Annotated in this window: 104 protein-coding genes and 1 riboswitch (1 of these 105 running past the window's edge); of the genes, 44 read left to right on the top strand and 60 right to left on the bottom strand. The window is 69.7% G+C overall.

Annotated elements, in window-relative coordinates; translation table 11 throughout:
• The 10 genes from lipA to IE302_RS32690 all read right to left on the bottom strand — a co-directional run.
• Nucleotides 1-149, bottom strand: partial view of a lipoyl synthase gene (gene lipA / locus IE302_RS32735; protein WP_191258319.1) — the start only. The gene continues 853 nt to the left of window position 1, outside the view; only the first 149 of its 1,002 coding nucleotides appear in the window; it begins with the start codon at nt 147-149; its stop codon lies beyond the left edge, outside the window.
• Nucleotides 146-1,414, bottom strand: a complete 1,269-nt coding sequence (gene glyA / locus IE302_RS32730) for a serine hydroxymethyltransferase (protein ID WP_191258318.1) — start codon at nt 1,412-1,414, stop codon at nt 146-148. Before glyA ends, lipA begins: the two co-directional genes overlap by 4 nt.
• A 3-nt stretch (nt 1,415-1,417) precedes the next feature.
• Nucleotides 1,418-1,795, bottom strand: a complete 378-nt coding sequence (gene gcvH, locus IE302_RS32725) for a glycine cleavage system protein GcvH (RefSeq protein ID WP_016336369.1) — start codon at nt 1,793-1,795, stop codon at nt 1,418-1,420.
• Nucleotides 1,796-1,812: 17 nt separating this feature from the next.
• A complete protein-coding gene (gene gcvT / locus IE302_RS32720) occupies nt 1,813-2,904 on the bottom strand; it encodes a glycine cleavage system aminomethyltransferase GcvT (protein ID WP_191258317.1) in 1,092 nt (363 codons plus the stop codon).
• An 8-nt stretch (nt 2,905-2,912) separates the two neighbouring features.
• Nucleotides 2,913-5,744, bottom strand: a complete 2,832-nt coding sequence (gene gcvP / locus IE302_RS32715) for an aminomethyl-transferring glycine dehydrogenase (protein WP_191258316.1) — start codon at nt 5,742-5,744, stop codon at nt 2,913-2,915.
• 144 nt (nt 5,745-5,888) lie between these two features.
• Nucleotides 5,889-5,982, bottom strand: a riboswitch (glycine riboswitch).
• 207 nt (nt 5,983-6,189) lie between these two features.
• Nucleotides 6,190-6,564, bottom strand: coding sequence for a four-helix bundle copper-binding protein (locus IE302_RS32710; RefSeq protein WP_191258315.1), 375 nt, complete (start codon nt 6,562-6,564; stop codon nt 6,190-6,192).
• A 209-nt stretch (nt 6,565-6,773) separates the two neighbouring features.
• Nucleotides 6,774-7,541, bottom strand: a complete 768-nt coding sequence (locus tag IE302_RS32705) for a 3-oxoacyl-ACP reductase (RefSeq protein ID WP_191258314.1) — start codon at nt 7,539-7,541, stop codon at nt 6,774-6,776.
• A gap of 2 nt (nt 7,542-7,543) precedes the next feature.
• Nucleotides 7,544-8,908 (bottom strand): aldehyde dehydrogenase family protein, encoded by a 1,365-nt coding sequence (locus IE302_RS32700; RefSeq protein WP_191258313.1) that lies wholly within the window; start codon nt 8,906-8,908, stop codon nt 7,544-7,546.
• Nucleotides 8,905-9,633 (bottom strand): gamma-glutamyl-gamma-aminobutyrate hydrolase family protein, encoded by a 729-nt coding sequence (locus IE302_RS32695; protein WP_191258312.1) that lies wholly within the window; start codon nt 9,631-9,633, stop codon nt 8,905-8,907. Before IE302_RS32695 ends, IE302_RS32700 begins: the two co-directional genes overlap by 4 nt.
• Entirely contained in the window at nt 9,614-10,978 is a 1,365-nt protein-coding gene (locus tag IE302_RS32690; RefSeq protein WP_191258311.1) for a glutamine synthetase family protein, read from the bottom strand. Before IE302_RS32690 ends, IE302_RS32695 begins: the two co-directional genes overlap by 20 nt.
• 228 nt (nt 10,979-11,206) lie before the next feature.
• Between IE302_RS32690 and IE302_RS32685 the strand changes: the two genes are divergently transcribed.
• The gene (locus IE302_RS32685; RefSeq protein WP_191258310.1) at nt 11,207-11,731 is read left to right on the top strand and encodes a YflT domain-containing protein; all 525 of its coding nucleotides are present in this window, start codon (nt 11,207-11,209) and stop codon (nt 11,729-11,731) included.
• 81 nt (nt 11,732-11,812) lie between these two features.
• On the opposite strand, the gene IE302_RS32680 is transcribed toward IE302_RS32685, so the two are convergent.
• From IE302_RS32680 to IE302_RS32670, 3 genes are all read right to left on the bottom strand, one after another.
• On the bottom strand, nt 11,813-14,650 hold the full coding sequence (locus IE302_RS32680; RefSeq protein WP_191258309.1) for a helix-turn-helix transcriptional regulator: 2,838 nt from the start codon (nt 14,648-14,650) through the stop codon (nt 11,813-11,815).
• Between the two features lie 177 nt (nt 14,651-14,827).
• Nucleotides 14,828-16,078 carry a DUF1700 domain-containing protein gene (locus IE302_RS32675; RefSeq protein ID WP_191258308.1) on the bottom strand — a complete coding sequence of 417 codons (1,251 nt, stop codon included), beginning with the start codon at nt 16,076-16,078 and terminating at the stop codon, nt 14,828-14,830.
• Complete coding sequence (locus IE302_RS32670; protein ID WP_005160429.1) at nt 16,075-16,398, bottom strand: PadR family transcriptional regulator; 324 nt, start codon at nt 16,396-16,398, stop codon at nt 16,075-16,077. The genes IE302_RS32675 and IE302_RS32670 overlap by 4 nt, the downstream gene beginning before the upstream one ends.
• Nucleotides 16,399-16,560: 162 nt before the next feature.
• Between IE302_RS32670 and IE302_RS32665 the strand changes: the two genes are divergently transcribed.
• From IE302_RS32665 to IE302_RS32650, 4 genes are read left to right on the top strand one after another with little or no spacing between them, the layout of a single operon-like run.
• Nucleotides 16,561-16,938, top strand: a complete 378-nt coding sequence (locus tag IE302_RS32665; protein ID WP_005160428.1) for a GntR family transcriptional regulator — start codon at nt 16,561-16,563, stop codon at nt 16,936-16,938.
• Nucleotides 16,935-17,828 (top strand): ABC transporter ATP-binding protein, encoded by an 894-nt coding sequence (locus IE302_RS32660; protein WP_191258307.1) that lies wholly within the window; start codon nt 16,935-16,937, stop codon nt 17,826-17,828. Before IE302_RS32665 ends, IE302_RS32660 begins: the two co-directional genes overlap by 4 nt.
• Complete coding sequence (locus tag IE302_RS32655; RefSeq protein WP_191258306.1) at nt 17,825-18,514, top strand: ABC transporter permease; 690 nt, start codon at nt 17,825-17,827, stop codon at nt 18,512-18,514. Before IE302_RS32660 ends, IE302_RS32655 begins: the two co-directional genes overlap by 4 nt.
• Before the next feature lie 27 nt (nt 18,515-18,541).
• Nucleotides 18,542-18,889, top strand: coding sequence for a DoxX family protein (locus IE302_RS32650; protein WP_191258305.1), 348 nt, complete (start codon nt 18,542-18,544; stop codon nt 18,887-18,889).
• Nucleotides 18,890-18,985: 96 nt separating this feature from the next.
• On the opposite strand, the gene IE302_RS32645 is transcribed toward IE302_RS32650, so the two are convergent.
• From IE302_RS32645 to rsmD, 14 genes are all read right to left on the bottom strand, one after another.
• Nucleotides 18,986-20,170, bottom strand: a complete 1,185-nt coding sequence (locus IE302_RS32645) for an MAB_1171c family putative transporter (protein ID WP_191258304.1) — start codon at nt 20,168-20,170, stop codon at nt 18,986-18,988.
• The gene (locus tag IE302_RS32640) at nt 20,167-20,730 is read right to left on the bottom strand and encodes a hypothetical protein (protein ID WP_191258303.1); all 564 of its coding nucleotides are present in this window, start codon (nt 20,728-20,730) and stop codon (nt 20,167-20,169) included. Before IE302_RS32640 ends, IE302_RS32645 begins: the two co-directional genes overlap by 4 nt.
• The gene (locus tag IE302_RS32635) at nt 20,731-21,171 is read right to left on the bottom strand and encodes a helix-turn-helix domain-containing protein (RefSeq protein WP_191258302.1); all 441 of its coding nucleotides are present in this window, start codon (nt 21,169-21,171) and stop codon (nt 20,731-20,733) included.
• Nucleotides 21,172-21,239: 68 nt separating this feature from the next.
• Nucleotides 21,240-22,100: a bifunctional DNA-formamidopyrimidine glycosylase/DNA-(apurinic or apyrimidinic site) lyase gene (gene mutM, locus IE302_RS32630; protein WP_191258301.1), complete on the bottom strand. Its 861-nt coding sequence runs from the start codon at nt 22,098-22,100 to the stop codon at nt 21,240-21,242.
• Between the two features lie 121 nt (nt 22,101-22,221).
• The gene (locus IE302_RS32625; protein ID WP_191258300.1) at nt 22,222-23,538 is read right to left on the bottom strand and encodes a polysaccharide lyase 6 family protein; all 1,317 of its coding nucleotides are present in this window, start codon (nt 23,536-23,538) and stop codon (nt 22,222-22,224) included.
• A gap of 111 nt (nt 23,539-23,649) precedes the next feature.
• A complete protein-coding gene (rnc, locus tag IE302_RS32620) occupies nt 23,650-24,396 on the bottom strand; it encodes a ribonuclease III (protein ID WP_191258299.1) in 747 nt (248 codons plus the stop codon).
• Between the two features lie 15 nt (nt 24,397-24,411).
• On the bottom strand, nt 24,412-24,594 hold the full coding sequence (rpmF, locus tag IE302_RS32615) for a 50S ribosomal protein L32 (RefSeq protein ID WP_005160412.1): 183 nt from the start codon (nt 24,592-24,594) through the stop codon (nt 24,412-24,414).
• 72 nt (nt 24,595-24,666) lie between these two features.
• Nucleotides 24,667-25,284, bottom strand: coding sequence for a YceD family protein (locus IE302_RS32610; RefSeq protein ID WP_191258298.1), 618 nt, complete (start codon nt 25,282-25,284; stop codon nt 24,667-24,669).
• Between the two features lie 114 nt (nt 25,285-25,398).
• Nucleotides 25,399-26,124 carry a DivIVA domain-containing protein gene (locus IE302_RS32605; protein ID WP_191258297.1) on the bottom strand — a complete coding sequence of 242 codons (726 nt, stop codon included), beginning with the start codon at nt 26,122-26,124 and terminating at the stop codon, nt 25,399-25,401.
• Nucleotides 26,125-26,243: 119 nt separating this feature from the next.
• Nucleotides 26,244-27,020 (bottom strand): hypothetical protein, encoded by a 777-nt coding sequence (locus IE302_RS32600; RefSeq protein ID WP_191258296.1) that lies wholly within the window; start codon nt 27,018-27,020, stop codon nt 26,244-26,246.
• Nucleotides 27,020-27,535, bottom strand: a complete 516-nt coding sequence (locus IE302_RS32595; RefSeq protein ID WP_191258295.1) for a SigE family RNA polymerase sigma factor — start codon at nt 27,533-27,535, stop codon at nt 27,020-27,022. The genes IE302_RS32600 and IE302_RS32595 overlap by 1 nt, the downstream gene beginning before the upstream one ends.
• A gap of 66 nt (nt 27,536-27,601) precedes the next feature.
• On the bottom strand, nt 27,602-28,291 hold the full coding sequence (locus IE302_RS32590; RefSeq protein WP_191258294.1) for a ribonuclease domain-containing protein: 690 nt from the start codon (nt 28,289-28,291) through the stop codon (nt 27,602-27,604).
• Between the two features lie 99 nt (nt 28,292-28,390).
• On the bottom strand, nt 28,391-28,873 hold the full coding sequence (gene coaD, locus IE302_RS32585; RefSeq protein WP_191258293.1) for a pantetheine-phosphate adenylyltransferase: 483 nt from the start codon (nt 28,871-28,873) through the stop codon (nt 28,391-28,393).
• 52 nt (nt 28,874-28,925) lie between these two features.
• A complete protein-coding gene (rsmD, locus tag IE302_RS32580) occupies nt 28,926-29,498 on the bottom strand; it encodes a 16S rRNA (guanine(966)-N(2))-methyltransferase RsmD (protein ID WP_268246786.1) in 573 nt (190 codons plus the stop codon).
• Nucleotides 29,499-29,602: 104 nt separating this feature from the next.
• Between rsmD and IE302_RS32575 the strand changes: the two genes are divergently transcribed.
• A complete protein-coding gene (locus IE302_RS32575; protein WP_191258291.1) occupies nt 29,603-31,717 on the top strand; it encodes a HelD family protein in 2,115 nt (704 codons plus the stop codon).
• A 281-nt stretch (nt 31,718-31,998) separates the two neighbouring features.
• On the opposite strand, the gene IE302_RS32570 is transcribed toward IE302_RS32575, so the two are convergent.
• Entirely contained in the window at nt 31,999-35,814 is a 3,816-nt protein-coding gene (locus tag IE302_RS32570) for an nSTAND1 domain-containing NTPase (protein ID WP_444541948.1), read from the bottom strand.
• Nucleotides 35,815-35,988: 174 nt separating this feature from the next.
• On the opposite strand from IE302_RS32570, the gene IE302_RS32565 reads away from it, so the two are divergent.
• The 12 genes from IE302_RS32565 to IE302_RS32510 all read left to right on the top strand — a co-directional run bounded on the left by IE302_RS32565 (nt 35,989) and on the right by IE302_RS32510 (nt 47,671).
• Nucleotides 35,989-36,984 carry an LLM class flavin-dependent oxidoreductase gene (locus IE302_RS32565; protein WP_191258290.1) on the top strand — a complete coding sequence of 332 codons (996 nt, stop codon included), beginning with the start codon at nt 35,989-35,991 and terminating at the stop codon, nt 36,982-36,984.
• A 722-nt stretch (nt 36,985-37,706) separates the two neighbouring features.
• Nucleotides 37,707-38,501: an MlaE family ABC transporter permease gene (locus IE302_RS32560; RefSeq protein ID WP_016336400.1), complete on the top strand. Its 795-nt coding sequence runs from the start codon at nt 37,707-37,709 to the stop codon at nt 38,499-38,501.
• Complete coding sequence (locus IE302_RS32555) at nt 38,501-39,364, top strand: MlaE family ABC transporter permease (RefSeq protein ID WP_191258289.1); 864 nt, start codon at nt 38,501-38,503, stop codon at nt 39,362-39,364. The genes IE302_RS32560 and IE302_RS32555 overlap by 1 nt, the downstream gene beginning before the upstream one ends.
• Nucleotides 39,361-40,626: an MCE family protein gene (locus IE302_RS32550; protein ID WP_191258288.1), complete on the top strand. Its 1,266-nt coding sequence runs from the start codon at nt 39,361-39,363 to the stop codon at nt 40,624-40,626. The genes IE302_RS32555 and IE302_RS32550 overlap by 4 nt, the downstream gene beginning before the upstream one ends.
• Nucleotides 40,623-41,630: an MCE family protein gene (locus tag IE302_RS32545; RefSeq protein WP_191258287.1), complete on the top strand. Its 1,008-nt coding sequence runs from the start codon at nt 40,623-40,625 to the stop codon at nt 41,628-41,630. Before IE302_RS32550 ends, IE302_RS32545 begins: the two co-directional genes overlap by 4 nt.
• On the top strand, nt 41,627-42,619 hold the full coding sequence (locus IE302_RS32540) for an MCE family protein (protein ID WP_191258286.1): 993 nt from the start codon (nt 41,627-41,629) through the stop codon (nt 42,617-42,619). Before IE302_RS32545 ends, IE302_RS32540 begins: the two co-directional genes overlap by 4 nt.
• Nucleotides 42,616-43,608: an MCE family protein gene (locus tag IE302_RS32535; protein WP_191258285.1), complete on the top strand. Its 993-nt coding sequence runs from the start codon at nt 42,616-42,618 to the stop codon at nt 43,606-43,608. Before IE302_RS32540 ends, IE302_RS32535 begins: the two co-directional genes overlap by 4 nt.
• Nucleotides 43,608-44,663 carry an MCE family protein gene (locus IE302_RS32530; protein ID WP_191258284.1) on the top strand — a complete coding sequence of 352 codons (1,056 nt, stop codon included), beginning with the start codon at nt 43,608-43,610 and terminating at the stop codon, nt 44,661-44,663. The genes IE302_RS32535 and IE302_RS32530 overlap by 1 nt, the downstream gene beginning before the upstream one ends.
• Nucleotides 44,663-45,856, top strand: a complete 1,194-nt coding sequence (locus tag IE302_RS32525) for an MCE family protein (RefSeq protein WP_191258283.1) — start codon at nt 44,663-44,665, stop codon at nt 45,854-45,856. The genes IE302_RS32530 and IE302_RS32525 overlap by 1 nt, the downstream gene beginning before the upstream one ends.
• Nucleotides 45,841-46,344, top strand: coding sequence for an Rv1363c family protein (locus IE302_RS32520; protein ID WP_191258282.1), 504 nt, complete (start codon nt 45,841-45,843; stop codon nt 46,342-46,344). The genes IE302_RS32525 and IE302_RS32520 overlap by 16 nt, the downstream gene beginning before the upstream one ends.
• Nucleotides 46,341-46,949 carry a hypothetical protein gene (locus IE302_RS32515; protein ID WP_191258281.1) on the top strand — a complete coding sequence of 203 codons (609 nt, stop codon included), beginning with the start codon at nt 46,341-46,343 and terminating at the stop codon, nt 46,947-46,949. Before IE302_RS32520 ends, IE302_RS32515 begins: the two co-directional genes overlap by 4 nt.
• A gap of 62 nt (nt 46,950-47,011) precedes the next feature.
• On the top strand, nt 47,012-47,671 hold the full coding sequence (locus IE302_RS32510; RefSeq protein WP_191258280.1) for a hypothetical protein: 660 nt from the start codon (nt 47,012-47,014) through the stop codon (nt 47,669-47,671).
• Between the two features lie 129 nt (nt 47,672-47,800).
• Here IE302_RS32510 and IE302_RS32505 read toward each other — a convergent pair whose 3' ends face one another.
• A complete protein-coding gene (locus tag IE302_RS32505; RefSeq protein WP_191258279.1) occupies nt 47,801-48,721 on the bottom strand; it encodes an RCC1 domain-containing protein in 921 nt (306 codons plus the stop codon).
• A gap of 345 nt (nt 48,722-49,066) precedes the next feature.
• On the opposite strand from IE302_RS32505, the gene IE302_RS32500 reads away from it, so the two are divergent.
• Complete coding sequence (locus IE302_RS32500) at nt 49,067-49,693, top strand: DUF6801 domain-containing protein (RefSeq protein ID WP_191258278.1); 627 nt, start codon at nt 49,067-49,069, stop codon at nt 49,691-49,693.
• A gap of 69 nt (nt 49,694-49,762) precedes the next feature.
• Nucleotides 49,763-51,142, top strand: a complete 1,380-nt coding sequence (locus IE302_RS32495; RefSeq protein WP_191258277.1) for a DUF6801 domain-containing protein — start codon at nt 49,763-49,765, stop codon at nt 51,140-51,142.
• A 67-nt stretch (nt 51,143-51,209) separates the two neighbouring features.
• On the opposite strand, the gene IE302_RS32490 is transcribed toward IE302_RS32495, so the two are convergent.
• From IE302_RS32490 to IE302_RS32470, 5 genes are all read right to left on the bottom strand, one after another.
• Nucleotides 51,210-52,493: a PucR family transcriptional regulator gene (locus tag IE302_RS32490; protein ID WP_191258276.1), complete on the bottom strand. Its 1,284-nt coding sequence runs from the start codon at nt 52,491-52,493 to the stop codon at nt 51,210-51,212.
• Nucleotides 52,494-52,724: 231 nt separating this feature from the next.
• On the bottom strand, nt 52,725-53,519 hold the full coding sequence (locus IE302_RS32485) for an arginase family protein (RefSeq protein WP_191258275.1): 795 nt from the start codon (nt 53,517-53,519) through the stop codon (nt 52,725-52,727).
• A gap of 128 nt (nt 53,520-53,647) precedes the next feature.
• Nucleotides 53,648-57,025, bottom strand: a complete 3,378-nt coding sequence (locus IE302_RS32480) for a pyruvate carboxylase (RefSeq protein WP_191258274.1) — start codon at nt 57,023-57,025, stop codon at nt 53,648-53,650.
• 88 nt (nt 57,026-57,113) lie between these two features.
• Complete coding sequence (locus IE302_RS32475) at nt 57,114-58,037, bottom strand: S8 family peptidase (RefSeq protein ID WP_373308050.1); 924 nt, start codon at nt 58,035-58,037, stop codon at nt 57,114-57,116.
• Between the two features lie 18 nt (nt 58,038-58,055).
• Nucleotides 58,056-59,240, bottom strand: a complete 1,185-nt coding sequence (locus tag IE302_RS32470; protein WP_191258273.1) for an erythromycin esterase family protein — start codon at nt 59,238-59,240, stop codon at nt 58,056-58,058.
• Nucleotides 59,241-59,271: 31 nt separating this feature from the next.
• Here IE302_RS32470 and IE302_RS32465 point away from each other — a divergent pair, with 31 nt between their 5' ends.
• Complete coding sequence (locus IE302_RS32465; RefSeq protein WP_191258272.1) at nt 59,272-59,886, top strand: TetR/AcrR family transcriptional regulator; 615 nt, start codon at nt 59,272-59,274, stop codon at nt 59,884-59,886.
• A 118-nt stretch (nt 59,887-60,004) separates the two neighbouring features.
• On the top strand, nt 60,005-60,160 hold the full coding sequence (locus tag IE302_RS32460; RefSeq protein ID WP_191258590.1) for a hypothetical protein: 156 nt from the start codon (nt 60,005-60,007) through the stop codon (nt 60,158-60,160).
• On the opposite strand, the gene IE302_RS32455 is transcribed toward IE302_RS32460, so the two are convergent.
• From IE302_RS32455 to fakA, 5 genes are all read right to left on the bottom strand, one after another.
• Nucleotides 60,150-60,653 (bottom strand): GNAT family N-acetyltransferase, encoded by a 504-nt coding sequence (locus IE302_RS32455; protein ID WP_191258271.1) that lies wholly within the window; start codon nt 60,651-60,653, stop codon nt 60,150-60,152. The two genes, IE302_RS32460 and IE302_RS32455, sit on opposite strands and share 11 nt — an antisense overlap.
• A 2-nt stretch (nt 60,654-60,655) precedes the next feature.
• On the bottom strand, nt 60,656-62,767 hold the full coding sequence (locus tag IE302_RS32450) for a caspase family protein (protein WP_191258270.1): 2,112 nt from the start codon (nt 62,765-62,767) through the stop codon (nt 60,656-60,658).
• A complete protein-coding gene (locus tag IE302_RS32445) occupies nt 62,764-63,144 on the bottom strand; it encodes a hypothetical protein (protein WP_229908072.1) in 381 nt (126 codons plus the stop codon). The genes IE302_RS32450 and IE302_RS32445 overlap by 4 nt, the downstream gene beginning before the upstream one ends.
• 83 nt (nt 63,145-63,227) lie before the next feature.
• Nucleotides 63,228-65,381, bottom strand: coding sequence for an ATP-dependent DNA helicase RecG (recG, locus tag IE302_RS32440; RefSeq protein ID WP_191258269.1), 2,154 nt, complete (start codon nt 65,379-65,381; stop codon nt 63,228-63,230).
• Nucleotides 65,382-65,385: 4 nt separating this feature from the next.
• A complete protein-coding gene (gene fakA / locus IE302_RS32435) occupies nt 65,386-66,969 on the bottom strand; it encodes a DAK2 domain-containing protein (protein WP_191258268.1) in 1,584 nt (527 codons plus the stop codon).
• A 131-nt stretch (nt 66,970-67,100) separates the two neighbouring features.
• Between fakA and rpmB the strand changes: the two genes are divergently transcribed.
• The gene (rpmB, locus tag IE302_RS32430) at nt 67,101-67,292 is read left to right on the top strand and encodes a 50S ribosomal protein L28 (protein ID WP_007031450.1); all 192 of its coding nucleotides are present in this window, start codon (nt 67,101-67,103) and stop codon (nt 67,290-67,292) included.
• Nucleotides 67,293-67,486: 194 nt separating this feature from the next.
• Here the strand turns inward: rpmB and IE302_RS32425 are convergent, their stop codons facing one another.
• The gene (locus tag IE302_RS32425; RefSeq protein WP_191258267.1) at nt 67,487-68,164 is read right to left on the bottom strand and encodes a uracil-DNA glycosylase; all 678 of its coding nucleotides are present in this window, start codon (nt 68,162-68,164) and stop codon (nt 67,487-67,489) included.
• A 324-nt stretch (nt 68,165-68,488) separates the two neighbouring features.
• On the opposite strand from IE302_RS32425, the gene IE302_RS32420 reads away from it, so the two are divergent.
• Nucleotides 68,489-68,713: a hypothetical protein gene (locus tag IE302_RS32420; protein ID WP_191258266.1), complete on the top strand. Its 225-nt coding sequence runs from the start codon at nt 68,489-68,491 to the stop codon at nt 68,711-68,713.
• On the opposite strand, the gene IE302_RS32415 is transcribed toward IE302_RS32420, so the two are convergent.
• On the bottom strand, nt 68,710-69,231 hold the full coding sequence (locus tag IE302_RS32415; RefSeq protein WP_191258265.1) for a gamma carbonic anhydrase family protein: 522 nt from the start codon (nt 69,229-69,231) through the stop codon (nt 68,710-68,712). The genes IE302_RS32420 and IE302_RS32415 overlap by 4 nt on opposite strands.
• Nucleotides 69,232-69,239: 8 nt before the next feature.
• Nucleotides 69,240-69,710, bottom strand: a complete 471-nt coding sequence (locus IE302_RS32410) for a GNAT family N-acetyltransferase (protein WP_191258264.1) — start codon at nt 69,708-69,710, stop codon at nt 69,240-69,242.
• A gap of 111 nt (nt 69,711-69,821) precedes the next feature.
• On the opposite strand from IE302_RS32410, the gene IE302_RS32405 reads away from it, so the two are divergent.
• Nucleotides 69,822-70,556: a GNAT family N-acetyltransferase gene (locus tag IE302_RS32405; protein ID WP_191258263.1), complete on the top strand. Its 735-nt coding sequence runs from the start codon at nt 69,822-69,824 to the stop codon at nt 70,554-70,556.
• Here IE302_RS32405 and IE302_RS32400 read toward each other — a convergent pair.
• Nucleotides 70,553-71,509 (bottom strand): thiamine-phosphate kinase, encoded by a 957-nt coding sequence (locus IE302_RS32400; protein WP_005160302.1) that lies wholly within the window; start codon nt 71,507-71,509, stop codon nt 70,553-70,555. The genes IE302_RS32405 and IE302_RS32400 overlap by 4 nt on opposite strands.
• A 133-nt stretch (nt 71,510-71,642) precedes the next feature.
• Here IE302_RS32400 and IE302_RS32395 point away from each other — a divergent pair, with 133 nt between their 5' ends.
• Together IE302_RS32395 and IE302_RS32390 are read left to right on the top strand one after the other, a co-directional pair.
• Entirely contained in the window at nt 71,643-71,876 is a 234-nt protein-coding gene (locus tag IE302_RS32395) for an Lrp/AsnC ligand binding domain-containing protein (protein ID WP_005160289.1), read from the top strand.
• A 19-nt stretch (nt 71,877-71,895) separates the two neighbouring features.
• The gene (locus tag IE302_RS32390) at nt 71,896-72,438 is read left to right on the top strand and encodes a DUF3515 domain-containing protein (protein ID WP_191258262.1); all 543 of its coding nucleotides are present in this window, start codon (nt 71,896-71,898) and stop codon (nt 72,436-72,438) included.
• Nucleotide 72,439: 1 nt separating this feature from the next.
• On the opposite strand, the gene IE302_RS32385 is transcribed toward IE302_RS32390, so the two are convergent.
• Nucleotides 72,440-73,411 (bottom strand): zinc-binding dehydrogenase, encoded by a 972-nt coding sequence (locus IE302_RS32385; protein ID WP_191258261.1) that lies wholly within the window; start codon nt 73,409-73,411, stop codon nt 72,440-72,442.
• A 33-nt stretch (nt 73,412-73,444) separates the two neighbouring features.
• Nucleotides 73,445-74,803 carry a MocR-like pyridoxine biosynthesis transcription factor PdxR gene (pdxR, locus tag IE302_RS32380; protein WP_191258260.1) on the bottom strand — a complete coding sequence of 453 codons (1,359 nt, stop codon included), beginning with the start codon at nt 74,801-74,803 and terminating at the stop codon, nt 73,445-73,447.
• An 88-nt stretch (nt 74,804-74,891) separates the two neighbouring features.
• On the opposite strand from pdxR, the gene IE302_RS32375 reads away from it, so the two are divergent.
• Nucleotides 74,892-75,545: a pyridoxamine 5'-phosphate oxidase family protein gene (locus IE302_RS32375; RefSeq protein ID WP_191258259.1), complete on the top strand. Its 654-nt coding sequence runs from the start codon at nt 74,892-74,894 to the stop codon at nt 75,543-75,545.
• Nucleotides 75,546-75,627: 82 nt separating this feature from the next.
• Here IE302_RS32375 and IE302_RS32370 read toward each other — a convergent pair whose 3' ends face one another.
• Together IE302_RS32370 and IE302_RS32365 are read right to left on the bottom strand one after the other, a co-directional pair.
• Entirely contained in the window at nt 75,628-77,064 is a 1,437-nt protein-coding gene (locus tag IE302_RS32370; protein ID WP_191258258.1) for a sensor histidine kinase, read from the bottom strand.
• Nucleotides 77,061-77,762: a response regulator transcription factor gene (locus IE302_RS32365; RefSeq protein WP_308436926.1), complete on the bottom strand. Its 702-nt coding sequence runs from the start codon at nt 77,760-77,762 to the stop codon at nt 77,061-77,063. Before IE302_RS32365 ends, IE302_RS32370 begins: the two co-directional genes overlap by 4 nt.
• 137 nt (nt 77,763-77,899) lie before the next feature.
• Here IE302_RS32365 and IE302_RS32360 point away from each other — a divergent pair, with 137 nt between their 5' ends.
• From IE302_RS32360 to IE302_RS32335, 6 genes are all read left to right on the top strand, one after another.
• On the top strand, nt 77,900-79,255 hold the full coding sequence (locus IE302_RS32360; RefSeq protein WP_191258256.1) for a ferredoxin reductase family protein: 1,356 nt from the start codon (nt 77,900-77,902) through the stop codon (nt 79,253-79,255).
• A 17-nt stretch (nt 79,256-79,272) separates the two neighbouring features.
• Complete coding sequence (locus IE302_RS32355) at nt 79,273-79,692, top strand: FMN-binding protein (protein ID WP_191258255.1); 420 nt, start codon at nt 79,273-79,275, stop codon at nt 79,690-79,692.
• Nucleotides 79,689-80,426, top strand: a complete 738-nt coding sequence (locus IE302_RS32350) for an FAD:protein FMN transferase (protein ID WP_191258254.1) — start codon at nt 79,689-79,691, stop codon at nt 80,424-80,426. The genes IE302_RS32355 and IE302_RS32350 overlap by 4 nt, the downstream gene beginning before the upstream one ends.
• Nucleotides 80,427-80,468: 42 nt before the next feature.
• Nucleotides 80,469-80,849: a VOC family protein gene (locus IE302_RS32345; protein WP_191258253.1), complete on the top strand. Its 381-nt coding sequence runs from the start codon at nt 80,469-80,471 to the stop codon at nt 80,847-80,849.
• Nucleotides 80,846-81,670: a class I SAM-dependent methyltransferase gene (locus IE302_RS32340; RefSeq protein ID WP_191258252.1), complete on the top strand. Its 825-nt coding sequence runs from the start codon at nt 80,846-80,848 to the stop codon at nt 81,668-81,670. Before IE302_RS32345 ends, IE302_RS32340 begins: the two co-directional genes overlap by 4 nt.
• 67 nt (nt 81,671-81,737) lie before the next feature.
• Entirely contained in the window at nt 81,738-82,748 is a 1,011-nt protein-coding gene (locus IE302_RS32335; protein ID WP_191258251.1) for an asparaginase, read from the top strand.
• A 72-nt stretch (nt 82,749-82,820) separates the two neighbouring features.
• On the opposite strand, the gene IE302_RS32330 is transcribed toward IE302_RS32335, so the two are convergent.
• From IE302_RS32330 to IE302_RS32320, 3 genes are all read right to left on the bottom strand, one after another.
• Nucleotides 82,821-83,300, bottom strand: coding sequence for a cysteine dioxygenase (locus tag IE302_RS32330; protein WP_191258250.1), 480 nt, complete (start codon nt 83,298-83,300; stop codon nt 82,821-82,823).
• Between the two features lie 268 nt (nt 83,301-83,568).
• Nucleotides 83,569-84,594, bottom strand: a complete 1,026-nt coding sequence (locus IE302_RS32325; protein ID WP_191258249.1) for an NAD(P)H-dependent glycerol-3-phosphate dehydrogenase — start codon at nt 84,592-84,594, stop codon at nt 83,569-83,571.
• Entirely contained in the window at nt 84,594-85,337 is a 744-nt protein-coding gene (locus IE302_RS32320) for a lysophospholipid acyltransferase family protein (RefSeq protein WP_191258248.1), read from the bottom strand. Before IE302_RS32320 ends, IE302_RS32325 begins: the two co-directional genes overlap by 1 nt.
• A 57-nt stretch (nt 85,338-85,394) precedes the next feature.
• Here IE302_RS32320 and cofC point away from each other — a divergent pair, with 57 nt between their 5' ends.
• Genes cofC through IE302_RS32305 form a run of 3 tightly spaced genes read left to right on the top strand, consistent with a single transcriptional unit; the run spans nt 85,395 to nt 89,330 of the window.
• Nucleotides 85,395-86,021, top strand: coding sequence for a 2-phospho-L-lactate guanylyltransferase (gene cofC / locus IE302_RS32315; protein WP_191258247.1), 627 nt, complete (start codon nt 85,395-85,397; stop codon nt 86,019-86,021).
• 58 nt (nt 86,022-86,079) lie between these two features.
• Nucleotides 86,080-88,398, top strand: a complete 2,319-nt coding sequence (locus IE302_RS32310; protein ID WP_191258246.1) for an RNA degradosome polyphosphate kinase — start codon at nt 86,080-86,082, stop codon at nt 88,396-88,398.
• Nucleotides 88,395-89,330 (top strand): NUDIX hydrolase, encoded by a 936-nt coding sequence (locus IE302_RS32305; RefSeq protein ID WP_191258245.1) that lies wholly within the window; start codon nt 88,395-88,397, stop codon nt 89,328-89,330. Before IE302_RS32310 ends, IE302_RS32305 begins: the two co-directional genes overlap by 4 nt.
• Nucleotides 89,331-89,983: 653 nt before the next feature.
• On the opposite strand, the gene IE302_RS32300 is transcribed toward IE302_RS32305, so the two are convergent.
• The 3 genes from IE302_RS32300 to leuC form a co-directional block, all read right to left on the bottom strand.
• Nucleotides 89,984-90,649, bottom strand: coding sequence for an HU family DNA-binding protein (locus tag IE302_RS32300; protein ID WP_191258244.1), 666 nt, complete (start codon nt 90,647-90,649; stop codon nt 89,984-89,986).
• 253 nt (nt 90,650-90,902) lie between these two features.
• Nucleotides 90,903-91,505 carry a 3-isopropylmalate dehydratase small subunit gene (gene leuD, locus IE302_RS32295; protein WP_191258243.1) on the bottom strand — a complete coding sequence of 201 codons (603 nt, stop codon included), beginning with the start codon at nt 91,503-91,505 and terminating at the stop codon, nt 90,903-90,905.
• A gap of 32 nt (nt 91,506-91,537) precedes the next feature.
• A complete protein-coding gene (gene leuC, locus IE302_RS32290; protein WP_191258242.1) occupies nt 91,538-92,956 on the bottom strand; it encodes a 3-isopropylmalate dehydratase large subunit in 1,419 nt (472 codons plus the stop codon).
• A gap of 79 nt (nt 92,957-93,035) precedes the next feature.
• On the opposite strand from leuC, the gene IE302_RS32285 reads away from it, so the two are divergent.
• Entirely contained in the window at nt 93,036-93,737 is a 702-nt protein-coding gene (locus IE302_RS32285; RefSeq protein WP_005158149.1) for an IclR family transcriptional regulator, read from the top strand.
• 93 nt (nt 93,738-93,830) lie between these two features.
• On the opposite strand, the gene IE302_RS32280 is transcribed toward IE302_RS32285, so the two are convergent.
• The 6 genes from IE302_RS32280 to eccCa form a co-directional block, all read right to left on the bottom strand.
• Nucleotides 93,831-94,223: a hypothetical protein gene (locus tag IE302_RS32280; protein ID WP_005158152.1), complete on the bottom strand. Its 393-nt coding sequence runs from the start codon at nt 94,221-94,223 to the stop codon at nt 93,831-93,833.
• Nucleotides 94,224-94,381: 158 nt separating this feature from the next.
• On the bottom strand, nt 94,382-95,596 hold the full coding sequence (locus IE302_RS32275) for a hypothetical protein (protein WP_191258241.1): 1,215 nt from the start codon (nt 95,594-95,596) through the stop codon (nt 94,382-94,384).
• A gap of 10 nt (nt 95,597-95,606) precedes the next feature.
• Nucleotides 95,607-96,023 (bottom strand): hypothetical protein, encoded by a 417-nt coding sequence (locus tag IE302_RS32270; protein ID WP_191258240.1) that lies wholly within the window; start codon nt 96,021-96,023, stop codon nt 95,607-95,609.
• A gap of 11 nt (nt 96,024-96,034) precedes the next feature.
• A complete protein-coding gene (locus tag IE302_RS32265) occupies nt 96,035-97,504 on the bottom strand; it encodes a hypothetical protein (protein WP_191258239.1) in 1,470 nt (489 codons plus the stop codon).
• 34 nt (nt 97,505-97,538) lie between these two features.
• The gene (locus IE302_RS32260) at nt 97,539-97,910 is read right to left on the bottom strand and encodes a hypothetical protein (protein ID WP_191258238.1); all 372 of its coding nucleotides are present in this window, start codon (nt 97,908-97,910) and stop codon (nt 97,539-97,541) included.
• A gap of 90 nt (nt 97,911-98,000) precedes the next feature.
• On the bottom strand, nt 98,001-101,972 hold the full coding sequence (eccCa, locus tag IE302_RS32255; protein WP_191258237.1) for a type VII secretion protein EccCa: 3,972 nt from the start codon (nt 101,970-101,972) through the stop codon (nt 98,001-98,003).
• A 142-nt stretch (nt 101,973-102,114) separates the two neighbouring features.
• Here eccCa and IE302_RS32250 point away from each other — a divergent pair, with 142 nt between their 5' ends.
• On the top strand, nt 102,115-102,420 hold the full coding sequence (locus tag IE302_RS32250) for a hypothetical protein (protein ID WP_191258236.1): 306 nt from the start codon (nt 102,115-102,117) through the stop codon (nt 102,418-102,420).
• A 4-nt stretch (nt 102,421-102,424) separates the two neighbouring features.
• Nucleotides 102,425-102,730: a hypothetical protein gene (locus IE302_RS32245; RefSeq protein WP_191258235.1), complete on the top strand. Its 306-nt coding sequence runs from the start codon at nt 102,425-102,427 to the stop codon at nt 102,728-102,730.
• A gap of 140 nt (nt 102,731-102,870) precedes the next feature.
• On the opposite strand, the gene mycP is transcribed toward IE302_RS32245, so the two are convergent.
• Nucleotides 102,871-104,151, bottom strand: coding sequence for a type VII secretion-associated serine protease mycosin (gene mycP, locus IE302_RS32240; protein ID WP_191258234.1), 1,281 nt, complete (start codon nt 104,149-104,151; stop codon nt 102,871-102,873).
• A gap of 119 nt (nt 104,152-104,270) precedes the next feature.
• Here mycP and IE302_RS32235 point away from each other — a divergent pair, with 119 nt between their 5' ends.
• From IE302_RS32235 to IE302_RS32220, 4 genes are read left to right on the top strand one after another with little or no spacing between them, the layout of a single operon-like run.
• Nucleotides 104,271-104,642 (top strand): YbaB/EbfC family nucleoid-associated protein, encoded by a 372-nt coding sequence (locus IE302_RS32235; protein WP_191258233.1) that lies wholly within the window; start codon nt 104,271-104,273, stop codon nt 104,640-104,642.
• Nucleotides 104,639-104,983 (top strand): hypothetical protein, encoded by a 345-nt coding sequence (locus IE302_RS32230; RefSeq protein ID WP_191258232.1) that lies wholly within the window; start codon nt 104,639-104,641, stop codon nt 104,981-104,983. The genes IE302_RS32235 and IE302_RS32230 overlap by 4 nt, the downstream gene beginning before the upstream one ends.
• A gap of 16 nt (nt 104,984-104,999) precedes the next feature.
• Nucleotides 105,000-113,132 carry a toxin glutamine deamidase domain-containing protein gene (locus tag IE302_RS32225; protein ID WP_191258231.1) on the top strand — a complete coding sequence of 2,711 codons (8,133 nt, stop codon included), beginning with the start codon at nt 105,000-105,002 and terminating at the stop codon, nt 113,130-113,132.
• Complete coding sequence (locus IE302_RS32220; RefSeq protein WP_191258230.1) at nt 113,132-115,207, top strand: YrhB domain-containing protein; 2,076 nt, start codon at nt 113,132-113,134, stop codon at nt 115,205-115,207. The genes IE302_RS32225 and IE302_RS32220 overlap by 1 nt, the downstream gene beginning before the upstream one ends.
• Nucleotides 115,208-115,343 lie beyond the last annotated feature (136 nt).

Raw genomic sequence — 115,343 nt, 5'->3', positions numbered from 1 at the left:
CCTTCCCGCTTGACCAGGCCCTTGAGCTCGGTGAACTCCGGCCCCATCCGCGCGCGGGTCTTGATCCACGGCGGCTTCTTCTCGATCGGGGTCTGCGCGTTGCGGACCTCCAGCCGGAGAAGTTTGCGCCCCTCGGGGAGCGCGCTCATCGGTTAAGGTCCGCGTACAGCGGGTGCTTCTTGGCCAGCAGTTCGACCCGGGCGGACAGCGACTGGCGCAGGGCCTCGTCGAAGTCCGGGCGCAGCGCCTCGGCGATGATGTCGGCGACCTCGGCGAAATCCTCGGCGCCGAAGCCGCGGGTCGCCAGCGCCGGGGTGCCGATCCGCAGGCCGGAGGTGACCATCGGCGGCCGCGGGTCGAACGGGACGGCGTTGCGGTTGACGGTGATGCCGACCGAGTGCAGCCGGTCCTCGGCCTGCTGACCGTCCAAAGTGGAGTTGACCAGGTCGACGAGCACCAGGTGCACGTCGGTGCCGCCGGTCAGCACGCGGACGCCCGCCTCGGCGCAGTCCGTGCGCGAAAGGCGGTCGGCCAGGATCTTCGCGCCTTCGAGCACACGCTGCTGACGCTCGCGGAACTCCTCGCTCGCGGCGATCTTGAGCGCGACGGCCTTGGCGGCGATGACGTGCTCCAGCGGTCCGCCCTGCTGGCCGGGGAACACCGCCGAGTTGATCTTCTTGGCGAGTTCCTGGCGGGACAGGATGATGCCGCCGCGCGGGCCGCCGAGGGTCTTGTGCGTGGTCGTGGTGACGATGTCCGCGTACGGCACCGGGCTCGGGTGGAGCCCGGCGGCGACGAGACCGGCGAAGTGCGCCATGTCGACCATGACCTTCGCGCCGACCTCGTCGGCGATGCGGCGGAACTCGGCGAAGTCGAGCTGACGCGGGTACGCCGACCAGCCGGCGATGATCAGCTTCGGCTTGTGCTCCTTGGCGAGGCGCTCGATCTCCTCGACGTCGACGATCCCGGTCTCTTTGTCGACGTGGTAGGCGACGACGTTGTAGAGCTTGCCGGAGAAGTTGATCTTCATCCCGTGGGTCAGGTGACCGCCGTGGGCGAGGTCGAGACCGAGGATGGTGTCGCCGGGGTTGAGCACCGCGACCATGGCGGCGGCGTTGGCCTGCGCGCCCGAATGCGGCTGGACGTTGGCGTGCTCGGCGCCGAACAGGGCCTTCGCGCGGTCGATCGCCAGCTGCTCGATGACGTCGACGTGCTCGCAACCGCCGTAGTAGCGGCGGCCGGGGTAGCCCTCGGCGTACTTGTTGGTCAGCACCGAACCCTGCGCCTCGAGCACGCCCACCGGGGCGAAGTTCTCCGAGGCGATCATCTCCAGGGTCGACTGCTGCCGGTCGAGTTCGGCCGCGACGGCGGTGGCGACCTCGGGGTCCACGTCGGACAGGGCGGCGTTGAACATAGGTCAGTTCTCCTGGGTCAGAACGGCGTACGCCTGGGCGTCGAGCAGGGCGGGCACGTCGCCGGACAGACGCACCTTCAGGAGCCATCCTTCGGCGTACGGGTCCGAGTTGATGAGCTCGGGGGTGTCCGTTGTGGCCTCGTTCACCTCGACGACCTCACCGTCCACGGGTGCGTACAGCTCGCTGACCGACTTGGTCGACTCGACCTCGCCGAACACCTCGCCCGCGGTGACGGTGTCGCCGACCGAGGGGAGCTGGACGAACACGATGTCACCGAGCGACTCGGCGGCGAAGGCGGTGATGCCCACGGTGGCGACGCCGTCGGCGACGTTCAGCCACTCGTGTTCCTTCGTGTACTTCAGGTCTTGGGGGATGCTCATGGTCGTTCAAGGGCCTTTCAGGCGCGGGAGTAGAAGGGCAGGGCGACGACCTCGACGGGCTCGATACGGCCCCGGATGTCGACGGAAAGCTGGGTGCCGGGCTCGGAGTGCTCCCGGTCCACGTAGGCCATGGCGATCGGGTAGCCCAGGGTCGGCGAGAGGGCACCGCTGGTGACCTCGCCGATCTCGGTCTCGCCGGACAGGACGGTGTAGCCGTGGCGCGGGGCGCGGCGGCCGGAGCCCTTGAGCCCGACGCGGACCCGGGGAACATCCTTCTTGGACAGCTCCTCCAGCGCGGCCTTGCCGACGAAGTCGTTCGGTTTCTCGAACTTGACCACGCGGCCGAGACCGGCTTCGAACGGGCTCAGCTGGAGGCTGAGTTCGTTGCCGTACAACGGCATCCCGGCTTCGAGACGCAGCGTGTCGCGGCAGGCGAGACCGGCCGGGAGCAGGCCGTGCGGCTCGCCGGCCTCGGTGAGGATGCGCCAGACGGCGGGAGCCTCACCGGCCGGGACGTACAGCTCGAAACCGTCCTCGCCGGTGTAGCCGGTGCGGGCGAGCAGGACGTCGTGACCCTTCACGACGGCCGGGACGCTCGCGTAGTACTTGAGCGCGCCCAGGTCGGCGTCGGTGACGGCGCCGAGGATCTCGACGGCCTTCGGGCCCTGGACGGCGATCAGCGCGACGTCCTCGGACTTGTTGTCGACGACCGCGTCGAAGCCCGAGACCCGCTCGGCCAGCGCCTCCGCGACCACGGCGGCGTTACCAGCGTTGGCCACGACCAGGAACTTCTCGTCGGCGAGGCGGTAGACGACCAGGTCGTCCAGCACACCGCCGTTCTCGTCGCAGATCATCGTGTAGCGCGCCCGGCCCGGTTTGACCCCGGACAGGTTGCCGACCAGCGCGAAGTCGAGGGTGTCGGCGGCCTGCGGGCCGGTCACCTCGATCTCGGCCATGTGGGACAGGTCGAACAGGCCCGCGGTCTCGCGGACCGCCTTGTGCTCCGCCAGCTCGCTGCTGTAGCGGATCGGCATCGACCAGCCCGCGAAGTCGGTGAACAGCGCACCCAGTCCTTTGTGGACTCCGTGCAGGGACGTCTCTTTCGACATCAAGTGCCTCAGTTCTCGTAGGCGTTGAGCGGCGGGCAGGAGCAGACGAGGTTACGGTCCCCGCGGGCGCCGTCGATGCGACGCACCGGAGGCCAGTACTTGGCCTTGCGGTTCACCCCGGCGGGGTACACCGCCAGTTCGCGGTCGTAGGGCAGGTCCCAGTCGCCGACCAGGGTCTCCGCGGTGTGCGGGGCGTTGCGCAGCGGGCTGTTGTCCGCGGCCCAGCGGCCCTGCGCGACGGCGTCGATCTCGGCGCGGATGGCGATCATCGCCTCGATGAAGCGGTCGATCTCGCCGAGGTCCTCGGATTCGGTCGGCTCGACCATCAGCGTGCCCGCGACCGGGAACGACATGGTCGGGGCGTGGAAACCGTAGTCGATCAGGCGCTTCGCGACGTCGTCGACGCTGACGCCGGTCTCCTTGGTGAGCCCGCGCAGGTCGAGGATGCACTCGTGCGCGACCAGGCCGTCCCGGCCGGTGTAGAGCACCGGGTAGTGCTGGTTGAGGCGCTTGGCGACGTAGTTCGCGGCGAGCACCGCGACCTGCGTCGCGGCGGTGAGCCCGCCGGCGCCCATCATGCGGACGTAGGCCCAGGAGATCGGCAGGATCGACGCCGAGCCGTACGGGGCGGCGCTGATCGGGCCGACACCGGTTTCGGGGCCTGCCTTCTCCAGGAGCGGGTGGTTCGGCAGGTACGGCGCGAGGTGCGCGCGGACCGCGACCGGGCCGACGCCGGGGCCGCCGCCACCGTGCGGGATGCAGAAGGTCTTGTGCAGGTTCAGGTGCGAGACGTCGCCCCCGAACTCACCCGGCTTGGCGAGCCCCAGCAGCGCGTTGAGGTTCGCGCCGTCGACGTAGACCTGGCCGCCCGCGTCGTGGACGATCTTGGCCAGCTCGTCGATGCCGTTCTCGTACACACCGTGCGTGGACGGGTAGGTCACCATGATCGCGGACAGCGTGTCGCGGTTGGCGTCGACCTTGGCGCGCAGGTCTTCGAGGTCGACGTTGCCCTCGGCGGTGCACTTGACCACGACGACGCGCATCCCGGCCATCACCGCGGAGGCGGCGTTCGTGCCGTGCGCGGACGACGGGATCAGGCAGACCTCACGCTCGGCCTGGCCGTTGGCGTGGTGGTACGCGCGGATCGCGAGCAGACCGGCGAGCTCGCCCTGGCTGCCCGCGTTCGGCTGCAGCGACACCTTGTCGTAGCCGGTGACCTCGGCCAGCCAGCCGGACAGCTGCTCGACCAGGGTGTGGTAGCCCTCGGCCTGCTCGGCGGGGGCGAACGGGTGGATACCCGCGAACTCGCGCCAGCTGATCGGCTCCATCTCGGTGGTGGCGTTGAGCTTCATCGTGCAGGAGCCGAGCGGGATCATGCCGCGGTCGAGCGCGTAGTCCAGGTCGGAGAGGCTGCGCAGGTAGCGCAGCATCGCGGTCTCGGAGCGGTGCGAGTGGAAGACCTCGTGGGTGAGGTAGTCGCTCTCGCGGCCGAGGCCGGTGGGCAGCGCCGGGGCGCCTTCGGCCTGGTTTTCGACGCCGAAAGCGTTGAGGACCTTGGCGATGATCGCGGGCGTGGTGACCTCGTCGACGGCGATGCGGACGTGGTCGGCGTCGACGGGGCCGAGGTTGATCCCGTTCTCGCGCGCGACCGCGACGACCGCTTCGGCCTGGCCGGGCATCCGGGCGAGGACGGTGTCGAAGAAGCCCTCGTGCACGACCTCGACGCCGCCCGCGCGCAGCGCCCCGGCCAGCCCGGTGGCGAGCTCGTGGACGCGGGTCGCGATCCGCTTGAGGCCGTCCGGACCGTGGTAGACCGCGTACATCGCGGCGAGCACGGCGGGCAGGACCTGCGCGGTGCAGATGTTGGAGGTCGCCTTCTCGCGGCGGATGTGCTGCTCGCGGGTCTGCAGGGCGAGGCGGTACGCGGGGTTGCCGTCGGCATCGACCGAGACGCCGACCAAGCGGCCCGGCAGCGAGCGCTCGAGCCCGGCGCGGACGGCCATGTACCCGGCGTGCGGGCCGCCGTAGCCGAGCGGGACGCCGAAGCGCTGGGTCGACCCGGCGGCGATGTCGGCGCCGAACTCACCCGGCGCGGTGATCAGCGTGAGGGCGAGCAGGTCGGCGGCGACGGTGTACAGCGCGCCGGCGGCCTTCGCGGTCTCGGAGATGGCGGAGTAGAAGCCCGCGCCGCGCAGCACGCCGGAAGCGCCCGGGTACTGGACGACGACGCCGAAGAACTCCTCCGGGAGCCCCGTGAGCAGGTCACGGACCTCGACCTCGACGCCCATGGCCTCGGCGCGGGTGCGCACGACGGCGATGGTCTGCGGCAGGCACTCGGCGTCGAGGACGACCTTGTTCGACTTCGCCTTCGACGCGCGGCGCATCAGCATGACGGCCTCGGCGACGGCGGTGGACTCGTCGAGCAGGGAGGCGTTCGCGGTGGCGAGACCGGCCAGCTCGGAGACCATGGTCTGGAAGTTGAGGAGGGCTTCGAGACGGCCCTGCGAGATCTCCGGCTGGTACGGCGTGTACGCCGTGTACCAGGCCGGGTTCTCCAGCACGTTGCGGCGGATGACCGCCGGGGTGACCGTGTCGTGGAAGCCGAGGCCGATCATCTGCGTCATCGGCTTGTTGAGCGCGGCGAGCGCGCGGAGCTCGGCGATGGCGTCCTCTTCGGACGCGGCGGGCGGGAGTTCGAGGTCACGCGTCACACGGATCGCGGACGGCACCGCGGCCTGCACCAGGGCATCGAGACTGCCGTAGCCGACCTCGGCGAGCATCTTGGCCTGCTCGGACTCCGAGGGGCCGATGTGCCGGTCGTCGAAGGACGTACTGGTCAAGGGAGCTCCTTGGGTCAGGCGCCGGATAGACCGGTGCGCCGGGAACTCCCCCTCTGTCATGGCACCTGAGAGTTTCACCGCCCGTGGACAGGACGGCTTTCACCTTGGGTGAGGCGCACTTGCGCGCCTGCTTTCCAGAGTGGCCTCGCGGAAGCGGTAGTGGGTACCTGAGAGATTCCGGGGAGTTTGCTCCTTCGGTGCCCCACCACGTTCATGGGGGCTCTCCCGCTCCAGCTCGACGGCCCGATCTGCAGTTGTGCGCACACCGTACCTGGCGTGTTCAGCGCCCGTCTACTTCTGGCCGGGCACGTCACTTGTCCCGTTCGCCCGGACACGCGTGGTCGCCGCCGTGACTCGCGTGATCAGGGGCGGAACTCGCGTGACGGGAGCCGTAGCTCGTGAGTTACGCCTCCAAGCACGCGAGTCACGGGCCTGATCACGCGAGTTACGCGTTCTCCATCATCATCTCGGCGGTGATGGTGCCGCAGAGTTCGGCACAGCGCGTCATCATCTCGGCGGCTTCGGCGAGTTCGGGGTCTCCGGTCTTGGCGCACTCCTGGGCGCACATGCGCATCATCTGGGAGGCCAGGCCGCACATCTTCGCGCACATGCGCATCATTTCGAGGTCGGCGATCATGGCCGAACAGCGCATCATCATGTCGGCGCACATGCGGGACATGTCCGCGCAGGTCACCATCATCATCCCGAGCTTGGCGCCGCCGACCTCCATGCAGCGCGTCATCATCTCCTCGCACCTGACGTGACACTCGTTGCACAGGTCGACGCAGTCGCGCATGGCGGTGCTCATCTGCCGGGTCATTCTCGGGCCTCCCGCGCTTCTCGGATCGCGGAACCGTCCGGCTCCGCGTCTCAGACCTACAGCGCAGGTCAGCGGCCCGCCATCCCGGCCACCGGGACGAGTGACGCCCCACCCGGGCCGCCCCCGCCGCATTCAGAGGACTAAATGCGGAGGGGGTGCGACCCAGGAGCTCCGCATTCAGAGGACTAAATGCGGAGAGGGCGGCGAGGTCAGAGCGGGGTGACGTAGGCGCCCGAGATGCCGCCGTCCACCAGGAACTGCGAAGCGGTGATGAACGAGGCGTCGTCGCTCGCCAGGAAGGCGACCGCGCCCGCGATCTCCTCCGGCTCCGCGAACCGCCCGACCGGCACGTGCACCAGCCGCCGCGCGGCCCGCTCGGGGTCCTTCGCGAACAGCTCCTTCAGCAGCGGCGTGTTCACCGGACCCGGGCACAGCGCGTTGACCCGGATGTTCTCCCGCGCGAACTGCACGCCCAGCTCCCGGCTCATCGCCAGCACCCCGCCCTTGGACGCGGTGTAGGAGATCTGCGACGTCGCCGCGCCCATCACCGCGACGAACGACGCCGTGTTGATGATCGAGCCCTTGCCTTGCCGTTGCATATGCGGCAGCACCGCCTTGCAGCACAGGTACACCGACGTCAGGTTGACCTTCTGCACCTTCTCCCACGCGTCGATGCCGGTGGTGAGGATCGAGTCGTCCTCGGGCGGGGAGATACCGGCGTTGTTGAACGCGACGTCGACCGAGCCGAAGGTGTCCACAGTGGTCTGGAACAGGGCCTCGACCTGGTCGGCGTCGGTGACGTCGGCCTGGACGAACAGGCCGCCGACCTCGTCGGCCGCGGCTTTGCCCGCTTCGGCGGAGATGTCGCCGATGACGACCTTCGCGCCTTCGCTCGCCAGCCGCCGCGCGGTGGCGAGACCGATGCCGCTGCTCCCGCCGGTGATGACCGCGACGCGGCCCTCGAAACGCTGAACCATTCCTATTCCTCCGTGCTGATAAAGACGTTTTTGGTCTCGGTGAAGGCGTCGACGGCGTCCGGGCCGAGCTCCCGGCCCAGTCCCGACTGCTTGAACCCGCCGAACGGTGTCCAGTACCGGACGGACGAGTGCGAGTTGACCGAGAGGTTCCCGGCTTCGACGCCACGTGCGACGCGGAAGGCGCGGCCGACGTCGCGGGTCCAGATCGAGCCGGACAGGCCGTACTCGGTCTGGTTGGCCATGGTGATCGCGTCCGCCTCGCCGTCGAACGGCACCACCGCGACGACCGGGCCGAAGATCTCGTCCGAGGCCAGCGGATGCCGCAGGTCCGGCGGGGTGACGACGGTCGGCGCGAACCAGTAGCCGGGGCCGGTGGGCGCGCTGCCCCGGAAGGCGACCGGCGCGGAATCGTCCACATAGGACGATACCTTCGCGTGGTGACCGGCCGAGATCAGCGGCCCCATCTCGGTGACCTCCAGCCGCGGATCCCCGACGACGACGCCGTTCACCGCGGGTTCCAGCAGCTCCATGAACTTCTCGTGGACGCTCGACTGGACCAGGATCAGCGACCGGGCGCAGCAGTCCTGCCCGGCGTTGTCGAACACGCCGTAGGGCGCGGTGGCCGCAGCCTTCTCCAGGTCGGCGTCGGCGAAGACGATGTTCGCGTTCTTGCCGCCGAGTTCCAGGGTCACCCGCTTCACCTGCGCGGCGCAGCCCGCCATGATCCGCTTGCCGACCTCGGTGGAGCCGGTGAAGACCACCTTCCGCACCGCCGGGTGGTCCACGAACCGCTGGCCCACCACGGAACCCTTGCCGGGAAGCACCTGGAAGACGTCTTCGGGGATCCCGGCCTCGCGGGCGAGCTCGCCGAGGCGGATCGCGGTGAGCGGGGTGAGTTCGGCGGGTTTGAGCACGACGGTGTTCCCGGCGGCGAGCGCGGGCGCGAACCCCCAGCCCGCGATGGGCATCGGGAAGTTCCACGGCACGATCACCCCGACCACGCCGAGCGGCTCGTGGAACGTCATGTTCACGCCGCCGGGCACCGGGATCTGCTTGCCGGCCAGCCGTTCGGGTGACGCCGAGTAGTACGTCAGCACGTCGCGGACGTTGCCCGCCTCCCAGCGCGCGTTGCCGATCGTGTGGCCGGCGTTGACGACCTCCAGCTGGGCGAGGTTCTCGATGTCGGCGTCGACGGCGTCGGCGAACCGGCGCAGCAGCCGCGCCCGGTCGCCGGGGGCCACCGCGCGCCAGGCGGGGAACGCCGCGTGCGCGCGGGCGATCGCCGCGTCGGTCTCCTCGGCCGAGGTCAGTTCGACCGACCTCACCACCTCCTCGGTGGCGGGGTTGATCACCTCGAACGTGGTCATTCTCGCTCCTTCGCAGCTGCTACCAGCGCTTCGAAAAGCCTGATGTCGTCGGGATTCTGTTCGGGATGCCATTGGACGCCGAGCACGAAGCCGTCGCCGGGCAGTTCGGCCGCCTCGATGGTCCCGTCGGCGGCCCAGCCTGTCGCGACCAGTCCGTCGCCGAGCCTGTCGATCGCCTGGTGGTGGTAACACGGCACCTTGGTCTCGGTGCCGAGGATCGAGGCGACCCGGCTGCCCTCGGCGAGGGTCACCGTAGTGGCGCCGAAGGTCGCGGGCGCGGGCTGGTGATCCGTGGTGTCCAGGGTCTCCGGCAGGTGCTGGGCGAGCGTCCCGCCCAGCGCGACGCTGAGCACCTGCAGCCCGCGGCACACGCCGAGCACCGGTTTGCCACCGTCCAAAGCGGACCGCAGCAGCCCGAACTCGAACTCGTCCCGATTCGGCCTCGTGTACGTCGTCGCGTGCTGCTCCTGGCCGTAGCGCGCCGGGTCGATATCGGCGCCGCCGACCAGTACGAGACCGTCCACGGCGGACACCAGCCGATCGTGCGCGCCGCTCACCGGCGGCAACAGGACCGGCACACCGCCCGCCGCGACGACCCCGTCGACGTACACACGGTGGAGCAGTGCCGCTTCGGTCTCCCACACCAGGAACTTCGCGGGCTCCAGGTAGGACGTCAGCCCGATGAGGGGCGCGCTTTCCAGGGACTCAGAGCCGTTCGAAGCCACGGATCCTCTCCCAGTCGGTGACGGCGGCGTCGTACGCGGTGAGTTCGACCTTGGCCGCGTTCAGGTAGTGGTCGACGACCTCGTCCCCGAACGCGGTCCTGGCGAGTTCGCTCCGGTCCAGCAGCGCCGCGGACTCCCGCAGGGTCGTCGGCACGGTCGGCTTGTCGGATCCGTAGGCGTTGCCGTGGAACTCCGGCTCCGGCTTCAGTTCGTTCTCGATGCCGTGCAACCCGGCCGCGATCAGCGCGGACACCGCGAGATACGGGTTCACGTCGCCGCCGGGAACCCGGTTCTCCGTGCGGAGCGAGTCCCCGTGGCCGACGACGCGCAACGCGCACGTGCGGTTGTCGGTGCCCCAGGCGACGGCCGTCGGCGCGAAGCTGCCCGGGACGAAACGCTTGTAGGAGTTGATGTTCGGCGCGAAGAAGTAGGTCAGCTCGCGCAGTCCGGCTAGCTGACCGGCGAGGAAGTGTTCCATCAGCGGAGAGAACCCGCCGGGACCGTCACCGGCAAGAACGGGTTCGCCCGCCGCCGAGCGCAGGCTGATGTGGATGTGGCAGGAGTTGCCCTCGCGTTCGTTGTACTTCGCCATGAACGTGAGGCTCTTGCCCTCCTGCGCGGCGATCTCCTTGGACCCGGTCTTGTAGACGCTGTGGTTGTCGCAGGTGGTCAGCGCGTCGGCGTAGCGGAACGCGATCTCGTGCTGACCGGGGTTGCACTCGCCTTTGGCCGACTCGACGTACAGCCCCGCGCCACCCATGTCGTTGCGGATCCGGCGCAGCAGTGGCTCGATCCGCGAGGTACCGAGCATCGAGTAGTCGACGTTGTACTGGTTGGCCGGGCGCAGGTCCTGGTACCGCTTGTCCCAGGCCGACTCGAAGGTGTCGTCGAAGACGATGAACTCCAGCTCGGTGCCGACGTAGGCGGCGAGACCGTGCGCGGCCAGCCTGTCGAGCTGTCCGCGCAGGATCTGGCGGGGCGACGGGGCGACCGGGCCGCCCTGCACCCGTTCGAGGTCGGCGAGGACGAGCGCGGTGCCCTCCTGCCACGGGAGCAGGCGCAGTGTGCCGAAGTCCGGGCGCATGACGAAGTCGCCGTAGCCGGTCTCCCAGGACGACATCGCGTAGCCGTCCACGGTGTTCATGTCGACGTCGACGGCGAGCAGGTAGTTGCACGCTTCAGTGGCGTGCTCGACGACCTCGTTGAGGAAGTATTCGGCGGCGCAGCGTTTGCCCTGCAGCCTGCCCTGCATGTCGGTGATCGCCACCAGCACCGTGTCGACGGTGCCGTCCTCGACCAGTTCCCGGAGCCGATCCAGCGTGAGCATCCCGCGCCTGTTCGCCATCAGCCTCACCTAAAGGTTCGAAGCGGTACCTTTGCGGGTTCTTCCTACCGGGTCGACCCGACCCGGTCAACTCGGCCAATGGTCTGATTCGTTACCCATTTTGCACCGTAGCCGGTCCCTGGGCGGATTGTCTGTGATGCCCGGCTGAGAAGATGCTGTGAATCCCGCCGCACCGGGAGGAGATCCGCGCATCCGGGACGTTGTACGGATCAAGAGAGGTGAGAAGGAATGACACAGGCATTCACGCAGCAGACCACGTTTTCCGAGCCCCAGGGGCGGGCTCAGCTCCCGACGCTGCCCAGCGGGTGGCCGATCGGCTCCTACGAGTCGTACTCCGAAGCGCAGCGTGCCGTCGACCACCTCGCGGGAACGGACTTCCCGATCACCGACGTCACCATCGTCGGTGTCGAACCGATCCTCGTCGAGCGGATCGCCGGGCGCATGGGCTGGAGCAAGGTGCTCACCAGCTCGGCGCTGTCGGGCGCGATGTTCGGTGTGTTCCTCGGCCTCGTGCTGAGCCTGCTGAACCCGGGCGCCGGACTGGTGCCGATCATCGTCGGCCTCGTCGGCGGTATCGGGTTCAACCTGCTGTTCGGCGCGCTGGGATACGCGTCGTCGAAGAACAAGCGAGGGTTCATCTCGCAGAGCCAGCTGGTCGCCCGGCGCTACGACGTCCTGGCCCAGCCGCGCAACGCCGAGAAGGGCCGCGCCCTGCTGGCCGACCTGGCCGCCAGGAGCGCGTTCACCCACTGACGCGGTCCCGCTGAGACCGATGTGTCATGAAAGGGGCGTTCAGGACGTTTTCCGTCCTGAACGCCCCTTTCATGACATCCGCTACGTCCTCCGCCGCCGTTCCCGCATCCGGAATTCGGCCCGCGCCAGCCCGCGCCGTCCCGCGATGCCGAGTTTCGTGTAGATCCGCCGCAGGTGGTTCTCGACCGCCTTCGGGGTGACGAACAGTTCCCGGGCGATCTCGCGGTTCGCGCGGCCGGACGCCGCCAGGTCCGCGACCCGCCGTTCGCTCGCGGTCAGCGAGGACGGATCGGCGAGGACCGTGCGCCGCGGCCGGTCCCCCAAGGCTTCGAGTGCTTTGACCGCGCGGGTGCGCAGCACGGCCGAGCCGCATTCGGCGGCCAGTTCGATCCCGCGGTTGAGCAGGGCCCGCGCGTCGGTGCCCCGCCGGGCCGCCCGCAGCGCCTCGCCGAGGTCGATCAGCGAACGGGCGAGATGCAGCCGGGCCGGGGAGCGTTCCAGTATCCCGACCGACTCGGCCAGCAGATTCAGCCGCCGGTCGCCGTCGGCGTGCGCGAGCAGCCGCAGCGCGGCGCCGATCTCCGTCGTGGTCCCCCATTTCCGCGCGATGATCACCTGCTCCTCGGCCAGTTCCAGGGCGTGGTCGGACTCGCCGAGCAGCAGCGCGGCGCGCACGGCAGGCACCCGCCATGGGATCGTCGGCGGGTCGACGCCCACCGCGCGCATCTCGTCGCGCTGCAGGAACGCCTGCGTCCTGGCGAGCACGGGATTCCCGACGGCGAGCGCGATCAGCGCGCGGGGTTCGTGCAGCCACATCGTCGGCATCATCCGCGGCCCGTCGGCGTGGTCGCCGTCGAACCGCGCCAGCACCTCGGCGGCGGCTTCGAGGTCGCCCCGTTCCATCGCGGCGTAGGCGAGGAAATGCGTCGCCGTCGCCCGCAGCGCGATCACCTGAGGCGACGGCTCCTCGGCGCCGATGGCGGCGAGCGCGCCCTCGGCTTCGGCCTCCATGAGGGTCAGGTTGCCGAGCCGCCAGTCGAGGAACAGCGCCGCGTTGGCGACCATCGCGAACTCGACCGGCGAACCGTGCTCCCGCACCCGCTGCCGCGCGCGTTCGATCTCCCATCCTGCCTCGTCGATCCCGTCGGCGGAGATCAGCGCGAGCATCGCGACCACCCAGCCGACCATGGTGTCGATGCTCCCGGTGGCGTCCTCGAAGTAGGCGCCGTTGGCCAGCGCGCGGCAGGCGGTCTCGGCGACCTCGTCCGCGGGCCGGACCTCGTAACGCCCCATCTGCGCGAGCAGGCCCAGCAGGGTCCGCTCGTCGGGGGTGCCGCCGCTCAAGCTCGCGTACGCGCTCAGGTGATCCGACGCCGTCCGCCGATGGTGCGGCAGGAACGAGCGGATCACCGCGAGCCGTGCTTCCAGATGCATCCGGCCGGGATCGCGCGGGCCGCCGGGCCGGGCGGCGATCGCCTCGCGGAGTTCGGCGACGGCGGCTTCGGGTCCGTCGACGACGGTCGTGGCCGACGCGGCGGCCGCGACGAGTTCGGCGTCGGGAACACCGTCCGCCGCCACCAGGAGATGCCGCCGCGCTTCCGCGGCCTCGCCCGTGCGGAGCAGCGCGTTGCCGAGCTCGGCTCGCAGCGCGGCGTCGTCCGGGCTCTCGTCGACGGCCCGGCGCAGATGCGCGGCGGCCGTCCCCGCGTCACCCGCCGAAAGCAGCGTCGCCGCGGCCTCGCGCAGGATCCCGGCCGAATCCGGCAGCGTGCCTCGCGGTGCCCGCACGAGGTGGACGGCGACCCGGTCGGCCGGGGCCCTCGCCGCGCACAACGCTTTCGCGGCGTCGGCGTGGAGTGCCGCACGGGCGATCGGGCCCAGCTCGGCGAGGACCGCTTCCCGGACGACGGGATGGACGAAGACGAGATGGTCGCCGCCGGCGGTGAACACAGTCGCCGAGATCAGTGCCTCGACAGCGGCCGAAAGCCCGGCGGCGTCCAGCTTCGCCAGCGCGCCTGCCTGCCACGGATCACCGCCGGGGCCGAGGATCGCGACCGCGCCGGCGAGCGCGACGGCATCGTCGGGCAGTCTGCCCAGCATCGTCCGGAAAACGGTGCTGGGGCCCAGTTTCCCGACCTCGCCCGCGGTCGCGACGGCGCCGAGAGGAAGCCCGAGCGCGTCGAGTTCGTCGACGAGAACCCTGACCAGAAAAGGATTTCCGCCGCTGGCCGCGTGCAGCGAGGTGACCACCGCCCAGTCCGGGACCACCCCGCGGGCGGCCACGAGTTCGGCGAGCGCTTCGGGCGAGAGAGCCTTGGGCAGCACGCGTTCCACCTGCCGGGAGAAGCTCGAAAGGACCAGCGGTCCGGCGTTCTCCGCGGGCGGCCGGGTCGCCACGACGAGCGCGATCGGCAGATCGGCGATCCGGCGCGAGAGATAGACGAGGAACCGCAGCGACGACGGGTCCGCCCAGTGCGCGTCGTCGACCGCGATCAGCAACGGCCGGACCGACGAGAGATCGACCGCGACCCACCACAACGCGTGCAGCGTCCTCGCCAGTTCGGCTTCGCTCGGATCGGCGGCCGCGGCGTCGAGCGCCCGGAGCGCGGCGCCGGACGGTCCCGCGAGGATCTTCCCGCGGTTTTCCCCGCTGTGGCGGGAAATCGAATGCTCGACAAGCTGGCGGACCACACCCCAGGCCATCGCCCCTTCGAGCGTGTCGCCGCACGCCCGCAACCTGTCGAAACCACGGCCTTTCGCCAGCGCGTGGGTTTCCTGGAGCAGCCGGGTCTTGCCGATCCCCGCCCGGCCTTCGATGACCACCACCCGGCCCTCGCCCGCCGTGGCGGAGTCGAGTGCCGCTTCGATTCTCCCGAGTTCGCGCTCGCGCTCGAGAGTCGGCTCGTCGCGGTGACGCATCCGGAAAGGATAGCGGCCGCGACGCGACCCGAACGTGCTCCACCAGGTCACATTCCGGTGTGACAAGGGGAAATGCCGCGAAAGCCACTCTCTCGATCCCCGATGTCTTCGAAAGTGACTTTCGCGGCTCCCCGAATCGGGTGAGGCGGCCCCCGACGTCCGCCCCACCCGGGCCACCTAGCGCGTCGGCTGGGTGGAGTTCGACGGCGGCGCCTGGGGCGTCGCGGAGGGCGGCACCGGGGCGGACGAGGAAGGCGGCACCGGGGCGCCCTTCGGGATCGCCGCGCTGAACGGGACCTCGGCCTTTTCCTCGCAGTAACCGCGAGAACCGTTGTAGCCGTTGCGGCTCCCCTGGCCGTCCTCCACGCCCCGATCGAGACGCGGGCGCGGGTAGCGGTTGTCGTCGCCGACCTTCCGCTTCTCACCCGTGCTCTTCTCGCAGGCGTAGCGGGTCGTGCTGAGCGGACGGCCGTTCTCGTCGTAGAGATAGATCTCCGTCAGCGGCTTGCCCTCGGCGTCGAACGCGTAGACGTTCTCCACGTCCTGGTTGCCGTACATCAGCTGCGGGTTGCCGTAGCTGTCGCTGTAACTCGGCGTGTAGCCGCTGTTGTAGGAACTACCGCCGTAGGACCGCTTCGCGATCAGATCGACGGCCGCGCCCGCCCCGCCGAGCATGCTGCCGATGACGAAGGCCGAGATCGGCACGGCCAGCCACAGCAGCCGCCGGTCGGTCTTCAGCTTCGGCCCCGCCCAGACCACCGCGACCGCCGCCAGCAACATCAACGGCAGCAACAGAACCGCCTCGGTGTCGCGAAGCACGAGCAGCAAGCCGAAGATGACCAGCACCGCCGCGCACAGCACCCACCACGCCGGCTTGAGCGTGCGGAAGTAGGTCAGTCCCTTGCCGTTCCGGTTGCTCTGGAACGACGTCACGATCTCACGGAGCTTGATCACCTCGGGCAGTTCCGCGATCGGGGCGACACCCCGGCGGACCACGTAGGCGACGCTGATCGCGAGCACCGGGGCGATGAAAAGCAGGCCCAGCAACGGTTCCACCCGGACCCACACCGCGGCCGCGAAGCCGAACAACGCGAAGCCGCCCATGGAGAACACCAGGCCCCAGAACGCGAACCGTGCTCCGCCGATCCCGGTCTTCACCTTCAGGATGCCGGTCTTGTCGCCCGCCTCGGCCGGACGCGGCGGATAACCACCGGACGCGCGCAGTTCGGCGGCGTAGCCCTCTGGACTGCCCAGCCGCTCGATCAGGGCGTCGACCTTGGGGTTGTCCCCCAGTTCCGCCTCCATCTCGGCGAGATGGGGCCGGACGTCTTCGAGGATCTCCTCGACTTCGCTCTCGGGCAGGTCGGCGAGCGCGCTCCTGACCCTCGCCAGATACACCCGCACGGCGGTCGGATTCTGCGTGCTCATGCTGCCTCTCCCAACAGGCTGTTCATTGTGGTGGCGAAAGTCCGCCAGGTCTGCCCCGACTCTTCGAGGCGCTGACGACCCGGCTCGTTGAGGCTGTAGTACTTGCGGTGCGGGCCCTCTTCACTCGGCACCACGTAGGACGTCAGCAGGCCTGCCTTGTACAGCCGCCGGAGCGTCCCGTACACCGAAGCGTCGCCCACTTCCTGCAACCCCGCGACCCGGAGTCTTCGGAGCACGTCGTAGCCGTAGCCGTCCTCTCCGCGAAGCACCGCGAGAACGGCGAGGTCCAGCACGCCTTTAAGTAGCTGACTGATCTCCACAGTCGCGTCCCTCCCAGTCTTACGCAACAGAAGGTACCACGCATTGCACAGTAGTGCGCAAGGCGGAAGCCACTTGCGCCGACCGGGTAGTTCATGGGTTACTTAGTCCAGTAATGAACCACAGCACCAATGAAGTGCTCGAAGACTGGGGACGGAGGTGTCGTGCTCGACGAAGGAACGCCCCTGTTCGTGCAGATCGCCGAACAGATCGCCGACGACATCGCCGAGGGAAGCCTGGCCGAGGGGGAACGCGTGCCGTCAACCAACGAACTCGCCGCCTTCTACCGGATCAATCCGGCGACGGCGGCCAAGGGGATCAACGTGCTCGCCGATGACGGCCTGCTCGAAAAACGGCGCGGTATCGGCATGTTCGTCGCCGGTGGCGCGCGGCAGAAGCTGCTCACCGACCGGCGGCAGCGGTTCGCCGAGCAGTACCTGGACCCGATGCTCATCGAAGCGAGGCGCCTCGGCATCGACGACGAAACCCTGATCTCGCTCATCCGCGGGAACGGACACCGGAACGGAGGACCCGCCGCATGACGCCGACCATCTCGACCACCGGCCTGACCCGGCGCTACGGCGACCACCTCGCGCTCGGCGAAGTCTCGGTCGACATCGAAGAAGGCAAGATCACCGGCCTGCTGGGCCGCAACGGCGCGGGCAAGAGCACTTTCCTGCGCATCGTCACCGCCCAGGAGTTCGCCAGCACGGGCTCGGTCCGCGTGTTCGGGGAGAACCCGGTGGAGAACGAGCGGGTGCTGCGGCGCATGGTGCTCGTCCGCGAGGACCAGCAGTTCCCGGACTTCAAGGTCCGGCACGCCCTCGCGGCGGCGTCGTGGTTCTACCCGAACTGGGACGCCGAACTCGCCGACACGCTGCTGCGCGACTTCGATCTGCCGCTGAAGCGCCCGATCAAGAAGCTCTCGCGAGGGATGCGCTCGGCACTGTCGATCACGATCGGGCTGGCGGCCCGCGCGGAACTCACGCTGCTCGACGAGCCGTACGCGGGTCTCGACGCCGTCGCGCGGCAGCTGTTCTACGACCGGCTGCTCGACGACTATTCGAGCCACCCGCGCACGGTCCTGCTCTCCACACACCTGATCGACGAGGTGGCCGATCTGCTGGAGCACGTCGTGATGATCGACAAGGGCCGCGTCGTCCTCGACGCGCCCGCCGACGACCTGCGCGGCTCGGCCGCCACGGTCAGCGGGCCCGCCCTCGCGGTGGACGACTTCGTCGCCGGCCGCCGGGTGCTGCACCGCCGCAAGATCGGTTCACGGGCTTCGGTCACCGTCGCCGACTCGCTCGACGCGGCGGCGAAGGCACGGGCGAAGGCCCTGCACCTGAAGCTGGAACCGTTGTCGCTGCAGCAATTGATGGTGCACACCTCCAACGGGCAGGCGACGACCACAGAGGAGGCGTCCGCATGAACACCCTGGTCAACATCGCGCGCTATCACCTGGTGGACCGGCTCCAGTACCTGGTCCTCCCGGTCGGCGTCACACTCTTCGCCTTCGGGGTCAACGTCGTCATCTTCTCGGTGATCCCCGAGACGCCCGAGCAGAACTACTCCGGCGGCCTGTTCACGCTGTTCGTGTTCATGCTCGTCTGCGGCGCCCTGAGCATGACGAAGTCGCTTCCGTTCGGGCTGGCACTCGGGGTGTCGAGGCGGTCGTACTACCTCGGCACGGTCCTGCTGGTCACCGGGCTCTCCGCGCTGTACGCGGTGGGGATCACCGTGCTCCAGGCGATCGAGAAGGGGACCGGCGGCTGGGGGCTCGGGCTCAACTACTTCCGGGTTCCGTGGCTGCTCGACGGCCCGTGGTACCTGACCCTGCTCACGTCGTTCGTGTTCCTCGTGCTGATGTTCCTCTACGGCATGTGGTACGGCCTGATCTACCGGCGCGCTTCGGTGGTGGGCGTGGTCGCGTTCGGCGCCGCGCAGGTCCTAGTGCTGCTGGGCGTGGTGCTGGTGCTCAGCTGGACCGATTCGTGGTCGAAGCTCGGCACGTTCTTCAGCACGCTGACCGTCGGCGGCCTGACCGGGGTGCTCGCGCTGCTGGTCTGCGTCGCGGGTGCCGGCGGGTTCGCCACGATGCGCCGCGTCCGGGTCTGAAGTCCTTTCACACCAGGGGGTTCTGTGATGGCCGTGGTCTCAGTCGTGCTTTCCGTCCTGCTGGCCGCGATCTTCGCCGTACTGGGGGTGGCGAAGGTCCTGCGTCAGCCGTCGTTGATCTCCCGGACCGAGAGGCTCGGCTTCTCGGTCCGGGCGATCCAGGGAATCGGCGCACTCGAAATCGCCGGGGCGGCGGGCCTGGTGGCCGGCTTCTTCTGGCTCCCGCTGGGAATCGCCGCGGCGATCGGCCTGATGGCGTTGCTGATCGGGGCGGCGATCTCCCACCTGCGGGCGGGCGACGGGATCAAGGACGTCGCCCCGCCGGTCTGGCTCGCGGTGGTCTCGGCGGCGGCCGCCGTCACCGGGATCGTCTAGTCGTCCGGCGGAACTCGCGCGCTTGAACGCCGGACTCGCGTGCTTGGAGGCGGAACTCGCGTGTCACGCCTTTGATCACGCGAGTTCCGGCTTCACTCACGCGAGTTCGGCTTCCCGGGCCCGGTCCCGGATGCGACCGACCACTGTGGACCGTCGCCAGGCGCGCGTGACCTCCACCAGCCACGCCGCTTCGGTGGCGATGTCCGGCTCGTCGAGGTAGGTCGCCGGTACGTCGTCGGGGGCGTACCGGCGGCCCGCCCCGCAGGCGACGATCGCGGCGGCCAGGGCGGCGGCCTCGATCGTCGCGGGGACGCGGGCTTCGGGGACCTTCGCCTCGCGGGCCTCGGCTTCCGCGACCGGCGGGACCTCCGGATCGAAGTACGGGCGCAGCGCGAGATGGCCGTCCCGGATCTCGATGACCCTGCGGTACAAGGCGAATTCGACGCCGCCCGGCATACCGGGACCCGGGTCCAGCGCGATTCCCGGGACGGCTTCGCGCAGCGCGGTCCACAGCGGCTCGATCCGGCGGTACGTCCGGTACAGGCCGAGCAGGCGGAACGGGGTGGCCAGCGCGGGCCCCCACACGCTGAGCGTCGCGCCCGCCCCGGCGAGCCCGACGCTCAGCGCCGCCAAGATCGCCGAGAGCGTGTCCTCACCGGCGTCGACCGCGCCGGTGGTGGCAAGGACGTAGATGTCGTCGACGTCCCAGAAAGTCCAGGCCAGCGCTGAAACCCCGCCGCCGACGAGCAGCCACAGCCCGGTGCGAAGCGGTCCGGGATCGGCGTGACGCGCGAAGCGGGCGAAGACGATCGAGAAGGTCAGCAGGCTGATCAGGCCGTAGGCGAGGAAGAGGACGTTGTACGCGACGAACCAGCCGAGCCTGCCCGGTCCCGCGGCGGTGTGCTCGCCGACGCGGTAGCTGTCCGAGAGGAAGAAGAGCGCGATCTCGGCGACCACGACCACCCACGACAGCGTCGCGTGCCAGCCGATCCGTTTGCCCTCCCCCAGTTTCAGCGAATGCGCGAACGCGACCGCGAAGGCCATCGCGCCGATCTTGAGCACGTCCGCGGCGAGGTTCAGGAGACTCCCCACGGGTTCTTCGACGCCGACGGCGTTCTCCACGGCAGGCGTGAGCAGCATGATGCCGCCCGCGATGCACATCCCGAAGCCGCTGAGGAGCCACATCCGCCGCGACGGCTGGGTGTGGCGGGCTTGGATCAGCTTGTACCCGAAGCCCGCGAACGCCACCACGCAACAGAAGTACGCGATGGTCTCGGTCACGGCAGGCGCCGCTTCCGGCTGCCGAAGAGGTCGTCGACCCTGGCCATCTCGCCGGCGAGGTCGCTCTTGCTCTCGTCGGGCCGCACCGCGCCGCGCACCGCCGTCCGGGAGACGCGCTGGGCCAGCAGGCTGGCGAGCAGTTCGGCCTCCTGCTCCTCGACGGCGCTGTACCCCGTGCGGCCGAGGACGCGGCGGACGAGTTCGGGCGACAGGTTCGGCATGAGGGTCTTGCTGGCGGCGGCGTCGAGCGCGATCCCGTCGGCTCCCGCGTCCGCGCCGACGTGGCCGCACAGCAGGTGGCCGACTTCGTGCAGGAGGATGTGCCGCCGGTGCAGGGCGGTGGTGTTGGCCGGATAGAGGATGTAGTCCGTGCGCTCGGTGCTCATCAAGAGCCCGCACGGGCCGCTGGAGGGAACGCTGACCTGCATCAACTCGATCGGGCGGCCGCGTTCGGCGGCCAGTCCGGCGATGAAGGCCTCGGCGTCGAACGGTTCGGGAAGGGCGACACCGTCGGCGAGACTCCGGCAGCGGCGCCACAACTCCTTACGACGGCGGTCCACTCACGCCTCCCTCTTCGAGCCGCCCCGTCCGGATTCCCTGCGGGCGATCGCGTCGATCATGTCGCTGATGGTGTCGAGTCCGTCGGGGGAAAGCGTTACGGCCCGCAGCGCGACGTCGCGGACGCCCGCGTCACGGAGCGCGCCGAGCAGCGCGAGCTCCTCGGCGATCTTGGCGCTCTGCTCGTCGTCGAAGAAGTACGCCGGTGAGACACCGAAGAACTGGGCGAGCGCCTCGAGATGGCGTTTCGTGGGATTGTCGCGGCGGCCCGTGCGCAGCTGCCACAGGTACGTCGTCGAGAAGCTCTCGCCGGTGGCCTCGCGGCAGGCCTTGGCGACCTCCTCGTGACTGTACGGCTCACGATCGGGTCTCAGCACGATCCGGAACAGCTTGTCGATCTTGTCGGCGAGCGTCGTCTTGCCGGGCTCGGTCGCGGCCACCATCCCACTCCCTACGTGTCGTGCCCGTTCATGCTAGTTGACTACCGGCCCCCATTCATACACGTCAGTTTTCACCTCACCCGCGGCTTCGGCTGGCAACGCGGGCAGGAGAACGACGAACGGTTCATGAACGGGTCCCGTCGGATGGCCGTTCCGCACCGGCCGCAGGGCAGTCCTTCCTGGCCGTAGGCGTCGAGCGACCGGTCGAAGTATCCGGACTGGCCGTTGATGTTGACGTAAAGCGCGTCGAACGACGTCCCGCCCGCGACGAGCGCGGCGGCCATCACCTCACTGGCGGCGGTGAGCACCGCGCGGCCGTGGGCCGCGGTCAGCTTGTCGGTCGGGCGGGCCCAGTGCAGCTTGGAGCGCCAGAGGGCTTCGTCGGCGTAGATGTTGCCGATCCCGGAGACGAGGGTCTGGTCGAGCAGGGCGCGTTTGATCTCGGTCCGCCTCGACCGCAGCGCGCGGACGGCCTGGTCGAGATCGAAGCGCGGGTCCATCGGGTCGCGGGCGATATGCGCGATGGTGCCCGGCAACGCCGTCCCGTCGACCTCGGTCAGCTCCGCGAGCGCGAGACCGCCGAAGGTCCGCTGATCGACGAAGCGCAGCTCCAGCCCGTTGTCGGCGAAGCGGAACCGCACGCGAAGGTGCTTCTCGTCGGGCGCGTCGTCGGGCTGGACGAGCATCTGGCCGCTCATGCCGAGGTGCGCGAGCATGGCCTGGCCGTCGGAGAGCTCCAGCCACAGGTACTTGCCTCGTCGGCGGGCGGCGGTGATCTTGGTGCCGGAGAGCCGTCCGGTGAAGTCCTCGGCGCCGAGTTCGTGGCGGCGGATCGCGCGGGCGTGCAGGACTTCGACGTCGGTGATCGTCCGGCCGGCGACATGCGCCTCGAGCCCGGCACGGACCACCTCGACCTCGGGGAGTTCGGGCATGCCGCCGATTCTCCCACTGGGCCTCGGACGCGGGCTGAAGGGGACTTTCCCCGCATGCCATGTGACGAAAGCGTCCTTCACCGCGTCGGATGCGGTGAAGGACGCTTTCAGCCCGCCGGGGTCAGGGGGCGAGCGGCCCGACGTCCGCCTTCGTCAACGCCTTCCGGTCGCCACCGGGCAGCAGCTCGTCGGCCCCGACGTCGAACTTCCCGGACCGCGCCTGCAGATCGATGTCGGTCCCCGCGAACGGATAGGAGCCGACACCGGCGTCGATCGCCGGGCTTCCCGCGGACAGCCGGAAATCCTGCGCCAGCCGGGGATCGACGGCCTGGTACCCGCTCGAAGGCATCCCGGCGGGCCCGCCCCAGGCGATGTTCCCCTCGTACTTCACGTCCGAACCGCCCGGCATGCTCACGAGCGTTCCCGTCCCCTGCAGGATGTTGTTCGCCAGCACGCAGTCCTTGGGCTTGAAATCACCACCGTCGCCATGGATGCCGTCGGTGGTGCCGACGACGGTGTTGTACGCGACCACGACGCGATCGGGCCGGTCGTGGAGCTTGCTGTCCGGTCCGCTGTCGGCCTCGTTGCCCGAGCCGAAGACGATCCCGCGGTTCGCCGTCGAACGCACGTAGTTGCCGACGATCTTGTGATCGTTGCCATGGAACCGGATCCCGGACTTCCCCAGCAGGATGTTCCCCTCCACCACGCTGCGATCCCCGTGGCGCAGCACGATGAACCCGCGGCTGTCGCGGATGGTGTTGTACCGGACGACGTTGTCCGAAGACTTCACGGAGATCGCTTCGGAGTCCCCGTCGGCCTTCTCGAACAGGTTGTACTCGACGACGCCGCCCGCCTTGTACTTCTGATGGTTGCTCAGCCCGAACCGGATCGACTCGCCGCCGTTGGACCCGGTGAATTGGTGGTTGGAGAAGTGGTTGTGGTGCACGCGCATCCGCTTCGCCATGTCGTCCGACGGCCCGAGCACCTGGAGGAAGACGCCCTGGCTGGTACGGTTCTGCAGCACGTTGTGGTCGAACTCGGTGTCGTCCCCGTTGAGCGTGACCCAGTTGCCGCCGCTGGTGAGCTGGACGTCGAGCCGCGTCAGCCGGTTGTGCGTACTGCCCGCGGGGACACTCAGCGAACCACCGTGCCGGAGCTTGAAGCCACGCAGGACGACGTTCGACGCGTTCGAGGAGAACGAGAAGCCCGCGGATCCCTTGATCTCGGCCTTGCCGACGTGTTCCGCGGTGATCGTGATCGGCGCGCTCGCGGAATAGCTTCCGTCGGCCAGCCGGATCTCGTCGCCGGGATTCGCCTTGTCGATCGCGGCCTGCAACGCGCTGAGCGACGTCACGCGGACAATTGAGGCGGCCGAAGCCGTGGCCGGACCGGCGACCAAGGCCAAAGCCGTTGCCGTGACAAGGCAGAAATGACGCATCCGCCGACCTCTCGACAAGGCGACCCGAAGGTCGCGTCAGTGGCGGCGGACTCCGTCGAGGTTACTGATTCACCGACTGAGGCGTCAACGAACCGTCCCGGTGAAGAGGACTCAGGTCGTCTTCGGCGGCTGCTCGATGTCGAGTTCGGCCGAAAGCTGGCGCCAGGCCGTCTCGGCGGCCTTCTGCTCCGCTTCCTTCTTGGTCGTCCCCGAGCCGTAGCCGAGTTCACGCCCGCCGACGAGGACGGTGGCGCTGAACTCCTTGCGGTGGTCGGGACCGGTGTCCTCGACCTTGTACTCGGGTACGCCGAGCCCTGCCGACGCCGTCAGCTCCTGCAGACTGGTCTTCCAGTCCAGACCGGCACCGCGCAGCGGCGCTTCGGCGAGCAGGTCGTCGAACAGGTGGTGCACGAGCTTGCGCGCGATGTCGATGCCGTGCTGCTGGTACGCGGCGCCGATGACGGCTTCGAGCCCGTCGGCGAGGATGCTCGCCTTGTCCCGGCCGCCGGTGAGCTCTTCGCCCTTGCCCAGCAGGAGGTGCTTGCCCAGCCCACCTTCGCCGAGGCCGCGCGCGACCCTCGCCAGCGCGTGCATGTTGACCACGCTGGCGCGGAGCTTCGCGAGCTGACCTTCGGCCAGGTCGGGATGGGTGTTGTACAGATGGTCGGTGACGACCAGACCCAGCACCGCGTCCCCGAGGAACTCCAAACGCTCGTTCGGCGGCAACCCACCGTTCTCATAGGCATAAGAACGGTGGGTCAGCGACAGCGTCAGCAGCCCGGGTTCGATGGTGATCCCGAGCGCTTCGAGCAGTGGTGCGGGGTCGGCGGGCGGTCCACCGGCCGATTTGCCCCCCATGTCGTCGGCTGCCGATCAGGCGGGCTCGACGACCTGGCGACCGTTGTGCTGGCCGCAGGCCGGGCACGCGATGTGCTGGAGCTTCGGCTGCTTGCAGGCGCGGTTGGAGCAGGGCACCAGCTGAACCGGAGCCGCCTTCCACTGGCTGCGGCGCGCGCGGGTGTTGGATCGCGACATCTTCCGCTTCGGGACGGCCACGAGTAGATCTCCTTCAGACGGTCTGCCCGCGGTCGCGAGCGAACTTGCTTCTCCGGATCGAGCTGGTGCTCGTCAGGCTTGCTTTCCGGGGCCGTCAGCCTGGTCATCGCCCGTTTCGTCGCCGAAACGATCGACCAGCGCGGCCCACCGAGGGTCTATCTTCTCATGCCCGTGTCCGGGCGGGAGATCGGCCCACTTGACACCGCATTCGATGCACAGACCCTGGCAGTCCTCGGTGCACAGCGGGGCCAGCGGGAGCGCCAGCACCACCGCGTCGCGGACCGTCGGTTCGAGGTCGATCCGGTCGTCCACCAGACGGGGGATCTCGTCCTCGTCGGTGGTCTCCTCGGTCGCGGAGCCCGGGTACGCGAACAGCTCGGTCAGGTCGACCTCGACGTCCTCGGTGATCGGGTCGAGGCACCGCGAGCAGTGCCCCGTCGCGACGGCGGACGCCGTACCGCTGACGTACACACCCTCGACGACGGACTCGAGCGTCAGGTCGAGTTCGAGGTTGGAGCCGGCGTCGATGGTGATGACGTCGGGCACCCCGAGCGCGGTCTCGACGGGCACGGTGCGGTGGACGGCCTTGCTCAGGCCGGCGTGACGGCCGAGTTCGCGGGTGTCGAGCACCCACGGGCTCCGGTCGTCCAGTTGCGCAGGCCTGGCCTGCGGCGACTTGTTCTCAGACATCGATGACCAGGGTACGCAGTCCCCGCCACTCACTTTCGGGCACGCCCCCGCACGACGTGAGTGACGTACGGACCGGCGCCCCTTCGGCGAGTTCTCGTCAGCGCGCGAGAAGAATCAAGCCTGGTAGTCGTACAGCGAGGTCCGGCTGTTCCCCGGCAGGTTGATCGGCGAGCGCAGGTGGTTGCGCCCGGAGTCGACCGTCCGCAGCGTGGTCGCCAGCAGTTCGGAGAACTCGGCGAGCTTGCCGTCGACGTAGGCGTCGCAGTCACCGCGCTGTTTGTCGGCCTCGACGTGCGCTTCGTCGACGATGCGCGCCGCCTCACCGTGCGCGGCCTGGACGACCTCGGTCTGTGCGACGAGCCGGGCCTGTTCGGCGCGGCCGTCCTCGATGGCGCGCTCGTAGGCGTCGCGACCGGCCTGGATCATCCGCTCCGACTCCGCCCGCGAGCGGTCGGTGAGGTTCTGGAACTCGGCCTGCCCGGCGGCGACCATGCGCTCGGCCTCACCGTGCGCGTCGCTCATCATCTGCTCGGCGCGGGCGCGGGCGTCGGCGAGGATGCGCTCCGCCTCGGCCTGCGCGTCGGCGACCGTGCGGTCGGCCTCGGTGTTCGCCGTGGTGACCGTCTCCGCCGCTTCGGTGCGGGCGGTCTGGATCAGCTGATCACGTTTGTCGAGGACGTCCTGCGCGTCGTCCACTTCACCCGGGAGGGCGTCGCGGATGTCGTCGAGCAGCTCGAGGGTGTCCCCGCGCGGTACGACGCAACTGGAGGTCATCGGCACGCCGCGGGCTTCCTCCACGATGGTGACGAGCTCGTCGAGCGCCTCGAAAACCCGGTACACGGCCACTCCCTACCTACAGCGATCCCCACATTCCCTGAGTTCAGTTTGCCCTCATCGCCGCCGTAAGGGGTGAAAGCGCGCGGTACCGGGCGTGTCCCGCCCGGTACCGCGCGCCATGATCACCGGAAGGAGAAGACCGGGTCGGTGACGAGCTGGATCAATTGCTCGTCGGTGAGCAACGGTTCGCCTTCCGGCGAATCCGACGGACCGAAGTCGATCACGTTGACCGAGCCGCCCCCCGACGGCCAGGCGATCGCGTTGCGGCCGACCACCTTCCCGGTGGAAATGCCTTGGCCGACCACGACCGGTTCTTCCAGCCGATCCACGTTCTTAGGCGTGGTCTCGGAGATGACCACCGGTATCCCGGCCGGGGTGACCAGCTCTTCACACCGTGTCGGCTTCCGGTCGGGCCCGATGGCATCGCCCCTGCGCCCCAGGTCGCAGTAGCCTTCGCGGCGATAGCCCTCCTTGGTGGTCACCGGGCCGCTGATGGTGAGGTTGAGCTGCCGTTTCACCCCGGCCGCGTCGGTGTACTTGACCTCCGAGGTCATCAGGTCCCAGTCGTTCACCTGCACGAAGTCATGGACGTTGATCTCCTTGGCGCCGACCAGAATGCCCGGGATCACTTCCTTCAGATGCCGGAGATCACGCGCTTTCTGCTCGTCCCTGGTCAACGGCGCGGCTGCGGGCGCCACTTCCGCGGGGCCGGGATCCTTCCCCGGCGCCACGAAGACCACCGCCGCCGCGATCACCGCCAGCGTCGCGGCTCCCGTGGCGAGGATCCCCCGCCGGTTCCGCACCTTCTTCGCCGCTGTCCCGGCGACCTCGTCCGGGTCGAAGCCGAGCGGGGGCTCGGCCAGTTTGATCCCGCGCAGCCTGTTTTCGAGTTCGTCCATCACACGCTCCTCCCGGAGACAGCCTCGTCGTGCTGCCTCTGCAGGGCCGCGCGGAGGACGTCGAGTCCTCGCGCGGCCTGGCTCCTGACCGTCCCTTCCGAACAGCGCAGCGCGACGGCGACCTCCGCGACCGGGAGATCGGCGCAATAGCGCAGCACGACGGCGGCGCGCTGTTTCGGTGGAACTTCGGCGAGGGCGCGAAGCAGCGAATCCGAGATGCCGGCGTCAGCCGGGGCCATGGGCTCTTCGGGGACGACGCCGTCGCGGTTCTCTCTGCTCCGCCATGGTCGTCGCCGCTCGTCGAGCCAGCAGCGCATCAGGATCTGCCTCGTGTAGTTGTCGACGGGCCCTTTCCGGCGGACCTTCGGCCAGACCCGGTAGAGCTTGATCAGCGCGGATTGGACCAGATCCTCCGCGAGATGCCAGTCGCCGCAGAGCAGATACGCCGTCCGCCGCAGCGGCAGCGCCTTGTCCCTGGCGAACTCCCTGAAGCTCGCGTCGTCCCCAGACCGCATCGTGCCTCCTCATCCGTGTTCCGGTGTATCTCACGGACGGGGAGGCACGAAATGTTGCACGGGCGATCAGGCGCCGAGATTCACCAGCTTGAAGGTCGCGTAGCGGTCCGGGGTGTAGACGATCTCGCCGCCCTTGCCGGAGATCACGCGATCGCTCGTTCCCACCGGGAACAGCTGGTAGTAGCCGGCCGCGCACGACGGCAGCACACCTTCGCGGTTCTCGTAGACCGTGCCGGTCGCGCCACCGCGAGCCTTGTCCACCACGGACTTCGCCGCGGAGGAAAGCGTGGAGTAGCCGATCTTCGCCAGCTTCGAGGTGTCACCGCAGGACGGCGCCGGGGTGCCCTTGACGTCGATCACGGAGAAGGTCTTGTAGTGGTCGCCGGTGTAGAAGTACTCCCCGCCGGTCCCGGTGACGATGCGGCGCGTGCCGCGGTTCGACGAGCCAGGGGTCGGGACGGTGTACTCGTGGTAGTAACCGGACGCGCACTTCGGGAGGATGTTCTCCCGGTTCGAGAAGACCGTCCCGTCGTTGTCCGGGTACGGGTACGGCCCACCCTTCTGGATGAGGTTGTACGTCGTCGTCGCCTCGGCGGGCAGCGACGAGAGCGACGTGTGCTTGAACCCGGTGAGATCCCCGCACGGGTTCTGCTGGATGGAGACGGGGGTGGCGGCCTGCGCCGCGCCGACCCCGCCGAAGAACGTGACAAGCAGAACGAGCAGCGCGGCGGCGGCCCGCGATCGTTTGTTGGTCATTTTCGGACCGTAACCCGATCGTGTGTTCGCCAGAAGGCGTCGAGATGAACTCTCCACCGCCGCCCACCGTTGACCGACCAACGGCTTCGGCCGTTCGGGTCAACCTCGGTCGGAGTACTTCTCCGAGAGGCGTTTGAACACTATCGGCGGCACGAGGTGCTCGATGTCGCCACCGAGCGCGGAGATCTCCTTGACCAGCGAACTCGACACGAAACCGTAGGCCGGGTTGTTCGCCATCAGCAGTGTTTCGAGCCCGGTCAGCTCGCGATTCATCTGGGCCATCTGGAGCTCGTAGTCGAAGTCGCTGACCGACCGCAGGCCCTTCGCGACCGCGATGATGTCGTTCTCGCGGCAGTAGTCGACCAGGAGTCCCTGCCAGGAGTCGACGCGCACGTTCGGCAGCTTCGCGGTGATCTCGCGCAGGATGTCCAGCCGCTCCTCGGTGGTGAACAGGCCCTTCTTGCTCTTGTTCACCCCCACCGCGACGACGACCTCGTCGAACAGCTTCGCCGCCCGCTCGATGATGTCGAGATGTCCATTGGTGGCCGGGTCGTAGGACCCGGGACAGACCGCACGCCGCATGGCGCGGACGCTACCAAGGCGGACAGCCTCCTGCGCGTTCATCCGTGCGGCGTCACACTTGATATTCGGCCCAGTAGAGCGCGGTGTCGCCGTAGCGCTTCGTCCGCATCGGCTCGAAGCCCGGCGGCCAATCCGGCTCGCCGTCCCGAGCGGCCCGTTCGATCACCAGCAGCGCCCCGTCCGCGACCCAGCGCCCCTCCGCGAGCGCGGCCATGACCTCCCCCAGGCGGGTGGAATCCACGGCGTAGGGAGGGTCGGCGAGGACGATGTCGAACGTCTCCGGCGCCGGAAACGCGACGACGGACTCGACGGCGCCTGCCCGGACAGTGCCGCCGAGACCGAGCGCGGCGACGTTCCCCTTCAGCACTTCGACCGCGCGCCGGTCCGACTCGACGAACAGCGCGCCCGACGCGCCGCGGGACAACGCCTCCAGCCCGAGCGCGCCTGAACCCGCGTAAAGGTCCAGGACCCGGCTCCCCTGCAGCTCGCCGGCGACCTCCAGCGCGTTGAACAGCGCTTCCCGCACGCGTTCCGACGTCGGCCGCGTGCCCTTCGGCGGGACCTTCAACCGCCTGCCGCCCGCGGTCCCCGCCACGATCCTGGTCATCGTTGCATCGTGCCTCAACGGCTCCGACCGTGACGTTGCCCGGGACTTGATGAAGCCGCCGCCCAGCTCGCGTAGAGTCGTCCTTCGCCCTCGGAGGCGATAGAAGCGTTTAGGAGCGTTGCGTGTCCGAACCTCGGGTCAGACGGGCCGAGATCGCCATCGAGCAAGCCCATGTGGACACCGTCTACACCCGGCTCGCCGAACTGCGAGCCCAGGCTGAGGCCATGCGTACCAAGGGCTATGAGATCGGCCATGGCGCCGGGCGGGAAGCGATCTTCGAGCAGGCGTCGATGCTGTTCGAACGGGACATGATGGTGTACCACGCCAATCAGACCCTCCAGACCCTCGACGCGGAGTACGAGGGCCTGGTGTTCGGCAGGCTCGACCATCTCGACAACGAGCACATCTACGTGGGCCGTCTCGGGATCCGCGACGCCGAGTTCGACAACCTCGTCACCGACTGGCGCGCGCCCGCGGCCGCGGCGTTCTACCAGGCGACGGCCGAGGAGCCGATGGACGTCGTCCGGCGCCGGGTCATCCGGTGCTCCGGGCAGAACGTGCTCGACGTCGACGACGACGTGCTGATCGCCGACGCGGTACCGGAGAACATGCAGATTGTCGGCGAAGGCGCGCTCATGGCCGCGCTCGGACGGTCGCGCGGCGAGAAGATGCGCGACATCGTCGCGACCATCCAGAAGGAACAGGACGAGGTCATCCGGGCGCCGTGGCGCGGTGTCACGGAGATCACCGGCGGTCCCGGCACCGGCAAGACCGCGGTCGCGCTGCACCGCGCGGCGTACCTGCTCTACCGCCACCGCCGCCAGCTCGGCGGCGCGGGCGTGCTGGTGATCGGCCCGTCCGGGGTGTTCACCAGCTACATCTCGCGGGTTCTGCCGTCGATGGGCGAGACGAACGTCGAACTGCGCGCGCTCGGCGAGGTCCTCGACGGCCTCGAAGCGACCCGGCAGGACCCGGCCCCGCTGGCGGCGATCAAGGGCTCGCTGCGGATGCGCAAGATCCTGCTGCGCGCGCTGCGGGACACGCCGGAGGACGCGCCCGAAGACATGAAGATCGTCTACCGCGGCGAGGTGCTGCGGCTGAACGCGCGCGAACTCGACAAGGTGCGCCGCAAGGTCCACACCGCGGGCGGGCCGCCGAACCGGTCGCGGATCCGCGCCGCGGAACTGCTGCTCGACGCGCTCGCCGCGAAGGCCGAGCAGCACGCGAAGGACGACGGCCGTCAGATCGACAAGGCCGAGCTGATCACCGAACTCGGCGAGCGGATCGAGTTCCACCGGTTCCTGGTGGTCTGGTGGCCGGTCCTGTACCCGGCGCAGATCCTGCGGTGGCTCGGCACCGAGAAGCGGCTCGCCTCGGCGGCGAAGGGCCTGCTCAACCGCAACGAGATCAGCATGCTGGCCGCCGACTTCGCCGACCGCTCGCGCGGCTGGACCATCGCGGACGTCGCGCTGCTCGACGAGCTGCGCGTCCTGATCGGCCCGCCGCCGAAGCGGCGCAAGGGCAGGCAGAGCATCGAGGTCAACCCCGAACGCGGCGGCGCCCCGACCCGGCCCGAGCACTACGACGAGTACTCGCACGTGGTCGTCGACGAGTCGCAGGACCTCTCGCCGATGCAGTGGCGGATGGTCGGGCGGCGCGGCAAGTACGCGAGCTGGACCGTGGTCGGCGACCCGGTGCAGAGTTCCTGGCCGGATCCGGCCGAGGCCGCGATGGCGCGGGACCAGGCCTTCGGGCTCAAGACGACGCGGCGCCGGTTCACCCTGCGCACCAACTACCGGAACTCGGCGGAGATCTTCGACCTGGCCGCGAAGGTCGTCGCCGGGCACGCCGAGGCCGACGAGCTCCCACGCGCGGTGCGGCAGACCGGCATCACGCCGGAGGTCCGGCCGGTCGAGGCCTCCGGGCTGGAAGCGGCGACGCAGGCCGCGGTGAAGGAAATGATGGGGGTCGTCGAGGGCACCGTCGGCGTGATCACCGCCATGGACCGGGTGCCCGAGGTCGAGGGCTGGCTCGCGGAGCTTTCGGACGAGCGGCTCAAGGTCGTCGGCAGTCTCGACTCCAAGGGCCTCGAGTACGACGCCGTCGTCCTGGTGGAGCCCAACGACCTCATCACGGAGTCGAGCACCGGGCGGCGGGTGTTGTACGTGGCGCTGACCCGCGCGACCCAGCAGCTGACCGTCCTGGCCTCCAACCCGGACTGGATCCCGGCCGCCTGACGCCCGGCCGCCTGTTCCCGACGCGTTTCGTCCTCTGGATGCGGTAGTTGCCCACGCAAGTACCGCATCCAGAGGACGAAATGCGTTCTGGGGTGGGCGCGAAAAAGCTGAAGGGCTCCTTCAGGGCACTGGTGAATGTCCTGAAGGAGCCCTTCAGACCCCCGGTGAGTGAACGATGTGGGGACGCATCGCACGTCCAGGGGTATTTCTAGCGCCTAATCGTTGTTCGGTGTCACGGCACTTTCACCGAACAACAACGCCGAACAACGAATCGGCGGTGGTCACGGGCACGGAGGCCGGTAATCGAGCCCCGGGAGGCGTTGTTCCCACTCCGCCTCCGTGATCCGCGGGTACACGGTCGCGCAGACGCGATCGGCGGCGCGTTCGGCGTTCGTCTCCCACAACCGCACGCTGCCGTCCGCGACGGAACCCGCGAGCGTGTGCCCGTCAGGGGCGAACGCCACCGCGTTGACCCTGTCGACATCCTCGGCCAAGGTCGCCGATTGGCGGATCGTCCCGGGATCGGCGACATCCCATAGTCGCACGGTCCGGTCGTAGCTGCCGGTCGCGAAGGTCTTCCCGCCGCCGCCGAACGCCACCGAGATGACGATGTCGGTGTGCCCGGTGAGCAACGCGGACTCCCTCGGGGCCGCCGGATCCGACACGTCCCAGATCCGCGCGGTGCGGTCGGCGCCACCGGTGGCGGCGAGTCTGCCGTCCGGGCTGAAGGCGACGGAGAACACGGTGTCGGTGTGTCCCTTCAGCACCGAAAGCTGCTTCGGCGCCTTCACCATCGAGACGTCCCACAGCCGCGCCGTGTGGTCCCAGCCCCCGGTCAGCAGGGTGCGGCCGTCCGGGCCGAACGCGATCGAATGGACGTCGTCCTCGTGTCCGGTCAGAGTGGCGAGTTCGACGGGTTTCCGGATGTCCGCCACGTCCCACAGCTTCACCGTGTGGCCGGTGCCCGCGGTCGCGAGGGTCCGGCCGTCCGGGCTGAACGCCACCGCGTCGATGTCCTCCGGGGGCCTGCTGAAGACGCCGGCGTCGACCGGCGCGCGCGGATCGGTGACGTCGATCAGCCGCATCGTGTGGTCCCAGGCGCCGACGGCGAGCGTCCGGCCGTCCGGGCTGAACGCGAGACCGCAGACGCCGTTGGCGAAGCCCGGGATCCGGCCCAGCTCACGCGGGTTCCGCGGATCGGCGACGTCGTTCAGGCGCACCACGCCGTCCTGGCTCCCGGTGGCCAGCAGCTTCCCGTCGGCGCTGAACACCGCCCGGCAGGCCGACCTCGCCGGGCCGCTGACCGCGGGTCCCGGCACCTCCCACAACCGCACCGTCTGGTCGTCGCTCGCGGTCACCAGCGTGCGGCCGTCAGGGGAGAACACCGACCAGACCACCGCCGCGGTGTGCCCGGACAGCGGTGTCTTCTCGCGCGGCTTCTTCGGGTCGGCGAGGTCCCACAGCCGCGCGTTGCGGTCGAAGCCGGTCGTGGCCAGCGTCTTCCCGTCGGGGCTGAACGCCACGGACCGCACGATGGTCTTGTGCGCCGCCAAGGTCGCCACCGGCGCCGGCGCCATCGGGTCGGCGAGGTCCCACAGGCGCGCGCTCTGGTCGATGCTCGCGGTGGCCAGCGTCCGGCCGTCCGGGCTGAACGCGGCGGCATGGACCCCGGCGGTGTGCCCGCCGATCACGCCGAGCGGCCTGGCCTTGCCCGGTTCGGCGACGTCCCACAGCCGCGCGGTCTTGTCCGCACCCGCCGAGGCGAGCGTCCGGCCGTCGGGGGCGTAGGCGAGACCGTTGACGTTGCCGGTATGCCCGGTGAGCGTGGCCACGAGCACCGGCTTCGCGAGATCGCGGACGTCGAACAGGCGGATCGTGCCGTCGCCGTCCGCGGTGGCGAGCACCGGCGCCTTCGGGCTGAACGCGACCGCGTTGACCCGGCTCGGATGCTCCCCCACCGGCACACCCGGCCCGGGTTTCGCGGGATCGGCGACGTTCCACAGCCTCGCTGTCTTGTCCCAGCCCGCCGTCGCCACCGCGCCGCCGTCGGCGCTGAACGCCACCGAGTTGACGTTTTCGGTGTGCCCGGACAGCGTGGCCAGTTCGCGCGGGCGATAGGGATCCTTGACGTCCCACAGCTTCGCCGTCTGGTCCCAGCTGCCGGTCACCAGCACCTGGCCGTCGCCGCGCAGGGCGGCCGAGTTGACCCGGTTGGCGTGCCCGGGGACCCGGGTCGAATACGGCGAGGCGACCATCCCGAGCACGCTGCTGCGGGTCTCCGTCCCCGGGTCCACGCGGTACGCCGCCAGCGCGAGCTGCGCGGCCAGTCCCGGGTTCGTCGACCGCATTTCGAGGGCTTGCCCGGCGACCTTCTGCGCGAGCGCGCTGTTGCGCTGGCTGGTCGCGGTCTGCTCGGCCCGGACCGCGTACACCATCGCGGCCGTCGCCAGCACCAGCAGCGCCGCGAGGAGCGCGACGAGCTGGCGCAGCCGCCGGGTGCGGCGGCGGGCGATGGCCTGTTCGCGGTTCTCGATGGCCACGCTCGCGTCGAGGAAGCGGCGTTCACGCTGGGAAAGCGCGCTCTCGTGCTCGCCGGCCCAGTCCGTGGCGATGGACAGCCGCGCGCCGCGATAGACCCAGCCGTCGTCGCAGCCGACCGATTCCCACGCGTCGGTCGCCTCGGTGAGCTGGCGGTGCACGCGCAGGCCCTCGCGGTCCTCCGCGAGCCACTCGCGCAGCCGCGGCCAGCCGCGGATCAGCGCCTCGTGCGCGATCTCGATGCCGTTGTCGTCGAGGGTGACCAGCCGCGAGGAGGCCAGCCTGTCGAGCACGACGGCGACGTCCGGGTCGTCGGCGTCCACCTCGTCGCGGGTGATGCGGCGTTTGGTGTCCTCGGTGCCCTCGCCGAGCGCGGTCATCCGCAGGAAGATCTGGTTCGCCAGCCGCTGCTGGTGTTCGCTCAGCGCGGTGAAGGTGTGCTCGGAGGTCTGCGCGACCGACCGTTCGATCCCGCCGGTGGACTCGTAGCCGGTGAGGGTGAGGGTGTTGCCGTGGCGGCGGCGCCAGGTCTCCAGCAGCGCGTGCGAGAGCAGCGGCAGAACGCCGGGCTGCCCGGTCGCGTCGGCGACCAGCCGCGAGACCAGCGCGTTCTCGACGCGGTACCCGGCGTCGATCGCCGGCCGCGAGATGGCCTGCCGCAGCTCTTCGGTGTTCATCGGGCCGACGAGGATCTGCGCGTCCTGCATGGCTTCGACCAGCCCGGGATGCCGCGCGCAGTGCGTGTAGAAGTCGGTGCGGATGCCGAGGACGACCCTGGTCCGGCTGTCCGGCTCCGTCGTCGCGGTGACCAGCGCGGCCAGGAAGGCGGCCCGCTCGTCGGCGTCCTGGCAGAGCGTGAAGACCTCTTCGAACTGGTCGACGACCAGGACGACGTCGCCCTCGCGGTCGGCGACCAGCTGGCGGGCGGCGAGACCGAGGTTGCGCGGATGGTCGGTGAACTCCGTGAGCAGGCCGCCGGGCGCGAGCCCGAGCGCGGCGCCGAACTGGACGGCGCATTCCTGCAGCGGCCGTGCGCCGGGGGTCATCAGCACCGTGACGGAGTTCTCGCCGACGGCGGGCAAGAGGCCCGCCCGCAGTAACGACGACTTACCGGAACCGGACGCTCCCAGAACCGCCAGAAATCTTTGCCCCGAAAGCCGGGTGACCAGTTTCTCGACAAGTCGTTCGCGACCGAAGAATCGCCCGGCGTCACCCGGGCCGAATGCGGTCAGGCCGATATAAGGGGCCGATTCCCCATTCAGTGGGGCAACCGGTGAATCGCTGACTCCCGTACGCGTCCGCTCGGTCACGTCATGCCATCGGGCCTCCCACTCGGCCTCGGGCCCGTCACAGGCCCGGACGTAGGCCAATGTGACCGCCAAGCTGGGCATCTTCTTCCCGCCGGCGGCTTCGGACAGGGTGCCCGCCGAGTAATGGGCACGCCTGCCCAGCTCGCGGTACGTCGGATTTCCGGCCTTCTCCCGCAATCGCCGGAGATCGGCGGCGAACCCGAGCAACGGGTCATCCCCGGGGTCCAAAGGTCGCTCCGGACGCGGCACCCTCAATCCTTTCTTTTCAGTGGTTTTCCCACCGGTCACATTCGGGGCAACCGTACCGTGAAAACGGCGGAAGCCCGCCGGGCACCGGGTACATCGAGCCGGTTAATTTCGATCGTTCGACAGGTGCCCGATGTCACGGGAAGGGATCAGGGGCCCGGAGCGTTGTACCGATGCGTGACCTCCTTGCCTGACATCCCGCTGTCCGTGCTCGACCTCTCGCCCGTCGTGGCCGGAAAGGGCGTGGGCGACTCGCTGCGGAACACCCTCGACCTCGCCCGCCGGACCGAAGCGCTCGGCTACCACCGGTACTGGCTCGCCGAGCACCACAACATGCCCGGCATCGCGAGTTCCGCGACCGCCGTGATGATCGGCCAGGTCGCCGCCGCCACCGAACGCATCCGAGTCGGCTCCGGCGGGGTCATGCTGCCGAACCACGCGCCGCTGGTGGTCGCGGAACAGTTCGGCACCCTGGAGGCGTTCCACCCCGGCCGGATCGACCTCGGCATCGGCCGCGCCCCCGGTACCGACCAGCGGACCGCACTGGCGCTGCGCGGCCCCGGCGGGCTCACCGCGGAGAACTTCCCGCAGCAGTTCGCGGAACTGCTGGCCTACTTCGAGCACTCCGACCAGCGCGCGGTCAACGCCGTGACCGCCGAGGGCAACAAGCCACCGGTGTGGCTGCTCGGTTCGAGCGGCTTCAGCGCGCGGATGGCGGGCGAACTGGGGCTGCCGTTCTCCTTCGCGCACCACTTCAGCGCCGAGAACACGCTTCCCGCCGTCGCGCTCTACCGCGACTCTTTCAAGCCGTCGGACGTCCTGGACGAGCCATACGTGATGCTCGGCGTCTCCGTGGTGGCCGCCGAGACCGACGAACGGGCCCAGTACCTGGCCGCGCCCAGCGGGCTGACGTTCCTCAGCCTGCGCAAGGGCCGCCCCATCCCGCTGCCGACGCCGGAAGAAGCCGCGGCCTACCCGTACACCGACATCGAGCGCGTGTTCATCGAGGACCGGGCTTCGAGCAGCGTCATCGGCTCGCCCGAGACAGTCCACAAGGGACTCGAGACGCTGCTGGCCGACACCGGCGCGAACGAACTGATGATCACGACCATGGTGCACGACCAGGCGGACCGGGTCCGCTCCTATGAACTGGTGTCCGAACTGGCGCGCTGACTCTCGCTCGCTTGACGTACATGATGGCCCCCTTCCTTGCGCCTATCGCAAGGAAGGGGGCCTTCATGTACTGGGCAAGGCGTGAAGGTCGAGTTACCTCGGCTGAGCCGCGTGAAGGGGGCCTTCACGCGCAGCCGCTGTGACTGCTGGTGCCTGTGGGACGAATGTGGCGATTGCCGATTCCGCGAAGGACTCCTTGAGGGACTCTGGGTCTCTCAAGGAGTCCTTCACGGAATCGGCCTGCGAAGACCACGGCCCGAATCGCCACTCACGACCTGACGCATGTCATGAAAGGGCCGTTCAGGACGAAAAACGTCCTGAACGGCCCTTTCATGACACTCGCCCCCTCGACCGCCGCAGCCTCCAGGGCGGTCGCCGTCCACTCGAGGACCGATCGAGACTCCAAGCGGGTGACCGCCCCGCCACTCACCCACCCTCGCGCGCCGAACGGCCCGCCGCGCGAACGAACACGAAAGAACGGACAAGATCCACGTCCGCCTTTGTCACAAAGGGACAAGAATTCACCGGTTACCAGGACGTGACGTCTTGATCGGACCGAAGTTCTTGTCACCAAGCAGGCTCGTCATTAGCGTACCGACCAGTAGCAAACAGCACGGTAACACCCCGTTGATCCTATTCAACGATTCCGTTCCGCCATTCGGAGCAAAGGAATTGCGCAACCTGGGGTGTATTCGCCGTGCCCGGAAAACTGGAGGGTCGGCGTGGGCGTCCGGACTGGCGCACCCTCATTCCCCGGCGCGGGTGCGATCCGGGAGACGGGCAGGCTCTACTCGCTCGGCCTCGACGTCGTCCGCCTGACCTTCCGGCGGCCGTTCCAGGCCCGTGAGCTGATCCAGCAGTTCTGGTTCATCGCGAGCGTGTCGATCCTGCCGACGGCGCTGGTCGCGATCCCGTTCGGCGCGGTGATCGCGCTGCACATCGGTTCGCTGACCGCGCAGATCGGCGCGCAGTCCTTCACCGGCGCGGCCAGTGTGCTGGCGATCATCCAGCAGGCGAGCCCGATCGTGACGGCGCTGCTGATCGCGGGCGCCGGCGGTTCGGCGATGTGCGCGGACCTCGGGTCCCGCACGATCCGCGAGGAGATCGACGCGATGGAGGTGCTCGGGGTCTCCCCGATCCAGCGCCTGATCGTGCCCCGCGTGCTCGCCGCGATGGGAGTCGCCGCATTCCTGAACGGAATGGTCAGCGTGGTCGGCGTCCTCGGCGGCTATTTCTTCAACGTCATCATGCAGAACGGGACACCGGGTGCTTATCTGGCCAGTTTCTCCGCTCTCGCGCAGCTGCCGGACCTCTGGATCAGCGAGATCAAAGCGGTCATCTTCGGTTTCGTCGCGGCGATCGTCGCCTCTTATCGCGGGCTCAATCCGAAAGGCGGCCCGAAAGGCGTCGGTGACGCGGTGAATCAATCCGTGGTGATCACGTTCCTGCTCCTGTTCCTGTTGAACCTCGTGCTGACGACGCTTTACCTGCAGCTCGTCCCGGCGAAGGGCAGCTGATGGTCACGACGACACCGCCCCCCACAAGCACCCGAACGACGCGAGTCCGCGAAGCCGTCGATCGCCGGTTCGGTTTCCTGGACACGCTCGGCGACCAGATCCTCTTCTTCCTCAAGGCGCTGGCCTGGGTACCGCGCGCGGTACGCCGCTATCTCCGCGAGATCACCCGCCTGCTGGCGGAGGTCAGCTTCGGCAGCGGCGCGCTCGCGGTCATCGGCGGCACGATCGGCGTGATGATCGGGATGACCGTGTTCACCGGCACGGTCGTCGGGCTCCAGGGCTATTCGGCGCTCAACCAGGTCGGCACGTCGGCGTTCGCCGGGTTCGTCTCCGCGTACTTCAACACCCGCGAGATCGCGCCGCTCGTCGCCGGGCTCGCGCTTTCGGCCACCGTCGGCTGCGGGTTCACCGCGCAACTGGGCGCGATGCGGATCTCCGAGGAGATCGACGCGCTCGAAGTGATGGGCATCCCCAGCGTCCCGTACCTGGTGACCACCCGGATCATCGCGGGCTTCCTCGCGGTCATCCCGCTGTACGCGATCGGATTGCTGACCTCGTATCTCGCGTCGCGCCAGATCACCGTCTGGTTCTACGGGCAGTCCGCGGGCACCTACGACCACTACTTCCTGCTGTTCCTGCCACCCGGCGACGTGCTCTGGTCGTTCCTCAAGGTGCTGGTCTTCAGTGTCGTGATCGTGCTCGCCCACTGTTACTACGGTTTCCGCGCGAGCGGCGGGCCGGCGGGGGTCGGGGTGGCCGTCGGCCGCGGCGTGCGGACCGCGATCGTGGCGGTCAGCGTGCTGGACTTCTTCCTCAGCCTCGCGATCTGGGGCGCGACCACGACGGTGCAGGTGGCCGGATGAGCCGGCGCGGGCTGCGCAAAGCCGGGGTCAGGACGGCGGGGGTGCTGTTCCTCGTGGTGATGTCCGCCCTCGTGCTGCTGTCGGTCAAGATCTACCGGAAGGACTTCGTCACGTCCGTCCCGGTGACCCTGCAGGCGGACCGGGTCGGCAACCAGTTGCGCGCGGGCGGGCAGGTCAAGGCGCGCGGCGTGGTGGTCGGCGAGATCCGCGACGTCCGCGCGACGCCGTCGGGCGCGGAGATCGACCTGGCCATGGAGCCCGGCAAGGTCTCCCAGCTGCCGCGGAACGTGTCCGCGCTGCTCGTGCCGAAGACCCTGTTCGGCGAGCGATACGTGCAACTGTCCATTCCGGACGGATCCACGGCGCCGCCGCTGGCTTCGGGCGACGTGATCGGCCAGGACCGGTCGGCCAACGCGATCGAACTGGAGCGGGTCTTCGACAACCTGCTGCCGCTGCTCAAAGCGGTGCAGCCGCAGAAGCTCGCCACGACGCTGACCACGGTCGCCACCGCGCTGGAGGGCCGCGGCGAGCGGATCGGCGACACCCTCGCCACCGCGGCGGACTACCTCCAGAAGTTCAACCCGAACCTCCCGGCGCTGAACGACAACATCCGCGACCTCGCGACGGTTTCGCAGCTGTACGGCGACATCGCCCCGGATCTGCTCGACGCCCTGAGCGCTTCGGCCGTCACCCTCGACACGGTCAAGGAGAAGCGCGCCGAACTGGCGACGGTGTACCAGCAGGTGACGTCGTCCTCTCAGCAGGTCACGACGTTCCTGGCCAACAACCGCGCCAACATCATCGCGCTCGCCGCCGACAGCCGGGCACCGCTCGAAGTCGCCGCGAAGTACTCGCCGAGTTTCGCCTGCACGATCGACGCGCTGGCCAAGCTGAAGCCCCAGATGGACAAGGTGCTGGGCAAGGGCACCGACGAACCCGGCCTGCACGCGGAGATCACCATCTCCCAGCCGCGTGGCAAATACGTCCCGGGCAAGGACGATCCGGTCTACAACGCCACCGGTGAACCCCGCTGCTACCCGTCGAACGGCCTGATGAGCCAGGGAATCGCCGCGACCGGCGAGAAGACCGCCGCGCTCCCCGGCGTTCAGGGCGACCTCGGCCTGGCGAACTCGCCGCAGGAACGGGAACTGATCTCGACACTGGTCGCCCCGTCGGCGGGCGTCCCGGCGAGCCAGGTGCCCGCCTGGGGCAGCGTGCTCGTCGGCCCGCTCTACCGGGGCACGGAGGTGACCCTGCGATGAGGAACTTCGTGAGCCCGCTGATCAAGGGGCTGATCTTCGTCGTCATCACGACACTGGCGACGGTCCTGCTCGCGGTGTCCATCACCAACACCGGCCTCGGCGACACCAAGACCTACAGCGCCAAGTTCCTCGACGCGACGTCACTGAACGTCGGCGACGACGTCCGGATCTCCGGGGTGCGGGTCGGCCAGATCGAGGAACTGGAGATCGCCGACCACAGCCTGGCGCGGGTCAGGTTCTCCCTCGACTCCCAGCGCAGGCTGCCCGCCGACGTCAACGCGGTGATCAAGTACCGCAACATGGTCGGCCAGCGCTACATCGCCCTCGAACGCGGCAAGGGCACCCGCGAACTCCTGGAGCCGGGCGCGGAGATCCCGCTGGAGCGCACGACTCCCGCGCTGGACCTGACAGAACTGTTCAACGGCTTCAAACCGCTGTTCCAGGCGTTGTCGCCCAAGGACGTCAACCAGCTCTCCGGCGAGATCGTCCAGGTACTGCAGGGTGAGGGCGGCACGGTGGAAAGCCTGCTGGCGCACACCGGTTCCCTGACCACCACGCTCGCCGGCCGCGACAAGGTGATCGGCGACGTGATCACGAATCTGGACACGGTGCTGAAGACCATCAACGGCAAGGGCGACGCACTGTCCACTTTGGTCTCCACGCTGAAGGAACTGGTGTCCGGCCTCGCCGGTGACCGGGCCGAGATCGGGCAGGCCGTCTCCGGGCTCGCCGACCTCACCACCGCCACGGCCGGTCTGCTCGAACAGGGCAGGAAGCCGCTCAAGGACAGCATCGAGGGGCTCGGCCTGCTCTCCGGCGCGCTGACGACCGACCAGGGCAAGGCCGAGGTCGACCGGTTCCTCACCGTGCTCCCCGGGAAACTGAACGACCTGGGCCGGATCAGCTCGTACGGATCGTGGATGAACTTCTACCTGTGCTCGGCCGTCCTCCGCAGCGACCCGCCCCGCGGGGTCCCGGCGACGGCGGAGAGGTGCGCGTCGTGAAACCTTTCAAGGAGCGGAACCCGATCGTCGTCGGCGTGGTCGGCAGCGCCGTCGCGGCCGCGCTGCTGACCGCGACGCTCAACTACGAGAACCTCCCGGTCATCGGCTCCGGGACCACCTACCAGGCCGAGTTCTCCGAAGCGGCAGGCTTGCAGGCCGACGACGAGGTGCGGATCGCCGGGATCAAGGTCGGCGAGGTGAGCGACGTCCAGCTCGCCGAAGACCACGTGGTGGTGAGCTTCCGGGTCAAGGACGCCTGGGTCGGTGACAAGACCGCCGCCGAGATCAAGATCAAGACGCTGCTGGGCCGCAAGTTCCTGGCGCTGCGCCCGACCGGCGAGACGGTGCAGAACCCGAAGCAGGTCATCCCCCGCACCCGGACCGTGACGCCCTACGACGTCACCGAGGCGTTCAACGGGCTGGCCGACACCGCGGGCGCGATCGACACCGATCAGCTCGCCGAGAGCTTCACCACGCTGTCCGACACGTTCAAGAACTCGCCCGAGCACATCCGGAAAGCCCTCGAAGGGCTGACGTCGCTGTCGAAGACCGTGTCCTCCAGGGACAACGAACTCGCCAGCCTGCTGTCGAACGCGCACGGCCTCACCACGACTCTGGCGAACTCGAACGAGGACTTCGCCAAGCTCCTCTCGGACGGCAACCTGCTGCTGACCGAACTGGACAACCGGCGGCAGGCGATCCACGACCTGCTGACCGGCTCGCAGGACCTCGCCACCCAGCTTTCGGGACTGGTGCAGGACAACACGGAGCAGCTCGGCGGGGCGCTCAGCCAGCTCGGAGAGGTGACCGACATCCTGCAGCGGCAGAACGACAATCTCGCCAAGAGCCTCGACCTCGCCGCGCCGTACTTCCGCGTGGTGAACAACTCCCTCGGCAACGGGCGCTGGGTCGACAGCTACCTGTGCGGGCTGATCCCGGAGAACCGGGATCCGTGTACCCCGGTGATCCCCCGTGGAGGTGGCCGGTGATCAGCAGGTTCGTCACCCTCGCGCTCGTGCTCGCCCTGGCCGTCGTCGGCGGCCTCTGGTGGATCTTCTCCGGCAGCGGGCTCGACCGCGTCACGGTGTACTTCTCGCGCGCCGTCGGTGTCTACAGTGGATCGGACGTCCGGGTGCTCGGCGTCCGGGTCGGCCAGGTCGAGTCGGTGGCCCCGGAAGGCGAACAGGTCAAGGTCGTGCTGACCGTCGACGGCGCGACCCCGATCGCCACCGACACGAACGTCCTGGTCGTGGCGCCGAGCGTGGTCGCCGACCGGTACGTCCAGTTCACCAAGCTCACCCGCACCGGGAACCGGCTTAACGACGGCGCGGTGGTCCCGGTGGAGCGCACCGGCACGCCGGTGGAACTCGACCAGCTCTATTCCAGCCTCGACACCCTCGCCAAGGCGCTCGGCCCCCAGGGCGCGAACGCCGACGGCGCGTTGTCGGAACTGCTGCGCACCGGCGCGAAGAACCTGCAGGGCAACGGAAAGCCGTTCAACGAGTCGGTGCGCAACTTCGCCGACCTCGCCAGGACGCTGTCCGGGAACTCGCAGAACCTGTTCGCCACCGTCGACGAGCTCCAGCGGTTCACCTCGATGCTGGCGACCAACGACCGGAACGTCAGCGAGATCAACAAGCAGCTCGCCTCCGTGACCGGGACGCTGGCGCGGAACAAGGACGAACTCGCCCGTGCGCTCAACGGCCTCGGCGGTGCGCTCGCGCAGATCCAGCAGTTCATCCGGGACAACCGTGCGCTGATCAAGTCCAATGTGGACAAGCTCGCGGTGACCACCGGGACGCTGGCAGGCAAACGCGCCGCGCTGGCCGAGACCCTGGACACCATCCCGCTGGCGGTGACGAACGTGCTCGAAGCCGTCGACCCGAAGACCGGGAAGCTGCAGGGCCGCGGGTTCCTCGGCGACTACGCCCCGCTCCCGCTGCCGGTCGCCGGCGACACCTACACCGGGGGGCGCTGATGACCACGAAACGCACGATGGCGGTGCTCGCCGCCTGCTGCGTCGCGCTCACCGCCTGTTCCTCCGATTTCAAGGGCGTCTACGACCTGCCGCTGCCCGGCGGCGCGGACATCGGCGACCATCCGTACCGGGTCACCGTGCAGTTCGCCGACGTGCTCGACCTGGTCCCCCAGGCCGCGGTGAAGGTCGGCGACGTCCCGGTCGGCCGGGTCGAGACGATCAAGCTCGGCGAAGACGGCTGGACGGCCGAAACCGTCCTGGCGGTCAACGGCGACGTCCACCTGCCCGCCAACGCCATCGCACGGCTGCGGCAGTCCAGCCTGCTCGGCGAGAAGTTCATCGAACTCGCCCCGAGCGCGGCGAAGGCCGAGGGCAGGCTGGGCGACGGTGGGGTGATCCCCGTCGCGAGCACCAACCGCAACCCGGAGTTCGAGGAGATCTTCGGCGCGCTGTCCCTGCTGCTCAACGGCGGCGGGATCGGCCAGCTGCAGACCATCAACCGCGAGCTGTCGAAGGTGATGGACGGCAACGAGGAGGAGATCCGCTCCTTCCTGTCCACTGTGGAGCAACTGGTGTCCAACCTGGACTCGCACCGCTCCGAGATCACCTCGGCGCTCGACGGCCTCAACCGGCTCTCGACGACGCTGGCCAACCGGAAATCCCAGGTCGAAGGCGCGCTCACCGACCTCACCCCCGGCTTGAAGAGCCTTTCCGAGCAGCGCACCCAGCTCGTCTCGATGCTGCAGTCGCTCGACCGGCTCTCCGGGGTCGGCGTCGACGTGATCAAGAAGACCCGCGCCGACCTCGTCGCGGATCTCACCGCGCTCGCGCCGATCCTCAAGCGGCTGGCCGACGCCGGCGAAAGCCTGCCCAAGTCGCTGGAGATCCTGCCGACGTTCCCGTTCACCGACGCCGTCCGCGACGGGATCAAGGGCGACTATCTGAACGTCTACGCCTCGATGATCCCCGGGCCGGGCGTCAGCTTGCCTCCGCCGGGCGAAGGGGTCCCGCCGGGACTCCCGACCCTTCCGCTGCCGTCCTCCGGAGGTAGCTGATGCTCACCGTCCGTGTCCGGATCCAGGTGATCGCGTTCGTCATCATCGCGCTCGCGACGACGGCGTTCGTCGGGGCCAACTACGCGGGGCTCGGCCGTCTCTTCGGGGCGAGCGGGTATACCGTGAAGCTCGCGCTGACCGACGGCGGGGGCCTGTTCACCAACGGCGAGGTGACCTACCGCGGCGTCGCCGTCGGCCGGGTCGGCGAACTCCGGCTCACCGCCGGGGGCATGGAAGCGGATCTGCTCATCGACGACGACGCGCCGCCGATCCCCGCGAACTCGCGGGCGGTGGTGGCGAACCGGTCCGCCGTCGGCGAGCAGTTCGTCGACCTGCAGCCGAGGACCGGTGACGGGCCGTTCCTCGCCGAAGGTTCGGTCATCCCGCGCGAGGCGACGAGTGTCCCGCTGCCGGTGCAGCATCTGCTGACCGACCTGGACTCGCTGACCGCGTCGGTGCCGACCGAGGACCTGCGCGTCGTGGTCGACGAACTCGACAACGCCCTGCGCGGCTCCGGCGCGAACCTCCAGGTGCTGCTGGACTCCACCACCGACTTCACCAAGCAGGCCGCGAACCACCTGCCGCAGACGGAGAAACTGCTCACCGACGGCTCGACCGTGCTCAGGACCCAGGTCGACTCGTCGCAGGCATGGCGGCAGTTCAGCGACAACGCCAGGCAGTTCGCCCAGCAGCTGTCCAGTTCGGACGGTGACCTGCGCAGGCTGATCGCGACCGCGCCCGAAGCGGCCACCCAGCTCTCCGGGCTGCTGCGGGACAACGAGCCCGGCCTGCCGATCCTGCTGGCGAACCTGCTCACCACGTCGCACGTGTTCTCCGCGCGCACCGACGGCCTGCGGCAACTGCTGATCAACACCCCCAAGGCGGTCTCCGCGGTCGACGCGGCCATCGACGACGAGTCCGGGAAGATCGGCCTGGTCCTGAACTTCTTCGACCCGATGCCGTGCACCAAGGGCTACGAGGGCACGAGGATCCGCAGCAGCGCGGACCTCTCGGCGCTGCCGTTCAACACCAGTGCCGCTTGCACGCTCGAAAGGGGCAACCCGAGTTCGGTCCGCGGCTCGCAGAACGCGCCGAAGGGCGGCGTCCCGCCCGCCGCGATCCCCGGCGGTTTCGGCGCCGACGGCCAGCCGACGTCCACCAGCCTCGAGGAGATGTTGTGGCTGCGCAACTGAAGATCGCGATCGCCGTGCTCGCCGCGGCCTGCGCGTTCGCCGGCTGGGCCGGGTACACCTGGTTCACCGCGACGAGCTCCGAGACCGTGGCCTACGGCAACTCGCGTGACGAAGCGCTGAAGACCGGACGTGAGCTGGTCGCCCGGCTGACCAGTCTCGACCACCACCGCGTCGAGCAGGGCATCGCCGACTGGCTCGCCGCGTCGACCGGTCCGCTGCGCGATCAGCTGGGCAAGACCGACGACGCGACGAAGCAGACACTCACCAAGGACGGGACGGTCTCGACGGGCAAGGTGCTCGACGCGGCGATCAGCGAACTCGACGACCACGCGGGAACGGCCAAGATGCTGGCTTCGGTGGAGATCACGATGGCGAAAGAAGGCGCGGCGCCGACGACGAAACGCAACCGGTTCGCCGCCGGGCTGACCAGGACCGGCGAAGGCTGGAAGCTCAGCGCGCTCGACCAGCTCCCGGTGGGTGCGCGATGACCGCCGCTGCCGAGACCGACGCCGACGATGTCACCGAGACCGAAGCCGAGACCGAGGCCACGGCCGAACCCGTCGCCGAAGAGACCTCCGAACAGCCGTCCCGCCGGCCGAAGCTGCCACTGATCCTGCTGGTCGCGGCCGCCGTGCTGGTGGCGGCGGGCGGGTGGTTCACGCTGGAGGCGAGGTCGATCTCGGCCACGCCGTCGGCGGCCAACACCGCGCTCACCGACGTCGGCGCGACGGCCGAGGTGAACTCCGCGGTCACGGTGGCGCTCAACAAGATCTTCTCCTATTCCTACGACCGGACCGACGCCACCGAAAAGGCGGCGGCTTCGGCGCTGAGAGGCAAGGCGCTGGAGTCGTACAACAGCCTGTTCGCCCAGGTCCGGGAAAAGGCCCCGGCACAGAAACTCGTCCTCACGACCCGCGTCTCGTCATCCGCCGTCCAGGAACTCGGCGACGGTAAAGCACGACTGCTCGTATTCCTCGATCAAGCGGCGACGCGGGCCGACAACAATTCTTCGACGACGGCGGCCGCCCAGCTTTCGATCACCGCCGAACGCGAAGGCGACAATTGGGTCATCACCGATCTCGTCCCACGATGAGCACCGGCATTTCCCCCATTTCGTCCGCTTTGTAAAACAGGAGAGAAAACGAGGAGAATCCCATGTTCGGTCGAACGCGCCCGAAAACCGCCCGCCGCCGTCTCGGCACGGTCGTCGCGCTCACTTCCGCGCTCGCCGTGGCGGGCAGCCTCGCCGCGTCCCCCGCGCTCGCGGACGACCCGGTCGAGATCCCGGTGTCCTACACCGTCACCGGGAAGACCACGGTGAAGAAGACCGGCGGCACCCTCGACCTGGGCCCCGGCCAGCTCAACGGCGCCCTCGTCATCGACGGGGACAACGTCGGGATCCGCGGCGATCTCGCGTTACCCCCGTCCACGGCGAACATCTCGCTGGTCTCGGGTGTCTTCAAGATCAAGGCCCGCGTGCGGATCGAGCCGACCGGCCCGGTCACCGGCACACTGGCCAACGGCGATCTGACCACCCGTTCGCAGGCGAACATGCTGATCGACAACATCGTCGTCGGCCTGTTCTACCCGGTCATCCCGCTCCCGACGGTGCCGAACGCCTGCAAGACGGTCAAACCGCTCGACCTGACCCTGGTGTCGAAGAACGTCGACCTGTTCGCGGAGACCATCCCGTCGTCGGGCGTGTTCACGATCCCCGAGTTCAAGGACTGCTTCATCAACGACCTCGCACTGGGCGCGTTGATCTCCGGTCCGGGCAACACGATCAACCTGAGCATGAAGTCGAACCTGTCCTGACGCTCAAGTCCGTGAAGGACTCCTTGAGGGACTTGAATCCATGCAGTGGCGCGCAGCGTCTCCGCTGAGGGTGGCGGCGGGGGCATGGATGGACCTCAAGGAGTCCTTCACGGAGTCCTTCACGGAAGGTCAGCAGAAGTAGGGCGCGTTCGGGTCGACCAGCGCCACTCCGGTGCTGTCACCAGCGGAAACGGCGTACACCGGCGCGCAGACGCCGGAGAACTTCCAGAAGTCGGTCGGCGGTTCCGAGCTGGTGTCCCGGCTTTCCTGCTTCACGTTGCTGCCCCAGGCGAAAACACTCCCGTCGGACTTCAGCGCGACGTTGTGGTTGAAGCCGGCGTCGATGGCGACGACGCCGGACTGCGCCTCCGGCGGGACCGTGCCCTGGCCCGCGCCGTTGTCACCCCACGCGATGACTCCGCCGTTCTTCAGCGCGATGCTGTGCCGGAACCCGGCGGAGATCGCCGACACCCCGGACGTGGCCGCCGCGGGCACGGTGATCTGCCCTTTCCCGTTGCTGCCCCAGGCGACGACACCGCCGTTCTTGAGCGCGAGCCCGTGGTCGCCGCCCGCCGAGATCGCGGTGACCCCCGACGAGACCGTCGCCGGGACGGCGGTCCGCGAACCCCAGCTCAGCACGCTGCCGTTCGACTTGAGCGCCAGGTTGAAGTACGCGCTGGTGGAAATCGCCGTGACCCCCGAGGTCGCGGCGGCCGGGACGACGTTCTGGCCGTAGAAGCCGTTGCCCCAGGCGATCACGCCCCCGTTCTTGAGCGCCAGTTCGTGCGCCCAGCCCGCGGCGATCTCCGTGACCCCCGACGTCGCCGCCGCGGGCACGGTCGTCTGGCCGTAGTTGTTGTTGCCCCAGGCGATCACGCCGCCGTCCTTGAGGGCGAGATGCGAGAGCGCGCCGGCGGAGACCGCGCTCGCGCCGAGCGCCGCCGGGGGCACGTTCCCTTGCCCCTGCCCGTAGTCGTTGCTCCCCCACGGCCGCGCCTCACCGGTCGGCGCGGCGTATGCGGTACCGGAAAGGGAAACCGTGGCGATCATTACGGCTATCGTGCAACTCGTCACGCGCCGTGTCGCGGATCGTCGATCGAATGACACCATGCGCGAAATGTTAACCCGGCTCCGCCGATCGGCCGCGTCTTTGTCATCGCCGCACAAACTTCATAATCGCATTCAGCGCGCACTGACAAGAAAGAACGGGCCCCTCACCCACTCCGAAACATGTCGACATGAATCCTTGTTACGTACATAACTCGCGGGTAACCTCGGTTTACCCCACCACCGAGAAAGCCGCTCAAGTCGAGCATATTTGATCAGAAAAATCCGCCGAAAGGCGCATGGGGAAAGCCGCCCGAGACGTAAACTGGATCAAAGGAGATGACAGGTATGTCCCGCAGACTTGGCAAGTTGTCAGCCGGCGTCGCCACCACCGGAATCGTGATGGGCGCGGTCGCCGTGCTCACCGCCGGCACGGCCCTCGCCGCGACCACCTATGCCACCGGCACGGTCGCGTACATGTGCAACTTCCCCGGCATCGGCCAGCAGCAGCTGGACGTGAAGGCCCAGTTCGACGGCCCGACGTCGATCGCCTCGGGTGCCACCGCCACCCCGACGAACATCTCGGGGACGGCGACGATCAACGCCACCATCAACGCGCTGCTCAACGCCGCCAACTACGACGGCGTCCGCGGCAAGGCCAACATGCCGATCACCATCACCAACGCCACCCCGACGTCGGCGACGGTGACGAACCTGAACGTCCCGACGCAGATCAACCCGTACGTGCCCGGCCCCCGGACGTTCAACATCGTCCAGGACGCGGGCACCGGCGTCCCGACGTTCACCGCCGGCACCCCCGGCTCGGCGACCGCGTCGCTCGGCACCACGATCAACGCGCCGCTGGACTTCCACAAGAAGGACGGTTCCTGGACCACCTGGAACTTCAACTGCACCGTGAAGAACACCAACCCGGCGCAGAACCGCGCGTTCAGCCCGTCGATCACCATCACCTGATGAACACGCCGTGCGGGGCGGGGACGCCCGCCCCGCACGGGCTCCACACCGGACACGAGAGGAACCCGTATGACGCAGCAGGTTCGCCGGGCACTCGGGAGGTTTCCCGTTCTGGCGGGCGTCATCCTGCTCGCGGGCGTGAACGGCGCACTCGCCTCCTCGGCGGCGACCGATCCGACGACGACGCCGTCCCCGCCGCTTCAGGGCGCATCTCCCGCACGGCAGACCCTGAACAACACCTGTGTCTTCCCGGATCCCGTCGGTGAACGACCGGTCGTGACAGAGACCGCCGCCACCCTGCCGAAGGTCGTCCAAACCGGGAAACCGCTGCAGGTAAAGGACTTCTCGCTCACCTTCATCCTCACCGAGGGCTCGCTCGGCGGCACCCCCGAAGTTTCCGGCGGAGCGACAGTCGAGCTCACGGCCACGCGCGAAGACAAGAAGACCCCGGTCCCGGTCACCCTCACGATCCCGGCGACCAAGGTGCCCGCCACCGGCGAAGTGAAGCTGGTCGCGACGGGCAAGGTGCCCGACATCGCGATGACCGTCCCCGGCGAACTCCGGCTGTCCACCGGTGCCCCGGTCCTCGCGCTGACCTCGACCTCGGCCGAGACCCCGCTCAAGCCGATCACGTGTACCCAAAACCCGGGCCAGGACGCCACTCTGGGCAGTGTCGCTCTGGTGGCTATGGGTGACGCGAAACCGGACAGCGGCAAACCGGGCGATCGGAAACCCAGGCCCGGCACGGTCGCGACGAACGACGAACCGGACCCGAACGTCATCGTGTTCCCGCTGCAGCCCTTCGAAGTGCAAGGCACGTCGACGATCGCGAAACTCGGCGCGTTCGCCCGGCTCACGCAGGCGTTCATGTTCAACGCCTTCTGGATCGTCCCGCCGGATCCGCCGAGCAGCATCACCGGCACCACGATGATGCCCCCGAGCAAGGTGACGTTCCTCGGCTTCGGCTTCGTCCCGATCACCGCGACGATGGAACTGCTACCGCCGGACTTCCGGACCGGCAATCACATCATCGACGTCAACGGCACGGTGATCTCGGAACCGGACGGCTCATCGACGGTCACTACGCGACTCGAAGTCTTCGCGAAACTGAGCGGTGTCACCATCAACGGCGTCGCGCTCGACGTCGGCGACGACTGTCTCACCGCCAAGCCGCTCGTGCTCAACCTGCGCGGTGAGAAGTACGACATGTTCAACGGCGGTGTGCTGCGCACCGATCCGAACGCCGCGGATCCCGCCTACCGGGAGTTCACGCTGCCGAAGTTCTCCGGCTGCGGGGTGAAGGAAGATCTCGATTCGCTCCTGAGCGGAATGTCGTCGGGCCCGGGGAACCAGGCTTGCGTCGGCGTCAGCCAGGTCTCGCTCGACGGGTCGCCGGTACCACCGGAACGCAAGTGTCCCAACGTGGACCCGCCACCCGCGCGCCGCTGACAAGTGTCATGAAAGGGTCGTTCAGGACGTTTTCCGTCCTGAACGACCCTTTCATGACATCCGGGGATTACGACCCGCTCGGCGTCCACTGTGGACTCTTGCGCGGCGCCGGAAGGACCTCCGGCAGCGCGTAGCCCTCGGGCACCGACGCAGGGGCGGCACCGGCCCGCAGCGCGAGTTCCATCTCGAACCGCGCGCCCGGGTCGCGCAGATGCTCGCCGAAGGTCGCCTGCAGCTGCCGCATGCGGTACCGGACGGTCTGCGGGTGGACCTGGAGGCGCTCGGCGATGTCGACGACGTTGCCCTGGCTGTCGAGCCAGGCGCGCAGGGTTTCGAGCAGCCGTTCCCGCTGTTTCCCGGTCATCTCGGCGAGCGGGGCGAACAGGCGGTCGCGCAGCTGGCAGGTCAGCGCGGAGTCGGCGTTCACGAGCAGGGTGGCGAGGTGTTCCTCGGCCCGGATCACCCGGCGGGCCTGGATGATCCCGCGTTCGGAGAGGTGCAGGGCGTCCCGCGCCCAGCGCAGCGAATCGGCGACGGAGTCCAGCGGACGGCACGGGCCGATCGACAGCCGGTAGTCCGGGAGCGCGGCCTGCAGGGTGGCCAGGCGGGCGCCGGTGATCTCGCCGGGGACGAGCAGGAGCGGCTCAGCGCAGTCGAGTTCGGCCAGGACGTCCGAATCCACCGCGTTGTGCCGCCGGGGTCTGACGCTGTCGCCGATCGGATGCAGCACCACCGGCGTGGCGCGGTCGGGCACCGGCCAGCCGGTCAGCTGCGCGAGTTCCGCGATCGCCTTCGACGGCGCGGGCGGGGTCTCCAGCACCAGGTGCAGCAGTTTGCGGCGCCAGGTGTCCAGCGCCCCCGCGGTGCGCGCCTTCGCTTCGAGGTAGCCGTCCAGCGCGACGGACGCGAGTTCGTCCATGAACGCGAGCATCGCGTCGGCCAGTTGCGACATCACGGCGGACGAGAGCCCGCTGCGGCGGCCGACGCGCATGATGCGCCGCCAGGACACCCGCGCGCCGACCCGGTACGCCGACTGGAGCGTGTCGAGGCTGCGGCCTTCCCGCATTTCGTTCTGCCCCAGGCGGTGGTGGACCTCGTGCGACTGTTCCTTGGAGACGGTGGGATCCGCGATCTGGGCGACGAACAGGGTGATCGCGTACTCGACGCCGGCGCGGATCGACTTGCCGTAGGGCCCGTCGAGCGGGCGCGCGTACGCGGGGATGGTCGCCCGGATCTCGTCGACGATCTCGTTGGCGAGGCTGCCGAGTTCCGGTCGCAAAATGTCGGCGAGCTTGCGCGGCAGTGCCGCAGGGGGCTGCGCAGCGTGTTCGATCCCGCGCTCCACCGACATCGCAGCTCCTTTGCTCCGCCCAGCGTCCGGACATCCCACGATCATCGTGGGGTGACAACGAACACATCGCAAAGTCGCTCGTGAATGTGTCACCTTTCGCAGAAGAAACCGATTTCTTGTCACCGTTGTGACAAAATCACGGCTCAGTGCTGAATTTTGATGACAAGTGCCCGGCAAACGCCACGTGCCGTACGTACGAACGGCCGAAGGACCCTGTTTCGTGACGGAGTGTCACTGCTTTTCGGTGAGCAATTCACCGAGTACTTCCAGCACGGGCTCCAGCACGCGCACGTCGGTGCCGACGCATTCGGTGATCCCGGCGCCGACGACTTCGAAGCCGCTCAGCCCGCGAAGCATCGCCACCAGCCGCTCGATCGTCAAGCCACCGGGCTCCGGGCAGTTCAGCCCGCCGAACTCCCCCGGGTCGAGCACGTCGAGGTCGAGGTGGACGTACACCTTGTCCGCGCCGGCCAGCCCGGCGGCGACGTCGTCCGTTTCGACGGCCAGCCCACGATCGATCGCGGCCCGCTCGGCGTCGTCGAACGCCCTGGTCCCGGCCAGGACGACGCGACCGGGTTCGAGCCGCGGGTTCGCGGCGAAATCCGGGTCGCCCTCGCCGAGCAGCGACCGCAGCACCATGCCGTGGAACGCGCCCGAGGGCGACGTCTCCGCGGTGTTGAGGTCCGCGTGCGCGTCGAACCAGGCGACGCCGAGCCCCGGCCCGAAGCGGTAGCGCGCGACCCCGATCGGGATCAGCTCGACCCCGCAGTCCCCGCCGATGGTCAGCACCGGCCCGCCCGGCGCCTCCAGCGCGGCGAGCTGCGCGGCCCGGTTGGCGCCGGTGAGCACCTCGCGGTTGGCGACGCCGTCGACCGTGGGCGAGGTCTCGCGGGTCTGCCGGATGTGGTGCACCGGTACGCCCAGCACGTGACCGGCCAGTTCGGCGAGCGCGACACAGCCTTCGGGCATCTCCGGCGCGCGCTCGGTCAGCGCGCCCTGGAACTGGGGTACGGCGTTGATCAGCACCCGGTCCACGTTAGCGGCGGCCGCAAGTCCGTGAACCTGACCGCCACCGCCCAGGCGAAGTACATGAAGGCCCCCTTCCTTGCGCCTGGCGCAAGGAAGGGGGCCTTCATGTACTCATCGGGCCTGCGTCACTCCAGGACCAGAAGGAGGTCCCCGCCTTCCACCTGCTGGACGGCGTTGATCGCGCGCCGCGACACCTTGCCGCCGGACGACGCGGTGATCGACGCCTCCATCTTCATCGCCTCGATGGTCGCGACCGTCGCACCGGCCTCGACGACGTCGCCCTCGGACACCTGCAGCGTGACCACGCCCGCGAACGGCGCGGCGATCTGCTTCGGGTCGCCCTTGTCGGCCTTCTCCGTCGCCGGGATGTCCGACGCGATCGAGGTGTCGCGGACCTGGATCGGGCGCAGCTGGCCGTTGAGCGTGGACATCACCGTGCGCAGGCCGCGTTCGTCGGCCTCGCCGATGGCCTCCAGCTCGATCAGCAGCCGGACACCCTGTTCGAGGTCGACCGAGTACTCCTCGCCCGGGCGCAGCCCGTAGAAGAAGTCCTTGGACGGCAGGACCGAGGTGTCGCCGTACTGCTCACGGTGCGCCTCGAAGTCCTTCGTGGGACCGGGGAACAGCAGCCGGTTCAGGGTCTGGCGCCGGTTCTCCGCCAATCCCTTGTGGTCCTCTTCGGACAGTTCCTGCACCGGCTTCGGCTGCGCGCGGCCTTCGAGGGCCTTGGTGCGGAACGGCTCCGGCCAGCCGCCGGGCGGGTCGCCCAGTTCGCCGCGCAGGAAGCCGATCACCGAGTCGGGGATGTCGAACTTGTTCGGCTCCGCCTCGAAGTCCGCCGGCGAAACACCCGCGCCGACGAGGTGCAGCGCGAGGTCACCGACCACTTTGGACGAAGGCGTGACCTTCACCAGGTGGCCGAGGATCCGGTCCGCGGCCGCGTACATCGCCTCGATGTCCTCGAACCGCTCGCCGAGGCCGAGCGCGATCGCCTGCGTGCGCAGGTTCGACAGCTGGCCGCCGGGGATCTCGTGGTGGTAAACGCGTCCGGTCGGCGACGCGAGACCGGCCTCGAACGGCGCGTAGATCTTGCGCACGCTCTCCCAGTACGGCTCCAGGTCGCCGATGGCCTGCAGGTCCAGCCCGGTCGGTCGGTCCGAGTGGTCGGTGGCCGCGACGAGCGCCGAAAGCGACGGCTGCGACGTCGTGCCCGCCATGGACGCGACGGCACCGTCGACGGCGTCCGCCCCAGCCTGGATCGCGGCGAGGTACGTCGCCAGCTGGCCACCCGCGGTGTCGTGCGTGTGGATGTGCACCGGGAGGTCGAATTCCTTGCGCAGCGCGGAAACCAGCCGCACCGCCGCCGGCGCCCGCAGCAGGCCCGCCATGTCCTTGATGGCCAGGACGTGCGCCCCCGCGCCGACGATCTGCTCCGCCAGCTTGAGGTAGTAGTCCAGCGTGTACAGCTTCTCCGCCGGATCCGACAGGTCCGAGGTGTAGCAGAGCGCCACCTCGGCGACCGCCGAGCCGGTCTCGCGGACGGCCTCGATCGCCGGGCGCATCTGCTCGACGTCGTTGAGCGCGTCGAAGATCCGGAAGATGTCGATGCCGGTCGCCGTCGCCTCCTCGACGAAGGCGTGGGTCACCTCGGTGGGGTACGGCGTGTAGCCGACGGTGTTGCGGCCGCGCAGCAGCATCTGGAGACAGATGTTCGGCACCGCTTCCCGCAGCTTCGCCAGCCGCTCCCACGGGTCCTCCGCGAGGAACCGCAGGGCGACGTCGTAGGTCGCGCCGCCCCAGCATTCCAGCGAGAGCAGCTGCGGCGTGGTGCGCGCGACGACCGGCGCGACGGCCAGCAGGTCCTTCGTCCGCACGCGGGTGGCGAGCAGCGACTGGTGCGCGTCGCGGAAGGTGGTGTCGGTGACGCCGATGGTCGGCGACTCCCGCAGCCAGCGCGCGAAGCCCGCCGGGCCGAGTTCGGTGAGCTTCTGCTTCGAACCGGGCGCCGGTTCGAGATCCTTGGGCAGCTTCGGCAGTTTGACCTGCGGGTCGAGGGTGCGCGGACGCTCGCCGTGCGGCTTGTTGACCGTCTTGTCGGCGAGGTAGGTCAGCAGCCTGGTCCCGCGGTCGGCCGAGTGGCGCGCGGTGAGCAGATGCGGGCGTTCCTCGATGAACGACGTCGTGACGCGGCCTTCGCGGAAGTCCGGGTCGTCGAGGACGGCCTGCAGGAACGGGATGTTCGTGGCCACCCCGCGGATCCGGAACTCGGCGACCGCGCGGCGGGCGCGGCCGACGGCGGTCTTGAAGTCGCGGCCGCGGCAGCTGAGCTTCACCAGCAGCGAGTCGAAGTGCGCGCTGATCTCGGTGCCGGCGAACGCCGTCCCGCCGTCGAGGCGGATGCCGGAACCGCCGGGCGAGCGGTACGCGCTGATCATCCCGGTGTCCGGGCGGAAGCCGTTGGCGGGATCCTCGGTGGTGATGCGGCACTGCAGCGCGGCGCCGCGCAGGTACACCTTGTCCTGCGACAGGCCGAGGTCTTCCAGGGTCTCGCCGGAGGCGATGCGCAGCTGTGACTGGACGAGGTCGACGTCGGTGACCTCCTCGGTCACCGTGTGCTCGACCTGGATGCGCGGGTTCATCTCGATGAAGACGTGGTTGCCGTCCTTGTCGAGCAGGAACTCGACGGTGCCGGCGTTGCGGTAGCCGATCTGGCGGGCGAACTTCACCGCGTCGGCGCAGATCCGGTCCCGCAGTTCGGACGGCAGGTTCGGCGCCGGGGCCAGCTCGACGACCTTCTGGTGCCGCCGCTGGACCGAGCAGTCGCGCTCGTAGAGGTGGATCACGTTGCCTTCGCCGTCGGCGAGGATCTGGACCTCGATGTGGCGCGGCTCGACGACGGCCTTCTCGATGAACACCGTCGGGTCGCCGAAGGCCGACTCGGCCTCGCGCGCGGCGGCCTCGATGGACTCGCGCAGTTGCGCGGGCTCCAGGACGCGGCGCATACCGCGGCCGCCACCACCGGCGACGGCCTTGACGAAGACGGGGAAGCCGATCTCCTCGGCGGCGGCGATCAGCGCGTCGACGTCGGAGGACGGCTCGGAGGAGCCCAGCACGGGCACCCCGGCGTCACGCGCGGCCTTGACCGCGCGGGCCTTGTTCCCGGTCAGCTCCAGGATGTCCGCGCTCGGCCCGACGAAGGTGATGCCTTCGTCCTCGCACGCGCGCGCGAGGTCCGGGTTCTCGGAGAGGAAGCCGTAGCCGGGGTAGACGGCGTCGGCGCCCGCCTTCTTGGCGGCCGCCACGATCTCCTCGACCGACAGATAGGCCCGCACCGGATGACCGGGTTCGCCGATCTCATAGGCCTCGTCGGCCTTCAGCCGGTGGAGCGAATTGCGGTCTTCGTGCGGGAACACAGCCACCGTGCCCGCGCCGAGCTCGAATCCGGCGCGGAACGCGCGGATGGCGATCTCACCCCGGTTGGCGACCAGTACCTTGCGGAACATGCCGGTCCTTCCCATCATCGGATCGGTAGGTGAGGCACGTTACCTGCTCGCTCCCGCAGGACGGGAGTTGTTGCCCAGGTGATGGACGTCATCCCCGCCTGAGTTGCGTACCCGGGGTCTGGAGCAACCGGTTCGCGGTGCCCTGGTGGACGCCGGTCAGCACGTCGACGGCGGCGAGGTCCACGAGTGCCTTCGTGACGTCCGGCGCGGCCACGTCCGGGTGCAGCGCCCGGTACAGCGCGGCCACCCCGGCGACGTGCGCGGCGGCCGACGACGTCCCGCTGAGCATCCGGCCGCCGCTGCCCCCGGCGTTGGGTCCCGGCACGTCGACGCCGGGGGCGAACAGGTCGACGACCTCGCCGTAGTTGGACGTGGACCCGACCTGGTCGCTCGCGTCGGTCGAGCCGACGGTGAGCGCTTCGGTGACCCGGCCGGGTGAGAACTGGCCCGCGTCGGTGGCCTCGCCACCGGCCGGGAGGGCGACCGGGACGACCGCCGCGAGCGCGCGGACGGCGGCGTCGAGCTGGTCGTTGGCGGTGCCGCCGATGCCGAGGACGGCGACGGCGGGCTGATGTGCGTTCTGCGTCACCCAGTCGATACCGGCGATGATCTTGTCCGTGGCGCCGCCGCCCTGCGCGTCGATCACCCGGACCGGGACGATCTGCGCGGCCTTCGCGACGCCGTAGCTCTTCGACGCGGCGACACCGGCCAGGTACGTGCCGTGACCGTTGGTGTCGGAGGTGTCCGTGCCGCCGTTCAGGAAGTCCTTGCCCGGCTTCACCCGGCCGCCGAAGTCGGGATGCGCGGCGTCGACGCCGCTGTCGATCACGTAGACCGTGACGTCCTTGGCGTCGGTGTCGTAGTGATAGAGCTGGTCGAGGCCCGTTCGCTGGTCGATCCGGTCCAGTCCCCAGTTCGGTGGATTCTGCTGGACTTCCGTCGCGGAGGCGGGCTGCGCCGCGAACACCAGGAGGGCGAGCGCGGCCATGACCCTTACCAGTCGAATGATCATGCCTCGGGCCTACGCCTGTCACCCGCGAGGGGCAACCTCAACCACTCGATCGGCTGGGGCCGGTCGGAGGTGTCCGCTGACCGTCGACTCCGGGAAGCAGACCAGCGCGTCGAAGGCGTCGACGACGTCGACGGCGTTGAACAGGTGCGCGTGCCGGATGCTCTGGGGTCCCTTGGTCCCGCGACGCGGGCGGAGGTCCACCAGCCCGGGGCCTTCCGCTTCGACGCTGCCGTCCGCGGGCGCGTCGAGTTCCTGGCGGTACACGGTGAACCCGAGCCGCGCGGCTGGATCCGGCTTGAGGCCGGTGGTCTCGCCCTTCACCGCGGTGAGCCCCAGCGCGAAGTAGTCGTCGCCGAACTCGGCGGCCAGATGCGTCCCGGCCGAAGGCGCGGTGAGGCCGGGGAACGGCGAGAAGGGCACGCGCTGGAGATGTCCATTGTGGAGCATCACGACGATCTTCGTGTCGTCGCCGTGGAGTCGCCGGATCAACCGGACGGACTCGGCCATGTACGCGTCGCGCGAGCCGCTCTGCAGGGCGGGCGCGGAGCCGGACATCATCGCGGCCACCTCGGCGAGGTAGGCGTCGAGGCGCAGCGCGCCCTCTACGTGATGCTCGGCGACGGCCGTGTCCCCGTAGACGGGACGCAACGAGGCGAGGTGCGTCTTGAGCCGGGTGAGCGCCGCGGTCGCCTTGTCCTTGGCGGCGGCGTCGAGGGCGGCGTACTTGGCGGGCGCTTCCGCGCTGCTGACCGACGCGTAGCACTTGGTCGCCTCGATCGCCTCGTCGACGAGGCCGGTGGCGGCTTCATCCACAGTGGACAGGTACGCGCGGACCGCGTCGAGCGACGGCAAGGGCGAGCCCGCGGAACTCGGCACGTCGAGACCGTAGTACCGGACATCGCCCCGTTCGCGGAGCCAGGTCAGCATTTCGTGCGCCTCGGGCGACTCGCCGAGGGAGAAGGTGAAGCCGTCGCGGCCGACGTCGACGACGTCCCCGGGGGCTCCGTTCAGCCAGTCCTGGACGAGCTCGCCCTCGGCGAAACCGGATTCGAAACCGACGACGCGGAAGCCGTGATGCTCGACAAGCTCGCGAAGCAAACGATTGCGCAGGTCCCCGAACTCGTGGACGTGGTGGTTGTTCTCACCGATGGCGACGATCTTCGCGTTCCCGATCAGTTCGGCGATCTTCACTGCGTCTGACATACTGCCCACACTAACGCAACAGGAGTAGCAATTGGCAACCTCGGGTACCCAGCGGCCCGGCGGCCGGACCGAACGCACCCGCCAGGCCGTCCTGCACGCCACCCTCGACCTGCTGGCCGAACGCGGATTCGGCGAACTGACCGTGGACGCGGTCGCCGAGCGGTCCGGGGTGCACAAGACCACGGTGTACCGGCGCTGGTCCTCACCGGACGGTCTCGTCGCCGCCGCGCTGCAGATGGGCGCGGAGGACGACTGGACGGCGCCCGACACCGGGTCGCTGGAGGACGATCTGTACGAAGTGGCGGCCGAGGTCGTGCGGTACTTCACCGAGCCCACGCTGAAGGAACTGCCGACGGCGTCGGTACTGGCGGCCTTCCAGTCGCCGCAGGCGGCCGAGGCGCTGCACGACTTCTACGCGGACCGGCACGTGCGCATGGCGCCGATCGCGGAACGGGCCGTCGCGCGGGGCGAGGCTCCACCCGGGACGGACGGCGACGAACTGGTGCGAGCGGTGTGCGGGCCGATTTTCTACCGGCTGTTCCTCTCCCGGGAAAGCGTCACGGTGGCGGACGCGCGGGTCACGGCGCGAGCGGTCGCCGTCGCCGCGCGGGAAGGCGCCTTCCTCTCCCCGCATCCAGAGGACTAAACGCGGTAGTCCGGGTTACTGACCAACGCGTTTAGTCCTCTGGATGCGGAGTTGGTCACGTGCTGAGGACAGTTTTACCGTCGGCGCCAACGAGTCCCGGGCCCACACTGACCTCTTCGTGCCGAGAGAGGGCGTGGAAGGGCTCGCCGTGGTCCTGGGGCTGATCAGCCTGATCAGCGGCGGGGCGATCACCCAGCTGATCGGGATGGGCATCGCCATCGGCATCATCGTCGTCCTCACCAAACCCGAGGAACGCGCCTGGTTCACGCGCTGACGAGCTCGATCCGGTAGCGCACTTCGGACAGCGGGACGTCCTCGCCGGGCATGGTGTCGGTTTTCTTCGCACCGTCCGGCTTCCATCCCGCGGCCGCGTAGAACCGCCGGGCGCGTTCGTTCGAGTCGAGCACCCAGAGCGTCGCCTCGCGGTGTCCGGAATCCCGCAGCGCGGCGACGGCGGTGTCGAGCAGCAGCCTGCCCAATCCCGTGCCCCAGCGCGCCGGTTCGAGGTAGATCGCGCGCAGTTCCCCGCGTTCCCGGTCGACGGCGGTGAAGCCGAGGAGCGAGCCGTCCTCGACGAGGACCAGGACGTTTCCCCGGTTGGCGGGATCGGCGAGGGTCCGCTGCCAGCGCGCTGCCCGGCCCTCGACCGAAAGATCGCGCAGGTACAGCTCGGGCAGCAGGCCCTGGTACGCCGACTGCCACGACCGGACGTTCACCTCGGCGATGGGCCAGGCGTCCTCGACGACCGCGGGGCGGATCGCGGGCATCGTCAGCCTTTCGCTTTGCGGGCGGCGAAACCGGTCACGATGGCGAGCGAAAGCATCATCGCCAGCGCGATCCCCCAGCCCGCCCCGGTCACCCGCGAACTGCTCGGCAGCGCGTAGAACAGCATGCACACCATGACGAGGCCACCGCCGGCCACTCCGCCCTGGAAGGCGATCCCGAACGCGGCGGGCCGCAGGAGCGCGCCGAGCACGGTCCCGAACAGGAGCATCACCGCGACCACGAGGTAGATCGCGCCCTCGTCGGCCCGGCTCGACGAGTAGTCGAAGAGCTCGGCGGCCTCCACCATGAGACCGGCCGCGCCGGCGCACCCGGCCACGAGCGCCGCGTTGGCGAGAGCGTCCCGCGGTTTCCCCAGTCCGATCCGGAAACTCCGGTCGCGCCGCAGCGCAACCAACCCCCAGGCGGCCGCGACGATCAAACAGCCGCGCGCGAGCACGAGGACGACCGGGCCGTACGGGATCGCCGAAAGCAGCGCCAGCCCGCACAACAGTCCCGGCCCCGCCATCCGGCGCGTCTTCGACGGGAACATCATGACCCCCGCCCCGATCGCGAAGACGACGAGCGGCAGGACGGTCCAGCCGCCGTCCTCGAAGAAGTCCTCCACGCTGCTGCTGAGCTGGAACGCGATCACCAGCAGGCACACCGCGGCCGCGAACGCGAACAAACCGGCGGCGACGGCGAACGGGCCGGGTTTCGGGCGTGGAGCAGGGACTTCGGCAGGCGGCGCGGGCGGAGATTCGGCCGGGGGCCCGGGTTTCTCCGGAGCCGGGGCGCGCACAGGCTCAGGCTTGGGCGGCGGACTCGGCACGGGTCGCGGCTCCGGCGCGGGCAGTGGCGGTGGCGGTGGCGCCGGTTCCTGGACGACTTGTCCCTCGACCCGCACGACCACCTCGCCGGTCGGTCCGGTCACGGTGACCTGTCCGTCGAACGCCCCGATCTCCCCTTGGTCCAGCGAGATCTCGGCCCCGCCGTCGACTTCGGTCACCCCCAGCCAGGAATGCGACGACGTGAAGCGGCAGGCCCGCGCGATCGGCGGCCCGGCCAGCCCGATCCGCGCCACCGGCCGTGCTCCCCGGACGACCTCGCCGAAGCGCACCACATCGGGCTCGGTCCGCACCCGTGCCTCCCGCCGCGCCAGGTCGGCGGCCTCGGCGACGTGCTGGATGTCGGTCTGTGCCATCGTCGTGAGGACTTCGTGGGCTCCGATCGCGACGGAGAGGTTCTCGCTCGTCAGCCGTCGCTGGAGTTCCGTGACCGCGCCGAGGCGGGTGAACATGTTCGGATCCTCGCTCGCCGCACGCAGATCGGCCGGGACCGGCGACGGCTTGATCCGGCGGCGCCTGCTCCGGGCCAGGTAAAGCTCGCCCTGCATCTCGATGTCCCGGCTGGGCGTCTGGTTCGGGTTCCGCTCCCGGACACTGTCGAAGAGGTAGTCGTAAAGCTCGCTGAGCGCGATCCAGCCGTCTTCGTCGCGGTCCGCGTCCCCCGTCCGGAGGCCTTCGACCAGCGCCGAGGTGAACACCGACGGCCGCGCGTGGTCGTCGGCGAGGTTGTCGCCCTCGAAGGCGTACTCGATGGAGTTCGACGCGGTGATCACCGCGCGGCCGCGGCCGCCGAGCCCGCCGCCGGGGAACGCGTCGAGCACATTGGCCTCGCCGGTGGCGCGCACCACGACACCCCGGCCGAAAGCGCCGCCATAGCAGCAATCCAGCAGGAGGACGATGCTCCGCGACCGGCTCATCCGCATGCAGCGCTGGACGAAATCGGCGGGCACGGCACTCGACGCGAGCCGCTCCGGCCGGGTGTTGCGCGCGGCGAAGAACAGCTCGCCCGACTCGCTTTTCAAGCCGTGACAGGAGAAATGCACCAGCACGACGTCGTCCGGCGCGCTGTCGGCGAACAGGTCCTCGACCCGGCTCGCGATGACGTGGGCGGTCTCGTCGCGCACCACCTGGACGTCGAAATCGCTGATGGCGCGGTCGGCCAGGACCGAGGCGAGCGCCTCCGCGTCGGCCGCCGGGGACCGCAGCGCGCTCAGCCCGGGGTTGTCGTACTCCCCGTTGGCGATGATCAAGGCCCGCCGCTCGCCGGTCATGGCGCCGAATGCCTGCTCACGAATAGAGCGACGAGCCTGTCCTGATCGGCGACGGTCGCTTCGGACAGCTCCAGCACGTCGCCGTCGATCTCCAGCCGCACCGTGCGCTTCACCCGTCCGCCGCGCGAAAGCCACTCCCGCACGGCCGTCACCACCGAGCGCAGGCCGTCGGCGGACTTCCCCAGGGTGACCAGCAGGCCGCCCGCCGTCGCCGCGTCGAATCCGCGCGAGCCGGGCGGCGCCTCACCGGCGGGCAGCGCCTTGACGTCGGCGACCCCGCGTTCGATCAGTTCCGCTCGGAGGTACCCGGCGAGCTGTTCGGCCCGCTCGGCGTCGGCCCCGTCCTCACCCAGCTGGACCCGCACCGCTGACGTCATCCCCGGCCTCCCTCGCCCGTACGGATCGAGGAAACCTCTCGCCCCGTCCGGCGACAAGGTCCGATCGGGCAGAGATGTTCACGTCAACTTTTTTCCAGGTACTCCACACGATCTTCGTCGACGACGTCGGCGATCATGTGCGCCAGCCCCAGGTAGTTCCCCAAAGCCGGGTCCTTCTCGACGATCTCCGAGGCGCGGGCCCTCGCCTCGGCGATGACCTCCTCGTCCTGCAGCAGCGAAAGCAGCTTCAGCGTCGACTTCTTCCCCGACTGCGCGGCACCGAGGATGTCACCCTCGCGGCGCAGTTCCAAGTCCATCCTGGACAGTTCGAAACCGTCCGTCGTGGACTCGACGGCGGCGAGCCGCTCGCGGGTGGTCGTCCCGTCCAGGGTTTCGGTGACCAGCAGGCAAAGCCCCGGCACGCTGCCCCGGCCGACGCGGCCGCGCAGCTGGTGCAGCTGGCTGATGCCGAACCGGTCGGCGTCCATGATCACCATCGCGGTCGCGTTCGGCACGTTCACGCCGACCTCGATCACGGTGGTCGCGACGAGCACGTCCAGCTCGCCCTTGGAGAACGCCTGCATCACGGCGTCCTTGTCGTCGGCGGCCATCCGGCCGTGCAGGGCGCCGATCTTCAAGCCCTTCAACGGTCCCTCGGCCAGCTCGGGTGCCACGTCGAGGACGGCGAGCGCCGGGCGTTTGTCGCCCTTGTCCGACGCCGGTTCGTCGCCGATGCGCGGGCACACGATGTACGCCTGGTGTCCCTTGCCGCATTCCTCGCGGACCCGCTGCCACGCCCTGTCCAGCCACGCGGGCCGCTCCGCCACCGGCACCACCGAAGTCTTGATCGGCGACCGGCCCGCCGGCATCACGCGCAGCGCGGAGGTCTCCAGATCGCCGTACACGGTCATCGCGACCGTGCGCGGGATGGGCGTCGCCGTCATGACGAGCACGTGCGGGCTGGTGTCGTCGGAGCCGCGGGAGCGCAGCGCGTCCCGCTGTTCGACGCCGAAGCGGTGCTGCTCGTCGACCACGACCAGGCCGAGATCCGCGAAGGACACCGTGTCCTGGATGAGCGCGTGCGTGCCGACGACGATCCCGGCCTCTCCGCTGACCGTCTCCAGCAACGCTTTCTTGCGTTCCTTGGCGCCCATCGAACCGGTCAGCAGCGTCACGCGCGTCGCCTTCTCCGCACCGCCGAGCTGCCCCGCCTGCCCGAGGTCACCGAGCATTTCGCTCAGTGAGCGCGCGTGCTGCGCGGCGAGGACCTCCGTCGGCGCGAGCATCGCCGCCTGCCGCCCGGAATCGACGACCTGCAGCATGGCGCGCAGCGCGACCACGGTCTTGCCGGAACCGACCTCGCCCTGCAGCAGCCGGTTCATCGGATGCTCGGTGGACAGGTCGCGGGCGATCTCGTCGCCGATCTCCTGCTGGCCCGAGGTCAGCGCGAACGGGAGCCGCTTGTCGAAGGCGTCGAGGATGCCGCCCTCGGTGTGCGGACAGGCTTTCGCGGGCCGGGAGACGAGAGAATGCCTGCGCTGCGCGAAAATCAGCTGCACCGCCATGGCTTCATCCCATTTGAGACGGCGGCGCGCGGAGTTCAGCGCGTCCCAGCCCGACGGGCGGTGGATGCCGCGCAGCGCGCTTTCCAGGCTGGGCAAGCCGTACTGGGCGAGCAGCTCCAGCGGCATCGGGTCCTCGTCGACCTCCAGCACGTCCAGCACCTGCCGCACGCTCTTGGCGATCACCCAGGTCGGGATTCCTTGCGCCGCCGGGTACACCGGGATGATCTCGGCGAGGAAGTCGTCCATCGCCTCGGCTTGGCGTTCCGCGTCGAACAGCTCGTATTCGGGGTTCGCGAGCTGAAGGACGTCGCGGAAGGCGGTGACCTTGCCCGCGAAGAGCCCGTTCTTGCCCGGGACGAGTTCCTTCTCGCGCCAGGCCTGGTTGAAGAAAGTGCACTGCAGACGGCGTTTGCCGTCGGTGATCACCATTTCGAGCAAGGTGCCGTTGCGCGCCTTCATCCGGCGCTTGTTGACCCGCTCGATGCGCGCCATCACTGTCGCGTGCTCGCCGAGTTCGAGTCCGGCGATGTCGGTGAGCTGCCCTCGTTCGGCGTAGCGGCGGGGGTAGTGGCGCAGGAGGTCGCTGACCGTCTCGATCTTGAGGCCCTTGGCGAGTGCCTTCGCCGTCGCCGCGCCCACGACCAGTTTCAGGTCCGCGCGCAGGTTGGTCATGCGGTCACTCCACCCCCATCAGCAGCACGGCGTCGGACTGGCCGCCGGCGTAACTCGTCACTTCGACCTCAGGATGTTCCACGCGGAGCCGGTCCGCCAGCTCGCCGGGGAGCCGGACCGGGACGTCGGCACCGGTCAGCACGGTGACCAGTTCCCCGCCGAGGGCCAGCATCCGGTTCAGCACGCCGACCGCCGCCTCGACCAGGCTCGTCTCCGAAGCAGGCGCGGGCTCGATCAGCACGACCTCGCCGTCGACCAGGCCGACGACGTCACCGGCCTGCGCCCGGCCCACCCAGGTTAGCGACTCCTCCTGCGCGATCCGCAGTTCGCCACGCCTGGTGGCGGCGGCCGCTTCCGCCATCGCGACCACGTCGTCGTTGGTGCGGCGGTCCTTGTCGTGGACGGCCAGCGCGGCGAGCACCTGGACCGGTGACACGCACGGGATGACGACGACGTCGCGGTCCGCGGCCATCGCGTGCCCGGCCGCCGCGTCCGCCGCCGCGGTCAGCCGGTGGCCGCCGGGGAGGACGGTGACGTGATGCCCGGCGGCCTCGTTGATCAGGCCGAGCATCTCTTCGACCGTCGGCTCGCTCCCTTGCGGGACCGAAAGCACCGCGACCCCCTCCGCGCGGAGGAGTTCGGCCAGCTGCCCGCCGTGGACCACGGCGACCACGGAACGATCGATACCGCCGCCGACCTCGACCGGAGTGGGCGTGATCAGCGGCTCGACCCGGACCTTGCGGGGACGGCCGAGCTCGATCCCGGCCTCCAGCGCCGCGCCGATGTCCGCGCAGTGCACGTGGACGGCGTACGCGCCGGCGCCGTCCCCGGCCACCGTGACACTGTCACCGAGGCCGCTGAGGGTCTTGCGCAACGCGGGCAGGCTGCCTTCGTCGACGCCGTCGAGCAGGTACATGACCTCCCACGCCGTCGGCGCGTCGACCGTGTGATGGTGATGCGCTTCGAGCGGATGCTCCGGTTCGGTGACGCCGCCGGAGATCACGCCGGACAGTGCGTCGAGGACCGCGACCAGACCGCGGGCGCCCGCGTCGACCACCCCGGCCACGGCCAGGACGGGCAGCTGCTTAGGGGTCTCTTCGAGTGCTTCGGCGGCGACGCTCGCGGCCGTGGCGGCCACCTCTTCGAGCGGCCCCGTCGCTTCGCGGACGGCCGCGGCGACGGTGTGGAGCACGGTCAGGATGGTCCCGGCCACCGGACGGCTCACCGCGCCCGTGGCGGCCCTGTCCGCGCAGCCGAGGGCCTCCGCGAGACCGGGTCCGTCGAGGTCCCTGGCGGCCGCCGATTCGGCGATCCCGCGCACGACCTGCGACATGATCACACCCGAGTTGCCCTTGGCCGCCGCGACCGCGCCCTTGGCGAACACCGCCAGCGCCTCGGCGGTCGTGGCGGGCTCGGCGTCCGCCAGCGCGTCACGGGCCGCGGTCATGGTGAACAGCAGGTTGGAGCCGGTGTCGGAGTCGGCGACCGGGTAGACGTTGATGCCGTCGATCGCCGGCCGCAGCACCGCCAGGCTGTGCACACAGGCCGCCGACCAAGCCGACACCGCCGCCACGTCGAGCACCCGCACCCCGTAACCTCCTAGCTGTTCCAGCGAGGGTATCGACCCGGTGCCGGAGGGCTCAGAGCCACTGGTTACTATGGTCGAGTTGCCCAGCGTGCTGGGCACCATTCTTCGTCCCAGATCCAGAGGAGTTCGACGTGGCTGCCGTGTGCGACGTCTGTGGCAAGGGACCGGGCTTTGGCAAGTCGGTCTCGCACTCCCACCGGCGTACCAACCGCCGGTGGAACCCGAACATCCAGACCGTTCACGCCAAGATCGGTCTGTCCCAGCGCAAGCGCCTGAACGCCTGCACCTCGTGCATCAAGGCGGGCAAGGTCGTTCGCGGCTGAGCCGGGTTTTTGGGGAATGGCGGGTGCTCTCCGGAGTACCCGCCATTTTTTATGGGCACGTGCCTTGTGAAGGTGACGCCAAGCGTCCTCCGAAGCGCGTGAAGGCCCCCTTCCCTCGGCTGAGCCGAGGGAAGGGGGCCTTCACGCGCTGGTGCCGCAAGTAGGTGACTAATTGCGTGGGCGTGGAGCGAGGGTCAGGGGAGCTTCCAGTCCACGGGGCCGGCGCCCTGGTCGGCGAGCAGCTGGTTCGCCCGGCTGAAGGGCCGCGAGCCGAAGAAGCCGGAGTGCGCCGAAAGCGGGCTCGGGTGCGCCGACTCGATGCACGGCACCTTCCCCAGCATCGGCTTCAGGTTCCGCGCGTTGCGGCCCCACAGGATCGCCACCATCGGCTCGTCCCGCGCGGCGAGGGCCTTGATGGCCTGCTCGGTGACGTCTTCCCAGCCCTTGCCCTGGTGTGAGTTCGATTTGCCCGGCTGCACCGTCAGCGCCCTGTTGAGCAGCAGGACCCCCTGGTCGGCCCACGGCGTCAGATCGCCGTTCGACGGCAACGGGTGCCCGAGGTCCTCGCAGTACTCCTTGTAGATGTTGATCAGGCTCTTCGGGATCGGCCGGACATCGGGCGCCACCGAGAAACTCAGTCCGACCGCGTGGCCGGGCGTCGGATACGGGTCCTGGCCGACGATCAGCACCCGCACGTCGTGGAACGGCTGCTGGAAGGCCCGCAGCACATGTTCCCCCGCCGGGAGATAGGTCCGGCCCGCGGCGATCTCCGCGCGGAGGAATTCCCCCATCGCGGCGACCTGCGGCGCCACCGGTTCGAGGGCTTGCGCCCAGCCTGCTTCGACGATGTCCTGCAGCGGTCGTGCGGTCACGGCGAGCGAGCTTACTCAGGCCGGTCGGCACCCCTTTTCCCACCCGCCTGAGACACCCGTCACAAACGAGCGCGACTTGTCGTATCCTGACTTCAGCGGAGAACGACGTTCGCGCCATCGCTCGGGGTGAGGGTGGCGGACGTCGCGAACTCCCGCCGGCCGCCTGCCCGGTCTAGCAGGTTTGCGAGACGCGGTGTTCTGCCTGACCTCCCTATGGTCACCCGGGGCCGGAACGCCCAAAGCACCACCACGCACCACCCGCACACCAACCCTGACCGGCTGGTGGGGATGCCCCGGGACTCGTCGGCAGGTGAGGGCTGGGCTGTGCCTATCGAGAGCTTTTTCGTCCGTCTGCTCGGGATGTCCGTTCCCGCGCTGCTGGCGACGGGCGGCATCCTCCTGCTGATCTTCCTCGCGGGCTGGCTGACCCAGCGTCAGCAGTTGCACAACGGCAAGGGCGCCCCGTTCAAGATCAGGCTGCCCTTCTATCACGTCGAATCGGGACCGCCCGAGGACACGGAACCGCCGGACGAGCAGAAGAAGACCTAGTCCAGGCGCCGGAGTTCCCTACGGAAAAGGGCCGCACGCTCGACATAACCGTCGACGACGAGCTTGATCATGTCGGGCCCGAAGGACGTATTGGGCCGCGTCTTCGCCGGGACGCCGAGCGCGATATGCCCACTGTCCACATGGGACCCATAGGAGAGAACCGCGCCCGCGCCGACCATCCCGCCGTCCTCGACGACGGTTCCGTTCAGCACCACCGATCCCGACGCGATCAGGCAGCCCTGGCCGATCCGCGCGCCTTCGATGTGCACGGAATGCCCGACGGCGGAGGAGTTCCCGATCACCGTCGGTTCCTTGCGGGTGCAGTGCAGCACGCAGCCGTCCTGGACGTTGGACCGCTCGCCGATCTCGATGTACCCGTGGTCGCCGCGCAGCACCGTTTGCGGCCACACCGAGGCGAACGCCGCGATGCGGACGTCGCCGATCACCGTCGCGTCGGGGTGGACGTAGGCGTCGGGGTGGATCGACGGTTCGAGGTCGCCCAGGGCGTAGATCGGCATGCGTTCTCCTAAACCAGCGACTTGCCGAAGCAGATGCTCTCCGGTTCGTCCTTGTAGTACCCGAATCCCGGCATTTCCCGGTAACCCGCCGACAGGTACAGCGCGATGGCCTCCGGCTGTTTGTCACCGGTCTCCAGCACCATACGCAGCCGTCCGGCTTCGGCGGCCGTCCGCTCCAGGTCGCCGAGGATCGCCCTCGCGACACCGCGGCCGCGCGCCGAGGCCATCACGAACATGCGCTTGATCTCGGCGTCGCCGGGCAGCAACGGGTCGGGCCCGTCGTGCGCCCGCCAGGCGCCGCACGCGACCGGGACGTCGTCGAGATAGGCGGCCAGGAACAGTCCCCGCGGCGCGGCGAACTGTGCCCCGTCCATCGGCGTCTCGTCTTCACTGCCGTACCGGGCGGCCAGCTCGAGCTGGGCTTCGGCCAGGAGTTTCACCGCGTCGGGGTGGTCGTAGGGCAGCACGCGAAGGTCCATGAGCGCGAGATTAGCGATCGGCCTCGGCGCGGGGAAAGGAGAATTGGCCCAAGCGGATGTGACGTGATCGGCACTGTCGCCGGGGCCTTCCCGCGGCTTAGGTTTCCGATCATGTCGATCGAAGCCGAGGCGCCCCTGCGCCAGGCCCGCAACTCCGCCGCGTTCTGGGCCGCGACCGGCCGGTCCCGCGGCCACGAAGTGATCCGCCGTCGCGGCTTCCTCGCCGTCGCCGGTGACGAACGCGCGGGGCTGCGCGTCCTGATCCAGGAACCCGATCTCACCGACGGCGAGCTCGCGGAGATCAGCGAGCTGGCCGCGCGGGCGAAGGGGCCGGTGGACGCCGAGGATCCCTTCAGCGCCACCGATCTGAATCATCTCGGCGACCTGCGCAGCTGGCAGATGCCGGTCATGCTGCGCCCGCCCTCCCCCGTCGCCGAACCCGCGATGGAGGTGGTCCGGGTGCACGCGGAGGCGGACCTCCGGGCGGCCGAACGCGCGGTGATCGCGGGCTTCGAACTCACCCGGTTCGAGCCCTACCGCGCGGGTGAGATGTTCCCCATGACCCTGCTCGGGCAGCCGGGTGTCGCCGTGTTCGTCGCGCGGCTCGACGGCGAGATCGCCGGGGCGTGCGTCACGGCCGTGGAGGACGGATTCGGCAGCCACTACTGGGTCGGCACGCCGCCGGCCTTCCGCTCTCGCGGCGTGGGCCGGGCCGTGATGCTCGGCTCCCTCGCCCCGTTGGCCGGGTCACCGGTCACGCTCACCGCCTCCAAAGCGGGCAGGCCGCTGTACGAATCCCTCGGTTTCGCCGTCGCCGCCCAGTCGACCTGGTGGGCCACGCGCTAGCGCCAGTGCTGCCAGCCGCTGTCGTGCCCGTACTTCTTCCCGTCCACCGTCACGCCCGAATCCGGCATCGTGACGACGCCGATCTCGGTCCAGCCCTCCGGCAGGTCGGCGAACGCGGGGAAGGTGGCCGCGAAGGCGTGGTCCTCGCCGCCGGTGAGCACCCATTTCAGCGGGTCGGCGCCGAGCGCGGTGCCGACCTCGGTCAGCCTGCTCGACACGTCGAGATCCGCCGTCCGGATGTCGATGCCGACGTCGGAAGCGGTGGCGATGTGGCCGAGATCGGACAGGAGCCCGTCGGACACGTCGATCATCGACGTCGCACCGCCGTCGGCCGCGCGGATGCCCGCCTCGTAGTCCGGTTCGGGGCAGCGTTGCGCGTTGACCACGCTGACCGGTGAGCGGAAACCCCGCCCGAGCACGGCGAGCCCGGCGGCCGCCCAGCCGAGCCGTCCGCAGACCGCGACGACGTCGCCGGGGCGCGCGCCGGATCGCGTGACCGGTTCCCGGCCACCGAGGTCGCCGAGCGCGGTGACACTGATCACGATCTGGTCGGCGCGGACCATGTCGCCGCCGACGATCCCGATCCCCGCGCGTTCGGCCTCGATCCACATGCCCTGGGTGAGTTCGGTGACGACCGAGGTTTCGGTGTCCGACGGGCAGGCGAATCCCACTAGGACGGACGTCGGGCGGGCCCCCATCGCGGCGATGTCGGTGAGGTTCACCGCGACCGCCTTGCGCCCCACCTGCTCGGCGCTGGACCAGTCGAGCCGGAAGTGGACGCCCTGCACGAGGACGTCGGTGGTGGCCACCGTCCGGCCGTCCGGGGTGGCCACGACGGCCGCGTCGTCCCCCGGTCCGAGCAGTGTCGTCTCCGGCTGTTTCCGGCCGGCCGTCACCGCTTCGATCAACCGGAATTCACCGGTCCCGGCGACCGTGCCGTCGTTCGGTGACACCCGTCACCTCCACTTTCCCTTGTCCGGACAAATGTCGATCACCGATAGTCGGAAGCCCTAGGTTTTTCCCGGGGCTGGCGATACGTTGCTACAACGTTCCTACCTTGAGCCGACTTTTACGAAGGGGCGCGCCGTGGTCCACGCATACATCCTCATCCAGACCGAGGTCGGCAAAGCCGCCGCGGTCGCCGCGGAGATCTCCACCATCTCCGGTGTCACCAGTTCGGAGGATGTCACCGGCCCCTACGACGTCATCGTCAAGGCCGCGGCGGACACCGTCGACCAGCTCGGCCAGCTCGTGGTCGCGAAGGTGCAGAACGTGGAAGGCATCACCCGTACGCTGACCTGCCCGGTCGTGCATCTGTAAGAGATGGTGTAGTGGTCGGGTGGCTGACACGGACACCGGTGCTCCCCCGAAACCACTGCTGATCGCGGCTGCCTGCCTGGCGGTCCTGCTCGTCGCGGGCGTGGCCGTCTTCGGGCTGACCCGAGGCGCGGAATCCGAGGCGCCCGCCGCCGACGGCCCGCTCCCGCTCGTCCCGGTCCCGGCGCCGCAGTCGGGATCACCCGATTGTGCGAAGCTCATCGGCGCGCTCCCGCACGAGCTCACGTCGTCCGGGAACACACTGGTCCGGCGGAAGCTGGCCGATCCCGCTCCCGAGGCGACGGTCGGCTGGGGCACCGGCGACCCGGTGGTCCTGCGCTGCGGGCTCGGCAAGCCGCCGGAGCTCACCCGGACCTCGCAGCTGCGGACGATCAACAACGTCCAGTGGCTGCAGGTCGAGGGTGAGGGCTCCGCGACGTGGTTCGTGGTGGACAGGCCCGTCTACACGGCACTCACCGTGCCGGACACCGCCGGGACAGGGCCGTTGCAGACCGTTTCGGACGTCATCGGCGCCAACCTTCCCGCGGTCCCGCTGCGGTTCTGATTCAGGGCACGACCAGCAGGGTCTTCCCGGTGTACCGCCGCGCCTCGATGTCCGAGTGCGCGGCGGACGCCTCGGACAGGGGATACGTCCGGCCGATGACGGGCGTCAGCGTCCCGGCGGCCGCCTGCCGCAGCACCTCCCGCACCCGGCGCGGGTTGTCGGGCCAGAAGCCGACCAGCTGCGCCATATCCACAATGGACAGGCGGGCCCGGTCCGCGTCGCCGATCACGGTTTCCGCGCCACTGGACATGCCGTAGCCGGAGAACCGGCCGCCGTTCTTCAGCAGCGCCAGTGAGGCCGCGCCCAGTTCGCCGCCGACACCGTCGAAGACCACGTCCAGCCGGTGACCCCCGGTGCGGGCGAGGACCTCGCCGGTCCAGTCCGCGACCGAGTAGTCGACCGGCTCGGCCCCCAGTTTCCTGGCGATCGCCGCCTTTTCGTGGCCGCGGACCGCCGCGACGACGGTCGCGCCCGCCGCGCGGGCGAGCTGCACCAGCAAGCTGCCGAGACCGCCGACGCCCGGCGCCACCAGGATCCGCTCGCCCGCCGCGACCGGGGTCTTCTCCAGCAGGGCCAGCGCGGTACTGCCGTCGTTGAGCAGGGCCAGGGCGTGCTGAGGATCGAGGCCCGCCGGAACCGGGAAGGTCTCGCCGGGCAGCGCGACGACCGTGTCCGCGTATCCCCCGCCGTACCCGCCCGTCGCGCTGGTGACGACCACCTCGCCCAGCCAGGCCTCGTCGACCCCGGCACCCACCGCGTCGACGGTGCCCGCCACGGCGCCGCCGGGCACGTAGGGCGGCTCGACCTCGAACACCCCGGGACCGTCACCCCGCCGGATGAGGGCGTCCAGCCAGCCGACTCCGGCCGCCGTCACCGCGACGCGGAGCTCGCCCTCACCGGGTTCGGGAGTGGGCAGTTCGACCTGTTCGAGAACACTGGGGTCGCCGAATCGGGACACTGTGATCGCACGCATGACCGCAAGGTAGGACCTCCAGTTCGCTGGAGGTCAAGCGAACACGGGGATCAGCGGTTTCAGCGCGGAGTGCAGCACTTCCCGCGAGCAACCCGCGTAGCCGATGAGGTTCCCGAACACCGTCGGCGTCCCGGTGAAGTGCCGGACGAGCCCGTCGAGCCGGATCCCCGCGCGTTCCGCGGCCGTCAGCCGCGCCGCTTCCTCGGCCGCCGTTCCACAAGGGACGACCAGGTGCGCGCCCGCATCGTCGCCGAGCACCGGGATCCCCGCCGACGTCAGCGCGGCCGAAACCAGGGACCGGCGCTCCGAAAGTTCCCGCCGGAGCTTCCGCAGATGCCGCCCCAGATCGCCGTGCCGTGCCAGTTCGGCGAGCACCCGCTGCCCCGCGGGCGACGGGCGCGTCCCGGTCCCCTCGCGGTATTCCAGCACCGCAGCCGCGACGGGTGACGGCGCGACCATCCAGCCCGCGCCCAGCGCCGGGGTGAGGATCTTGCTCGTGGTGCCGAGATGCGCGACGACATCGGGCGCGAGCGCGGCCAGCAGCGGCAGCGGCGCGACGTCGAACCGCAGCTCGCCGTCGTAGTCGTCCTCGATCACCAGCATGCCCTCGGCGCGGGCGAGTTCGACGAGTTCGACCCGGCGCGACGCGCTCATCCGGCTGCCGAGCGGGTATTGATGCGCGGGCGAGCAGTACACCGCGCGGACGTCCGCGGGGACGGCGTCCGGGCGCAGGCCCTCTTCGTCGACCGGGACGGGCACGACCTCCATCCCCGCGCGCCGGAACGCCTGCACCGCGCGCTGGTAACCCGGTTCCTCGATCGCGACCCGGTCACCGCGGGAGAGCACGGCGCCCGCGAGTTCGATCACCGCCGCCGTCGTCCCGCCGGTGGCCAGCACCGTCCCGGCGGCGAGCCCGCGGTGGCGCAGCAGATGCTCGGAGACCGCGTCCCGGTACGCGGGCAGACCGGCCCTGTCCTCGCGATAGGTCGGGCGCGGGTCGGCCGCGGCCCGCCACGCGCGGCGCCACGCGGCCCGTTCGACGCCGTCGGCCCACGGGACGCCCGGGGTGAGGTCGACCAGCGTGAGCGGCGCGGCGGGGGTGCGGGGCGCCGGGCCTTTCGACGGCCTGTCCGCGGGCGGGGTCGTGGTGACGTAGGTGCCGGAGCCGTGGCGACCGGCGATCCAGCCTTCCGCGTGAAGCTGCTCGTACGCCGCCGACGTCACCGTGCGGCTGACGCCGAGCCGGCTCGCGAGTGCCCTGGTCGAGGGCAGCCTGTCGCCGCCGCGCAGATGCCCGTCCCCGGCGGCCGCGCGCAACGCGTCGGCCAGCTGGACCGCGAGCGGGACGAGCGAATCGCGGTCGAGGCTGACCGGCAGAGCGGTGTCGGACATGCTGTACTCCGCGTTCAGGAAGTGGCCTTCTCAAGTATAGGAGAATTGGCCGTTATTACAGGCCACTCGCGTGGGTGAGACTACTCGCATGCCCACACCGCTGTCTCCCACCGACCGGACCACTCTCCACCGCAAGAAGAACCGCGCGCTCACCGACCGCTCGGCGCTGTACGCGGTGCTCGACGAAGGCCTGATCTGCCATCTCGGCGTCGTGCGCGACGGTGTCCCGCTGGTCATCCCGACCGGCTACGGCCGCGACGGGAACACGCTCTACCTGCACGGATCCACCGGGGCGAAGAGCATGCGCGACTCCGACGGCGTCGAGGTGTGCGTCACGGTGACCCTGCTCGACGGCATCGTCTACGCGCGTTCGGTCAACAACCACTCGATGAACTACCGCAGCGCGGTGATCCTGGGCAAGGCGGCCGCGGTCACCGATCGCGACCGGAAGATGCACGGCCTGCGGATGCTGACCGATCACCTCGCGCCCGGCTCGTGGGAACACGCGCGCGATGTCAACGCGAAGGAGTTCGCGTCGGTCTCGGTGCTGGAGCTGGACCTGACCGAGGCTTCGGTGAAGATGCGCGGTGAGGGTCCCGACGATCCCGAGGACGAGGTCGAGGCCGATCTCTCGTGGGCGGGGGTGCTGCCGGTGCGGACGGTGTTCGGGGAGCCGGAGCCGTCGGTGGACCTGGCCTCGGAGTGGGTGGTGCCGGACCACGTGAAGGGGCGGGTCGGGTAGCGCTCACCAGCGTGCAATGAAGGACGCTTTCATAGCAAATTTTGCTATGAAAGCGTCCTTCATTGCACGCCGCGGGAAGGGGTCAGAAACGCGTTCGCGGTAGTCGCACGGTGAAAGTAGTCGCACCCGGAACGCTCGAAACCTCGATGGTCCCGCCATGCGCGGAGACCAGCGAGAGCACCACCGAAAGCCCGAGCCCGGTGCCGCCGTTGCCACGCGTGCGGGCGGTGTCGACGCGGAAGAACCGGTCGAAGATCCGTTCCCGCGCTTCCGGCGGGATGCCCGGCCCGGCGTCGCTCACGCGCAGGACGACCTCCGGCCCCACGACGGAGCCCGACAACGTGACCGGTGTACCGGGCGGCGTGTGCACGGCGGCGTTGGCGAGCAGATTGTCCAGGACCTGCCGCAGCCGCACCGGATCCGCTTGCAGAATGACATCTTCCGGGAGTGGCCCGACGGTCAGCGGATGCTCCGGCCGGCCGGCGGCGAAGGCCTCCCCCGCGTCGGTGATCAGCTCGGCGAGGTCGACGTCGACCAGCCGCAGCGGCGCCTCGGTCTCGGGCGCGTCGAGGCGCGCGAGGAGCAGGAGGTCGTCGACGAGCACGCTCATCCGCTGGGTCTCTTCGCGGATTTTCGCGAGATGCGCCTCGCGTTCCGAGGGTTCGTTCGCCGCGGCGTAGCGGAAAAGCTCGGAGTAGCCCCGGATCGACGTCAGCGGCGTCCGCAGTTCATGGGAGGCGTCGGCGATGAACCGCCGCAGCCGTTCGTTCGCCTCCCGGCGCGCGACCAGCGAGGAATCGAGATGCGCCAGCATCAGGTTGAACGCCGTCCGCAGTTCCTCGACCTCGGCGCCGCCGCCGCTCGCCTGCGCGCGCACCGGGAGGTCGGCGTTCGTGGTCAGATCGTGCGACGCGATGTCGTGCGCCGTCCCGGCCATGTCGCTCAGCGGCCGCAGCCCGCGCCGCAGCACCAGCCGTCCCGCGATCACCAGCACCGCCAGCGCCAGCAGGAACGCGACCACCTCGACCATGATCAGCTGGCTGACCGTCCGGTCCAGATCCGCCTGCGGCGCGGCGCTGACCAGCACGATGTTCCGGCTCGGTTCGATCGGGCAGGCCCGCACGCGGTAGGTGCCCTTGTCCTCGATGTAGACCGTGCGCAGCACCTCGGTCCGCGTCGCGTCCTCGGCGACCTTTTCGAGCGCTTTCGTGTCCGGTGGCAGGGAACCGCCGTCCTGCGCGAGCGCGTCGCCGTCCTGTACCGAGAAAACGGCCGAGAACCAGCCGTAGGACTGCTGCGGTTTCCCGCCGTGCGTGGTGCGCAGCGACGGCACCTGGCTGATCTGGGTCTTGGCGAGCTGTTCGTCGAGCCGGTCGTTCAGATAGCCCTTCATGATGCCGACCATCACGGTGCCGACGACGGCGAACACGACCAGCGCCAGCACGCCGAGCCCGAGCGCCAGCCGGGTTCCGAGCCTCGAACGGCGCCAGGCGTCGTACCACCGGCGCAGCATTTTCATCTCGCGGCCTGCCGGACGACGTAGCCCACGCCGCGCACGGTGTGGATCAGCGGCTCGTGGCCCGCGTCGAGTTTGCGCCGCAGATGCGAGATGACGAGTTCGACCACATTGGACCGGCCACCGAAATCGTATTCCCAGACGTGATCGAGGATCTGCGCCTTGGTCATCACCGACGGCGAACGCCGCATGAGATACCGCAGCAGTTCGTACTCGGTCGGCGTCAGCTCGGCGGGTTTGCCGTCGCGGGCGACCTCCCGGGTGTCCTCGTTCATGGTCAGATCGCCGACTCGCAGCAGAGCGGCCGCCCTGGCCTGGCCGGTGTGACTTCGCCGCAGGACCGCGCGCAGCCGCGCCATCAGTTCCTCGACGGAGAACGGCTTGACGAGGTAGTCGTCGCCGCCCCGGGTGAGCCCGGCGACACGGTCCGCCGTCGCGTCCTTCGCGGTGAGGAAGACGACGGGCACCGCCTTCCCGGACTCACGGAGCTTGTCCAGCACGGTGAACCCGTCGATCCCGGGCAGCATCAGGTCGAGCACGACGATGTCGGGCACGAATTCGGCCGCCCTGACGAGCGCGGCCTCACCCGACCCGGCGGTGACGGCCTGCCAGCCCTCGTAGCGGGCGACGGTCGCCACCAGGTCGGCGATATGCGGCTCGTCGTCCACCACCAGCAGGCGAACGGGGTTCTCGGTGTTCACAAGGCCCATCCTCCGTTAACGCGCGCGCGAGAGCGAGGCGGGAGCGCAGACGACAGCAAGCCGACAGGTTCCGCCAAGAAAGGTCACAGGTTGGCACAGCAGGCTCGGTGGCTGAACCGGACCGGAAGGAAACACGTGTGACCACCATGACGCAGACCGCCGTGGGACCGCGCCCGGCGATCCGTCCCAGGATCGCCGCACGCGCCGGGCTCTTCACCTTCATCGGGGCCAACGTGGCCGCCGTGACCGCGCTCTTCTTCGCCGCCGGGCCCTCGGACAACGTCCTCATCAGCATCGGCAGGCTCGCCGGGCTGTACGGGGCGCTGGCGATGGCGTTCCAGCTGCTGCTGGTCGCCCGGCTGCCGTGGCTCGACCGCCGCCTCGGCATGGATCGGCTGACCGTCTGGCACCGCTGGACCGGGTTCAGCCTCCTGTGGACACTGCTCACCCACTTCGTCTTCATCGTCTTCGGCTACGCGCAGGTCGAGGACAACGGCGTGGTGGACGAGTTCGTCACGATGGTGACGAAGCTGGAGGGGATCCTGCGCGCGGTCGTCGCGCTCGCGCTCATCCTGCTCGTCGGCGCGGTTTCCGCGCGCTTCGCCCGCCGCCGCCTGGCATACGAGACCTGGCATTTCCTCCACCTCTACACCTACGCCGCGGTCGTCCTGGCGTTCAGCCACCAGATCGCGCTGGGCGGATCTTTCGCGTCGTCGCCCGGAGCGCAGGCCTACTGGTGGGCGGTGTGGGTTGTCGCGCTCGGCTCGGTCTTCGCCGGCCGCGTGGTGCTGCCGCTGGCGCGGAACCTGCGGCACCAGTTGAAAGTCGTCGCCGTGGTCCCCGAATCCCACGACGTCGTCTCGGTGTACATGACCGGGAAACATCTCGACCGGATGCCCGCGAGGGCGGGCCAATTCTTCCTCTGGCGTTTCCTGACCCGGGATCGCTGGTGGCAGGCCAATCCGTTCTCGCTGTCGGCCGCGCCCGACGGCCGCACCCTGCGGCTGACCGCGAAAGCCGCCGGTGACGGGAGCGCGTCGTTGCGGTCGCTGAAGGTCGGCACGCGGGTGTTCGCCGAAGGCCCGTACGGCGCGTTCACCACGATGCACCAACGGAAACCGGACGCGCTGCTGATCGCGGGCGGCGTCGGGATCACGCCGATCCGCGCGCTGCTGGAGGAGATCTCCGGCCATGTCGTGGTGCTCTACCGCGTCCGCACCGCACTCGACGCCGTCCTGCTGCCGGAACTGCGGGGACTGGCGCAGGCACGCGGCGCCGTCGTCCACGTCCTCAGTGGACCGTCCGATCTGGCCGGTCCGTACGGGCCGGTGCTCGGCGCGCACAGCCTACGGCGGATGGTGCCGGACATCGAGGACCGGGACGTCTTCGTCTGCGGCCCGCCCGGGATGACCTCGGCGACCCTGCGCAGCCTGCGGGAACTGCGGGTGCCGAACCAGCAGGTCCACGCCGAACGCTTCAGCCTCGCCGCCTGAGTCAGGGAGTCCCGATCATGAAGAAGACCATCGTCGCCGCCACGGTCGCCCTTTCGGCCGCCGGGTTCCTCGGGGTATGGCTGTACGAACCTTCGCCGCTGGGTTCGGAGACCGTGGCCGTCGCCGCGCCCGCCCCGTCCACCGTGTCCTCTTCGGACGGTGGTGCCTCCGAGGGCGCCGAACGCACCGTCGACGGTTCGGTGGAGAGCAACCGGTACGGCACCGTGCAGGTGCGGCTGGTGATCTCGGCCGAGGACAAGATCTCCGAAGTCCGCCTGCTGCAACGGCCGACCAGCGGACGCGGGATGGACGCGATCCCGATCCTGCAGGAGGAGACGCTGACCGCGCAGAGCGCCGACATCGACACCGTCTCCGGGGCGACGTCGACGAGCGAGTCGTACATCGACTCGTTGCAGGCGGCGCTGGACGCCAGATGAACCGGGTCGAGCAGGTGATGGGGCTGCCGGTCTCGGTCGACGTCCGGGCGGGCGGCGAACTCGCCGGCCACGCGATCGACGGCGTCTTCGGCTGGCTGCGGGAGGTCGACGCCCGGTTCAGCACCTTCAAGGCCGACAGCGAGGTCCGCCGTTACGACCGCGGCGAACTCGCGCCTTCGGAACTGAGCGACGACCTGCTCGAAGTGCTCTCACTGTGCGATCACTACGAACGGCTGTCCGGCGGGGCGTTCACCGCCCGGCTCCCCGGACGCCGGCTCGACCCGAACGCGGTGGTCAAAGGCTGGGCGGTACAGCGGGCGGCGTCGTTGCTGCTGGCCGAAGGGCTGGACGTGTTCTGTATCAACGCCGGCGGGGACGTGGTCACCTCCGGCGAACCGGAACCCGGCCGCGCGTGGCGGGTCGGCATCCGGCATCCCGAACGGCCCGACGCGGTCTGCGCCGTGGTGGAGTCGTCCGGCGGCGCCGTCGCGACGTCGGCGGAATACGAACGCGGCGCGCACATCCTGGACGGGCGGACCGGGCGCCCGCCCGCCGGGCTGCTGAGCGTCACGGTCACCGCCGACGACCTCGTCACGGCGGATTCCCTGGCCACGGCCGCTTTCGCGATGGGGACCGAGGGAATCGCCTGGGTCGCGGCGCAACCGGGCTGCCAGGTGCTGATCGTCGACGCGAAACGGCAGGTGCACCGGTCGCCGGGGCTGCGGCTGGCTTAAACCGTTGGCCGGGTTCCGCGGGCTCAGGCAGACTGCGGCCCCATGACCTCTGTCGTACAGAACTTCTTCTTCGACTGCGCCGACGCCTACGAGCTGGGGCGCTTCTGGAGCGGTGTCGTCGGCAAACCGATGGCCGACGACGATCAGCCCGGCGACCCCGAAGCGATCATCGAGATGGACAACGGCGTCACGCTGTTCTTCGGGCAGGTACCGGAACCGAAGACGGTGAAGAACCGGATCCATCTCTGCCTTCAGCCCGACATCCCGCGCGACGAGGAGGTGGAGCGCCTGCTGAAGCTCGGCGCGACCCTCCTGCACGACCGGCGCAACCCGGACGGCACCGGCTGGGCCGTCCTCGGCGACCCCGAGGGCAACGAATTCTGCGTGCTGCGCAGCGCCGCCGAGAAGGCCGCGACGTCGTGACGGACTATCTCACCTTCAACCGCGCGAACTGGGACGAACGCGCTCCGGCGCACGCCGCGTCGGAGGACTACGGCTACCGGAAGTTCGTCGCGGACCCGGCTCATCTCAGTGGCGTGGTCACCTTCGACCGGCCGCTGCTCGGCGACGTCTCCGGTGCGCGCGGTGTGCACCTGCAGTGTCACATCGGCACGGACACGCTTTCCCTGTCCCGGCTGGGCGCGCGGATGACCGGACTCGACTTTTCCGCGCCCGCGCTGGAGATCGCGCGCAAGCTGGCGGCCGAGACCGGCGCGGAGATCGATTACCACGAGTCCGATGTGTACAGTGCCGTCGACGTGCTGGGCGCCGGGCGGTTCGACCTCGTCTACACGGGCATCGGCGCGATCTGCTGGCTGCCGGACATCGCCCGCTGGGGACAGGTCGTCGGCGGGTTGCTGCGGCCGGGCGGACGACTGTTCATCCGGGACATGCACCCGATGCTGGGCACCCTCGACGAGACCCAGCCGCAGATCACGCCGCGTTACCCGTACTTCGAGCAGGCCGAACCGCTGGTGTTCGACGAGCCGGGAACCTATGTGGACACCGACGTCGCGTTCGAGAACAACCGGACGCACGAGTGGAACCACGGGCTGGGCCAGATCGTCACTTCGCTGCTCGACGCGGGATTGACGCTGACCCGGCTGGTGGAGCACGACAGCGTGCCGTGGAACGCGCTGCCGGGGTTCATGACGCAGAACGAAGCGACCGAGGAATGGCGGCTGACGAAGGATCCGCAGCGGCTGGCGGCGAGTTTCACTATCGAAGCAGTGAAGCAGGCCTGAGCCCGGCCCGCGCCGCGAGCAGGTGACCACTTGCGGCGCGCCCAGTCCACTTTGAAGAATGCGGAGTATGTCGAGTGATCCCCGACGGCCCCTTGTCGCCGTCGCCGCCCTGGGCGGCACCATCTCCATGCTTCCCGGCGGCGGCGCGGACCACGCCGTCCCCCGGCTCACCGCCGCCGACCTGCTCGGGGACCTGGGCGAGGACCTCGAGATGGACGTCCGCGCGGAGACGCTCGCGGGGATCTCCAGCGCGTCGATGGACTTCGCGACGCTGATCAAGACCCGCGACTGGGCTGCCCGGGCCGTCGACGAAGGCGCTGAAGGCGTCGTCGTGGTCCAGGGCACGGACACGCTCGAAGAGACCGCGTACTTCTTCGAGCTGACGTGGGCTTCCGAGGCCCCGATCGTGATCACCGGCGCGATGCGCAACCCCAGCTTGCCCAGCGCGGACGGTGCGGGGAACCTGCTCGCGGCGCTGACCGTCGCCGCCGATCCCCGCAGCCGGGGCCGCGGCTCGCTGGTCGCGTTCAACGACGACGTCCATGCCGCGCGCTGGGTCCGCAAGACGCATTCGAGCCACGTCGAGGCGTTCGCCTCGAATCCCGCGGGGCCGCTCGCGCTGGTCAGCGAGGGCTTGGTGCACTACTTCCACCCCGTCGCCGTCCGTCCCCCGGCGTTGTCCCTGGAGAACGCGGACTTCTCCGGGCTGGTGCCGATCGTCGAGAGCGGCGTCGAGGACAGCGGTGAGCTCCTGGAGACGCTGGTCAAGGCCGGGGTCAAGGGAGTGGTGCTCGCCGCGAACGGCGCCGGGCATGTTTCGGCGGGGTCCGCCGACGTGATCGAACGGGTGCTGCCGGAGGTGCCGGTCGTGGTCGCCGGCCGGACCGGCGCGGGGCCGACGTTCCGCGGCACCTACGGCTTCCGCGGCTCGGAGTCCGACCTGATCGCGATGGGCGCGACGATGGCGGGCTGGCTCGACCCGCGCAAATCCCGGCTCCTGCTGCACACCTTGCTCGCCACCGGGGCCTCGCGGGAACGCGTCGAGGCCGAATTCCGCCTGCGCGGCGACCTCACCTGACGCGTTTCGTCCTCTGGATGCGGTACTTGCACGCGCAAGGAACGCATTCAGAGGACGAAACGCGAGAGGGGGTCAGTCCCGGATCGGACCGGTGATCGGGTCGAGGTGGTACGGGCGCATGGCGCGGGGCTGGTGCCGGTAGACGTGCACGCTGACCGCCGGGTCCGGGCCGTCGTTGCGCACCTCGTGGATGTAGCCGGGACCGAAGACGCGCGACTGGCCCTCCGACAGCGAATGCAGCTCCGTCACCGCCCGGCCGTCGGACGCGCGCCGGGCGACGGTCTCGCTCAGCTTCCCGCTGACCACGGTGAACGCGCCCGCGGCGAACTCGTGGTCGTGCAGGTCGGTGTGCTGGCCGGGCAGCCAGCTCATCAGCCAGATCTCCTGGAGTTCGTCGGAGTCGACGAGGGCGGAGAACCGCTCGTCGGGGTCGTAGCGCAGCAGGTGCCGCCAGCGGTCACGGTCCGCGGCGAACTCGAGCGCGACGCGCACCGGGTGGCGCAGGGCGGGGTTTTCGGGAATGACGAGCGTGTTGTCCGGGACGGCGAACATGAAGGAGTCCTCGCAGAAAGAAAGAAGGTGTCGAGCTGGGCCGGGGCTAGGTTCACCGACAACAGCGACACGCGCACGCGACCGCACCAAGACCCGAGAGGCCCCGCGACACAGTCATCCCACGTGCGAACATGCCCTCAGCGAACCAGTGCGGAGCCCGGCGGTCAACCGATCTCACACCGTGGACCGTGAGTTCTGCACCTGACGACCATGCTCGCAGCACGAATCGGACGCGGTCTGTCGCGATCCTGCGGTCTTCCTCGCGGACTCAGGACCACTCGTGCTTCTGCGACCGTCCGAGCAGCTCGGCTCCGGCACGCCGCGGGTCGACCCCTTCGTGGCACACGCGGTGCATCGCGTCGGTGATCGGCATGTCGACACCGAGGCTCAGCGAGAGCTCCCGGATCGACGTGCACGACTTGACGCCCTCGGCGACCTGACCGCCGGTGGCCGCCAGCGCCTGCTCCAGCGTCTCGCCCCGGCCGAGCCGTTCGCCGAAGGTCCGGTTGCGCGACAACGGCGACGAGCACGTCGCCACCAGGTCGCCGACGCCGGCCAGCCCGGCGAAGGTCAGCGGGTCGGCCCCGAGTTTCGCGCCGAGCCGGGCCATCTCCGCCAGCCCGCGGGTGATCAGCGTGGCCGCGGTGTTGGTGCCGAAGCCCAGCCCCGCCGCCATCCCGCAGCTGAGCGCGATGACGTTCTTGCACGCCCCGCCCAGCTCGCAGCCGACGACGTCGGTGTTGGTGTACGGCCGGAAGTACTGGTTGAAACTCGCCTGCTGGATCGCCTTGGCGTTGTCGTGGTCGGTGCAGGCGAGCACCGCCGCCGCCGGCTGCCCCAGCGCGATCTCCTTCGCCAGGTTCGGCCCGGACACGACCACGATCTGCCCGTCGGGCACGCGCGCGATCTCGGCGATGACCTCGCTCATCCGCTTGAGCGTGCCCAGTTCGACGCCCTTCGCGAGGCTCACCAGGATCGCGTCGGACGGCAGCAGACCGGACCACTCGGAAAGATTGGTCCGCAACGTCTGGCTCGGCACCGCGAGGACGACGGCTTGCGCGCCGTCGAGCGCCTCGGCCGGATCCGCGGTCGCGGTGATCCGCTCCGGCAGATCGATATCGGGTAAATAGGATGAATTGCGATGCGAATCCCGGATCTCGGCCGCGACCTCGGGCCGCCGGGCCCAGATCGTCACGTCGCGTCCGGCGTCGCCGAGCACCTTGGCGAAGGCCGTCCCCCACGATCCCGCGCCGAGCACGGTCACGCGCTGGACCTCGGTGGCGGTCCCGGCCATCAGGCGTCGTCCTCCGGCTTCTTCGCGGGCGGTTCCTCCTGGCGGATCTCCGCGAGCAGGGCGGTGATCTCGGTCATCATCAGCTCGGTGACCTCGCGCAGTTTGGACGCGCTGCGGGTGGACCCGTTCCGGTAGGCCGACAGGTCCATCGGCTCGCCGACCAGATGCGTGATCTTCTTGCGCGGGAACGGCGTGAACTTCTTCGTGTAGCCGTTGAAGATGTGGTTCGTGCCCCAGCGGGCGATCGGGATCACCGGCACGTCGGCCTCCAGCGCGAGCCGCGCGGCGCCGGTGAACGGCTTCTTGGGCCAGCCGTCGGGATCCTTGGTGATCGTCCCCTCCGGATAGATCACGACGATCTTGCCGTCGCGCAACGCCTGGTGGGCGGCCTTGAGGCTGTCCCCGGCGGCGGCCGAACCGCGCGAGACCGGGATCTGGCCCGCGCCGACGAAGATCTTGCCGAAGACCGGCGTCCTGGTCAGGCTCTCCTTGCCGAGGAACCGCGGCACCCGCTTCTGCCGGTGCACGAACACCGCGTCGACCGCCGGGTCCATGTGGGACACGTGGTTGAGCAGGAGCAGCGCGCCGCCTTCGCGGGGGATCCGCTCGGCGTTGCGGTAGACCCGCTTGCCGATGGCCGTCGCCGGGTAGAACAGTGCGGCGGCGATGCCAACCCAGATGCCGCCCTTCTCACGCCGGGCCAATTCGTCCTCCTCGAAGTCACACGTGTCGTCCCAGGCCACTGATCCTGCCGCGCGCACGCGAGCGCGGTCCAGGGAGGGTCGGGTAAGAATGCAGATGTGGACGTGGACCTGATCGTGCCGATGAAACGCCCGGCCGAGGGCAAGTCGCGGCTTCGCGGCGCGGTGGTGCCCGATCGGCACGCCGAACTGGTGCTGGCGCTGGCCTACGACACGCTGTCCGCGGCGACCTCGGCGGACGGGATCCGGCGGGTGCTGGTGGTCGCCGCCGACCCGGCGTCCGTGGCGGAACTCACCGAGCTGGGCGCCGAGATCGTCACCGAGCCGTCACGGGGCGGCTTGAACGCGGCACTGCGGTTCGGCGAGGAGCTGCTGCGCCGGGACAGGCCGTCCGGTCTCGTCGGCGCCCTCCAGGCCGACCTGCCCGCGCTGCGCACCGAAGATCTCACCGCCGCCCTCGCCGAGGCCGCCGGACGCCGGGCATTCGTCGCGGACCGGCAGGGAACGGGCACGACCCTGTTGCTCGCGGGCACCAGGCCGCTCGAACCCCGGTTCGGCGAAGGTTCCGCGCGGGCGCACACGGCGTCCGGTGCGACCCCGCTCACGATCGCCGCGGAATCACTCCGCGCGGACGTGGACACCGCGGATGATCTCGCTCACGTCCGCACCCTGGGTGTCGGAAAGCGCAGTTCAACCCTGTTGGGAACACCCTGCGTCGTGATGTGACGAGAGTTCACCCTGCCGACCCGCGCGCGGCGCACATAATCGCCCCGAGTGGTGAACAATGAAGCCCGTGAGCACAAATGACGGCGGCACCCCGAACTCGGCAAGGAAGCGGAAGACCTCCGCCGCGAAACCGGAACCGGACAACGGCGCGACCAAGCCCGTCCGGGCGAGGAAGGCCAGTCCCGCGGCGAAGACGAACAGCAGTCCCCGCGCGGCGATCCGCGCGACCCGCGGTGGTTCGGCGAGCCGTCCCGCGCAGGAGTTCCGCGCGCTGCCCACCGCGCCTCCGGCGGTGACGTCGGCACCCACCGCCGTCGAGACCCTGCCCGATGACCGGTACTTCAACCGTGAGCTGTCGTGGCAGGACTTCAACGCGCGCGTGCTCGCGCTGGCCGAGGACGAGTCGCAGCCGCTGCTCGAACGCGCCAAGTTCCTGGCGATCTTCGCGTCCAATTTGGACGAGTTCTACATGGTGCGGGTCGCCGGGCTGAAGCGCCGCGACGAGACCGGTCTCCCGGTCCGCAGCGCGGACGGGCTCACCCCGCGCGAGCAGCTGGCCTACATCGCCAAACGCAACCAGGACCTGGTCGAGCGGCACACGAACGCCTTCGAGCTGCACCTGCGGCCGCAGCTGGCCGACGAAGACATCCACATCGTCGGCTGGAACGACCTCACCGGCGCCGACCAGCTCCGGCTGTCCAACTACTTCAGCGAGCAGATCTTCCCGGTGCTCACACCGCTGGCCGTGGATCCCGCGCACCCGTTCCCCTACATCTCCGGCCTTTCGCTCAACCTCGCCGTCACCGTCCGCGATCCGGAGGGTGGCACCGAGCGGTTCGCGCGCGTCAAGGTGCCGAGCAACGTGCCGCGCCTGATGCGGATCGAGCAGCAGCCCCGGGAGAGCCGCACCGCGACGTTCCTCCCGCTGGAGGAACTGATCGCCGCCCATCTCGGCGAGCTGTTCACCGGGATGGAGGTCACCGAGCACCACGCCTTCCGGGTCACCCGCAACGCCGACTTCGAGGTCGAGGAGGACCGGGACGAGGACCTTCTCCAGGCGCTGGAACGCGAACTGGCCCAGCGCCGGTTCGGCCCGCCGGTGCGGCTGGAAGTGGCGCAGGACATGAGCGAGCACATGCTCGAACTGCTGCTGCGCGAACTGGAGGTGGACCCGCGCGACGTCGTCGAGGTCCCCGGTCTGCTGGACCTGACCTGCCTGCACCAGCTCTCCGGCGTCGACCGGAAGGAACTCAAGGACCGCCCTTTCGTACCCGCCACGCACCCGGCGTTCGGTGAGCGGGAGACGCCGAAGTCGGTGTTCGCGACGCTGCGCGAGGGCGACGTCCTCGTGCACCATCCGTACGACTCGTTCTCCACCAGCGTCCAGCGGTTCATCGAACAGGCCGCCGCGGACTCGAAGGTGCTGGCGATCAAGCAGACGCTGTACCGCACGTCCGGTGACTCCCCGATCGTCGACGCGCTGATCGACGCGGCCGAGGCGGGCAAGCAGGTCGTCGCGCTGGTCGAGATCAAGGCGCGGTTCGACGAGCAGGCCAACATCACCTGGGCCCGCACGCTGGAACGCGCGGGCGTGCACGTGGTCTACGGTCTCGTCGGCCTGAAGACGCACTGCAAGGTGTCGATGGTGGTGCGCCAGGAGGGTTCGACCATCCGCCGGTACTGCCACATCGGCACCGGCAACTACAACCCGAAGACCGCGCGGCTCTACGAAGACCTCGGCATCCTGACCGCCGACCCGACGATCGGCGCGGACCTGACGGATCTGTTCAACGTGCTCACCGGGTACTCCCGCCAGGACACCTACCGCAACATCCTCACATCGCCGCACGGGATCCGCCGCGGCATCGTGCGCGCGATCGGCGAGGAGATCGAACTCGCCCGCGCCGGCCAGACCGCCGGGATCCGGATCAAGTGCAACTCGCTCGTCGACGAGCAGGTGATCGACGCGCTGTACCACGCCTCGCAGGCCGGGGTGCCGGTCGACATCGTGGTGCGCGGGATCTGCGCGCTGAAGCCGGGCGTGGAAGGACTGAGCGAGAACATCCACGTGCGCTCGATCCTCGGCCGGTTCCTGGAGCACTCGCGCATCTTCAACTTCCGCGCGGGCGGCACGCACTGGATCGGCAGCGCGGACATGATGCACCGCAACCTGGACCGCCGGATCGAGGCGCTGGTGCGGGTCAAGGATCCGAAACTGACGGCGCAGCTGGACTACATCTTCGAGTCCGCGCTGCATCCGGCGACCCGTTGCTGGGTGCTGACCTCCACCGGTGAGTGGACCCCGTTCCCCGCTTCCGGGGACGACGTCCGCGATCACCAGGTCGAACTGGCGAAGCGCCACGGGGCCGCCGGATGAGCGGGGTCATCCGGGCGGCGGGTGCCGTCCTCTGGCGTCGTGACGGGGACCGGATCGAGGTCGCGCTGGTCCACCGGCCGCGCTACGACGATTGGTCGCTGCCGAAGGGAAAGCTGGATCCGGGCGAGACCATCGCGCGGGCCGCGGTCCGGGAGATCGGTGAGGAGACCGGATTCGACGCGGTGCTCGGCCGCTATCTGCTCCGGACCGAATACACCGTGGCGGGAGCGCCGAAGACCGTCGACTACTTCTCCGCGCACGCGGTTTCCGGTGCGTTCGCTCCGAATGACGAAGTCGACGAACTGCGCTGGCTCGGCGCGGAGGCGGCGGAGAAACTGCTGACGCGACCGGAGGACGTCCGGGTGCTGCGCGAGTTCTCCGCGCTGCCGCCCGAACTGATCACGGTGATCCTGGTGCGGCACGCCAAGGCGGGCAAGCGTGACGAGTGGAACGGTGACGACGATCTGCGGCCGCTGTCGGACGCGGGTCAGCGTCAGGCCGAAGCGCTGCGTTCGCTGCTGCGGCACTACGCGCCGGACAGGGTGCTCTCGGCGCCGCGGCTGCGTTGCGTCCAGACGGTGAACGGGCTCGCCGACGATCTCGGGGTCGAGGTCCGGCACGAAACGCTGCTGTCGGAAGAGGGCTACTGGCCGGACCCGGTGCTCGGTGTCGCCCGGCTGCTGGCCATCGCCGGTGACGGCGGGACGCCGGTGATCTCCAGCCAGGGCGGCGTGATCCCGGACGTCGTCACCGCGCTGGCCGATCGCGACGGCGTCGACCTGCCCGCCGCGCGCGGTGGCGTGGTGCCGTCGAAGAAGGGTTCGTTCTGGGTGCTGTCCTTCCGGGCGCCGACCGAAGAGGACGGGCCGGTGCTGGTGGCCGCGGACTACTTCGCGTCGCCTTTGCCCACTCCGGCTCCGGCGCATCGCTGACGATCTCTTCGCGCGTGAAGGCCCCCTTCCCTCGGCTCAGCAGAGGGAAGGGGGCCTTCACGCGCATCGGGCTGGTCCTACCGGATGGCGGCGTTGTGAAAGCCACTTTCGCAACGTTGAACGTTGCGAAAGTGGCTTTCACAACGCTTTCGGTCGGGTCCGCACCATTTTCCCGGCGCGACTCCCCCACGTGGGTGACGACCCTCTACTCCGGCCGTGTGGCGGGGAAGCGGGACTAGCCCGGTCCGAAGTCCCTGCAGGGCAGGCGGATCCGTAGCGCGGTGAGTTCCGCCACCGCTCCGAACCGGGGAGCGCGGGGCGTTGTCCAGCGGCGACGGCCCGCCACGGCCGCTCGTCGCTCCACTGTGGAGGACCGCTGGGGAGGGCCGGGCGGAACGCCGTCGATGCGCCATCGGAGTGATCGGGTGCCCGCCGGACACCCGCGTGGATCTACGAAGAGTCGCGGCGCCACAAGCGTGGCGCATTCGTCCTCAGAGCGCCGTGGATCCGTTCCGGGACGGTGGTTCCCCGGAGACGGTCTTCAAGAGCGTTGAGGGGCAAGGAGACGGCCGGAGCGCACTGCCACCGAAAATGCGGCAGGGCCCCGCGCCGTGCGCGGGGCCCTGCCGTTGGCTCACTCGTGAAGAGGGAGCTTACTTCTTCTTCGCGGCCGCCGAAGTCCGCTTGGCCGGAGCCTTCTTCGCGGGAGCCTTGGCGGCGGTCGCCTTGGCGGCCGGCTTCGCGGCGGCCTTGGTGGCGGTCGCCTTCTTGGCCGTGGTGGCGCGAGTCGTGGCCTTGGCCGCGGTCTTCGGCGCCGCCTTGGCGGCGGTCGCCTTGGCCGGAGCCTTGGTCGCGGTCGCCTTGGCGGCCGGCTTCGCGGCGGTGCGCGTCGTGGCAGCGGCGGCGCGGGTCCGCGTGGTCGTGGTACGCGTCGCGGCCGGGCGGCTGGCGGCCGTCCGGGTCGTCGTCGCGCGGGTGGCGGTGGCCCGAGTGGTGGTGCCGGCGGTCGCGCGCTTCACAGCGGTGGCCTTCGGCAGCTTCTTCGAACCGCTGATGACGTCCTTGAAGGTCGTGCCGGCGCGGAACGCGGGCACGTTGGTCTTCTTGACGCGAACGGTCTCACCGGTGCGCGGGTTCCGCGCGGTGCGGGCGGCGCGGGCGCGCTTCTCGAACACACCGAAGCCGGTGATGTTCACCTTCTCGCCCTTGTTGACCGTCCGGATGATGATGTCGACAAGGCCATCGACGGCCTCCGACGCGACCTTCTTGTCGCCCAGGCGCTCCGACAGCGCCTCGATCAGCTGGGCCTTGTTGGCCATTCCAGTCCTCCAAGAAGAACTACTTGTACACGGCCCCGTCGGCCGACTTAGCGCACACGGTATTACCAATGCAGCACAAATTCCAAACGACGCGCGGAAATTTCCCTTGTCTCGGGGGCTGTTCCGCCTCCCGAGGGACCCCTTCAGGGCCTCTCGAGGTGCCGTTCGGTGTGGTTTCGGGGCTGTCTTGGAGGACCCTCGCCGGGGTGCGGATTCCCTGCTCAGCAAGGGAATCCGCCCCCTTCGGCCGGGCCTAGGAGGAGGCCGCGGGGAGGGTCAGCGGCTTCCAGGAGGGGCGCTGGATCTCGAAAGTGTCGATCTCCTCCGCGTGGCGGAGTGTCAGGGCGATGTCGTCGAGCCCTTCGAGGAGCCGCCAGCGGGTGTAGTCGTCGATCTGGAAGGGCGCGGTGAAGTCCTTGGCCCGTACCGTCTTCGACTCGAGGTCCACCGTGACCTCCGTCCCAGGCTCGTTTTCGAGCAGCTTCCACAGCAGTTCGACGTCCGCCTGCTCGACCTGAGCGGCGACCAAGCCCTGCTTGCCCGAGTTACCGCGGAAGATGTCCGCGAACCGGGAGGAGATCACGGCGCGGAAGCCGTAGTCCATCAGGGCCCAGACCGCGTGCTCGCGGGAGGAACCGGTGCCGAAGTCCGGGCCCGCGACCAGGACCGACCCGCTCTTGAAGGGCTCTTGGTTGAGGATGAACGACTCGTCGGAGCGCCAGGCGGCGAAGAGCCCGTCCTCGAAGCCGGTGCGGCTCACGCGCTTGAGGTAGACCGCCGGGATGATCTGGTCAGTGTCCACGTTGGACCTGCGCAGCGGGACCCCGACGCCGGTGTGGTGGGTGAACGCGTCCATGGTTGGGAACTCCTTCGCGGATGTCAGCGATGTCAGCGAGCGGCGGCGGGCAGCAGGTCTTCGGGGCTGGACAGGGTTCCCCGCACGGCCGTGGCGGCCGCCACGAGTGGTGAGACCAGATGCGTCCGGCCGCCCTTGCCCTGCCTGCCTTCGAAGTTGCGGTTCGAGGTCGACGCGCTCCGCTCGCCCGGCTTGAGCTGGTCCGGGTTCATGCCGAGGCACATCGAGCAGCCCGCCTGACGCCATTCCGCGCCGGCTTCGGTGAAGACCTGGTCCAGCCCTTCGGCTTCCGCCGCCTGGCGGACCCGCATCGAGCCGGGGACGACGAGCATCCGGACCGAGCCCGCGACCTTGTGCCCGCGCAGGACGTCCGCAGCGGCCCTCAGATCCTCGATACGGCCATTCGTGCACGAGCCGAGGAAGACGGTGTCCACCGCGATCTCCCGCAGCGGCGTGCCCGGCTTCAGGTCCATATAGGACAGGGCCTTTTCAGCGGCGATGCGCTCGTTCTCGTCGCCGATGCGCTCGGGGTCGGGCACCTCGGCACCCAGCGGGAGCCCCTGGCCCGGGTTCGTGCCCCAGGTCACGAAAGGCGTGAGCTCGTCGGCGTTCAGGCGCACCTCGGCGTCGAAGACAGCGTCGTCGTCGGTGCGGAGTTCGCGCCAGTTCTCGACGGCGGCGTCCCAGTCCGCGCCCTGAGGCGCGTGCGGACGGCCCTTCAGGTACTCGAACGTCGTCTCGTCCGGGGCGATCAGCCCGGCGCGGGCGCCGGCTTCGATCGACATGTTGCAGACGGTCATCCGGGCTTCCATCGACAGGTTTTCGATGGCTTCACCGCGGTATTCGAGGACGTAGCCCTGTCCGCCGCCGGTGCCGATCTTCGCGATCACCGCGAGGATGATGTCCTTCGCCGTGACGCCGGGGCGCAGGGCGCCGTCGACCGTGATCGCCATCGTCTTGAATGGACGGAGCGGCAGGGTCTGGGTGGCCATCACGTGTTCGACCTCGGAGGTGCCGATCCCGAAGGCCATCGCGCCGAAAGCGCCGTGCGTCGAGGTGTGACTGTCACCGCACACCACGGTCATCCCGGGCTGGGTCAGGCCCAGCTGCGGGCCGATGACGTGCACGATGCCCTGTTCGGCGTCGCCCATCGGGTGCAGCCGGACACCGAACTCCTTGCAGTTGGCGCGAAGGGTGTCGACCTGGGTGCGGGAAACGGGATCCGCGATCGGCAGCTCGATGTCGACCGTCGGGACGTTGTGGTCCTCGGTCGCGATGGTGAGGTCGGGGCGGCGCAGTTTCCGGCCCGCCAGGCGGAGTCCGTCGAACGCCTGCGGGCTGGTGACCTCGTGCAGCAGGTGGAGGTCGATGTAGAGCAGGTCGGGCTCGGCCCCCTCGCCGCGCCGCACCAGGTGCGACTCCCACACTTTCTCGGCCAGTGTCCGGGGCATTTCCGGCTCCTCACATGCGGTGAAATAGGTACTTCCCACCATCTGGACATCTCAAACTTCGGGAAGATAGTATCGGCTTGTGGGACAGCATAGCGGTATCGGAGTACTCGACAAGGCCGTGGCCGTGCTTCAGGCCGTGGCCGAAGATCCTTGTGGCCTGGCGGAACTGTGCACGCGGACCGGTTTGCCGCGCGCGACGGCGCATCGGCTCGCGGTCGGCCTCGAGGTGCATCGCCTGTTGCGCCGCGGCCCCGACGGGCGCTGGCGGCCGGGGACCGCGCTCGCGGAACTGGCGGGCGGTTCGACCGATCCGCTGCTCGACGCGGCGAGCTCGGTGCTGCCGAAATTGCGCGACATCACCGGGGAAAGCGTTCAGCTCTACCGTCGCGACGGCGTCCAGCGCGTCTGTGTTTCGACCGCGGAACCGCCCAGCGGCCTGCGGGACACGGTGCCGATCGGTTCCCGGCTGCCGATGACGGCGGGTTCCGGGGCGAAGGTGCTCGCAGCGTGGTCGGATCCGCACACGCAGCGCACGATCCTTTCCGAAGCCGTGTACGGGGAGCGCACCCTGCTGGAGGTCCGCCGCCGCGGCTGGGCCCAGAGCGTGGCGGAACGGGAGCCCGGTGTGGCGAGCGTCTCGGCGCCGGTACGGGATTCGACGGGCACCGTCGTCGCCGCGGTGTCGGTTTCCGGGCCCATCGAACGCATAGGGCGTAAACCGGGGGCCCGCTGGGCCGCGGACCTGCTCGCCGCCGCGGACGCGCTGCAGGAGCGTCTCTGAGCTTCTGGACGCGTGCCTCAAGACGCGTGAAGGCCCCCTGCGGCGCAGGGGGCCTTCATCGTGTCCGGGACCGTCCTGAAAGGACCCTCCGGATCAGAACTCGTCGGCCTTGGTCAGCTCGTGTTCGAGGGTGTCGGCACGCGTGACGAGGGACTTCAGCGGGTGTTCGAATTCGTTCCGCAGGTTCAGGTCGACCAGCGGGATCGTGTGCTTGAGCAGTGCGACGCCGTCCACCACGGCCGCGCCGCCGACCGAGTCACCGCCCGCCAGTTCGAGCAGGCGGCGCAGGTCGATCTTGTCGGCCCAGCCGACCGGAGAGGAGATCTCCACCCATTCCGCGCCGTCGTGGTCGGGCAAGTGGTGCAAGGACACCTGCTGACCGCGGCCCTCCCCGGTGTCGACCCGGAACCGGAGCCAGCCGTCACGCTCTTCGAGCACTTCGTACCGCGCCCGGACGAAATTGATCACGCCTGCCCAGATGGACACCCTCGTCACCTCTCGGTTTCGCCACTTCGTGCGCTGTCGAGCATGGCATATCCGGGGCGGGTTCAGCCCGTGGGCCGGGGGCTGAAGGGGACTTTCCCCGCGTCTCAAGCGGCGAAGGGCGCTTTCACCACGTGACATGCGGGGAAAGCGCCCTTCGGCTACCGCCAGGTGTCGTCCTCCAGCAGTTGCAGCGATCCCGTGTCCGACTCGGCCACCCTTCGGTGACCCGGCATGGTGAAGCCGTTTCCGTCGGCCTCGACGGCCCTGCCCCGCAGCGCCGCCATCACACCGTCGGTCCCCGAAGCGGGCCTCCGGTCGTCGCCGGACCGTTCTTGCGGATGCTCGGCCGCCCCAGGACGCACCGTCCCGCCGGCCGCCCCCGCGGCGTGCTGCGGCATCCCCGGCGGCATCATGCCGCCCCCGGTGGCCTTGGCGGAACCGAGCGTGCCACCCGGCGGGATCTCCGCGACCGGACCGGTGACGCGCTTTCCCGAACCCGCTCGCGACGCCGCCGGGATCCCGCCGAGCCCGCCGGCGGCGCCGAGCGTTCTCATCGGCATCGGCGGCAAGGAAGCCAACCCGGTCGAGGGGAGGCCGCCACCGGACAGACCGCCCGACGGGGCGAGGCCGCCGGATGCCAAGGCGCTCGGCGCCAGCCCGGCCAGCGTCGGCCCGCCGCCCGCCGAGGTGCCGCCCGGATTCGACGCCGACGGCACTTCCGAACCGTTCCAGCCGTCGAGAAGGCCGGACGAGCCGGACGTGCTCCCGCCGCCGACACCGAGCGATTCGGTCAGGCTCTGGACCTCGGTGAGCAGGTTCACCGCCGCGTCGGCCGTTTTCACCGCGTCCGCGGCGGAACCGGTGACCTGGGGGAAACCGGGCACGAGATCCGCCGGGTTCGCGATCCCGGCCGCGGCGCACATCGAGAGCATGGTCATGTCGAACTGGTTGCCCAGCCCGCTCAGGAACGCGCCCGCCTGCTGCTGCACGCCGAACGCCGCCGGGAAGTTGAGCGTGAGCACACAGGCCTCGTACTCGGCGGCGAGACCCAGCACGGTCGTCTCCGCCCCCGGAAGGGCGGCCGCCAGCGAGGCCAGCTTCTCCGACACCTGGGAGTCGTCGATCCGCTGACCCCACAGCGTCAGGTCGGCCAGTGACACCTTGGTCTTCTCCGCGAACGCCCGGCCGGCGTCGTCGGTCCAGTCCGGCGCCAGGTTGTTCGCGCGGGTCTGCAATTCGACCTTGGCCTCTTCGACCCAGGCACGCGCCTCCTTCCACATCATCGACTTCTCCGTGAGGACGGGGATGCACGCCTGCGTCTGCGTGATGCACCCGACAAGGACTTCCATCGGAAGCACGCCGTAGGGGAACAAGAAAGGCTCCTTAGGTCGTCTGCTGCGAGACGTCGCCCGCGGCCGGTTCGGTGGGATCCGTCGTGCCGGACCGCGAATCCGCGGCTCCGGCCACCTTCTTGGCGACGCCGACGACCTTGTTCCCCAGCTTGACCCCGGAGGTGGCGAGGTCGAGAGCGCTGGTGATGTCGGCGAGGGAATAGGTCGCGGCCGCCTGCTTGACCTTCGCGCCGTAAGTGACCATGTCCGCGGTGACCACGCCCAGATAGGCGTTGATCTCGGCGGTGACGGCCGTGTCCAGCACCGACAAGAGCGCGCTCTCGACCATCCCGGACAGATTCGGCGGTGTGGTGAGACCGGCGGTCACCGATCCCGGTATCGGGGGTGCCTTGAGCTGCTGCGAATACGCGAACATCGAACTGGGATCGCCGTCGACAACGTCGGACATGAGCCCTCCTCCTAGTATCCGGTGCGATGGTGCGGTCGATCGATGACGGGATCGACCTGCCACAACTCTTCGTCGAGCACGTGCACGACGTCGTTCTCGACGGCGGGGCGGCTGCGGGTGACCGGCGGCCGGGGCGCCGCGCCCGCCCTGCCTCGCAGCGCAACGCCGGGATTGCCTTCGGGTTTGCGGGAACGGACCGCGTTGACCTGTTCGGCGGCTCCCGGCCTGATGTCGCCGCCGCCCGCTCGCCCGCCCGCGCCGTTGTGCGGATACATCGGCATCATCCCGGGGCTGCCGCCCATCGACCCCGTGGTCCCGCCCGCCGCACCGGTTCCCGCGGTGGTTCCCGGAAGACCGGTCCCGGCTCCCGCGATGCCCGGCAGCGGCGAGACAGCACCTGGTGCCGAAGGAACACCACCGCCCGAGCCGATTCCGCCCGCGCCCAAGCCGCCTCCGATCCCGCCGCCGCCGTCCGAGAGACCGGCGAGACCGGGCAGTCCCGAAGGATCTCCCGCACCGGGCAGTCCGCTCAGCGACGGCAGATCGCCGGGTTTCCAGCCCTCCCACGCGTTCGGCACGGTCGCCGGATCGGGCAAGTCCACCGAACCGGGGGTACCGGAGCCGAGGAACTGGTCGGCCAGCTTGTCCCCGAGGTCGACCACCTTGCCCGCGACGTCGAGCCCCTGCGAGGCCAGCTCCAGCTGTTCCTTGAGGGTGAGCGGCTTCTGCTCCGCCGGGCTCTCCGGTGTTTCGGCCGGATTCTCTTGCGGGGCTTCGGCAGGCCCCGGCGATCCCGGGTCTCCCCCGGTGGCGCCCGGATCCCCGCCGTTCGCGACGGGTGTTCCGTCACCGGGCTGCCGATCGGACCGGAGTTCCGGGACCACCTCGCTCTGCGCGCCGCTCCACCCCCTGCCCGCGGCACCCGGCAGTAGATCCTTCACCGCGCCGTAGGCGGTCGCGAGCGGGACGATCAACTTGAGGGATTCCTGCCGGTAGTGCTCCTCGGCGTTCTTCCGGTCGTCGCCCGCTTCGGCGGCCCTGACCCCGTCGAACGAGGCGTGGTAGTCACGGAAGAACCCGTCCACGCTGGCGAACACGAACTGGAGCTGCTGCGCCAGGGCGCGGAGTTTTTCGGCCACTTTGGACGCCACGATGCCCTGTTCGGTGTACTTCCAGCCTTCCCCTGGGCTCGTCGAGATCTGCTGGGCGGGCAGGGCGACCTGCTCGCCTTCCCCCCGTACCCAGGAGCGCAGGACGTTCATGTCGCCTTGTGCCTGGACGGCGAACGCGTCACCCGCCTTGTCCGGCCAGGCGGCGGCGAGCTTCTCGACCTCCCCTTTGAACCTGGCCAGCGTGTCGCCGATCCACTGGGCGCCTTCGTCCCACATGACGGCCGCGCCCTCGAGCCTGCCGATGTGCTGGTGCTCGGCCGTGATCTTGTCGTGCAACTGGAAAAAGGAGAGCTTGTCGTAGTCACCCATTGTCGCGAACCTTCTCCGGGGCCATGGGGCGTCCCTACTTCTTCGCCTGCGGTTGCTGGTAGCTGTCCAGTGCCGGCAGGCCGATCCCGACGTTCTGCAGTTTCCAGCCGAGGACGAGACCGGCGGCCGCCGCGGCGTCGGCGTCCCGGTAGGCGATACCGGACGTCTTGGCGAACTTGCCGTACGCGGCGATGCCGTAGCGCACCCGCATGACGAACGTCTGCAGCGCACGAGTGGCCGCGGCGTCGGCCTGGACGAGTGCCGCGCATTCGTCGAGACCGCCACCGCACGCGCCGTCGACCTGGCGCGCCATCAGTTTCGGGACTTCCTGGACGATGTTGTTGAAACTCTGTGCGGCCTGAATCATCACCGGGACATCCCCGTCGACGTCTTCGCCGGATCCCATGTCACGCTCCTCGTTTCCGTACGTCGTCGAAGTCGACCACGCCGGCGGCGTGGCGGACGGGCCGCGGCCGGAAGCGGCCACGCGCCGTTGTCATTCCTTCGGTGGCAGCCAAGCGATCTGCGTCAGGCTCTTGCCGCCGCGCCGGTCGATCAGCCAGCCCCGGCCGGGCGGCAGTACCTGCGGGCGCATCCCGCCGAGCAGCGGGCCCTCGTCGCGGTCGCCGGACATCATCAGGCCGGACGCGCCGACGTCCCGCAGCCTGGCGAGGAACGGTTCCCCGAGACCGATGCCCGCGCCGCCGCTGCGACGGGCCAGCACGACGTGCAGGCCGATGTCCGAAGCCTGCGCGATCAGCGAGTAGAGCGCGGACAGCGGATGGTCCTTGTGCGTCGCCACCATGTCGTAGTCGTCGACGAGCACGAAGATCTCCGGGCCGGTCCACCAGCTGCGGTTGCGCAGTTGCTCGGCGGTGACGTCCGGGCCGGGCAGGCGGGCGGCGAGCTGTTCGGCCACCTGTGCCATCAGTCCGGAGCTGTGCGTGTCGTTGACACCCATGCCGATCAGGTACTCGTCGTCGATCTCGCCGAGCAATCCCCGGCGGTGGTCGACGACGACGATCTGCGCCTCTTCCGCCGTGTACGCCTGGCAGATCCGCCTGGCGAGCACCCGGAGGAAGTTGGTCTTGCCACTGCGGATGTCCGCCACCACCAGGAAATGCGGATCGTCGGCGAAGTCGAGCCGCAGCGGGCCGAGGTCGCGTTCGTGGATACCGACGGCGAAACCCGCGTCCGGTCCGGATACTTCGTCGGCGGCCGGAAGTTCCGCGTACGGCAGGACCGGCGGCAGCAGCCGCACCGAAGGCGCGGGCTCGCCCGGCCAGGCCTTCTCGACCGCGGTCACGAGGGCGGCGACCCCGGCGGCCAGATCGTCGGCGCCGCTCACCCCGTCCACCCGGGGCAGCGCCATCAGCATCTGATGCCCGGACATCGCGACGCCCCGGCCGGGGGAATCGGGGGGCACGCTCATCGCGGCCCGCCGGTCGATGATCGAGTCGATCGGATCGCCGATCTTCAGTTCCAGCGTGCTGACGAACAGGTCCCTGACGTTCATCCGCAGATCGAACGACCGGGTGGCGCCGGCGACGACGTGGACCCCGAAGGCGAGACCGCGGCCGGCGATGTCGTTGACCGTTTCTTCGAGATCCATGAAGTCACCGCGCAGCGTCAGCCAGCCGTCGATGACGAGGAACACGTCACCGTGCGGGTCTTCGGGGAACCGGCCCTCCGCGCGGAGTTTGCGATAGGTGGCCATCCCGTCGATCCGGTGCTCGGCGAAATGCCGCTCCCGTTGCGCGAGGATGGTCGCCACCTCGGCGACGGTGCGGCGGACGGCGCCCGTGTCGAGACGGCCGGAAACGCCGCTGACATGAGGCAGCCCGGCGATCGAAGCGAGACCGCCGCCACCGAAATCGAGACAGTAGAACGTGGTCTCCCGCGGCGTGTGCGTGAGCGCCAGGCCGGTGATGATCGTGCGCAGCGCGGTGCTCTTGCCGGAGCGGGGCCCGCCGAGCACCAGCACGTGCCCGGCGCCGCCGGACAGATCCAGCGTCAGCGGATCCCGCCGCTGCTCGTAAGGACGGTCGACGACGCCGAGCACCGGCCGGAGCGCGCCCGCCATCGCGGGCGCGTCGGCGGTCACCCCGCGCCGCGGGTGGACGACCAGCGGGGGCAGCACCTGGTCGAGGGTCGGCGACTCGCCCAGCGGCGGCAGCCACACCTGATGGGCCGGGGTTCCCCGCCCCTCCAGCCGGTCGACCAGGATGTCCAGCAGGGTCTCGCCGGTGGCCAGCTCCGGATCATCCTCCGGCGCGGGCTTGTCCTCCGGGTCCTCGTCGAGGTCGGGGGCGAGGTAGGCGGTGGTGTACTCGTGCAGCGCGAAAGCCTCCCCGGAGACCGAAGGCGCGCCGGATCCGGTGGCGCGCTGGTACACACCGGACACGTAGGCGGAGCGGAACCGGTCCATCGGCTCGGTGCCGACCTTGAGGAACCCGTGGCCCGGCGCCCTCGGCAGTTTGAACGCGTCCGTCACCCCGAGCACCGCGCGACTGTCCATATCGGAAAACGTGCGCAACCCGATCCGGTAGGACAGGTGCGCTTCGAGGCCGCGCAGCCGTCCTTCGTCCAGCCGTTGCGAAGCGAGCAGCAGATGCACGCCGAGCGACCGGCCCACCCGTCCGATCTGGACGAACATGTCGATGAAGTCGGGCTTGGCGGAGAGCAGTTCGGAGAACTCGTCGCAGATCACCAGCAACGTGGGGACCTCGGGCAGGGGCGCGCCCGCCGCCCTCGCTTTCTCGTAGTCACGCAGGGAAGAGAAGTTCCCCGCCGCGCGAAGCAGTTCCTGGCGGCGGATCAGCTCGCCGTTGATCGCGTCGGTCATCCGGTCGACCAGGTGCAGTTCGTCGGCGAGGTTGGTGATCACGGCGCTGGTGTGCGGAAGGTCGTCGAGCCGGGCGAAGGTGGCGCCGCCCTTGAAGTCGACCAGCGCGAAGTTCAGCGAGCTCGGCGGATGGCTGATCGCCAGTGCCAGTACGAGTGTGCGCAGCAACTCCGACTTCCCCGAACCGGTCGCCCCGATCAGCAGGCCGTGCGGGCCCATCCCGTCCTGAGCGGACTCCTTCAGGTCGATCTCGATGGGCGTGCCGTCCTCCTTGATGCCCAGCTTGATCCGGAGCCGGTCCCGGTTGGGCCTGGGCACCCAGGTGTCGTCGGGGTCGAATTCGAAGGGATCGCCCAGCTCCAGTAGTTCCGCGAGGCCGAGTTCGCTGCTCATCGGCGCGTCGCGCAGGCCGGCGGTCAGCCGCAGCGGGGCGAGTTGCCTGGCGAGACCTTCGGCGGCCACCGGGCCGAGCAGGTCCGCCTCACCGAGCTCGACGGTCCCGTCGGCGGTTTCGCTGATCAGGTCGCCGTCCGCGTCGACGTCGAGAAGCACGGTGGTCCGGTCGAAAGCCCTCGGCGGCAGGGTGCTGAGATCCACCACGGTCACGCCTTCGACACCGCCACCGGTCATCAAATGGTCCGAGCCCGCGACCGCGCCGCCGTCCAGCACCACCACCAGATGCGGGCCGGGGAGCCGGGTCCCGGCCTCCGGATCGAACCTCGGCCGCCGGGTCAATTCCTCTTCCAGCAACGATTCCAGCGCCGGGACGGTCGCGGCGACCAGGCGCAACGGGCCGAGCGCGTCGGTGCGCTCCGGATGCAGGGCGTGGGGCAGCCACTTGACCCATTCCCAGTCCTCGCGCCGATCCTCACCGACGCACACCGCGACGCGGAGATCTTCCGGGGACTGCATGACGGCCAGCTGGGCCAGCATCGCGCGCAGGAGTCCCAGGACGCGGTCGCGGTCGCCGCGCACGTGGATCCGGCTGAACCCGTTGACCGCGACGGCGATCGGGAGCAGGCCGATCGTGGCATGGGTGGTGACGAACCGGCGCAACGCCAGGGCGGACAGCGGTTCGAGCTCTTCGAGCGGTTTCGTGTCCGGGGCGACGACGGTGAGCGCGGGCCGCTGCCGTCCCCGGGCGATGCGGGCGACGGCGAAATCGGGGTCTTCCTTGCGCCGCTCCCAAAGCCGGTAGCTGGCGGCGAGCGACCACAGCGAGGCGGGATCCGGGTGCAGGTACTCCATCGCGGCGCGCTGTTTGCGGGCCGAGCGGCGCAGCCGCAACCGGTGCTGGGACAGATGACGGAGGTACTTCCGCCTGGCGTGCCCCATTTCCCGTTTGCTCGGACCGCCGCCCTGCAGGAAACCCATCGCGACCATGCCGAGCATGCCGACGCCCATCAGGCCGTAGACGACGAACCGCATAGAGCCGCCGATGGAGCCGGAGTACATCAGCAGCATCGCCGCCATCATGGCCACCATCGGCAGCACCATGAAGATCTGCGTCCACTGCCTCGCGGGCGGCGGCGGGATCTCCGGCGGCGGCTGCAGAAGCAGCTCCCCGGCGGGCATGTCCGGAGCAGGCCGGCGGGCAGGCCTCTTCACGACGACTGTCGACATACCCCGAATCGTCCGCGCCCTGAAGGCCGTGACGGCGGCGATGGCAGGAAGATGCCGGGCGCCCGGGAACGGGCGCCCGGCGGCCTAATTTCGAGGGAGACGGACAGCGATCGCCGATCCGGCGGAAGAAAGGAGAACACCCTTGACGAATCCAGGAGTCGATCTCGATCTGGTCGCGGGCCAGCATCACGTGTCGTCCATCAACGACGTCGCCGGCCAGATCAACGACGGCCAGCAGCGGTTGAACGGCATCAGCCAGGCGATGATCTCGATGAACAGCGGACGGATGAACATCGCGGCCAACGACGCCTACGGCCTTCTCGACACGAACGTCACCAAGATGAGCACCGGATACACCGAGACCGCCGACAACGTCCACTACGGCCTGCAGGCGCACAGCGGCGCCGACGCGGACGCGTCGGCCGGATTCACCAGCTACGGGAGGTAGGCGAATGGCCTTCAACACCGACAGGGTCACCTGTCACGTGAGCGAAACCCTCGACGCCGCGACCGGGACGAAGACGACCGGTGCGGCGGGGCGGGACAACACCGATCACCTGCAGCGCGGCACGCAGGAGTTCACCTACGAAGCCGCGCGAAGCCCCTACGGTGACGCCGTCCTGGCGGCGGGCAGCCGCAACCAGCGGCTCGCCAACGAGCAGTGGGACACGCACGACCAGATGCACGGAAGCGTGACCAACGGTGTCCACTCGCTGGTGAACGCACGCGACTCGGCGATCGCCCGCATGGGCGGCTAAGCGCAGCGAAAGACGAAGACCGGAAGGTCCCGGCGAGCCTCGGCCCGCCGGGACCTTTCCTTATGTCCGTGGGCAATGAGCGAGGGGAAGCGCCGGAGGCAGGCGAGCGGTCGGTCGGGGTGGTCCGGCGGCATGTCCGGCTAGCGTTTGGGGATCAGGAAAACCTGCTCCGGCGGTTCTTCCGGACGCGGTTCGGCGGGCATCGAGGCCACCCGTCCCGGCCGCCAGCGGCGCCTGTTCCCGCGAGCAAGGATCGCCGCCGCGAGCCCGGCCAGCACCAGCGCGCCGATCGCGGCGGCGGTCAGCCACTTCGCCGTCGTCCCCGTTTCCTCGGTCCGCGCGGCCTTTTCGAGCCCCGCCAGATCCGGAGCGGGCGGCACGAAGACGGGCATCGCCGCGGGTTTCTCCGGGTCGAGACCGTCGGTCACCGCGCGGTAGGGATCGACCAGCCCGGCACCGTAGGCGGCGCTGCCGAGTCCGCCTCGCGCCGGATCGGCCGTGGCCTTCAGCCGCTGGATCACTTGCGCGGCGGACAAACGCGGCCACGCCGAGCGCACGAGGGCCGCGGTCGCGGCGACGAACGGCGCGGCGAAACTGGTCCCGTCGACCTGCGCGTGCCCGTCCTCCCTGGTGGTGGCGAGCACCTCGGCCCCGGGCGCGACGATGCCGACGTACGGGCCGACCTGGGAGGTGTTCATCCGCGCTCCCGCCCGGTCCACCGCGCCGACGCCGAGCACGCCGTCGTAGGAGGCCGGATAGGACGGCAGCCCGGCGGACGTGTTCTGCTGGGAGTTTCCGACCGCGGCCACCACGACCGCGTCCCTGGCCACCGCGTGGGCCACCGCCGCCCGGATGACGGGGAAATCGGCGAACCCGGCCAGTGAAAGGTTGATCACCCGGGCGCCCTGGTCGGCCGCGTACCGGATGCCGGCGGCCACCGCGTCCGGGTTGATCCGCAGCGACTCGCCGCGGTCGCTGATGTCCCGGTCGGTGATCCGCACCGGGAGGATCTCCGCGTCGGGCGCCAGGCCGTGGAAACCGATACCGGGCAACGGATCGGCGGCGATGATGCCCGCCACGCCGGTGCCGTGGGACACGCAGTCGAAGTTGCCCGGCAGCGCTCCCGCGAGGTAGAAGTCGCGGCCCGGGCGCACTTTGCCCGGTCTGCGCAGCTGGGGGTGGTCGGCGTCGACGCCCGAGTCGACCACCGCGACCAGCACTCCCGCGCCCCGGCTGCGTGGCCAGACCCGTTGCGGGTCCAGGGTTTGCTGAGGCCACGGGCGTGCCTGGACCCGTTCGCTCGCCGGTTCGGGATCTTGGCAGGCCCCTGCCGGAGGAGCCGCCGACGCCGGGACAGCCGCGCCGAGCAGGTGTACCGCGGCCAGCACGCCTGCCGCCGCGAGTGCCGGAAGTCTTCTCATTTCGGCAATCGTCGGGCAGCGCGCGCCGGATCTCGCCGCCGTGGCCGCAACCTGTCACGCCGCCTCGCGGCTCCCCCGCTCCGGGAACACTCGGACCGGACCCGGATCGAGGAGGCACAGTGGACAGTCCCGCCGACAGGCGAGCCGGATACGCGAAGACGGAACAGGCCCTCCGCGAACAGCAGCGGCGGATGGCCGGGATCCGGGCGACGGCGGAATCCGACGACGAGCTGATCAGCGCGACCGTCGGCGGGCACGGCGAATTGGTGGAACTGCGGCTCGACCCGCGGATCTTCCGCACCCCCGATTCGACGGGGCTCGCACGGGCCATCACGAAGACCGTCCACCGCGCGGCCGAACTCGCCCAGGACGAGGGTTTCGCCCTCATCTCGGACTTGTTCCCCGCCGGCACCACCGCTGCGACGGCCGATCTCCGCCTCGGCCCCGTACTGCACGAACTGGACCGGCGGATCGCGGGAGGCGAGCGATGAGCGTGGACGACGGGGTGAGCATGGACGGCGACGACGTCGTCGACATGTACACCGGTGACACCGACCGGAAGCTGACCGTGATCGACGCGGAGGGCGTCCATCTCTCGACCGCGTGGACCGGCATCGAGGCCACGCTGCCCCGGCCGGGCACGTTCGGCCACGGCCTGCTCGGCGCGGTGTTCAACTCCCGGACATCTGAAGCGGACACCTCAATCCGGGAAGCGGCACCGGTGGTTCCCCGCTTCTACCGCGACATCGCGGCGGCGGGCAAGCACATGGTGAAGGCCTACGAGGCCCACGACGCCGAGGCCGCCAACTACATCCTCATCCAGCTCTCCTGAACGGGGTCCGGCGAGTATGGCCGACGGCGACGTCCAGCAACCCGACTGCGACCTGTGGGACGCGGTCCGCAGGCTGCTGCCCGAGTCCGCCGGCTGGCCGCCGGACAGTGAGACCCTCGCCGAACAGCTGTCCGCCCGATGGACCAAGGCCAAGGACACGTTCAACGATTCCCTGCTCCTCGTCGACTACACGGCGAGCCAGATCCACCCGTCCGGCGGAGGCGGTACCTGGCCGGATTCGGCAGGCGGCTTCATGCAGCGCCTCATCACCCAGAAGAACGGCCCGGAAGGGTTCCGGCAGATCGCCGGCGCGCTGGGCGGCATGGCGGCGGAATACCACTTCTACTCGGCGATCCTCAAGAGTGCCAAGACGTCGATCAAGGACTACGTCGAGGACCTGAGCTGGCAGTACACCGCGATGGGCTTCAACATCCCGCGGCTGGCGAGGCTCAACCAAGCGCATTTCGCCATGAACGTGGCCACCGAAGTCGTCAAGATGCTGGAACAGCACGCCGGATGGCTCAAAGACCCGGAAACCCTCCCGAAGGAGGAGGAACCCAGCAACAACCTCCTCAGTGGACTGTGGGATTCGATCAAGGACCAGGGAAAGGCGCTGGCCGGCTTGTTCGGCCGCGGCGAGGACGGCAGCTGGTCGGTGTTCAACGCCCAGGTGGCGTGGGGCCATATGGACAAGCTCCTCGCCGCCCTGGCGGTCTACTCGCTGCCGAACGGGCTCGGCCCGGTGGTCGACAAGCAGGTGTTCGACGGCGTACTGGGTGATTACCTGGCGAAGGCGGGCAAGGCCTTCGTCGACTACGAGAATTGGGACAACGCTCCCCTGCACGCCATCGGCTACACCACCGGCATGGTCGCCGGGCTGATCGGCCCGACCCGGGGTCTGGGCGCGGCGGTCAAGCTGGCCGGAAAGGGCCTCGGGGTGCCGCGGGTCGTCAAGTTCGGGGAAGGCATCCAGAAGGCCACCCTGACCAACGGGCTGTTCAAGGCCGTCGGGAAGCTCGACGACACCCTCAAGGCCAGGAGGATCGCGAAGGGCGACGAGTTCGTTCTGCATCCCTCCGTCACGCCCGAAGTCGCGCGCTTGATCCACGACCGTCCGGTGGAGACTCCCGCCACGGGTCCGCGCGGACCCGGCGCCGAACCGCACGGGCCGGGCCCCGCCAAGCCGTCCTCGCCGCAGGCGCCGCATCCCGAGGCTCGGCCCGAGCCGAGGGCGCCGCACGACGGTGATCCGCCGTCCGGTACGCCGGTACGGGAACAGCACTCGACGCCACCCGGCGGGCACGGCGAACGGGTTCCCGCCGAAACCCCGCGAGCCTCGCACGCCGAGCAGCCCCCGATGTCCAAAGGGGACGTTCCCGAGAAGCTCGGACACGAGCCGCGCACCTCCTCCGCCGAACCGCCCTCGGCCCGTCACGAACCGTCGTCCGGTTCCCCGGAGACGCGGCCGCCGCACCCGCGTGAGGAGACTCCCGGCCGCCCGCCGTCGACCGCCGCGGACCACGCGCCCGCCACCAGGCCCGAAGGTCAGCACAGTGGCAGCGGCCGGCCGTCGGGCCATGGCGCCGAGGCCGCGCACCCGCGGAGTGCCGACACGCCGTCGAGCGCGCCCGGCCGGGAGGCGCCCGCGGTCACCCCGCCGATGCACACGAGCGCCGGGGATTCCCCGGCGAAACGATCCGAGCCGGGAGGACCGGGTCGCGGGACCCCGGCCAAGCCGTCCCCCGAGGAACTCCAGCGGCTGCGAGACGACGCCGCGGTTGCCCGGATGGAGCGAAAGCTCTACGAGGAGGCGCTCCGAGAGAGCGGCGGCGTGGTCTATTCGGACCGCGCGGTCAAGGCCTGGTCTCAGCACGCGGCGTCCTTCGGCGCCGCCGGCCACGGGAAACCCGGCGACGCGGCCGCCCGGGCTCCGGGGCGACTGAAGCTCGAAGAATTCGTCAGGACGCACTTTCCCGATGAATATCGCAAAGCCCACGAGGAAGCGGGGAAAGGACCGCACGACGAAGGTCCGCCCAGCGAGGGAGGCGGGAGCCCCGACTGTCCTCCGCCTAATCCTCACCCGTCCGGCTCGGGAGGCTCCGGAGGCGCCGCCCATGCCGCGGCTGGGAGAGGCAGCGTCGCGCTCGACACACGTCCGCCGGTCATCGAAAAGGCGCCGCAACCGGAAAGCGCGCCGGCCGCGGCCAAGGCCCGGGTCGAAACACCGGCGCCCGAACCGCAGACCGCCCAGCCCATCCCGAACAAGCCGATCATCCTCCATCCGGACGGCACTCCCGAGCCACTCCGCCCGATGACGGTGACGCCGGTGCGGGAAGCGGAGGCGGTCCCGGATCAGGTCACCGGGCCGGGAAAGCCGGGCGAACCCGGCTCGCCCTCGCGCATGAACCCCGGCTGGGCCGAGCCGCCCCGGGTCGGGTGGCCGGACACACCCCGGGTCGGCTGGGCCGAGCCGCCGCGGGTCGGCGGGACCGAACCGCCCCCGGTCGGCTGGCCCCGGCCGCCCGCCGTCGGCTGGCCGGACCGGCCGGTTCCGGGATCCCTGGCGCCGGCGGCTCCCGAGCACCCGGCCGATCCGGATCTGCCCGGTTTCCCGAAGACGCCCGTGCCCTCGCCCGAAGTCCCGCCTGTGCCGGTGACCCCGGAGATCCCGGAACTGCCGCGGGAACCGGAGATCCCCGAACTCCCCAGGGAACCGGAAGTCCCGGTGACCATCGAGGGAACCGTGTTCCCCGAACTGCCCAAGGGACCCGAGATCCCGGAGTTGCCCCAGGATCCGGAGATTCCCGAACCGCTCAAGGATCCCGAGGTCCCGGCCGATCCCTTCCAGGCCGCGCAGGGGAAACCCGCTCCGGAGTTCCGTCCCTGGGAACGCTGGTCCGATCCCGGACGGCGCGTGCCTTGGCCGGAACCGGAGGGAGTCCAGGAGTACGTCGAAAGCGTCATCGCGCGAAACGCCGCCCGGGAACTCTTGGCGAATCTCCGCGCCGGGGCCGCCCAGCAGGATCCGTCCGGGCCGGTGACGCTCGGCGGGCCTCCTCGTCCCGACCCGGACGTCCCCGCCACGCAGCCCGAATCCAGTGGTCGGCCGGACACGCCGGCGTCCTCGCCCTTGCCACCGCCGGGGATTCCCTTCGCCGTGTGGCGGGGCTTGAGCCGAGCCGAGCGATCCGCGCTCGCGGACATCCATTCCCGCGGACTGAACGCCGCCGGGACCTTGGCGGGCACCATCGCCCAGGTACGGAACGGGAAAAAGCCTCCGCCGGTGCGGAAGATCCCCAAGCTGCTCGGCAAAATGGCGGAGGCCCAGCGCGCGGAACTCGAAGCCCGGCTGACCGGCTACACCGAGGGAACGACCCCGGCGCCGCCCGCGCGCTACCTCGATCGGACCGGGGGTCTCGGCGGCCCGGCCACATTGACCCCCGCCGACCACGAAAGCCTGGACCGCGTCGCCGCGCTCGACCGGGAGATCAGCCGTTCGTGGGCGAACCCTTGGCGGAGGCGTCGGCTGCGGGACGAGCTGAGCGGCCTCCTGGACGAGCTCGGCCTGAACCCGAACCAGCCCGATTTCGCCCACCGGGCGGTCGCTCTGGCGAACCATCCGGTCGCGCCGGCGGTGTGGCGGCGTCTCGGCCCGCTCGATGATCAATACGGGCTCCCGACCACCCGCCAGAATCTCGCCACCCAGCTCAGCGGCACGATCATCCCCGGCACGATCCCGAGCGCGGTGTTCATCGCCATGGGCAGCGTCCACGCCGGTATCGCCTACGGGCTCGCCACCATCCTCGCCGCCGTGACCGCCGGTCTCCTCACCCGCCGCCATGAGATCGGGGACGACGCGGCCCTCGCCGCCGTCAGGAAGGATCTGGACGCGCAGCGGCAGTACGAGCAGGTCTTCCTGCCCACCGACCGGGAACGCCTACTGGCCGAACGCCTGGGGCAGCCCGAAGGGCATGGCCCCGACTTGGGCGCCGTCGAATCGCCGAAGGGGACCGACGCCGCCGGAACCCAGAAGCTGCGGCACTTCTATCTGCGGTACGGGGCTCCTCCGGCGACCGCGGTCGCGGTGGGCATGTCCCCCTTGCTGGAACTGGGGGCGTCGGGCCAGTGGGGGCTCGTCATCGGTGGCGGGGTGGCCGCGATCGCAGCGCCGCTGTTGCAGTGGAGGCGGGCACTGGCCAAGGTGAGGACCGAACTGAAGGCGGGCGAACGCAACGCCCGTCTGCTCATGGCCGACGCCGCGCCCGCCGAGGACAAGGCCGACCGCGCTCGGGCACGCGCGCTGAGCGACCGCCCGGTCCCCGATCCGGACGCCCCGGGTCCCGGCGCTCCTCCAAGGGAACCCGACCTGCCGATGCGCGCCACCGCGACCGAAGGCGTCGAAGGGCTCGTCCAGATCGGGAGGCGGACGCTGCGGCCGTCCTCGCCGCAGCCGCTCGACCCGAACGCGGTGTTCAAGGTCAGCCTCTACGAAGCCGTGTTCGCCTACGGCATCGCCAAAGGCCTGCTCGTGCTGCCCGCGATCCCGTTGGTCAGCCGGGTGGACAAGGTCGAAATGATCAACAAGGTCGCCAGGACGGCCGTCGACAAGAGGGCCCAGTTCGACGCGCAGCAGGCGAAAGATCTGGAGCTCCAGGCCGCGCAGCTGGCGGCGGTGGGAGCCGCCCGGACCGCGGCGGCCGATGCCGTGGCGCGACGGCCCGGTTTGCTCCGCCGGTTGTTCGGCCGTCCCGGCGAACCACCCGCGGCTCCGGCGCCGGTCCCGGCGCAGCGGACGGGGCCCATGCCCTCGCCGATTCCGCGGGAGCGGCCGGGATCGGTGTCGAAGTCCGACTACAAGAACGTCCAGCGGGCCCTCGCCGTCGTGGGTGGTTTCGGTTCCGCCGCCGCCGCGCTGGCGCTCGGCATGGACCTCGCCTACGCGGTGGCGGCCTTGACCGCTGCCGCCACCGGAGGCTGGGTGGGCCGGGACAAATGGCGGCATCGGCAGGTCGAACTGACGGCCAGGAACAAGAAAGCCGACGCCGACGCGGTGAAAGCGTTCGCCGAGTACGAACACGACGCCGCCGCGCTCGCCGACTTCCTCACCGAGCGGATGACCCAGCCGTTCCTGTCGATCGCGGCCGAAGCGGAGCGGGCGGGCCGCTCGGACGTGCTCGGCCTGCTGTCGAACGTCTGGGCGGTCCTGACCCGGAACGTCGAAGCCGGGGCCGCACCGGCACCGCGGGCCACCCCCTTCGACGAGCTGGGGCCGATGAGGATCGAGGGCGACCGCTGGCACGACCGGGCGGTGCGCGACCGGGCGCTGGCGGAACTCGACGAGATCCGCCGGTCGGCCCTGGCCGAGCAGGCCGAACTGGCCGCCCGCTCGGGTGACTGGTCGACGCTGGCCAAGCGACTGGGCCTGCTGGCCACCGTCCTGGACCTCGCGAGCCGGGCGGTGACACATCTCGGTCACCTCGGGCAGCACGGCGCAGGTCCGGTCCAGACGGCGATCGCCGGTCTGAACGACGCCGTCCACGATTATCAGGAAGCCGGGCCCAGGTATCTCGAACCGCCGGCGGAGATCCGGGCCGCTCGCGAAAGTTTGTCCAAAGTAGACGATGCCGCCGCACTTTACCTGGACCGGAGCGCACCGAGCTGGCGACGGCCGCGCGCCTCCGACGTGCGGGCGGCCCTCGGCGCCGTGGACGAGGCCGTCCGCGGCTTCCGGCGGGAGTCCGTTCCCGGTGACCGCGCGACCGGCGACGAAGCCGCTGTGCACAAGGCCATCGATCGCTACGAGGAACTCCGCGCCCCGAACCGGCAAGAACCGCCCCCTGCCGTGACGCGGGCCGCGGTCACCGAGCTGCGGAACGCGATCGCACGGCACCGCGACGAGACCGCGGCGGGCTGGCGACGGCCGGATCCGGCCACCGACGAGGTCCGGGAAGCGCTCACCGGCTTGAAACACGCGATCACCCGCCATCACCAGATCAACGCCACCCGGCGGACAGGCCCTCGCGCCGAGAGCATCACCGTGGCGCTCAACGAGATCGAACGGATCATCGACCGCTACCGGCGCGAGAGCGCGCCGAAATGGCGTGAGCCAGCCGGCCAGGACGCGAAGCTCGGCCAGATACTCGGTGCACTGCACTGGGCCCTCCATCGTTATTGGCAGGTCAGCGCTCCACGGGGCCGGGCCTTCACCGCCTACGACAAGACGATGAAAGCGGCGGAGAAGGACCTGAAGAAGGCACTCTTCGCCGTCAAGAAGCTGGAAGTCGCCGGGATGACGGGAAATCCCGCCGAGGCGCCGCCCCGGGATCCGGGTCAGACGCCGGGCTCCGGCCACGAAGTCCGGTACGCGCCCGCGGGGATGTCCGTCGGGCCCGCGGCGGAAACCCATCAGGCGCATCTGCGGACGATGATCGCCACCCGGCCGGATCCCTCCCAGCCCTACGTGGTCACGGTGCACGACGACGGCGCGCTCCCGAGTCCCGAGGAACTCGCCGACGCGACACGGCACAGCGAGTACTACACACCGGGACGTCCGGTGCGGCTGCAGTCCTGCCGCTCCGCGACGTGGGCACGCCGGTTCGCCGTCGCGCTGGGCGCCCCGGTGGTGGCGCCGGTGGCGGACCTGCACGTGCTGGGCCGCCGTACCGAACTGCCGGACGGCACCGTGCTGCCGTTCGGCCAGGGAGTCGTCGAGGGCTACGGCGTCGGCGACGGCTGGGCGGAATTCCCACCGAACGGGAAGAGGCCGGTCATGCTCCACTCGACCACCGGATCCCGTCCGATCACTCTCGACGAACTGAACCGCGCGAATCCCGTCGCACTGGGGAATCCCGACGGCTTCTCGAAACTGTTCAGAACCTCGCCGCTCAACGAGCTGAGTGCCCTGCACGCCGGGACCGCGCGCCTGCGCCCGGCCGAGGTCAAGGCCTATCTCGAAAAGTTCCATCCGCAGCTCGGCAAGGTCAATCCCGGTTTTCACGGCGAGGACGCCGTGGCAGCCGGCTACACGACGAACTGCACGCGAGCGGTGGTCTATCACGAACGCCGCCGTCGCGGCGAAGACGTCACCGCACCACCGCTCCGGCCGGAAGACGCCGCGCTGGGGACCCTGGGTTACGTGGCCGACCGGCTCGGCGGCGAGTGGGAGCACGGCCACGGCACCGACTACGACAGCGTGATCTCCGCGATGCTGGACCGGCCGGTCGGCTCGATGGCCGTACTCGCCGTGGATTCGAAAACCCGCACGGGAACGGAGAACAAGCACGTCGCGGTGGTGAGCAGGGATCGGCACGGGATCGTGTTCCTCGATCCGTTGGACGGCTCGCTGATGGAATTGCCGCCGAGGCCCACCAGGATCGCCTTGCTGCCCTACACCGACGCGGACGCGGCACCCGGGAATCTACGTCTTCCCGAAACCACGGGGATTCGGCGGACGGACGAGAAGATCGTCACGGTCTCCCCCGAGGGGAACGCGACATTCCGTTCGCTGTCCGAAGTGGCTTCCGACCACGGCTACAACGGACATCCCGCCTATGACCGCTACCCGCCAGCCCCGGGATCCGGGCCGGTGGACGGCTCGCCGTTGTTCCGCGCCACCCCGCTCCACTCCCTGCCCGCGATGGACGCGGACACCGTGGACGGCCGCTGGAAGGACGCCGTCGCCTTCGTCCTGGAACACTTTCCCCAGCTGCGGGAGACCAATCCCGGGTACTACGCGGACTGGGCCGCGCAGCTCGGCTTCCACACGAACTGCACGCGCTCCGTGGTCCATTACGTGCGACGGCTGCTCGGCGAAGACGTGACCGCCCCGCCGGTCCCGGTGGAACTGAAGGACGAAATAGCCAGACTGGGCTACGTGTCGGAGCACCTCGGCGGAACCTGGACGGAAATCGACGACGTCCGTTACGACAGCGTCATCTCCGCGATGCTGGCCCGCCCGGCCGGAGCGCTGGCCGCGGTGAACTTCTACTACGAGAAGGACAACGGGACGGAGGATTCGCACGTGGCCCTGGTCGCCCGCCATCCGGACGGGGTCGTGTTCCTCGACCCGCTCACGGGCTGGCTGACCCTGCTGCCGGAACGTCCTTTGCGGATTCATCTGCTCCCCTTCCCCGGAAAACGAGGTGTGTAGTGCAAGCGCAGGAAGCGGCCGCGAAGGTCGAGGAGTGGCTGCGGACCGCGGAGCTGACCAGTGGCGAGTACGCGGTCCGGGTCGATCGCGAAAACGTGCTGCGCGTACCCGAGGGCTGGTTCGTGCCCTACGACACGGTCCGTGCGCTGGACGGTGGTGACAGGCTGGCTTCGCTGGTCCCGAAACCGGCGCTGATCGTGCGCGAGGACGGGGAACTGCGGCGTCCGGACCCCAGCCGCGAGGGGACCGGGCCGAGCAGTCCCGTGCCGATGGCCGGTGAGGACGACTGGCGGGAGATCCTGGAACCGGAGTTCCGCCGCAGCGGCGTGGCGTATCTCGGCGTCCGGTCCGATGCCGTGCTGGCGTGGCGCAAATACGCGCCGGACGGCGCCGAGACCGGGGAGGTCCGGGTCAACCCGGATTACCGGCCCGGCCCGGAACGGCTGGGGTATTCGCCCCTGGACACCCCGGCGGACCGTCTCCTCGGCTACTTCGCGGCGGATCGGTTCGACCGCCCGCGTTATCTCGCCGGTCTGCTGTGTGCGGAAGTCCTCCTCCCGCTTGACTTCCGCACCGAGAAGCCACTTCCCGTGCTCTGGCAGGAAGAACCGGCCGCGCTGCGGGTGTTCGGTTCGCGACGGCGACTGCCGCCCGGTACGGAGAAATGGTTGCGGACGGACGTCCTTTCGTTCGTGCGGGAGTTCCCCGGAGTCGGTTTGTCGATCAACCCCGGCTCGGTACCGTCCGACGCAGTGGGTGCGGAGGAACTCGCGGACGCGGTGGCGCGGTGGCCGGAGCTCCTGCCGTCCACCCGGGAAGTGGAGGTCTCGCCGGAGTACTCGGAGTCCGTCCTCGTCACGGCGGAGCGGATCAGGGCGGAACCGGGGACCGCCGACCCGGCCGACGGCCTCGCGGAAGCGGCCGCCCGGGCCAGGTCCGCCGGATTCGAGCTGTCGGAACGGGAATGCGAGCTGTTCGTCCTCGGCCGGGCTTGGGAACAGCGCAACGGCGTGCTTCCGGGCGGCGTCGACTCCCCGCTGGACGATCTCACCGGTCAGCGCTTGCCGGACGATCTCCGCGCCCATGGACTCGCCGCCGGGTACGACGCGGCGGGCCGGATCCGCCCGCACGCGGCGACCGCCGGCAAGTTCTTCCGCCAGGAAGCCGCCGGGAACGAGTCGGCCTGGCACCGGGTCACCGGTGCGTTCGTCGGGTTCGCCATCGGCGAATCACTCGGCTCGGCGAAGGACGCGCTCATCCCGATCGGCCCGCTCACGCGGCGGCTGCTGTTCGCCACGGAAGGCCTGCTGCGCGCGTTGCCCGGGCCATACCGGGGCGCGGTGCCGAGCGGGCTGATGACGGTCGGCGTGCAGGCCAGGCGGCGGCAGGAAGCGCAGGACGACGGCTGGCTCTGCCGCGTCCGGGAACTGCGCGCGATCCCGCCGGACGCGCCGGGTCCCGGTGACGACGCCGGATTCCTCGTACCAGGCATCGTGGCCGCCTTGTGCGGCGAGACCGCCCCGCGCGTCGCCCGGCTGCTGGTCTCGGGCGAGGGAGCCGACGAAGTGACCGCGGAAGCCGCTTCGGCGGTGGCGAGCCTGTTCGCCGGGCTTTTCCGGAGCGAACCGGCGCCGCCACCTGTCCTCGCGAGACGGCTGATCGACTCAGGAGCGACGGCCGGGCCGGTGGCCGATGTCCTGACCGCCGCGCTGCGCGTCCGGACCGGCCCCGATCCGGAAGACCTCGACGCGATCGGCACCGGCGTCTCCGCCGTGGACGCGCTGGGCCGGTCCATGGCCGTGGCGTTCCGGTACTTCTTCGATCCGCGACGGACGATGACGGCCGCGGCCGTCCACTCCGGCCGCACGGCGATCACCGGCGCGATCGCCGGGGCCGTCGCCGGGTCACGCGCCGGAATCCCGGGCCTGCCTGAGGAATGGCTCGACCGGTTCACCGCACGCGATCTGGTGGAGACCGTGGCCGGTGACGCGTTCTGGCACTTCTCCGCCCAGCCGCCGTCGGCGGACGAACGGTACGCCGGGGAGTGGGCGGTCCGTTATCCGCGGGACCTCTGAGGTGGTCGTGAGTGGCGATTCGGGCGGTCGCGCGTGAAGGCCCCCTTCCCTCGGCTGAGCCGAGGGGGCGGATTCCAGGGGTGGTTGCAACACGGGTGATCACTTGGTTTGGGTGAGGAGTGTAGTGAGGCGCTCG

It is taken from the genome of Amycolatopsis oliviviridis (genome assembly GCF_014654365.1).
Taxonomy (GTDB): domain Bacteria; phylum Actinomycetota; class Actinomycetes; order Mycobacteriales; family Pseudonocardiaceae; genus Amycolatopsis; species Amycolatopsis oliviviridis.
Note: the sequence above shows the minus strand (reverse complement) of the source record. Positions and strands in the feature narration are given on the sequence as shown.

Bases quoted from the DNA above. Each gene is read 5' to 3' on its own strand.
- IE302_RS32270 (WP_191258240.1), bottom strand. From the start codon at position 96,023: ATGTCCGACGTTGTCGACGGCGATCCCAGTTCGATGTTCGCGTATTCG.
- IE302_RS32655 (WP_191258306.1), top strand. From the start codon at position 17,825: ATGAACACCCTGGTCAACATCGCGCGCTATCACCTGGTGGACCGGCTC.
- IE302_RS32350 (WP_191258254.1), top strand. From the start codon at position 79,689: ATGAACCGGGTCGAGCAGGTGATGGGGCTGCCGGTCTCGGTCGACGTC.
- IE302_RS32385 (WP_191258261.1), bottom strand. From the start codon at position 73,411: ATGCGTGCGATCACAGTGTCCCGATTCGGCGACCCCAGTGTTCTCGAA.
- IE302_RS32685 (WP_191258310.1), top strand. From the start codon at position 11,207: ATGACACAGGCATTCACGCAGCAGACCACGTTTTCCGAGCCCCAGGGG.
- IE302_RS32355 (WP_191258255.1), top strand. From the start codon at position 79,273: ATGAAGAAGACCATCGTCGCCGCCACGGTCGCCCTTTCGGCCGCCGGG.
- IE302_RS32475 (WP_373308050.1), bottom strand. From the start codon at position 58,037: ATGATCATTCGACTGGTAAGGGTCATGGCCGCGCTCGCCCTCCTGGTG.
- IE302_RS32260 (WP_191258238.1), bottom strand. From the start codon at position 97,910: ATGGGATCCGGCGAAGACGTCGACGGGGATGTCCCGGTGATGATTCAG.
- IE302_RS32710 (WP_191258315.1), bottom strand. From the start codon at position 6,564: ATGACCCGGCAGATGAGCACCGCCATGCGCGACTGCGTCGACCTGTGC.
- IE302_RS32330 (WP_191258250.1), bottom strand. From the start codon at position 83,300: ATGTTCGCCGTCCCGGACAACACGCTCGTCATTCCCGAAAACCCCGCC.
- IE302_RS32635 (WP_191258302.1), bottom strand. From the start codon at position 21,171: ATGGTGGCCGCGACCGAGCCCGGCAAGACGACGCTCGCCGACAAGATC.
- IE302_RS32590 (WP_191258294.1), bottom strand. From the start codon at position 28,291: ATGACCAACAAACGATCGCGGGCCGCCGCCGCGCTGCTCGTTCTGCTT.
- IE302_RS32480 (WP_191258274.1), bottom strand. From the start codon at position 57,025: ATGTTCCGCAAGGTACTGGTCGCCAACCGGGGTGAGATCGCCATCCGC.
- IE302_RS32265 (WP_191258239.1), bottom strand. From the start codon at position 97,504: ATGGGTGACTACGACAAGCTCTCCTTTTTCCAGTTGCACGACAAGATC.
- IE302_RS32450 (WP_191258270.1), bottom strand. From the start codon at position 62,767: ATGACCGGCGAGCGGCGGGCCTTGATCATCGCCAACGGGGAGTACGAC.
- IE302_RS32375 (WP_191258259.1), top strand. From the start codon at position 74,892: ATGCCCACACCGCTGTCTCCCACCGACCGGACCACTCTCCACCGCAAG.
- IE302_RS32245 (WP_191258235.1), top strand. From the start codon at position 102,425: ATGGCCTTCAACACCGACAGGGTCACCTGTCACGTGAGCGAAACCCTC.
- IE302_RS32225 (WP_191258231.1), top strand. From the start codon at position 105,000: ATGGCCGACGGCGACGTCCAGCAACCCGACTGCGACCTGTGGGACGCG.
- IE302_RS32550 (WP_191258288.1), top strand. From the start codon at position 39,361: ATGAGCCGGCGCGGGCTGCGCAAAGCCGGGGTCAGGACGGCGGGGGTG.
- IE302_RS32650 (WP_191258305.1), top strand. From the start codon at position 18,542: ATGGCCGTGGTCTCAGTCGTGCTTTCCGTCCTGCTGGCCGCGATCTTC.
- eccCa (WP_191258237.1), bottom strand. From the start codon at position 101,972: ATGTCGACAGTCGTCGTGAAGAGGCCTGCCCGCCGGCCTGCTCCGGAC.
- IE302_RS32305 (WP_191258245.1), top strand. From the start codon at position 88,395: ATGAGCGGGGTCATCCGGGCGGCGGGTGCCGTCCTCTGGCGTCGTGAC.
- mutM (WP_191258301.1), bottom strand. From the start codon at position 22,100: ATGCCCGAACTCCCCGAGGTCGAGGTGGTCCGTGCCGGGCTCGAGGCG.
- mycP (WP_191258234.1), bottom strand. From the start codon at position 104,151: ATGAGAAGACTTCCGGCACTCGCGGCGGCAGGCGTGCTGGCCGCGGTA.
- IE302_RS32600 (WP_191258296.1), bottom strand. From the start codon at position 27,020: ATGGACGAACTCGAAAACAGGCTGCGCGGGATCAAACTGGCCGAGCCC.
- IE302_RS32705 (WP_191258314.1), bottom strand. From the start codon at position 7,541: ATGGTTCAGCGTTTCGAGGGCCGCGTCGCGGTCATCACCGGCGGGAGC.
- IE302_RS32410 (WP_191258264.1), bottom strand. From the start codon at position 69,710: ATGGACCTTCGCGTGCTGCCCTACGACCACCCCGACGCGGTGAAACTC.
- leuD (WP_191258243.1), bottom strand. From the start codon at position 91,505: ATGGACGCGTTCACCCACCACACCGGCGTCGGGGTCCCGCTGCGCAGG.
- IE302_RS32445 (WP_229908072.1), bottom strand. From the start codon at position 63,144: ATGACGTCAGCGGTGCGGGTCCAGCTGGGTGAGGACGGGGCCGACGCC.
- IE302_RS32505 (WP_191258279.1), bottom strand. From the start codon at position 48,721: ATGATCGCCACGGTTTCCCTTTCCGGTACCGCATACGCCGCGCCGACC.
- IE302_RS32545 (WP_191258287.1), top strand. From the start codon at position 40,623: ATGAGGAACTTCGTGAGCCCGCTGATCAAGGGGCTGATCTTCGTCGTC.
- IE302_RS32690 (WP_191258311.1), bottom strand. From the start codon at position 10,978: ATGGCGAACAGGCGCGGGATGCTCACGCTGGATCGGCTCCGGGAACTG.
- gcvH (WP_016336369.1), bottom strand. From the start codon at position 1,795: ATGAGCATCCCCCAAGACCTGAAGTACACGAAGGAACACGAGTGGCTG.
- IE302_RS32525 (WP_191258283.1), top strand. From the start codon at position 44,663: ATGCTCACCGTCCGTGTCCGGATCCAGGTGATCGCGTTCGTCATCATC.
- gcvT (WP_191258317.1), bottom strand. From the start codon at position 2,904: ATGTCGAAAGAGACGTCCCTGCACGGAGTCCACAAAGGACTGGGTGCG.
- IE302_RS32555 (WP_191258289.1), top strand. From the start codon at position 38,501: ATGGTCACGACGACACCGCCCCCCACAAGCACCCGAACGACGCGAGTC.
- pdxR (WP_191258260.1), bottom strand. From the start codon at position 74,803: ATGTCCGACACCGCTCTGCCGGTCAGCCTCGACCGCGATTCGCTCGTC.
- leuC (WP_191258242.1), bottom strand. From the start codon at position 92,956: ATGCCCCGGACACTGGCCGAGAAAGTGTGGGAGTCGCACCTGGTGCGG.
- IE302_RS32530 (WP_191258284.1), top strand. From the start codon at position 43,608: ATGACCACGAAACGCACGATGGCGGTGCTCGCCGCCTGCTGCGTCGCG.
- IE302_RS32495 (WP_191258277.1), top strand. From the start codon at position 49,763: ATGACGCAGCAGGTTCGCCGGGCACTCGGGAGGTTTCCCGTTCTGGCG.
- IE302_RS32325 (WP_191258249.1), bottom strand. From the start codon at position 84,594: ATGGCCGGGACCGCCACCGAGGTCCAGCGCGTGACCGTGCTCGGCGCG.
- IE302_RS32230 (WP_191258232.1), top strand. From the start codon at position 104,639: ATGAGCGTGGACGACGGGGTGAGCATGGACGGCGACGACGTCGTCGAC.
- IE302_RS32405 (WP_191258263.1), top strand. From the start codon at position 69,822: ATGTCGATCGAAGCCGAGGCGCCCCTGCGCCAGGCCCGCAACTCCGCC.
- IE302_RS32660 (WP_191258307.1), top strand. From the start codon at position 16,935: ATGACGCCGACCATCTCGACCACCGGCCTGACCCGGCGCTACGGCGAC.
- IE302_RS32700 (WP_191258313.1), bottom strand. From the start codon at position 8,908: ATGACCACGTTCGAGGTGATCAACCCCGCCACCGAGGAGGTGGTGAGG.
- IE302_RS32675 (WP_191258308.1), bottom strand. From the start codon at position 16,078: ATGAGCACGCAGAATCCGACCGCCGTGCGGGTGTATCTGGCGAGGGTC.
- IE302_RS32625 (WP_191258300.1), bottom strand. From the start codon at position 23,538: ATGCGTCATTTCTGCCTTGTCACGGCAACGGCTTTGGCCTTGGTCGCC.
- IE302_RS32300 (WP_191258244.1), bottom strand. From the start codon at position 90,649: ATGGCCAACAAGGCCCAGCTGATCGAGGCGCTGTCGGAGCGCCTGGGC.
- IE302_RS32490 (WP_191258276.1), bottom strand. From the start codon at position 52,493: ATGTCGGTGGAGCGCGGGATCGAACACGCTGCGCAGCCCCCTGCGGCA.
- IE302_RS32595 (WP_191258295.1), bottom strand. From the start codon at position 27,535: ATGCGGTCTGGGGACGACGCGAGCTTCAGGGAGTTCGCCAGGGACAAG.
- IE302_RS32455 (WP_191258271.1), bottom strand. From the start codon at position 60,653: ATGCCCGCGATCCGCCCCGCGGTCGTCGAGGACGCCTGGCCCATCGCC.
- glyA (WP_191258318.1), bottom strand. From the start codon at position 1,414: ATGTTCAACGCCGCCCTGTCCGACGTGGACCCCGAGGTCGCCACCGCC.
- IE302_RS32470 (WP_191258273.1), bottom strand. From the start codon at position 59,240: ATGTCAGACGCAGTGAAGATCGCCGAACTGATCGGGAACGCGAAGATC.
- IE302_RS32510 (WP_191258280.1), top strand. From the start codon at position 47,012: ATGTTCGGTCGAACGCGCCCGAAAACCGCCCGCCGCCGTCTCGGCACG.
- IE302_RS32515 (WP_191258281.1), top strand. From the start codon at position 46,341: ATGACCGCCGCTGCCGAGACCGACGCCGACGATGTCACCGAGACCGAA.
- rnc (WP_191258299.1), bottom strand. From the start codon at position 24,396: ATGGGGGGCAAATCGGCCGGTGGACCGCCCGCCGACCCCGCACCACTG.
- IE302_RS32310 (WP_191258246.1), top strand. From the start codon at position 86,080: ATGAAGCCCGTGAGCACAAATGACGGCGGCACCCCGAACTCGGCAAGG.
- IE302_RS32335 (WP_191258251.1), top strand. From the start codon at position 81,738: ATGTCGAGTGATCCCCGACGGCCCCTTGTCGCCGTCGCCGCCCTGGGC.
- IE302_RS32345 (WP_191258253.1), top strand. From the start codon at position 80,469: ATGACCTCTGTCGTACAGAACTTCTTCTTCGACTGCGCCGACGCCTAC.
- IE302_RS32500 (WP_191258278.1), top strand. From the start codon at position 49,067: ATGTCCCGCAGACTTGGCAAGTTGTCAGCCGGCGTCGCCACCACCGGA.
- recG (WP_191258269.1), bottom strand. From the start codon at position 65,381: ATGACCAACCTGCGCGCGGACCTGAAACTGGTCGTGGGCGCGGCGACG.
- coaD (WP_191258293.1), bottom strand. From the start codon at position 28,873: ATGCGGCGTGCGGTCTGTCCCGGGTCCTACGACCCGGCCACCAATGGA.
- IE302_RS32415 (WP_191258265.1), bottom strand. From the start codon at position 69,231: ATGCCGATCTACGCCCTGGGCGACCTCGAACCGTCGATCCACCCCGAC.
- IE302_RS32610 (WP_191258298.1), bottom strand. From the start codon at position 25,284: ATGTCTGAGAACAAGTCGCCGCAGGCCAGGCCTGCGCAACTGGACGAC.
- IE302_RS32370 (WP_191258258.1), bottom strand. From the start codon at position 77,064: ATGAAAATGCTGCGCCGGTGGTACGACGCCTGGCGCCGTTCGAGGCTC.
- IE302_RS32680 (WP_191258309.1), bottom strand. From the start codon at position 14,650: ATGCGTCACCGCGACGAGCCGACTCTCGAGCGCGAGCGCGAACTCGGG.